The sequence below is a fragment of the Geobacter sp. AOG1 genome, from assembly GCF_019972315.1.
Lineage (GTDB): Bacteria > Desulfobacterota > Desulfuromonadia > Geobacterales > Geobacteraceae > Geomobilimonas.
In genome coordinates this window covers 694,513-809,855 of sequence record NZ_BLIZ01000001.1, presented here as the reverse complement: position 1 = coordinate 809,855, position 115,343 = coordinate 694,513, and the positions used below count along the sequence as shown (strand labels likewise).

The window sequence follows — 115,343 nt, the reverse complement described above, 5'->3', positions numbered from 1 at the left end:
TCAACACGAAAAGTTGCGAGGCGCCCCATTTCCAGTACCACGTGGCGGGTAGGCTGCATGTGGTCATGGATGACGGGAGCGAGTTCGACTGCGGGCCGGGTGACGTGTCGCTTCTGCCGACGGGGCATGACGCCTGGGTTGTGGGCGATGAGCCGGCCGTCGTGGTGGACTTCCAGGGGATGGTAGATTACGCCAGGTCAGGTCGGTAGCGGCTTGGCGTCCATGGAACGGTGGAAGAAAGGGGACGGAGAGCGCTCCCCTTTTTTGTCGGGAAGGGGTGTCCGGGTGGCTACTCCACTTCCTGGTCTTCCTCGTACCGGTCGATGAATGTCTTCTTGTTCAGCCGGTCGAGCCCCTGGGCGATCAGACGGAATCCGAGCATGATGAGGACCAGCCCGCCGATGACTGTCGGGCCGGTGCGGAAAATGAGGCTGACGATTCCGATCGACATGAACACGATTCCCAACGACTGGCACCGCGCCTGCTTTTCCTTGCCGGTGTGGGAAACGGAATATGCGTAGAGCTGGTAACAGACCACCAGCGCTATCAGCAACGCCAGGTATTTTAGAAATTCCTGCATAAAAGTTCCTCCCTCTTTTGTGCCGCCGGATTCCATTCCCCCGCCGGCTGCCGTGCTAAATCATACCCCGAAAAAGATGCGGGAACAACTGTCAGGGCTGGTGACGCAAAGGATCGAACAGGAATTCAAGCCCGTTGACCTTGATTTCGTAGACCGCTCGGAGCATGTCTCCGAGCTTTCCGTCGGGAAACCCCTGCCGGGAGAACCAGACGACATAGGGCTCGGGGAGGTCGATCAGGAGCCGACCTTCGTATTTGCCGAAGGGCATCCGCTGGCGGGCCAGTTCGAGGAGTGCCCGATGATCCGGTTGTGGCACGCTGTCCATCGGTTTATCCCAAACCATCGAGGATGGCCGTAAAGACCCGGATGGTGCGGGCCTTCCTGAGTTGTTTGACCTCCCGCGCGAAGGCGGGATCGTCCATGGTGGCGAAGACCCCCTTGACCTTGTTCAGGACCTGGACCTCGCCGCAGAACATTACCCGGTAACGGGCGAGAACATCTCTCAGGTAGCGTTGCAGTGCCATTGCCCGTTCCTGCCGGTCCGGCTCCGCGGCTGCCAGCCCCCGCAGCCTTTGGAACAGCAAAGGATCGGCGATGGCGCCCCGGCCGAGCATCAGACCGGCGGCGCCCGTCTCCCGCAGCACGCGCATGCCGTCGGCGGCGCTCCGGATGTCGCCGTTGGCGATGACCGGCAGCCGGGTATGGCGTACCACGTCGGCGGTCACGGCATGGTCCGCCCACCCCGTGTATTCCTGGATTACCGTCCGGGGGTGGAGGACGAGAAAATCGACCCCGGCCGCTTCGAAGAGGGGGAGGAGGGAAAAGACCTGGCGGTGATCGTCGTAACCGGCACGGAGCTTGATGGAGAAGGTGCCGGAAACGGCATCGCGCAGTGCGGGGATAATCTCTTCCAGGTCCTCCGGGCGGCGGAGCATTCCACCCCCGGTGAGGCCGCTGGTCATCCTTCCGTAGGGGCATCCCAGATTGAGGTTCAGGTGCACCGCACCGGCTGTCTCGGCAGCCCGGGCGGCGGACACCAGGGCCTCCTTGCCGTGACCGATCAGCTGGACGACCAGGGGGACTCCCTCTTCGTCCGGGACGATTTCCAGCAGGTCCCCCGCGGAGAGGCGCTTTCTGGCCGCCACGGGATTGACCCGCATGAATTCGGTAAAAACCGTGTCGGGACGCACCCAGTCAATGAAAAGGGCACGCATGGCCCGATTGGTGAGACCCTGCATCGGGGCAAGCATGAGGGGGACCTGACCCGGTCGCCAGGGGAGGTGTATTGGTTCCGTGGCGGCCGGGTCAGGTTGCTGCGGTGCTTCATTCTCCATGGGGCTAGAGAATCTCCACCAGTTCCAACTGGAAGGTGAGGTCTTCCCCTGCCAGGGGGTGGTTGGCGTCGAAGGTAATGCTGTCATCACTGACACCGGTCACGGTCACGCCGATCTCTTCGTCTTCCTCGTTGGCAAGTACGAGCTGGTCGCCGATTTCCGGGTTGAGGTCCGCAGGGACATCGCTCCGCGGAACCGTGAATACCTTCGTTTCGTCGTAGTCGCCGAAGGCGTCTTCGGCGACGATAGTCACCGATTTCTTCTCGCCGGGGGCCATTCCCACCAGTGCATCCTCGATCTGGGGAAAAAACTCCCCGCTGCCTATGGTCAGCTCCATCGGCCCGCTTTCGCAACCACAGCCGCAGTCGCCATCGTCGCATTCGTCGGTGTCGCATGCGTCGTGCTCGCATTCGTCGCCTTCAAGGGTGGAATCGAAGACGGTGCCGTCTTCCAGTGTGCCGGTGTAGTCGATTTTTACTTTATCGCCCTTCTGTGCCTGTGCCATGGTGATACCTTTCTCTGATATGCTCGAATAATTGGAATTCCTATCTTACCCAGAGTACGGGGAAATGCTGCCGGCAGTCCAGTAAAATTTATTCAGGGGGCTCAGGCCGGTTTTTAGCGGGCAATGTTCACACTAAACCGGATGCATCTCAGGGCAAGACTGGTATACTGTAAATTCATTGAGTCTCATGATGCCAATTGCGTAAAGGGAATTCACGACCATGAATCGACGACACATCGCCCTACTGTTTGCACTCTCCCTTCCAACCATCATTGTTGCAGCCACGCATGACGCCCAGGCGGCACTCGGTAAATCGGCCGCTTCGGTGGCGTCGGACAGCAAGGCCCTTTCGGCCGTTCGCCGGACTACCACGGCCCGCAATGGCTTTACCGTTCACGTGATCGTGTCCGACGCGAACACGGTGCGGGAGTACGTTTCCCCTGACGGCACCATCTTTGCCGTAGCCTGGAACGGGCTGTCCCATCCCGACCTCACTCCGCTCCTCGGTTCCTATGCCGATGAATACCGGCAAGCCCTGAAGCAGACTCCCCGCAAGCCGGGCCGCAGATACCTTCAGGTGAAAGCGAACAGGGTAGTCGTGGAGAAATGGGGACACATGCGCAATCTTCAGGGCCGTGCCTACGTGCCGGCTCTCATTCCAACAGGAGTAAGTGTCGATGAGATCAAGTAACGTTCTGTTTCTCGCTCTCTGGATTGTTCTGGTGGCCGGCTGCGGCGGTGGTGGCAGTGGTGGCGGCATCGTTGGCGGCGGTGGCGGGACGAAATCTCTTGTTTCAATCGCCATAACGCCTTCCAACCCTTCCATTGCGGTTGCAACCACCCAGCAGTTCACGGCGACCGGGGCCTATTCCGATAACACCAAGCAGGATCTGACTGCCTCGGTTACCTGGTCATCCTCAAACACCAGTGTGGCGACGATTGTCGGTACCACCGGCCTCGCCACGTCCGTTGCCATAGGATCCACCACGATAACGGCTGCTCTGGGGGGCATATCGGGGACAACGACCCTCACGGTTTCGCCTGGCAGCAGTGCGAACAACGTGCTTGCCATCTCCGTCAAGGACTCACCCTCGTCAACTTTTCTCTACCCCAACAAGCCGACCGTCAGCGTAACCATCTGCACCCCCGGCACCTCTACCTGCCAGACGATCAATGACATCCTGCTGGATACGGGGAGTTACGGGTTGCGGATTTTCAGTCAGATCCTGACCGTTCCCCTGACACAGGTGACCGTCGGAGCCGGCGCGCTTGCCGAGTGCGTCCAGTTTGTTGACGGCACGGCGGATTGGGGGCCGGTGCAGTTGGCAGATGTCATTCTGGGAGGGGAGCCTGCCGTCAGGGTTCCCGTCCATGTTTTCAACGCCGCGTTCGGTGCCGTCCCTCCTTCATGCGGAATTCCGGAGGCGAGTCCTGCCGCCGCCGGCTATAACGGGATCCTGGGGGTAGGGCTCTTTACCCAGGATTGTGGATCGGGGTGTGTAACCAGTCCTCTCAACGGGATATATTACTCCTGCAGCGGGACGAACTGCACCGGCACGACGGCTCCCCTTACCAGCCAGGTCCAGAATCCGGTGGCGCTTCTTCCCCAGGATAACAACGGCGTTCTCGTGCAGCTCCCGGGAATTCCCGCGGGGGGCGCCCCGTCGGTCGCCGGCTCGCTTGTCCTCGGAATCGGCACCCAGGCAAACAATACCCCTTCCGGCGTGACGGCCTACCCTGTAAACCCTCTGACCGGCGATTTTGCCACAGTGTTCGGTGGTACCACCTTCACCAGTTTCATCGACAGCGGCTCCAATGGCCTGTTTTTCAGCGTTCCCGCAGCACTTGCCGGCCAGCTGCCGGTCTGTGCCTCTCCCAATACGAGCTGGTTCTGCCCACCTTCTACCGTCTCGTTTACCGCCACCAACAGTGGCTATTTGGGTTCTCCCAGCGGTCCGGTTTCCTTCCAGATAGGTAATTCCACTACACTCTTCTCGTCGAGCAACATCCTCTCGTCGGGCAACAATGCATTTGCCGAACTAGGCGGACCCGCCCCGAGCGAGTTCGATTGGGGACTGCCATTTTTCTACGGACGGAGTGTGTTCACGGGGATTGAAGGAAAGACATCCTCCTTGGGGAGTGGCCCTTACTGGGCTTATTAATCCCGGGTCGTAACAAAGAAAAAAGGACGGGGCGCTTATCGGCCCCGTCCTTTTTTCGTTTACAGCTTCAACAACCGAGGTTGTGATTACTCGTTCTCGAAGGTGAGCTTTCGCTCCAGGTCCATGGACCGGGTGATCCGCTTCGCCTGCTCGAAGGTTATGATGTCCTGCTGGCAGAGCTGGACCAGGTGCTGGTCCAGTGACTGCATCTGGTACTGGGACCGGCCGTTTTCGATGTGCCGGTCCAGCTCGTCGAGCCGCCCCTCCCGGATGCACGCCTGGATGGTGGTCGTGGAGCGCATCACTTCTACCACCGGGACGATCCTCTCCCCCGTCTTGTCTTTTATGAGACGGAGGGAGACGGTGGCGACCAGGATGTCCGCCAGTCGCTGGCGGATGACTTCCTGGGCGTCGGGGGGGAAGTTGCCGAGGAGCCGGTTGATGGTGGAGCCGGCGCTCTGGGTATGGAGGGTGGAGAAGACCAAGTGGCCGGTCTCCGCCGCCTTGATGCAGGAGTCGATGGTCTCCAGGTCCCGCATCTCCCCCACCATGATAACGTCCGGGTCCATGCGGAGGGCGGCCCGCAGGGCGGCGGAGAAATTTTCGGTGTCGATCCCCACCTCCCGCTGGATGATGCAGCTCTTGTCCGACGTGAAGAGAAACTCGATGGGGTCTTCGATGGTGATGATGTTGAAGCTGAAATTCTCGTTCAGGTAGCGGAGCATGGCGGCAAGGGTGGTGGACTTGCCGTTGCCGGTCGGGCCGGTGACGAGGATGAGTCCGTTGGGAGCCTTGACGATTTCCGATAGCACCGGCGGAAGGTTCAGTTCCTGGAAGGTGCTCACGCGGGGGGGGATGACCCGCATGACGATTCCCACATTCCCCCGCTGGCGAAAGATGCTGACCCGGAACCTCCCCCCGTTGGGAAGGGAGTAGGAAGAATCGAGTTCCTTGATGTCGCCCGGCACCTTGCGGTTGTTGTGCTCGATGATGGTCTGGGCTATGAAAACGGTGTCCTGGGATGTCAGGTTGGGGAGCTTGGAGCGGACCAGCTGACCGCGGGCACGGAAAAAGGGGGGATTGTCGACTTCGAAGTGCACGTCGGACACCCTCTTGTCAAAGGCGATTTCCAGTATCTGCTGCAATGTTTTCAGATCCATGGCATTTCCTCGTTATTGATATGTCGTAATGGCATTCTGCACCGTCTACTGTCCGGCGGTTTCCCGTTTTTTCCGGTATACGGCGTATTCCAGAGCCCGCCCCGCGTAGTTTGCCAGGACTTCCAGCATGTCGACGGGCACGTCCGGGACCTCGTTTCGCCCGAAGTCTCCGTAGACGACGGCGATGGTCTTGCCGAAGCTTCTCAGGGGGAGCAGGAGTATGGTCGAACGTGCCGGAGCCCCGATTACCGGGAATAGCAATTCCCTGACCACCGCATCGGTGGTATCCCCGTAATAGACGGAACCCTCTTCGACGACGGTCCGAAGTAGCGAAGGGGAGTCAAGGGGTATCCGGAAACCGAGGGGTGACGCCGCTCCGTGCTCTTTTCCCCCCTTGATTCCGAAGGATTTTTCGGCGATCAGTTCCTTCTCCCTGACGATCAGGGTGAGGGACCGCTCAAAGGAGTCGGCGATGAATTGCAGAAGGGCGAAGGCGATATCCGGCGCCTCCTTCATCCCCCGCAGAGCCGACACGCTTGTCCGGAGCCGGCCGACGAGGTGGTCCGCCGGCGAGGGGACATATCCGCACAGGAACTCCAGCAAGGCTTCCAGGAAACTCTTCATATCCGGAACAAAGGAATTTCTCCGCTCCTTCAGGGAAGGGGCGGGAATAACGGCCCTGACACCATCCTTGTATGCCTGCATCGAAAGGGGGTAGTCGAGGGGAGAGGTGAGCTGGATGATGGCGACGCCGGGGAATTGCTTCCGAAGCTGCTGCCGAAGGGGGAGGACCTTTTCCTCGGACAGGCCGTCCGGTTTTCCCGGTCGGTCGAGCACGAGGAGCGGAGTTCTCCGTTTCGACAGGAACTGGTCGATGATGTGCTCCAGGTCCTGTTCATCGTTGCTGGCGAAGACATGAATCCCTTCCTGTTTGCAGACTGTCGTTATGCAGTAGGAAAGGATCTCGTCGGCGGTGAAGAGAATGACGGATGGTACCGGGCCCCCCGTGGGAGCCGACTCAACCCAGAAACGAACCGGCTTTTCGAGAAACGCCAGGAGCTCCTCTCCTTCGTGCTGGGCAAGGCCCGAGGCGGTTTCGGCCGTCATATCCTCTGTTCCACCGCTTTCCGAGGTCCGGTCGTCCAGGCTCGTGAAGACCGCGGGGATCTTTCGTTCCAGCTTGTCCAGGTCGCCCAGTCCCAGGTCGTCGGCGGAAAGGAGGGCAGACGGGGCGCCCCCCGGCAGATCCCGTGCTGCAGGGAGCTCGTCCTCAGGAGACTCGTCTTCCAGTTCGCCGTCGCGCATCTTCTCGTCATAGATGCGAAGGGCGTCCATCAGGATGCTCTGGGTGTCGACGTTGACTTCCATCCCCATTTTCCCCGGGTAGTACCGGTAGTCGTCGGGGGTTGTCTGATTCATCACATCCAGGCTGAAGGAGCCGCGCTTCCAGGTCAGCATCTCGACGATGGTCAGTTCGATGAGGAGTTCCAGCCCTTTGTAGGCGTCCTCCTCCCTCACGAGCCCCATTTCCAGCAGCATGACAATCAGGGGTTTGCGGTCGTCGCCGGCCTGCTGTTGCTGTTGAAGTGTCTGGTCGAGGATTTCGGGGGTGATGACGTTGAGGCTGATGAGAATTTCGCCGAGGCGGATGCTGTTGTTGAGATGATTGGCGCTGACGATGTAGCCGTCCTTGAAGACTAGCTGACTCTCACCCTTGCGGCTTTGGACGTTCAGCACGCCGGATTTCCTCGTCGCGTGGAGCAGTTGTATCACGTCGACTATCGGCAGGTGTTCCAGGTCTCCGGTGAAAGACATCGGTGGCTCCTCTCTCGGCTGATACGGCAAGAAAAAATATCCCCGGGCCGGATCGACCCGGAAGAAAAACGGAACACGAACCACGGTTTCCGGTCGGTGCGTTCTGCGCCGAGCCGCACCATTAAACCGCAAAATGACGAAACTTGCAAGCGGCAGACTGCATTCTTCCGGCACGGTCGGTCATGGTCTCCCGGCAGACATCGGGCGGCATTGCATCGGACTGTTTTTTTCTGTCATGGTAGAGTGTTGTTGAGTAAGCAAAATGGTTGCCATTTTTTCGGGGATTTCCGTTGTCATCCATTGTATTAAAGCCATGCATCGCCGGACAAAAATTGGTATACTGGTCCCCTTCTGGTATCACTCAGCCTCGAAAAGGAGTGTCGCATGGAAACAATGCTCAACGACGTGGAGGTACGGGTGCTCGGTTCCCTTGTGGAAAAGGAACTGACCACACCGGAATACTATCCCCTCTCTCTTAATGCCCTTACTAATGCCTGTAACCAGAAATCCAACCGGGATCCGGTACTCACCCTGGAGGAGGCCGATGTGGTGCGCGCCCTCGATTCCCTCCGCTTCAAGCAGCTGGCGCTGCAGTCGGCCGAGGGGGGGAGGGTACCGAAGTATCGCCATGCCCTGGTGGAGAAACTGCGCTTTTCCCCCGCTGAGTTGGCGATTCTGGCCGAACTTCTGCTGCGCGGTCCCCAGACGGTAGGGGAGTTGCGCACCCGGGCGGAGAGGATGCACGCCTTTCTCAACCTGTCCGCTGTGGAGGGGGTTCTGGAAGAACTGCTGGCGCGCACGCCCCCCCTCGTGACCAAGCTCCCCCGCCAGCCGGGGCTGAAGGAGTCGCGGTACGCACACCTGTTCTCCGGCGAGCCGGAACTGACAGTGGAGGAGCTTTCTCCACCTCCTGAACCTGCCCGGCTCCGGGTGATGGCCGAGGACGACCGGGTTGCCAAAGTGGAAGAGGAAGTTGCCGAACTCCGCCTGGAAGTTGCCGAATTGCGCCGGATGGTCAGGGAGTTTCAGTCCCAGTTCGAATAGTAAGGACGTCCATGCCGAACCCCGATTGTCGAGCCGAATCCGATCATGAATCTTGCCCATCGCTTCACCCGTCCCCGGTGCAGGTGACCCTTGCCGACATCGAGCGCGACCTGGCGGGACACATGCCTGAACACCCTGCCACGCCGGGGCTGAACCATGCGGCTGTCGCCCTCGTTATCCGTGAAGGCACCGACGGTCCGGAGGTCCTTTTCATCGAACGGGCCTCCCGGCCCGGAGACCCCTGGTCGGGGGACCTCGGGTTTCCCGGCGGCAAGGTGGAGGCCGGGGACGACGGCCCACGGGAGGCCGCGGAGCGGGAAGCCCGCGAAGAGCTAGACCTCGACCTCGGCCAGGCCCGCTATATCGGCCGCCTCACCGACATCGTCGGCGCCCATCTGCCGGTAAGGGTCTCCTGCTTCGTCTACGGGGCCGGCCCGATCGGCCCGTTCAGTTTCAGCGATGAGGTACGGGATGCGTTCTGGGTGCCGCTTGCCGAACTTGTGGCCCCGACGCGCCACATCATTGCTCCGGTCCGCTTCGGCGCGGACACCTTCGAGCGCCCCTCTATCCGTCTGCCGGCGGCAGGCAAGCCGGTGCTCTGGGGGATCACCTACCGGCTCGTCATGCAGTTCCTGGAAATCGTGGGGAGTCACTTCCCTCCCCCGCCGGTCTCGTGATGGTTTCCCGGGAACACGGGTTGACCGCCATAACGGTTTGATACTTGAAAAAACGGGGGGCTTTTTTCCGGGCTCCCCAGGGAGGTCATTGTGAGCGACGAAAAGAAGTTACCCGGCTGTGCCGCATGCAGCGCGGTCTGGCAAAAAAACGGCACCACGAACTGCTGGAGCGGCGATCCGTCGACGGCGCCCCCCCGGCCGGCAAACTGTCCGTCGAGCACCGGCGAAGATCTTGTCAGGGAGTCCTTTGCCCGCTACATCGACGACAGCGAGGATGCCCGTCTCGCGTTCGTGGCGGCAAAGGTTGAGGGGCTCTGCTATCAGCCGGTTCCGGGAAGCGATGCGGTCAATGCCCGTTGGACGAGAGTGGAGGATACCATTGCCCTGGCAAAGCTCATGGGGTGGAAGAGGATCGGTATTGCCACCTGCATCGGGCTTCTGTACGAAACGGAGAAGCTCACTGCCATTCTCAGTGCCCAGGGGCTTGAGCCCCTGTCAGTCTGCTGTAAGGCGGGGAGCATCGACAAGCTGGAACTGGGGCTGGCGGAGGCTGACAAGGTCCGTCCCGGCACCTTCGAGCCCGCCTGCAATCCCATCGCCCAGGCCGAGCTCTGCAACAGGCACGGGACGGAGATGAACATCATCGTCGGCCTCTGCGTCGGCCACGACATGTTGTTTGCCAAGTATTCCAAGGCGCCGGTAACGACCCTCGTCTGCAAGGACCGGGTGACGGGACATAACCCGGTGGCGGTGCTCTATGGCCAGAATTTTTACTACAAGCGGCTGCAGAAACAGCCGGTGCTGACCGGGAAGGAGTAGGGATGGGAGCGACCCGGGAGGAACTGGCCTTGCAGGTGGACGTGGCGGAGTGGGGATGGTTGCGCCCCCATGGCGAGCGGGGTGGCCTTATCGTGGTATCGGCCCTGCTGGATCTGGCCGAGGTGGGGGCACGGGTGGCTGCGGACGACGTGGCCGCCATTGAATCCTGGATCGCTACCGGAGATCTGGGGAAACCGACGGCCGCGCAGCGGGAGGCGTGGGATGCGGCCCCCGACCGGCGGTTCCGGACGTTGGTGGTGAGCCCTTACGTGCTTGTTCAGGAGCTGGTCAACTGATAGCTCCCTTCGCGCCGGTGCAGAGCCCCGGTGGGGGTGAGGGTGCTGGAGTAGAGGTGAAACTCCGTGACAGGAAAGGTCGAGGTGGCGAACGCGCGGTGCTCCCCTTCGTAGGCGGCAAGCAGGAGTGACGGCGTCCCCTTCAGGCGGGCAAGGGTGATGTGGGGGGAGAAGGGGCGTTCCTCCGGCGGGATTCCCGCCCGGACGAGAGCTGCTTCTATTTCCTGTTGCAGAGCCAGGAGGCCGGAGGGGCGATCCATGCCGACCCAGAGAACCCGTCCCGGCCTGCCGAAATGGCCCACCTGACGGAGAGTCAGGCTGAAGGGATCTTCATGGACGTGCCGTAGTGCCGCATCGATGTCCCCTTGCTGCTGTGCCTCGACCTCCCCGATGAACCTGATGGTGAGGTGCAGCTGGTTCCCTGCCACCCACCGTCCTCCCGGCAGTTCCTCCCGAAGGCTTGCCAGTTCCTCCCTGACGTTTCCCGGCAGATCAATGGCGACAAAAAGTCGTGGCATGGCCATTCCCCTCTTCTGAATGCGTGAGGGGTCAGTGACCTGTTCTGCTCAGAGCCCCCTCGCACCGCCGCTTTACGGCTTACTTCGCGCCGGCCTGCCTGCCGGCTCAGCTCAATTTCGCCTAAACCGGCAGGTCCTCGGGGACATTCGCTTCATAGGACACTGATCCCTCACGGGAAGATTTACGTTTACCGTGTGGCAACCCGTTGGTTGTCCCCTCCCATGTCGAGCAGGTGGCGCCCGTCGCTGGTGACGATGGTCGTTCCCAAATGTGCGGAAATGCGGTTGAGGTTGGCGATCACCGCGTCTCCCCGTCCTGCTTCCATTATTCGAGGCTGGAATCGGACCGTGCTGTTCAGGACGTTGAGGGGGATGAATTCCACTTCTCGTACCCCCTCTCCAAGTGTGATCCGGGCGATGACGCTCTGCCGCGACGACGGGCTCAGGCTGCCGAAAGCGTAGTTTCCCAGGCTGTACAGGATTACACTGCCCTTGTAGCGCTCGATTCCCTGGAGGACGTGGGGGTGGTGGCCGAGCACCACGTCGGCGCCGGCGTCGATCGCCTGGTGGGCGGCAGCAATCTGTCGGGAGTGGGGACGCTCCGCCCGCTCCGTACCCCAGTGGAAGGAGACAATGACGTAATCCGCCATCTGCCGTGCTTTGGCAATGTCGTCTGCGAAGAAGGGAGTATACCCAGGCGCCGTACCGGCGCGACTTGTCGTGGCGTAGAACTCTTCGGGGAAGGTGAGGGAATAGGCGAGAAAGGCGAGCCGTTTCCCCTTGACGGTGATGGTGACTGCTCGACGGGCCGCTTCAAGCGTCTCGCCGGCGCCGGCATGGAGGATGCCGTGCCGATCCAGGAGGTCAGTGGTGTCCTGAAGACCTGCGGGACCGTAATCGAGCATGTGGTTGTTGGCCAGGGTCAGTACGGTGAATCCTGCCTGACGGAGGGCGATTGCCGCCGCAGGGTCGGCCCGGAAGCGGAACTGCTTGTCACGGAATTCATCGCCGCGGCTGGTGAGGGGTGTTTCCAGGTTACCGATGGCCAGGTCCCCATTTTGCAGGTGGCGGCGGGTAGCAGCAAAGGGGTAATCGTACCCGAGTCGGGCATAGGTTGGGGTGCCGCTCCCTGCCAGCATGATGTCACCGACGGCATTCAGCACAATCTCATCTCCCCTGGCGGGGAGGGAAAGGGCGCAGAGGCAAAGGCAGGTCAGCAGCGCGAGTTGTCGCAGCATGGGCGATTCCGATCGGGCGGCCGGATAATAATTGTTGACGGGTCGCCGTGCAAATGCTACAAAATATAGCTTTATTTATCAGAAAGTAAAGGCCTTTCACCATGCTGGACGTGAAATACATCCGGGACAATTTGGAGCTGGTAGAGGCGCGACTGGCGACCCGAGGCGGCGGTGTTTCACTTGCCGGCTTCCGGCAGCTGGACGAACGGCGCCGCGAACTGCTGCTGCAGAGCGAGACCCTTAAGGCGTTACGCAACAAGGTGTCCGAAGAGATAAGCCGGATAAAGGACAAGAGCCAGGCCCAGGGCCGGATTGCTGAAATGAGGGAAGTCTCCCAGCAGGTGAAGGTGCTGGACGACCAGTTGCGCGGGGTGGAGGAGGAATTACAGCAGATTCTGCTGACCGTCCCCAATATTCCCCATCCGGACGTTCCCCGCGGTGCTTCCGAAGCGGACAACGTTGAGGTACGGAAATGGGGGGTCCCGCCCCAGCTCACATTCACCCCCAAACCCCACTGGGAGCTGGGGGAGTCGCTGGGAATCCTCGATTTCGAACGGGGGGCCAAGATCACTGGCGCTCGCTTCACCCTCTCACGGGGAGCAGGTGCCCGGCTGGAACGGGCTCTCATTAATTTCATGCTCGATCTCCACACGGAGAGGCACAATTATGTTGAAATGCTTCCTCCCTTTATGGTAAACAGGGAGAGCATGACCGCCACCGGCCAGTTGCCGAAGTTTGAGGATGACCTGTTCCACCTGGATGGCCCGGATTATTTCCTGATCCCGACGGCTGAAGTACCGGTGACCAATATCCATCGGGGGGAAATCCTCCGGGGAACCGATCTTCCCGTGAGCTACACGGCCTACACCCCCTGTTTCAGGAAAGAGGCCGGTTCCTACGGAAAAGATACCCGTGGCCTTATCCGCCAGCATCAGTTCAACAAGGTTGAACTGGTCAAATTTGTCAAGCCGGATACCTCCGATGGCGAACTGGAAAAGCTGTTAACGGATGCAGAAACGGTCCTGCAGGTTCTGGACCTCCCCTACCGGGTGATGGCGCTCTGTACGGCCGATCTCGGCTTTTCTGCTGCGAGGACCTACGATATCGAGGTCTGGCTGCCGGGTCAGGACACCTACCGGGAGATATCTTCCTGCAGCAATTTCGGTGATTTCCAGGCACGGCGGGCAGGTATCAAATACCGCGAGGACGATAAGGCAAAACCGGAGTTCGTCCACACCCTGAATGGTTCCGGTCTGGCCGTAGGCCGGACGCTTGTGGCCATTTTGGAAAACTACCAGCAGGAGGATGGCTCAGTCGTCATCCCTGAGGTGCTACGCCCCTACATGGGCGGGGTGGAAAGAATCGACTAGGCTTCCGGAGGGATGGCCGAGTGGTTTAAGGCGGCGGTCTTGAAAACCGTTGAACGAAAGTTCCGTGGGTTCGAATCCTACTCCCTCCGCCATTTAATGACGAGACAGATTCCTGGAGAGATGGCCGAGTAGGTCGAAGGCGCTCGCCTGCTAAGCGAGTATACTGGGAAACCGGTATCGAGGGTTCGAATCCCTCTCTCTCCGCCATAAATTAAGGCATCGCGGCTTGCCGCTTGCCAAGGAGGATCTGGTGAAGTACATGCTGAGATTCACGCTGTTTGCCCTGCTTGTTCTGGCGGCAGCAGGTTGCAGCAAAAAGGAAGAGAAGAAAGCGGGCGATATGGCTGCACCCCACGGCCAGACCCCGCGCAAAGAGTCGGTGGTCGTTGTACCCGACAACGTGAAAGGGAAATGGAAGGCGGTCAAAATAGCAGTAACCGACAAGACTGCCAACAAAGAGATGGTCTATACCATGCCGATCGGCGCCGACTTTCCCCTCCCCGGCAGCGACATCGTTGTCAGGGTGGAGAACTTCCTCCCCCAGTTCAGCATGGAGGGGACGACCCTTACGTCCCAGTCTAACGAGCCCAAAAACCCCGCGGCACAGGTGCGGATCACGGAAGGTGGGAAAGAGCTTTTCAAGGGATGGCTGTTTTCCCTTTATCCGACAACCCATGCGTTTCAGCACCCCAAGTATGGTTTTACCCTGGTCGATTTCGTACCGGCCAGTTAGGACAGTACGCGCTTGTAGCTCAGCTGGATAGAGCAACGGACTACGAATCCGTAGGTCGGGAGTTCGAATCTCTCCAAGCGCGCCATTTTTCAAGGGCTTAGACAAATCGTCTAAGCCTTTTTTTTATTTTCTGACGCAGATCTGACGCAGGCGCGATAGTGTTGCTCGATCTCAGCACTGGTAGTTGTACTCAATACTCTCGTAAACCACCAGACGCTTCTTCGCTTATCATGTACCATGTGTAAGCTCATCAGAGTGATCTACAAGCGCGTACTGTCCCTAACAAGGCAGCAATCACTCTTCCTTCAAGTAGTACAGGCGACTATATGGCCTCTATTAGATAGATGTCTATGGTCTCCAGTACAAGTAGTTGGTAATACTGATTAAATTATCGCTTTTCTATATCATGTGGGTTTAGCTGACAATATGCACTATATGTAGTTGTACCAATACACCTATTCGTGGGCAGCACGTCCGCCAAGTCTCGCATGCTTTAATCTTATTCTTGGATGGTGGTGGTAAGATGGTGGGTGTTGCCGAGATGTGCAGATAAGCAGAAGATGTGAAAGTATGATTCCTGTGACGATTTCATTTTTATAAGTTAGGCCCAGGTAGAGTATTGAATATTCATATCGTAAATGAAAAGATCGGTAACCCCTAGGTCACTTTTTTCCAAGCATGATCATGATCCCCTACCCGTCCTCGTAGTTACCCTACCTGATTATTTCAACATGAATTGTTTCGCTTTTTTATGTGCAGATGAAAAGCGATCCGCACATAAAAAACCGAGTCCACGAAAACCTTCAAACCCTTGTTGTATCAGTCTCTATTATGTGGTAAGTATCCTTCATATTGCGTCAGATTTGCGTCTATATTTGCGTCAATTTCTGGTATGGTGCTGTAACTAGTCGATACTACAGCATAATATAATACGAGCAACGGATAGCTAATCTCTTGTCCCAAATTTGGAGACCAAATGGACTTATCTAATATTAATACCAATAGTAGACAATTGTACATGACATATGCCGATATAATTAAATTGGCTATCAGATATGAGTTTTCTGGTAATGATAAATATAATAGTACAAATGAACAATTAAATTATGTGGAACAATTGGTTATTGATATTAATGACGCAATAGAAGATAGGATTATATATCCGATAAATGTAGACAAACCAGAAAGTAAAATTAGTGATAGCAAGCACTATATCGAGCCAATAAAAATTTATGGTGCTATTGCTGGCCTACTAATCTGTGCTGCAATGTTAAAATGGCTGTGGAACGATACTTCTATCAGAAATGCTATTTTGCGTGATAATCCTGATGCTGATATATGGGAAATAATTACGAGACTCATGCTGATAATTGCATGTAGTGTTGCAGTACCATTATTGCATTCACTATTTACATTCATCAATATATTGGCATTAAAAGCAAAAAGTGACACACCTATCGGAATGATTAAATATCAAGTAGCAGAAGCAAAAAATAGAAAATATGCTTCCGCAGTTTACTTCACTGATTCGGTAATTGATTTTCTAGATGAAAAGTATAATTACGAGATTAACAAGAGCTGGCATGGATATTCTTATGGTGAAACTACATCCGTATGGGAGGAAGGGGCAGAAACGTCAAATGGTTGTCTCAATAACAAGTTGATTGCAGACACCGGATTGCGCAGGTTGTTCTACGATAAGAAGAAATCGGAAAAGATGGCCAGGCTTGCAAATATCAAACATCGACCATTAACAACAGCCAAGGAGAACATAATAGAATTTATTATAAATGAAGTACCCTCACCATGTACTTGTTACCATAATCAAATTGCAAGGTATATTTTGAAGAATCAGAATAAGGCGGGAATCCCTTCAATTACATATACAGACTATAATGGGGTAATGGAAAAAATATCAGAAAACATCCTTCGGAAATGTGCCAAGGAAGCAATGGAGAAAGTTGACCCAAGTAGAGTGTATAGTAAAACAATTGCATTGAAAAAGTGCGAAAAACATCGAATCATGTGAAATCACCACACACAATCGGCATATCGCTAAAACCCCGTAAAGAACTCTTCTTGTAAATTCGATGAGAACCTTTATGCATAGTTCAGTTCTATGCTGAACAGTTCAATTTCTCTCGCATACCCCCCCCTTAATATTACGCACACCCATCCTTACCTCTTCGCATAACCCCCCTTATGCGAAGTTGGCACGCATGTTTTCTGCAATAACTCTCCTCGCGACCTGGCGTTATCCAGGTATTTTTAGCAGTACGAGGAGAATCGAATGAACACAGTAGTATCCCCATTCCACATCGAGGATCGGCCTCCCGAGGAAAAGGTCAACTCGGCCACGGCAGAAAGAGTCAACCAAGAAACCCCAACCAATGGTGATGAACATCAGAGAGTTGGGGAACTGACAAACAAGAGCGATCAAGCTCAATCATTCTCAGAGATCGATGAGTTTGCAACTGTTTCCAAACAATTGCAGGCGCATGAATTTTCAGAACATGAGAATACAGGCGACGACCCAATCTCCGCCTTGCAGAAAGAGCTTCAAATCTGGGTAGCTGAAGGAAATGACAAAGCAGCGGTTCTTTCCAAAGCACTTGACTGGAACCGAGCCAATGGCGATGCACTCACTACAGAAGATATTGTAGCCATTGTCGAAGAGCTCACGGAAAAACCCGTCGGTGAAGTGCCACCTCTGACGCCCAGGGACCTACTTTTTAAACTTGCCGAGGACATGATTCTGTTCAATGATGACCAGAGCAAGCCGTACTTCTTTTACGAGGGAGAAGCATTCAGCGCCCCAAGTGTGCATGTTAAAAATCGCCTCACCCATCACTTTTTGATCGAGATGGAGGACCTCCCTCCCAAGAAGGATCTGAATGCTGTTCTGAACATCTTGGAATCTAGGGCCAGGTTCGATGGGCCTAGAATTAGTTTAATGAACAGAGTAGCAAGCAGCGATGCCGGGATTTTTTACGATCTCCGAGATAAGCGATACGTGAAGGTCACTTCTGATGGATGGGAGATTGTCCCGTCCTTCCCGCTATTTCGCCGCTATCAGCATCTGCAACCACAGAAAGAGCCCATTTCTGGTGGTGATCCATGGGCCGTTTTCAAATTCCTCACGGTTCCCGAAGAAAGCCAGCTGTTGGTAATGGTCTACATCATCAGCCTTTTCGTTCCCAAAATCGCCCATCCAGTTTTCGCGGTCTGTGGCGATCAAGGTTCCTCGAAATCCTTCTTTTGCACAGTCATAAATCGGCTCGTAGATCCAACTCTTACCGAACGGGTAATCCAACCGAAGAATGAGCGCGACCTTGTTCAGACACTCAGACAAAAATATGTGACGGTTCTCGACAACCTGTCAAAAATCGACAACCGCGTGTCAGACATATTCTGCCAGGTTTGCACCGGCGGGAGCGTGAGCTATCGACAGCTTTACACCGACGAAGGCGAGAACATTGCCCAGTTCCGACATGTTGTAATCCTCAACAGTATCAACCTGGCAATCATCAACGCTGATTTAATGGATCGGTCCATAATTCTGAAGCTGCGCCGGATCGACCCGCTGGACCGGAAACCGGAACATGAATTGTGGGAGGCTTTCGAGGCGTCCAGAGCCAGTATCCTCGGCGGGATATTCGATACGGTGGCAAAGGCTATGGCGATTTATCCAGAAGTCGAAGTGGAGCATCTGCCCCGCTTGGCTGACTTTGCGAAGTGGGGATATGCCATTGCTGAGGCTTTGGGAAAAAGCGGAGACCAGTTTCTCAACGACTTCAGCCAAAACGTGAAACATCAGAACGAGAGTGTGGTCGAAAAAAATGTTCTTTGTCAGACGGTCCTAACTTTGATGGCGGAAGGGAAGCCCTACCTGGCGAAGGTGAGTGATGCACACGAAACCTTGAAGAGCATCGCCAAGCGGGATGCCAAGGACGAGACATTTCCAAAACTTCCGCATCATCTAAGACCGTCTTTGGATAGGTTGCGGGCGTCACTCTTGGAACACGGGGTATCCTACCAATTTATGGAGCGTGGCAGCAGTGGGGTAAGAATACTTTTCACCAAAGTAGATTCATCAGATACACCTCCCCCTGCGGAATCCTCCACTGGTTCGGTTTTGGCCATTGAGGATGAAGCTGGTGAACCTGGTGAAGCTGCTGGTGAGCTTCCGGAAATACAGTTCGACGAAATGCCGGAGGCGATCAGTGCATAAATATATCGTCAGATCGGCATTTACGGCCAAGTCACCGACGGGAGATCGGACAATGAAAAAAGGAGAGGCTTTATGCCTCTCCTGCTCCAAAGCAGCTTCGCTAATCTCAAGAGGTTTAATCGTAGATGCACATATTGGCCTCGACCTCTTGGACAAATATGAGACAAGAGCCAAGGTGCTCATGGAGAAACTGGGATATTCACAAGGAGGAGCCCAGACTGAAGCCGTTCAACTGGTGAATTCATGCCTGAAGCGCCATGAGTCAATGAAAAGCACACGGTCTCCAGGAGCTGAATTTCTTGCTAAGGTTGAAGAGTTTAATCGGAATGCAACAGGAAAGAACCCGATAACAAAGGTAGATGCTGAAACAGGAGTAGGCGAGTGGGCGGGTTATCGCTGCAATATAGGACATGGATGTTCCCATGGATGCCTGTACTGTTATGCAGAGAAGATGGCAACACGGTTCAAGCGCGTTGATGGTGCAGAAGAGTGGAGAGAGGAAGTCCTTCAAGATCTTTCGACTGAGGGATGCAAAAAATACGACTCAGCCATCATGTTTCCTACGAGCCACGATATTACCCCAAATTACCTGGATGCTTACCAGTGTCATCTCTATAATATCCTTAGTTCCGGGAACAGGGTAGTACTCGTCAGCAAACCACATCGGGAATCAATAGAAGCTATTTGTGCCGAGTTTTCCTCGTTCCGGGATGTTTTGACCTTCCGCTTTACAATCGGGGGGATTGACACTACAGCCATGAGACATTGGGAGCCAGGAGCACCAGCATTGGCTGAACGTCTGGATTGTCTGAAGCACGCATTTGAAGCAGGTTACAGGACAAGTGTGAGTGCGGAACCCATGCTTGGTGGTAGCGAAGAGGCGGAGAAGTTGTATTACATGCTGGAACCATATGCCACTGAAGATCTTTGGTTTGGAAAAATGAACATGGTTGGAGGGCTCAGGAAAAACCAAGACCCCGAAATCGTACGATATGCGACAGAACTTTACAACCTTCAGACCGACGAAGAGATCATGGAATTGGTTGAGAAACTTGACGGATTGTCGAAGGTTCAATGGAAAGATTCGGTGAAAGAAATAATCGAGAAAGCAGCTCAGAGCTCAGGAACTGAAAAATAAGATAACAATACAGGGAGGAAAAAATGGAAAGCGCACTTTGCACTTTGGATAACATAACATATACAGCAACAAATTTTAACCAGGTGGATGGCTTCGAAGATAAGAGAAAAAATCTGGTTTGTACAGAATGTAACGGCCCCGCATTTTTCAGAGGGCCTACCCGTAACGGGAGAGAGGCATGTTTCGGTGCTAGACCGCATGCAGAGGGATGTGCCTTGGCAACATTGGAGCATGATGGCCCTCCAGCTGGGCATGGTGATGAAGGAGATGAGATCTTTACCACAGGGCAAAGAATAGTGGTGGACTTCAACTATGGCGCACTGGAAACCGTTGAAGCTACTCAGCCAGTAGGAGGACAGGCTAACGCTTGTAATATAGGAGTAGGTTATGGGCAGGCGGTTGCTATTCGCCAGAATATGACCCGGCGTATGAGTTCATTATTGCGTTCTCTTATTGAAACGGCAGAATTCAGGAGATCAACCCAGATAATCGAGATAGCAGGGGAGGGAGAATTCACCGTCGGAGATTTTTTTGTGAATTTTTCCGAAGTGACGGGAAACCATATCAACTGTTTTCGCGGTTATTGGGGGATGATCCCTGATACCCAATTAGACCACAACGGTACCCTATGGTTTAACTCTGGAGGAAGAGAGGACATAAGCGTTTTGTTGGATCGTAACCATATCGGAGCAGTTTACCGGCGTTTTCATATTGATCACGAGGAGGAGATTGCCGGAGCGTACCTACTCGTAATGGGAGTTCTGAAGTTGTCAGCAAGTGGGAAAAAATATGTGGAGATTGTAGACCCTGCACACTTTACCTTGAGGTTGGCTTAACAACATAGATTCAAAATACAACAGAAAATAGGGCCACTGGGAAATGACCGGTGGCCCTTTTGCTTTATTCAACCTCGATATGCTTTTGCTACCGCATGTCTAAAATCCTTATTTCAAGGCATTTCAAACAGCATTCGGAGAATATTTTAATAGAAAAACCCACCCGTCTCTGCTATTGATATGTTGTTTCAGTGTAATGACTACAGTGAATGTAGATGGATATTGACAATGCGATGGATTTAACTGCTTATCATGCAAAATATTACGCGCACGAGCTGACTAAACGCTGCTCTTCCGACAGCCTGGAGAAGCTGGCCGCATCACTGGCGGATGCCCAGGTTGACCTGAATCCTCATCAGGTAGATGCTGCCCTGTTTGCGTTCCGGTCCCCCCTCTCCCGTGGTGCAATCCTTGCTGATGAAGTCGGTCTGGGGAAAACCATTGAGGCAGGCATTGTTCTTTCCCAGATTTGGGCCGAGCGTAAGCGGAAGATCCTCATTATCGTTCCCTCCAGCCTACGCAAGCAATGGAACCAGGAGCTACTGGAAAAGTTTTTTCTCCCTTCAACCATCCTCGAATCCAAATCATTCAATCAGGAAGTCAAGCTGGGTAAGCGCAATCCTTTCGAGCAAACCGAGATTGTCATTACCTCATACCAGTTCGCCCGGAACAAGGCCGAGCAGGTCAAAAATATAAAGTGGGATCTTGTCGTTATTGACGAGGCGCACCGACTCCGGAACGTCTACAAGACATCCAACAAGATTGCCCGAACGATCAAAGATATTCTCACGCACGCGCCCAAGCTACTACTCACCGCCACTCCTTTGCAAAATTCATTGATGGAGCTGTACGGGTTGGTCAGTTTTGTTGATGAATACGTCTTTGGTGACATCAAGAGTTACAAGAACCAGTTTGCCCGTCTCTCGAACGAGATAAACTTTGACGATCTGAAAACCCGTATTGCGCCCATCTGCAAAAGAACGTTACGGCGACAGGTGCTGGAGTATATCAAATACACCAACCGGATACCGATCACCCAGGAGTTCGTTCCGACCCAAGACGAAACGGTTCTTTATGATATGGTTTCCGAGTATCTGCGGCGGGAGAACATTCAGGCGTTACCAGCCAGCCAGCGTTCATTGATGACGCTTGTATTGCGGAAGCTGTTAGCATCGTCCACGTTTGCCATTGCCGGTGCATTGGATTCTATCGTGACGCGCCTGAAAGCAAAGTTGAAGAATACCGAAATCAAGGTGCCGGTTGAGGATGAACTAGCTGATGATTTCGAGATTCTGGACGAGATAAAGGATGAATGGGAAGAGGACGAGCTTGAAGAACGTCTGACCAAAGAAGATATTGAGACCATTCAGCAGGAAATTACAGACCTGGAAGCGTTCAGAGACCTTGCAGTATCCATATCGGAGAACGCCAAAGGTACGTCATTGATCCAGGCGCTCAAAGCCGGATTCACCAAGGCCGAAGCGTTAGGTGCGAGCAAAAAAGCCATCATCTTTACCGAGTCCCGCAGGACGCAAAATTATCTGGTCAGGGTACTTTCAGAAACCGAGCATCAGGGAAAGATTGTCCTGTTCAACGGTTCCAATACGGACGATCAATCCAAACAGATATACCAGCAATGGCATGAACGGCATAAAGGGAGTGATCGAATTACCGGTTCACGTACTGCCGACATGCGTTCCGCATTGGTGGACTACTTCAAAGAAGAAGCCCAGATCATGATTGCTACCGAGGCAGCTGCAGAGGGGATCAACCTGCAATTCTGCTCACTGGTGGTCAATTATGATCTCCCCTGGAATCCGCAACGGATTGAACAGCGCATTGGTCGCTGTCACCGCTACGGTCAAAAGCATGATGTGGTGGTAGTCAACTTCCTCAATCGCAACAATGCTGCCGATCAACGAGTCTATGAGCTGTTGGCAGAAAAGTTTGCCCTTTTCAGCGGGGTTTTCGGTGCCAGTGATGAAGTTTTGGGAAGCATCGAGTCCGGTGTAGATTTTGAGAAGCGGATTGTCAAGATTTACCAGGAGTGCCGTTCACCGGAAGAGATTCAGGCATCATTCGATGAGTTGCAACGGGAGCTTGAAACCGAGATTGACGAGAACATGAAGCTGACCCGCAAGAAGCTGCTGGAGAACTTCGATGAAGAGGTTCACGAGAAGCTAAGGGTCAACCTGAAGGAAAGCACCGAGTACCTGAACAAGTACGAAAACTGGCTTTGGGAACTGGCCAAGTATGCCCTTCACCGCCATGCTGATTTTGGTTCGGAAGAGTCTGCTTTCAACCTGAAGAGCACCCCCTGTTCAAATAAAGAGATTCCGCTCGGCCTTTATCGCATGGGGCGGCATGTGGAAGATGGTCATGTATTCAGGATCGGTCATCCCCTGGCTCAGCACATTCTCGATGATGCGGCTCATAAAGCATTGCCAAAAGCAGAAATAGTCTTCAACTATTCCGGGCATCCGTTGAAGATTTCCATTCTTGAACCGTTGATTGGTAAATCAGGTTATTTGTCGCTTGTGCGATTATCCGTGGAGTCCTTCGAGGAAGAGGATCACCTTATATTCTCTGCTGTCGCTGATGATGGAACCATACTGGATGATGAGCAGGCGCAGAGGCTCTTTTCACTGCCAGGGGAAAGCAGCGAACTGACATCTGCAATTAATTGCAGTAGCCAGCTCCAAGAGATGTTTGAGTCAGGTAAATCCCGGATCATTGAGGCAATCAGTACCAGAAACTCGGTGTTTTTCGATGACGAAATGGAGAAGTTGGAGAAATGGGCTGATGATCTGAAAAGTGGTCTGGAATACGAGTTGAAAGAGCTGGACAGGGAAATCAAGTTCCAGAAGACCGAATCAAAGAAGATTCTCAAGTTGGACGAGAAGTTAAAGGCACAGAAGGAGATTAAGGAGCTGGAGAAAAAGCGTAATACCAAACGCCGTACACTGTTCGAGGCCCAGGATGAAATTGATAGCCGGAAAGAAGGGCTGATTGAAGATGTTGAAGCAAGGCTTCGTCAGCAGATTACTGAAAAGGAGCTGTTTTCGATTCGGTGGAACCTGCAATAGAATTGATTGAATACAAGGAGCCATATTGTATGAATGCTCATAGTATGCCATTTTCCAAAATAATCAGCAGTGACCAGGGGGCGCGCGAACATTACCACATACCCAAGTATCAACGTGAATATACATGGGGTGTCAACCAATGGGACAAGCTTCTTCAGGACGTTGACGAGAACGATCAAGGCTATTTCATGGGGTCAATAATATGCGTGAATGATGGGGAACCTGCATCTCCAGGCGATGAGTTGATTTACCAAGTTGTGGATGGTCAGCAACGCCTGACTACCTTGGCTTTGCTGATTATGGCAATTCTACAGAAACTAACTGGCTTGAAGGATGATGTTGAATTTGAGGACGAAGAGGAACGGCAAGATTTTGAAAATTCCCTTTCTGGACTACGCAACAAACTACTGAAAAAGAAGAAAAAAGGCGAATATCGGGAAGGAGAGTATGGCGGATTTATTGAGCAGTCAAAAATGTGCTTTATTCGCGTTCAGCCAAGTTTTCAGAACCATAATTATGATGACTATCTTTATATCCTCAGTGAGTTGGGGCTCATAAAAACGCGCCCAAGACCATCTTATCTTGGTGTGAGATCGATGTATAAGGCATTCCGGTATTTTCAGGATAATACCCCTGATGAAGCAGATAAATTACTTGCATTGACGACTAAAATTAACCAGCTTACCTTTGTTCACATTAGTGTTGGTAGCCAGGCAGACGCCTTCACTCTCTTTGAAACACTGAACAACCGTGGAGTTCCATTATCAGCAATCGATATCATTAAGAATAAGATGCTTTCAGAAATGGAACGGAAGCACAAAGTTGACATTGATGAATCTTTTGAACAATGGCAAGAAATCATTAACGCAATCCCCGATGCCGGAGATCAGGAACGTTTTCTCCGCCAATTTTATAACGCTTTCAAAGTTAATAAGGACATTCGCATTGACGGAATTAACAGAGCAGTAAAATCGAAGAGCATACAAATCTATGAAACTCTCATCAAAAAAGATGCTAAGGCAATCTTCAAGCAACTGTGCGATAAGGCCTTGATTTATGGCCGGTTACTAGAGCCTGAGTTTGACAACGGAGCTGTTGACAACGCCCTTGCTGACCTACTTTACATTGGGGCAGCTCCAGCATACCAAGTGTTGTTGTATCTGTTTTCACTTCCCAAAAAATCTTTTAGCGAAGCCGATTTTCTGGAAAAGTCAGTGGAGCTTTTTAGTAAGTATTACGTCCGTAGAAACATTACCGATATCCCGAGCACTCGTGATCTAGACCAGGCCCATATTATCCTTATAGAAAAATGTCATGCAAAAATTACATCAGGAGAGAAGCTTTCAATTACCTTCCTCGAACGGTGGTTACTTGGACGGAAAGGCGGAGATCAAAGAGCCTCTTTGGAGACATTTCGTGAAGAATTGGAAGGGAATCTTTATTCAACAAACTCAGGAATGTGCCGGTACCTTCTTATCAAACTTGATTCCATATACCATACACGCGAATATAGACCTGACCTTTGGTTACGCGATGACAAGGACAGGTTCATTTGGACGGTTGAGCATGTTTTCCCCAAGGGGGAAAACATCCCCAAAGCATGGGTTGATATGATTGCAAATGGCAACATAAGTAAAGCAGAAGAGATCCTTGAGGAAATGGCTCATTGCTTAGGAAATTTAACATTGAGTGGTTTCAACTCCAAGCTGGCCGCCTCCCCCTTTGCCAACAAACAGGCCCTTGTCAAAGGCCATTTATCCCTTGGACATAAGATCAACATTGGATATAGGAACGGCTTAGCACTTAACAATATTGAGTTCAAGGTTAAGAACCAGAAGATGACTCTTGCCAACGCGAAGGCATGGAAGCCTGAAATGATCCGAGCTAGGACCAAAGTAATGGTTGATATGCTGATCAAAATCTATAGATTTTCAGACGAGTAGATCAATAGAGCAGAAGTCATCAAATATGACTCACGGAGGAGCTAATGCCCAATGAACTGACATGGCGTAAAGCTATAGAAAAAGTCCTGCGCGAAGCATCAGGGGCAATGCACTATAAAGACCTCACAGACAAGATCATTGAAGATGGTCTTCGGGTAAGCCTTGGCGCAACACCCACCAGAACGGTAAATGCTCATCTTACGACAGCAATAAAGAACGAAGGAGAAAACTGCCCGTTCCAAAAGGCTGGGAAAGGCCTATTCATCTGGAAAGTTTCTGAGTCTAGTCCGACACACGTAATCTCTGCTGAAGAGATCGACGAAGAGGATGAGGTTCAGCACCCTGTCGTCACATCGTTTGGAATGTTTTGGCGGCGTGATGCTGTCGAATGGACATCAAACCCAAAGCTGTTGGGGATGGAGCAAATTGGGGCAGATGCAGTAGATTTCAGCAATCAAATTGGCATTTATCTCCTCTATGATGGCAGAGAGGTTATTTATGTCGGCCGCACAACTGACCGCCCGTTAGGGAAGCGCTTGTACGAGCATACCATGAAAAGGCTTTCGACAAGATGGGACCGTTTTTCCTGGTTTGGAATGTTGCCAGTATCTGAATCCGGTGTGCTTGGTGAGTTCCCCAGTACATTTCCTGCTGAAAAGATAATTCCAGCTATGGAAGCAATTCTTATTGAAGCCCTTGAGCCTTGTCAGAACCGGAAACGGGGTGATGGATTACCAGTTGCTGAATACTTCCAAAAAGAAGATTCAGAAATTCAGAAGAAAAAGGCCCGGCAGATGTTTGAGGCCGCATTGAATAATAAGTTGTGATCTGCTTTCATGGGATTCTATCGGAGGCTATATGACCGAACCAACCATCATCTGTCCAAGCTGTAAAGCTGAAATTAAGCTTAATGAATCGCTTGCGGCTCCGCTTATAGAAGCCACCCGCAAAGAGTTTGAAAAACGCCTGGCTCAGAAGGATGCCGACATCGCCAAACGTGAGGCGTCATTGCATGACCAGGAAGAGGCGTTGGCAAAAGCAAAAGAAACCGTTGATGAGGAAGTAGCTGAGAAGTTGCGTCTGGAACGGGCTAAGATTGTTGCCGATGAAGCACGGAAGGCAAAACTTGCCATAGCTACCGACCTTGAACAGAAAGATAAGTCATTGGAAGAGTTGCAGGGAGTTCTTGCTCAACGAGAGGAAAAACTCGCTGAGGCACAGAAAGCTCAAGCTGATCTCATCCGCAAACAGCGGGAACTGGACGATGCCAAGCGGGAAATGGAATTGACGATTGAAAAACGGATTCAGGAAGGACTTACCTCGACCCGTGACCAGGCCCGCAAAGAGGCTGAAGAGGAATTGAAGCTAAAGGTCTTGGAGAAGGAACATACCATTACAGCGATGCAGAAACAGATTGAGGAATTGAAACGCAGAGCCGAGCAAGGTTCACAGCAACTCCAGGGCGAGGTTCAGGAACTTGATCTCGAAGCAATATTAAGTACGAAGTTCCCCTACGATTCCATTGAACCAGTACCAAAGGGTGAGCATGGTGGCGATATTTTGCAGCGCGTCAATGGCCACCTCGGTCAAAGGTGCGGAACCATTTTATGGGAGTCTAAGCGAACCAAAAGCTGGAGCGACGGCTGGCTTACCAAGCTTCGAGAAGACCAGCGAACTGCCAAGGCGGAAATTTCTATAATCGTTAGCCAGGCTCTCCCAAAGGACGTTGAGACATTTGAACTTATTGATGGAGTTTGGGTGACACATCCAAAGGCAGCAATTCCAGTAGCCGTGGCGCTACGCCAATCTTTGGTTGAAGTTGCGATGGCACGGAGCGCTTCTGAAGGGCAGCAGACAAAGATGGAAATGGTCTATCAATACCTCACAGGCCCACGGTTCCGTCATCGGGTCCAAGCAATTGTCGAAGCATTCTCTTCTATGCAGGAGGACCTGGATAAAGAGAGGAAGGCCATTATGAAGCAATGGGCAAAGCGTGAGGAGCAGATTGAGCGGGTCATGCAGGCGACAGTTGGAATGTATGGAGATCTCCATGGTATAGCTGGGAAAACGTTGCAAGAGATTGAAGGATTAGAATTAAATGCGTTAGAATAATGCTCCCGGTTAAAAAATTTATATTTAAATGATATTATCCTTTCCAGGAGATAAGAAATGGAAAATAGAGATAAGTCTTTTTTTATTGAAGGCACTGACCTTACTAAAATTGATGGGCATACATGTATCCCTACAGCATTACATTATGCTAAAGGTGGTCTACAAATAGGTTATAAAGCAATTAAGTCAATGAAGGACAATGAAATTATCAATCATAATTTCAAGGTCGAGCTTGGTGAATATGTCGCGGGAGCAACTAAAGACAGGATTGAGTATTTTGATAGTGCAGATGGGAATCCCAAAAGTGCTTTTCAGCTTTCTAAAGATTTTTTCGATGCAGTACTCTCAAAAGTTGAAGGTCAGGGGTTAATACCTAAACATGATAAAAAAGGGCTTAAAATAATTGTAGCTGAGCCGTTAGCGTTCCAGATTGAAGACAGGGGCAGTAACTGGATAAAAAATTACAGGGACAACATAAGGCGTATACTGGTTCATTACGATTCAGTTGAATTTTTACCTGAACCGTTTGCCGTATATCAATACTACAGATATGGACTTAGAATCCCTCAACTAAAAGATAATACTAAAAACATAGCCCTTATAATAGATTTTGGTGGCGGCACTTTTGACGTGTCAGTCATCGAATCAACGGTTTTGGGCGATATAAGCTTATCAGGAAAGCATTCTAAGCCGCTCGCCGCTTCTTCGGAGCCAATTGGCGGGTTTTTCGTAAATGAACAAATAGCTATATACCTGACTTTAAGAAATCTTGACGGTCAAGCCAAAAACATGGCTACTACCTTTTTGGATACTTTTAGAAAAGTAAAGAAGGGGCAAACCGATTATTTATCCCTTTCGTCTGAGAAACAGGCATTCATCAGCAATCTTAGAAGGCTCATCAATTCAGTTGAGAATCCGAAGCTTGAACTTTGCAATAAAATAAGAAATTGGGATTTAACTATTGATTGCTATGAAAGTGTTCAAGTGAGTATGCCCAAGAACCCGTTTAAGATAGACACTGCTTGGGAGGAAAATTCTCTACGTGGACATGAGTTGAGAAAGCTGTTCAAAGAAAACATATGGGAACAGCATCTAAAGAAAACAATTAGAAATGCTATCAAAAGGGCAAAAGAGCAATTGAAGGACAGAGGGATAACCGTCACACTTATATCGGGAGGATCTTCCAATATTCGATGGCTTGACAAATTATTGTCTACTGATTTTGAAGCGGATTTGGGGCATGCTCGGCCAATCCCACTTTCTGAGTCTTTTCAAGATATTGTGGCTAAAGGGTTGGCCATAGAATGTGCTCGTCGTTACTATAACCCGGAAAGTGAGTTTGTTTCTGTAACGTATAATCCAGTAAGGTTATTTTTGAATCCTGATGATAAAGGCATCGAAGAAAGAACTTATCAATCCGTCGGCAATAAAATAGATATGGACGGCACAAAACTTGGCGACCTAATACCCTCAGCACAAGCTTTATCTAATTTCATCAACGAACCTTTGCAGTGGAAGTTTAGATTAAATCACCCACCTAAACATCATCTGAAATATTTTTTTACCCGCCCTTGCGACACTGTAAATAGAAATGAAGGTTTTGACACAGATAGCCTGTACAATGTTGACAACACCGTACATTCTCCAACCAATATAAGTTTCGATAGTAAACTTAGGGTTGAATTAACGGTAAAGGAAGACGGTACCGCAATACCACGATTTATATACAAGGTTGAAAATATTGACGCTGGAGTTCAAGGAATTTCTGTCGATGGTAAGCCTTTTGTGCTGGACATGACAACTGATGGCGTTAAGTCGTCAGAATCAGTTAGTAAATATATTGGATTTGATTTTGGCACCAGTAACTCCTCGATATGCTATTTGAGTAATGAACAAATACATGCTCTCGAGGTTAGGAATAATGACAGTCAGTGGCTAGAACTTAAGGAACTGGTTTCAAAACTACCATACCCTATTTCATACCCGCTCAGAAAATATTTGAGATTTGAGAATCAAGACCAGTCAATTAAGGATGCCAGAGCAGCACTTGAGGGGATGCTTGCATTTGCTGCATATACAATCGCAAGTGAATTGTTATCCAAAGGTGAACTAGGCGGCCTTTTTAAAGATTTTTTGCGTTCAATGGGACCATTGAAGGACATTATCTGCAAAGGCATGAGGGTGGTAAAAGGGAGTTCTGGATTCGCAGGTGAATACAATAAAATTTCCGGTGATTACCTTGATGCCCTAAATAAAGCTATTTTTGATTTGAATCAACACAAGCATGATAAATTATCTGCTGAAAAAATCGATGTCCACGAAACACTGAAGGCATTTGCAAATATCTGCAATCTGGCTATGCAGGGGAAAGTATTCGGATACCTCGAACATATTAAAAATATTAAGTTCAGCAAGAACAAATATACCGGATTATTCAGAAAAGCCTCAGATAGCCAGCCTTTTGTTGAATCGTTAGATTATGCAGGGGAACACTCTTTCCCTATCAATGAACCTTTACTTGTAGATATAAAAACTGGAAAGTGTATTTCCATGTTGCCGTTTTACTTTTTTGAAGAGTGTTCAGATAGAGTAGGCAGCATAAAGTGCTATGTTTTCGATAAATATGAAAAGGGAAAAGTCAGTTACAAAGCTGTTGATGATGATGTATCAATTGAAGTTGATTATGAAGAAATATCAAGTCAAATTGAAGAGATAACAAACGGAAAGTCAAAAGCAATGCCAGCCTATGCAATTGATCTTAAATTCAGAAATGATTATAGCGTAAATTGAGGTGTTATGAGCCTGAACCAAAAACTTGAACTAACCTGGATCGGAAAGGATATTCAGCCAAAACTGGAGCCTAGGATTCTGATTGAAGACCCTGATAAATCCTACGGCGACCGGAATACGGAGAATATGCTGATTTTCGGGGATAACCTGCTGGCGCTGAAAGCACTGGAACAGGAATTTACCGGGAGGATAAAGTGTATTTTCATTGACCCGCCGTACAATACTGGCAGTGCTTTTACCCATTATGATGATGGTCTTGAGCATTCACTTTGGTTGACCATGATGCGGGATCGTCTGGAAATTCTCAGGCGACTGTTGGCGGATGATGGTTCGATATGGATTACGATTGATGACAATGAATCTCACTACTTAAAAGTTCTTTGCGATGAGATATTCGGGCGGAGTAATTTTGTATCGAACGTAATTTGGCAAAAACGCTTTTCACCAAATAGCACAGCTATTCACCTATCAGACTCGCACGATCATATTCTCGTCTATGCGAAGTTGAAAAACTTGTGGAAAAGAAATCTCCTTCCTAGGACAGAGAAAGCAGATTCAACTTACAAAAATCCCGACAATGATTCACGAGGTCTCTGGACTTCAAGTGACCTGTCCGCTAGGAACTTTTATTCCCTTGGGCAATATCCAGTAACAACCCCATCTGGGAAAGAGATTCCTGGCCCCCCTCCAGGTAGATACTGGACAATTTCAAAAGAGAAATTTTTAGAGTTGGACTCAGAAAACCGCATATGGTGGGGTGCAAAAGGGAATAACCAGCCACGGTTTAAAAGATTTCTCAGTGAGGTTAGAGACGGTGTAGTTCCTCAAACTGTTTGGGGACACGACGAAGTTGGACATACGCAAGAGGCAAAAAAAGAAACTTTGGCATTCAACTCAGAGGACGTATTTACGACGCCTAAGCCAGAAAGATTAATAAAGAGGATAGTAGAAATTACGACGAACCCCGGAGACCTCATTCTCGACTCCTTCTCCGGTTCCGGCACCACGGGTGCAGTTGCTCATAAGATGGGGCGCAAATGGATAATGGTAGAGTTGGGCGAACATTGCCATACTCACATTCAACCACGACTGCAAAAGGTCTGTGACGGTACCGACCAAGGGGGCATCTCCAAGGTGGTAAATTGGCAGGGTGGCGGAGGATTCAAGTATTACTACATGGCCCCAAGTCTACTGAAGAAAGACTGTTATGACCAGTGGATAATCAACGAGGAGTACAACCAGACCATGTTGGCCGCTGCCATGGCGAAACATGAGAATTTCTGCTACTCCCCGGATGAGGTCTACTACTGGAAGCAGGGGCAGTCATCGGAAAAAGATTACATCTTCACTACTACCGTTCACTTGACCCCGGAACACCTGGACAGAATCCACGAAGAGATGCAGCCGGACGAGAGTCTGCTGATCTGCTGCAAGTCCCACTTTGAAGGGGCTGACGGTAAATATAACAACATCACCGTTAAGAAAATCCCTTCTATGCTGTTAGGTAAGTGCGAGTTTGACAGAGACGATTATAGCCTGAACATCGTTGATATGCCCCGCAACCCAGATGATCCTGAGTTTGTTCCATCCGGCCCACCGGTTGAGGAAAAGAAAGAAGAAATGGCTTCAAAGGCGGAAAAGGCAGGACAGATGAATATCTTTGCCGGGATGGGGGAATAAATGGACAAACACGCCGCCTACATCAAAAACCGCCTGAGCTTGCGCCATCCCCAGACCGAGAGTCTTGAGATACTGGCAGGAATAGCTGACATCCTGCCACTCAAGAAAGATGCTGACCTTGCCACCGAGCAGGAAAAGGTTTTGCAGTTCACCGGTGGACTTGCCGCTGAGAACGATTCAGCACGGGTATTCACCGACTTTGAGAGAAACTTTCCTTGTGTTTGCTTTGCTCTGGCAACAGGCGTAGGGAAAACTCGCCTGATGGGAGCCTTCATTGCTTGGCTGAATCAGGCAAAAGGGATCAAGAACTTCTTTGTTCTGGCACCGAACCTGACCATCTATAACAAGCTGATCGAGGATTTTTCCAATCCACGCAGCCCCAAGTATGTCTTTCCCGGCATTGGCGACTTTGTACACCGCCCACCGGGGATTATTACCGGCGACAACTACACCAGCAAGGGAACGCTGCCGCTCTTTGACGAGTCTATCAATATCAACGTCTTCAATATCTCCAAGATCAACGCCGAGACCAAAGGGGGGAAACTACCCCGCATCAAGCGGCTTTCTGAATATATCGGCCAATCCTATTTCGATCATCTTGCCGGTCTCGATGACCTGGTTATTCTGATGGATGAATCCCATCATTACCGCGCCGAACGGGGAATGCAGGTTATCAATGAGCTTAATCCGGTTCTGGGGATCGAACTGACCGCAACGCCCAAGACAGAAACCGGCGGAACGAAACTATTCAAGAACGTGGTCTATCAGTATGGTCTGGGAGTGGCGATGGAAGATGGTTTTGTTAAAGAACCTGCCGTTGCCACTCGGAAGGATTTTGACCCGTCACGCTACACCCAGGAAGAGCTGGACAGGATCAAGCTGGAGGATGGTATCCGTATCCACGAGGATACCAAGGTGGCCCTTGAAATATACGCCCGTGATGAGAAATGCCGACTGGTAAAACCGTTTGTCCTGGTAGTGACGAGGGATACTGACCACGCATCAAAGGTTAAATCGTTGATCCAGTCAACCGCCTTCTTTGAGGGACGCTACAGCGGCAAGGTAATGGAGATACATTCAAATCAGCGGGGAGAAGAGAAGGAAGAGAACATTCAGCAACTTCTGACCTTGGAAGACTCGGATAATAAGATTGAAATCGTTATTCACGTCAATATGCTTAAAGAGGGGTGGGACGTTACCAACCTTTACACCATTATTCCGTTGAGGACATCGGCATCCGAAACCTTAACCGAACAGACCATAGGCCGAGGGCTACGACTCCCCTACGGCAAGCGTACCGGTCATGACAAGGTTGATAAACTGACCATCATCGCCCACGATAATTTTCAGAGGATCATCGAAGAAGCCAACAAGCCCGGTTCCATCATCAAACAGAAAAACATCATCGAGATTGACCCTGCTACCTTTGAGGGAATCAAAGAGGTTGTCGTTGCCAAGTCAGCCTTTGAAGAGAAGGTAGAGGCCGAGAAACAGAAGATTGAAGCCATGCCTGAATCGAAGGAAAAGGCGAAGGCTACAGTTACCCTGGAAATCAGGAAGACAATTTATGCAACCATTCCCCAGGTCAACAATAAGGTAAAGAACGTATCGGAGCTGAGTAATAAGGAGATCAAGGATATTGTGGTTGCAAAGGTGAAGGAGCAGCTTCTTTCTTCTCCGCAGCCGAGCCTTTACGACGGGGATATTCTCACCGAGATTGAGGAAGTCTACCAGTCAACGGTGGATGAGTTTATCCAGAATACGATTGAAATCCCCCGTATCGTCATTCAACCGACTGATGAAGTGGAGTCCGGTTTTCATGATTTTGACCTGGATACGAAGAACCTGAATTATCCGCCTGTTGCTGAAGAAATTTTGATTCAGTATCTGAACCGAAAGGAAAATGCCCAGGCAACCCTGATCGGCAAGTATGGTATCAATGCTGATAAACCGGAAAATTTGATATTGAACGAGCTAATCAATTTTTCAGAGATCGACTATGATAGCCAGTCGGAACTGCTCCAGAAACTTGTGGGGCAGGCCATAGCCAAACTGAAGAGCTATCTGGATGATGAAGCGTTCATCAATGTTGTTAAGTACCACAAGCGGGAAATTGCTACCTTCATTTACTCCCAGATGAGGCCGCACTTTTACTGTTTAACCAAGTCCTATGAAGAACCGATTGTCAAGCCATTCACCCAGATCGAGGGGCACAATCTCACCAAAATCCAGAAGGACAACATCCATCACTTTACCGATACCATCACCCCTACCAGCGCAATTCCGCAGAAGATCTTTTCCGGGTTCAAAAAGGCATGTCATACCCTGTACAAGTTCGATGCAAAAGGGGAGAAGGATTTTGCTGTTATCCTAGAAAATGACAAGGGTGTTATCAAGTGGCTCCGACCGGCACCCAAGCAGTTCAAAATTTACTGGGATCACAATGCACGCACGTATGAGCCTGATTTTGTAGTTGAGACCGCCGAACATGTCTATCTAACCGAGATCAAAGCAGATAATCAGATGAAAGATGCTGATGTCCAGGAAAAGGCTAAGGCGGCGGTCCAGTACTGCAAACACGCATCAAATCACAACCTAGAGAATGGGGGAAAGTCTTGGAAGTACCTGTTGATTCCCCATAGCGAGGTACTTCCGAATATGAGTTTTGGCTATTTAGCGGGTAAACGGGAGTATGTGGATTGATTATATCGCATATGGGAGGATTCTAAGGTGATGTAGCTGATGAACCTGATGAATCTGTTTTGTCTAAATTAATTCAATTCGATTTTGTATGGTCAAATAGTTCTATTTCTCAATTACATGTCACATTTAATACTCAGTACTATCAGGCATACTCAAGGTATGCCCCGTTAATTCGTTGTATTCAATTTATAAGTAATAATTCAATCCAATAGTTCAATACAAAACTCATTTATAATAAATATTTATTTTAATTAAATAGCTTCATTAGCTTCATTGGATACACTAACTAATATATGATATTAGCTGATCATATAATTGTACCAACAATTATTACTATATATAATCTATATCTGATATTAGCACTCAGTACGACATATAATTATAAAGGCCCTGTCATGTTCAGGGCCTCTGTGTTTTCATATTGTATTAAATCACTCTCCATCTTGATACAGTAATATAGCTAGAATACTGTGGATTATGATGTTTGATTTCAGATAATAACATACTAGAATCACATGAATATATGCTGTAATTCATGTCTAATAACAGTCCTACGAGCAGAATAGCAGAAAATATGATTCCAGTGGCAATTTCAATTTTACAAGTTACTGTCAGGTAGAGTTTAGAGATTTGAAAGTTAAGTTGTAGCTAACCGGAACCCCACCCCTTCAATTTACTCGTACCAACAGATGAAGATTGGTGGATGACTTTGACCTATCGTTATCACGTAGCACAGTACAAATGCCTTCAGTTGGGACTACATATGAAACCAATGGCAAAGATTAATTATTTTTGGTATACATAGCCATCCTGCCACATGAACAGAGATGACATGATCTTTCACCACTGTGTAATTTCATCTCACGTAAGACATCCCTGTCTAGTTCTCTGGATTACGTTATCGCTCTATATTTGCCCTCCAATGCTCCTAGCTGATCAATTCCCTCCTACAGGAACCATGCCAGCCTACTTCTACTCTAATGGAGGAAATGCAGGGTCATTTATAAAAAAGCTTGATGTAGCTATACCTGAGAACCTGAAGCAAATCTTTTCTCCTACGTCAATATTAGTCGAGATTGACCGTATGGGGGGAAGGTCGATTTTGCTGCCTATTGCCGTTATGCTTACATCCTCCGCTGCCATGTCGGTAATAGCAATAGCATGGTCTCTGTATCGTAATCGAGCCCGTCGCGGGTTTGGACCCGAGATGGAGGCTCTCAAAATGACCTCTGAGCGGATAGACAATTTCCTCGCCACTAATTCCTATGCACGTGATTCACATCGGCAGATACTTGTCGATATGGCAGGTAAGGCTCTCTCAGCCACTCGTACGGCCCGTTGGCGGTTTTTATCCAGTCTTGCAGAGAAACAACTTACTTCAAAAGTGGAACGCTTTTTCGTCGACTCGAAGTCGCTTGTTGCAAATGCGAACAAGTTGTTCGTCGAGTCCGAACTTTTGACCTTCAGCGAGTTCTTCGACACTGTCGAAAGCAAACCACTGACTCCAGCCCAGCGGCGTTCGTGCGTAGTCAGCGAGGACAACAATCTCGTTCTCGCAGGAGCAGGCACGGGGAAGACTAGCACAATGATCGGTCGGGCAGGCTACCTGCTCGCATCCAAACGAGCTCGTCCTGACCAGTTGCTTATGCTTGCCTATGCGAAGAAGGCTGCTGAAGAAATGCAGGAGCGTCAGAATAGCAGACTGCAGCCCTGGCTAAGTTCCGGTGTTCCTACTATCAAGACTTTCCATGCCTTGGGTCTTGAAATCATAGGTGCTGTTGAGGGCCGTCGCCCCGACCTCACTCCAATGGCAGAAGACAAGAAACGGTTTGGAAAATTCATCGATTCTGAGATCACAAAGCACTGCGATGAGCCAGAATACCGAGCCATGCTCGTTCGTTACTATGGCAGCGAGAGATTCCCGTATCGTAACCCCTTTGATTTCGACTCGATGCAGGACTATTACAATTACGTGCGCGCCAACGAGCTCAGAACTCTCAAGGGAGAGGTGGTCAAGAGCTTTGAAGAGTGCGTGATTGCCAACTTCCTTAGCGCGAATAGCATCAACTACGAGTATGAGCACCCATACGAAATTGATACGTCAGGACCCGATTTCCGGCAGTACAAACCGGACTTCTTCCTTCCTGATAACGGTGTATATATAGAACACTTCGCTCTCGATCGAGAAGGACAGCCGCCATTTCATTTCGATCAACGTAAATACCTTGAAGGTATCAAGTGGAAGCGCGCACTACATCTCAAGCATGGCACCAAGCTAGTGGAAACCTACTCGTATCTCAAAAGAGAGGGGCTTCTGGAATCAGTCCTTGCTGAATCCTTATTGACCGCTGGTATTGAGCTGCATCCCAAGTCGGATGAAGAACTGCTTCTGGAGCTGCGACAGTCTTCTGAAATCACAGATTTCGCGGAGTTAATGTCCGGTTTCGTCGATATTTTCAAGCAGTCTGGCCACGATCTTGATTCGGTCAGGAAGGCTGCTTTAAAGCACATCGATGCCACAAGGCTTCTCCTGTTACTAGATCTGTTTTCACCGATTCTGAAGGCATATGAAGACGAACTCGCGAAGTGCAGGCAGATCGACTTCGCGGACATGATTCGTCGGGCGATCGCCCATGTTGAGTCGAATAGCTTTGAATCGCCTTACAGCCATATCCTAGTGGATGAGTTCCAAGACATTAGCAGCTCTAGAGCTAGGTTGATTTCCTCGCTGGTTAAACAACAGTCTGAATCGGTACTATTTGTGGTTGGTGATGACTGGCAGTCGATCTATCGCTTCACAGGGAGTGACATTTCCTATACGAGAGACTTTCAGAAGAAATTCGGAGCGACCGCGATAACTCCGTTGGACACAACATTCAGGTTCAATGATCAGATTGGAGACGTTGCATCAAAATTCGTACTAAAAAACCCTGCGCAAATTGTGAAGTCCATTCAATCTATTGCGAAGACACCTCACCCGGCCATTTCTCTCATTCGTTCGGTGAGTACAGAAGTTGGGCTCAACATGGCTCTGGACGCAATCGACAAGCGCATGAGCCATGGCCTCGAACACAATCCCACAGTTTTGGTGCTTGGTCGCTACAACTTTGTTGTTGATGAGTGGAGTACGCCGGCGGAGAAGCGACGTATCAGGACTTTGTATCCGTCGCTGGACATTAAGTTTATGACCGTGCATGCGGCCAAAGGAAAAGAAGCCGATTTTGTGGTGGTTTTAGGACTGGGCAGAGGAAAGCACGGATTCCCAAGTGAAAAGCCAACCGACTCGGTTCTCGATTTCCTGCTTCCCGAACAAGAATCGTTCTCACTGGCTGAAGAACGCAGGCTCTTCTATGTTGCCCTAACGCGTGCTCGTCATCGCGTCTACCTTGCATACAACCCAATGGAGACATCCACGTTCGTCCTTGAGCTACTCAATGAAGAGAATGGCTATCCGATATGTACGGACGAGTTCGATTCTGAGCTCACATGTGAGGGGATAGCTAACGTGCCATGTCCAAATTGTGGCACAGGATCACTCATTCCTAAAGAGGGCGCCTATGGTGCTTTTGTTGCCTGCAACAACTTCCCCTATTGTAAGTACAAAGAGCATCCATGCCCGCAATGCGGCGGTCTAATGAGGCGGAGAGGGGGGTCTCGCGTATGCACAAAGCGAGCGTGTAGTACCGAGATACCAATATGCCCCAAGTGTGGAGGTGAGATGGTTGAGCGAAGCGGACCCTCTGGAAGGTTCTTCGGTTGTATCAACTACCGCCGCGATGCAGACTTTTTCTGTACGCATACTATCAACATATCGTCCCACGCTGGTCGTCGTCGGCTTACCTCATAATAAAAATTGCATAATCCAGATCATCGACAAGCAAGCTACTAAAGAGATTGAATCTTTAGAATAAATGAACTTAGAGAACCCAAGCCTAGGCGGCGTTATTTATTGCCTTAAATTGACATTATTAAAATATTCTGGTATGTAGGGACATCCTGCTACAAGAAGCGAGATGATTTGAACTTCCACCTACTGTGTAATTTCATCTCCTGCAAGACCTCCTGCATAATCCTCTGGATTACGTTATCCCTCTATATTTGCCCTCCAATAGTCCAAGCAGATCAATTCACCTCTACAGGAACCACAGCGGTCTACTTCTCCCCCAACGGTAGAGCTACTGAGGCCATCATTAAAGAAATCAATTCCGCTAAGTCCGAGATCCTTGTACAAGCTTATTCCTTCACATCCACGCCAATAGCCAAGGCCCTTATTAATGCACTTAAGAGAGGAGTCAAGATCGAAGTAGTCTTGGACAAGAGCCAGAGGAAACAGAAATACACCTCAGCAGACTTCGTAGCCCATGCAGGAATCCCTACCTATATAGATGACAAACACGCAATAGCCCACAACAAGATAATGATTTTGGATAGAAGTACCCTGATAACTGGATCATTCAATTTCACAAGAGCCGCTGAAGAGAAGAATGCTGAGAACCTATTGGTGATTATGGGTAATAAGGACTTGGTGGATATTTATATAAAGAACTTTGAAGAGCATAATGGGCATTCAGAGGTGTATCAGGGGAAGTGACTTCTTAATTTGGGGGGATAAATGGAAGTTGAATTGAACTCAAGAGAAGATGTGGTTGGGAATCATGGTAAAACATATAGCATATCAGCTATCCTACCAAGCTATTGTGGTAGAAAAAGACAAATATACAGAATATATAACGGTGAAATAAGCCGCGCTGATTATTTATGAATCCTAGATGCTCATTTCTATAAATCTCTCAAGCTCACGGCAACTGGGTTCTCGAGAGAAGAAACGATATGAATATGTCTAGTATCACCCTTAGCCCCTTGAACCCATACCCATTCCAAAACTCTATAACATCCTAATACCCAGATGAAGTGATACAAGAGCAAACATAAATATTAGGAACCCGCATACCCCAAAAAGAGGCATGGTCATTCCATCTGCCTGTATTTAATCGGCGTAATTAATCAAAATAGCGTTAGGAGGACAAATGCGAAGTTATAAGAAACTAGCCATTTTTCTGTTGCTTATCCCACTACTGGCAGGATCAGCATTGTATTCTTATTGCGAAGATGAAATTGGTGCCTCAGCAAGAAATAATGGAAATGGCCTTGAAAAGATTAAAGACAAAAAATTATATGAATCGACTGCTGAAAAAATTAAGTTTCTGGATACCTATATATCGAAATACAAATCTGCAAGAGGAAAACAACTGGATAAAATAAGCGATGATTTTTCTAATGAACCCATAAACCCAACAAGACGTTTCCTTAGCAGGAAACGTAGTACGAGACAAGTTAGACCATATGAAATATCAGAAAAAGAGAAAATATTTAAAATATATGTCAATAACGGGACATTTGGTAAATACAATAATAATAGACCAATTAAAGTACTTCATCCACTTGGCTTTTGGAGTCCGTCATTTAAATATACTGCTTTTGTAACAACAAAAGATTATATATTGCCGCCCGACAAATCAGAAATCTATATTAGTGTGATGTTTACCATGGGGTCATATATTGATGTTGTGCCAGCAAACACTGTGTATGAAGAACGATCCGATAAAATCAAATACGCGCGTCCTACTAATAATCCGATTAAAATAAAAAATGTTAAATCATTTATATTTCATAAAGAGGACTTTGAAGATGATGCATCATTTAAAGCAAGACTTATAGAAGAGGTCAATGAACTGAAGGATATCATAGTCAATCAAAGTAATATATTAAATGCACACTTACTCAGCAATAATAAATCTTTTGAACAATTGCTAGAAGTTACTGGTGTTTCATATGATGTATACATAAAAATAATCAAGGATGGATATAATTGGCTAATGAGTGACAGTACATACGATCTATCAGACCGTCATGCTATCCTAAGAGCATTGAGGAATTATGGATTGTTCTGATTATTGATTTGCTATTGATAATCAATAAAGGGCTAAGACTGTCTCTTTAATGATATCTGCTTCTTTATGTTTAATTGTTTTATGGTTTACGTTTTTGGCGCGTAAGATAACTAGCAAAATTGATGAAGTGCAACACAGTAATTTGTTAATAAATGTCTCGTTGACGAGGGTGGTGCTCATTATTAGAATTAGTGAGGTAATACTATAAAACGCTTTTAGTGTAACTTAATACTAGTACCATATGAGGAATAGATATGGCCGCATTAATAGGAAACCTTGTTGTAGCATTATTTGGTTTCACTGGGATAGGAATAGTAGTGTTTATAGTTGTTTTTGCAATAGCATATGTTGTTAAAATGGCTAGTAACAAGTAGTTGTTTAATTGTAGTTTTGATAATAAATATTGAGGCATGCGTGATTATAATATCTGAAAATAATAATTATTATAGTTGGTTATAATAAATATGTTCCAGTATATGCGCCACATTACAAGGTTTATGGAAATATAGCTCAAGCATGTGAAGAATTAGGCTATTTAAGATAAAGATACGTTATAAATACTTCTGGAAGTTTTGCATTGATAAAGGAGAAAAAAGCGATGAAAGCTAACTAATTCTATCTTTTATTATGAAAAGGAGATTTGATATGCGTAATATTTTATGTTTACTTTGTTTTTTTGTTTACATTATTGGGATATGCAGTTGTTCTGAATCTAACAGTAAAATAAGCAGAGCAACAAACACAATAGAGGATAAAATATCAAATTGTACAGGTAGTACACAGTCAAAGATAGCTACGTATATGAAAAATTACTATCCGAAGATAGAAGTCAAAAATGTAAAAATTGACGAAACTCGCGGCAAATGTACATTGTTTACAGCGACTGCAGTAGAAAATGGTCATGAGCTTACCGGTGTTACAACAATTACTGGCCATTCAAAGTCCAACGATAATATTGATCTTCAAATATTGTCATTCCGTTCACAGGAGGCAGCTGAAAATCTTCTGAATAATATGTGCAGCCAAAATAATGTAACTGAAAATGCAAATTCTACTTACAACAATAGAATCAACAGCAATGTCTCAATCGGAAATGGGCAAGTTTATGACATGTATACTCATAGGCCATTGTTAGGTGAGGATGGCAGACCTTTAAGTTATCAAGATTACAGGAATGGCGCTAAACACAAAGACCCAAATCATCCAGAGTGGCCAGCACAGTAACCGAGATCATATTGATTTTTGCAGTGAACTAATTTGCATCACCGGTCCTAAAAGAGGCATGGTCATAACTGATCATGCCTCTTTCTATTTCGTAAGATGTGAACCAGTAGAGCTGCAATTCCCACCAGTAATCCCCACCTGTAACACCAATCAAACTAAACGCAATCGTACCATCACTAAGCGGTATCCCCGTCAAGGGATACCTATATCCAAGAAAGGAGGTCCATATGCAAGTACTTCTGTTCTTAGTCATCGGTCTAGTCAACTTCGCATGGTTGGCAATGTGCGGAATGTTCCACGTAGGAATGTTTGTCCTGTTCTTATTGGTAGTAATCGGCGCGGCGTTAAACCGCAAATAAAAGAAAGGAGAAAGATCATGAACGTGTACGAAATCATCAACAATCGGATTATGGAGCTATTGGAGCAAGGTACTATCCCCTGGAGGAAACCATGGAACGCAGAGAGCAATAATCCCAAGAACCTGATCAGCAAAAAGAGTTACCGGGGAATTAATCACTTCCTACTCTCCTGCACTCCCTACCACTCTCCCTACTGGCTTACTTTCAAACAGGTTCAGGACAAGGGTGGACATGTAAAGAAGGGAGAGAGGTCAACAATGGTGATCTTCTGGAAGTGGTTGGACAAGAGCACAGAGGGTATCATTTTAAATGAGACCCTTTCTACAAGTAAGATACCCATTCTCAGGTACTACAACGTGTTCAACATTGACCAGACCGAAGGCATTTCACCACCAACAACAGAAGAGACCCAAAACGACCATGAACCATTACCTGGACCAGAGCAGATAATCAAGAACATGCCTCTTAGACCAGAACTCCGATTCGGAGGTAACAAAGCATACTATTCTCCCTCCCTTGATTACATCCAACTTCCCAACCTGAGCACCTTTGATTCCCCAGAAGAATACTACTCAACATTGTTCCATGAACTGGTACACAGCACAGGGCACATATCCAGACTTGGCAGGAAGAGCATACTGGAACCCTCTTACTTTGGATCACATGAATATTCCAAGGAAGAACTCGTAGCTGAGATGGGAGCAGCATTCTTATGCGGATATACGGGGATTGAACAGAGGACAATAGAGAATAGCGCAGCATATATCCAGGGATGGTTAAGAGAACTTAAGAATGACAAGACTCTACTGATCCATGCAGCAGCCCAAGCTCAGAAGGGAGCGGACTATATCTTAAATAAAAAGGAAGGTGAAGAGATCGAACTAGTAGAAGCCATCGCAGCATAATCCCACCACATAACCCTACCAACAGCAAATCCCACCTACTCATTATTCCCAAAATACTTGATAGCAGGCCGAACCGTAAGAAGTATTGCCGCCAGAACAAATATCCAAACATGCTGCTTGATGAACTCTGACAGGTAAGCTCCGACTATCATCCCGAAGGCAAAAACACACCATTTCAGCAGCATAATATCCTTCCACGACCAGACCATTGTCCTGAGAAATACCATATCAGCATCCTCCCTTTAGTCACAATTATATCAAGAAAGGAGAAACATCATGGCCTATTTTAAGTGCGATACCTGTAACCAGATATACGAGGACTACTACCCTCCAGATGACACCTGCATCAAATGTAAACGCGGAATCATTAAGATAGTTGCCGAGTACAAGCAATTCCACAGCAAATGTGGATAACTCTTCTGTAGCTGTGGATATGTTTCAAAAATGCAATGTTTCTACAGGCACTTTAGCTCTTTGCTCATTAGAGAGGCATGTTGTTTAACTAACCGTTTTTACATGTCAATAGTTAATTTGTGGTGCTGCTATTTTTGCTGGACATATACCGTTAAGAAATGGAGGTGCAAAATGATATTTAAAAGTGGATAACTCAAGAATATATGTATCGAAAAATGCATAGTTACCTTCAAATTATTAGAAAAGGGCGACCACTACAGGTTGCCCTTTTTCATTTCGAAAGGAGAAATCACCATGACAGTTCAAACCTTATTCGGCCAGGAAGAAGTATCCACCAAGACCAGAAGCATCAAGTTCAAACAGATCAAAGCGGTATATGAAACCCTCACCGTTAAGGATGAGATAACCAATTACCTCCAACCGTTGAACAGGTTCACCTCCCCAGATCAGGTATATGCAACCTTCAGCTTCCTGAAGCATGAGACCAAGGAATACTTCTTTGCCCTGCATTTGGACGGCAAGAACAGGATTGTCTGCATAGATCAGGTATCTGTCGGATCGTTAAATCAGAGCATTGTACATCCAAGAGAAACCTTCAAAACAGCACTCCTCTCCTCAGCAGCAGCAATCATACTGATCCACAATCATCCCACCGGAGATCCTACCCCTAGCAGGGAAGATATTGAGATAACCAAACGACTCAAGGAAGCAGGGGATCTCTTAGGGATCAAGATACTCGACCACATCATTATTGGTGACAAGTATCTCTCTTTTACCAACGAGGGGCTTTTATGAAATGTGAACTTTGCAACAAGACAATTCGACCAGGAGAGGTAGTACATGGTATCAGGTATGGGATAGCAGATGGATCAACAGATGTATTCCTTCCAGCAAGAGATTCAGCTTATACGGTTACATGTAGTTTTTGCGGAGATATGCTCTTGAAGCTGATCTATGCCAAGTTAAAAAGCAAGCCCTCCATTAATCCCGCCTTGTACAAAACCTTCACGCAGACCAGATAACCACCAAGTAGCAACAACCAAATCCAACAACATAACCATTTCAGGACAACAGGGGCCATTAGGCTCTTTTTTTGTGCCTGGAATCAGGAAAGGAGTATGTCATGGCTGTATATAAACGAGGTGCTAAAGGTGTCTTCTACATGAATTTCACCGTCAACGGGCAGAGAGTATTCAAGAGTACCGGCAAGTTTACCAAGAAGGAAGCAAAGCAAGTTGAGGCAATGGAACGTCAAAAGCTTATTGATGAGCCGCTAATGACGCCACAGGAACGTAACGCAAAAATGTTTTTGGAAGATGCTATAAAGCAGGTATTTGAGGGGAAGTGGAAAAATAATAAGGATACTCATGGACCCAAGGCCAGAAGCAAGTATCTAGTAGGATTGTTGGGTAATGTCCCTCTTGCCAAGATAGATGATGATGCTGTTGCCACTTTGATTCAAAAATTGGAAGCGAACGGGAATAAACCCGCTACTGTTAACCGGTATCTTTCCACGTTAAAGACGATACTTAGATTCAAACGGCAACCATGGGACCACATCAAGCTGAGGAAAGAGAAGAAAGGACGGCTCAGGGTATTAACCAAGGAGGAAGAAAACATGATGGTGGACTTGCTTCGGAATACAAAGCATAGCGAGAGAAGGTGGTTCTATCCAGATGTTGCTGATCTGGTGGAAGTACTGGTGGATACTGGCATGCGATTGAGCGAGGCATTGTCCATTAGATATGAAAACGTGAATTACCCCAGCAACCTTATACATATATGGGTCAACAAAGGGGACAAGCCAAGAAGCGTACCCATGACCAAGCGGGTAGCTGCAATAATGAAGAGGAGGAAAAATGATGATGATACGTTGCAACCATTTGAATTGACCGTGTACCAAGCAGATAAAGCGTGGGCATGGGCTCGTGAAGAGATGGGGCTTAAGGAGGATAAAGAGTTTATCATCCATGCATTGAGGCATACATGTGCAAGTAGGCTGGTGAACAAGGGTATTGATTTATATGTGGTGAAGGAATGGTTGGGGCATAGCACTATTCAGGTAACGGAAAGATATGCTCACCTGTCACCACATAAGCTTGCTCATGCAGTAATGAAGTTAGAGGAAATAGAGTGATTATTTTGCTACACTTTTGACGCAGATTGTGGTAAAAGTATTCTCCCCTGACGAAAAACTGACGCCTTAACTAGTTGTAATTATTACATATAAGCGTACCGGGAGCCTCTACGAATCCGTAGGTCGGGAGTTCGAATCTCTCCAAGCGCGCCATTTAATCAGATGAAAGACGATGTGTACTGGATGGGGATCGCGCTCCGCGAGGCCAACAAGGCCGCTGACCTGGGTGAGGTCCCCATCGGCGCTGTGGTGGTAAGGGATGACGGTGTGCTCGGCAGAGGCTATAATTTGCGTGAGTCCCGCCATGACCCCACGGCCCATGCCGAAATGATTGCCATCCGTCAGGCGGCTCGCAGGCTGGGCAACTGGCGGTTGTCCGGAGCGACCCTCTACGTTACCGTGGAACCCTGTATCATGTGCATGGGGGGGATACTCCTGGCCCGGATCGACCGGGTTGTATTCGGCTGCCATGACCCGAAGGCGGGTGCGGCGGGTTCCCTCTACGATCTCTCCGCCGACCCCCGGCTCAATCACCGGGTTAGTTTGACCGCCGGCGTGCGGGGCGCTGAGTGCGCCGCGACCATCAGCAATTTTTTCGCGAGTTTGCGCGAGCGGAAGCGACGGAATAACGATGCGGCTGACTGAACGGAGAGATGGCCGAGTGGTCGAAGGCGCCTGACTCGAAATCAGGTGTGGGGGTGACTCCACCTAGGGTTCGAATCCCTATCTCTCCGCCATAAACCCTTTACAAACCAGCACGGTTTATACTATAGTTCCCCTTCACGGAGAGATGTCCGAGCGGTTGAAGGAGCACGCCTGGAAAGCGTGTGTACGTTAATAGCGTACCGAGGGTTCGAATCCCTCTCTCTCCGCCATTATTTCAGCACTGTCGTCGGCTCGCTTCAAGCGCCCCGCCGTGGCAGCACTTGCGGTCAGAGCTGATAGCTGGGTCCCGCGCAACGGAAGGTTATGAATCCCGTCAGGTCCGGAAGGAAGCAGCGGCAGTAACCGGCTCCGTGTGCCGCGGGGGTGCCCAGCTATCAGTTCTGACTGTAAACCCGCGACCCCAACCCCCCTCCCGCAATCCCGTAACTGCATATGAGGTTATCATCCCTTGTCATATCTTGTGTTAGCGAGAAAATGGCGGCCACAGACCTTCCGTGATCTGATCGGGCAGGAGCATGTCAGCCAGACCCTCCAGAATGCCATCGATTCCGGCCGGATCGCCCATGCTTTTCTCTTTACCGGCGCCCGGGGGGTGGGGAAGACCAGTTCGGCCCGGATTCTTGCCAAGGCCCTCAACTGCGAACAGGGGACGTCGACCGAGCCGTGTAACAACTGTTCCGCCTGTACGGAGATAACGGCGGGGACGTCGGTGGATGTCTTCGAAATCGACGGGGCGTCCAACACCAGCGTGGACGACATCCGGGAGTTGCGGGAAAATGTTAAGTATCTCCCTTCCCGAAGCCGCTACAAGATATTCATCATCGACGAAGTGCACATGCTGTCCACCAATGCCTTCAACGCGCTTCTGAAGACCCTGGAAGAGCCTCCTCCCCACGTCAAGTTCATCTTTGCCACCACCGAACCCCACAAACTCCCCATCACCATCCTCTCACGCTGCCAGCGCTTCGATTTCAAGCGGATACCGTTGCCGAAGATCGTTGCCCGTCTCCGCTTCATCGTCGATCAGGAGCAGGTCGGCATCAGTGACGGGGCGCTGGCCATGATCGCCCGCAAAGGGGACGGGAGCATGCGAGATTCTCTTTCGACCCTGGACCAGGTCCTGGCGTTCTGTGGTGAGCGGGTTGGGGACGAGGATGTGGTCGCCCTTCTTGGTGTCGTCGACCGCCGCCTGTTGCAGGAGACTGCGCGGTCGATCTTTGCCCGGGATTGCCGGGGAGTGCTGGACATTGTGCGGCAGGTGGATGGTTACGGCTACAACATGCGTCATTTCGGCCAGGAATTGATCGACCAGTTCCGTACGTTGGTCATCCTCAAGGCAGTGGGGGATGCCGCTGAGTTTGCCGAGCTATCCGCCGGCGAACTGGCGGAATTGCAGGAGCTGTCAGGCGGTGTCGCTCTGGGTGAGCTCCAACGCCACCTGACCCTTCTGTTGCGGGCGGATACGGAGATAGCTCAGAGCAGTTTTCCGCGGTTGGTTCTGGAAATGGTACTGCTGAAAATGGCGAATCTGGCGCCGGTCGTGCCGGTTGACGAGCTTCTGGCCCGTCTTCAGGTATTGGAAAAACCGGCGAGTGGTATAGTGGCTTCCGGTGTGCCGAGTTGGGAGGCACCCCGTTCCCGCCAGGCGGAGGCGCCTGCCGCTCGGACCCGTCCTGAATTACCCCGTTCCACCAAACCCCCGCAGCTTGCGGAGGAGGCCGATTCTCCCGGTTTGTGTGCGGAACCCGCTCCGGCGCCTGCTGCGGCTCAGGCGAAGACCTCTGAAGCGGGGGGCGGTGACTGGGAGGGATTCGTAGCGTTCGTGCGGGGGAAAAAGCCGTTGTTGGCTGCCCTTCTTGAGCATGGCCGGCCGCTTAAGGTTTCTGCCCAAGCGATGGAACTGGGCTATAGCGCTGGTTCATTCCAGTACAACAAGCTGAAAGACGCCGACGTGATTGCCGATTTGACCGGTCTTGCCCAAGCCTATTTCCGCACAGCTACCGCGGTGCAGCTAAAGCCATTGAGCGGGAGTACGGAAGGTCTTCCCCCGACGCTCCTGGAAAAAAAAAGTCTTGATCAGTCTGCCCGCGAGCAGGAACTGAGGGCGGTTGCTGTTGGTCATCCGCTGGTGGCGGCCGCTCTGGAAATTTTTGACGGTGTGATCGAATCGGTAAAAGAGGGCGATGGTTCCGAAAAAGTATAACTGCGTTTTAGTATAACAAAATTTGTTCAGCGTGAGTAAAAAAATATACTACTAACCCAAGGAGGTTACGGATGTCGAAAGGTTTGGCGCAGATCATGAAACAGGCCCAGATGATGCAGCAGAAGATGGCGAAATTACAGGAAGATGCAGCCCAAAAAACCGCCGAGGCCACGGTGGGTGGGGGCATGGTGACAGCGGTGGTCAACGGCAAGAACCAGCTTCTTTCACTTACGATCAAAAAAGAGGCGGTAGATCCGGAAGATGTCGAAATGCTTCAGGATCTTGTCGTCGCGGCGGTAAATGAAGCCTTGACCAAGGTGCAGGGTGAACTGTCCGAACAGATGGGAAAGATAACGGGCGGCCTCAGTATTCCTGGGCTGTTTTGAGCCCGGTGTCACGGCAATGCCAGTTTATTTTTCACTCCCCACCGCTGGGGAGTGCTTCTGAACAGGAGCGGGCAGAGTGAAATATCTGCCCGCTTGTAACATTACGTAACGATTATTTATTATGCATTATTTTTATGCATAATAAATTTTTTTATTTATAGTATAATAAAAAAATGTTTTATCTTATCGGGAAAATATGCTACATTTTTCTGCGTCATTGACAAAGCTTCTTGGTGAATTGAAGAAACTGCCGGGAGTTGGGGAAAAAACCGCATTACGGCTCGCCTTTCACCTGTTGAAATCCCCTGCGAATGTTCATGCTCTGGCGGAAAGCCTGGTGGAAGTGGGCAGCAGGGTGCGCTTCTGTTCCACCTGCTTCGGGATCACCGAGGCGGACCCCTGCCATATCTGCACGGGTGACCGCGATTCGGCGCTTATCTGCGTGGTGGAAGAGCCCCAAGACATGCTGGCCATCGAGCGGAGCCACTCCTTCAAAGGGCGCTATCATGTGCTCCACGGGGCATTGTCTCCCTTGAGCGGCATCACGCCGGGACAGCTGAAGATTCGGGAACTTATGGAACGGCTTGAGCGGGGTGGATGCAACGAGGTGATACTGGCCACAAATTTCACCGTGGAAGGAGAGGCGACGGCACTCTATCTGGCCCGCCTTATCAAGCCGCTGGGAATACGGATCACCCGTCTTGCCCATGGTATCCCTCTCGGTTCCGACCTTGAGTATGTGGATCTGGCAACAGTACAGCGGGCCATGGAGGGACGGTCCGAGGTTTAGTGGTCGATAGCGATAGATACTTGAAGCAGACGGGATTGCGTTTCGAATAATCCACGAAAATCAGACAGGAGGAGTTTTATGAGTCGCAAAATGGTAACCATTGACGGCAACACCGCGGCGGCCCATGTGGCCCACGCCACCAACGAGGTGATTGCCATCTATCCCATTACGCCGTCATCGGTCATGGGGGAGATATCCGATGCCAAGAGCGCGGTCGGCGAGAAAAACATCTGGGGCAACGTCCCGTCTGTGGTCGAGATGCAGTCAGAAGGCGGCGCAGCCGGTGCCGTACACGGTGCCCTGCAGGCCGGTGCACTGACCACCACCTTCACCGCCAGCCAGGGTCTGCTGCTGATGATCCCCAACATGTTCAAGATTGCCGGCGAGTTGACCTCCACCGTATTCCATGTGTCTGCCCGTGCTATCGCGGCCCAGGCCCTGTCGATCTTCGGCGACCACTCGGACGTGATGTCCTGCCGCTCCACCGGCTGGGCCTTCTTCTGTTCCAACAACGTACAGGAGGTTATGGACTTTGCGCTGATCGCCCAGTCCTCAACCCTGCGCAGCCGGGTGCCGTTCCTGCACTACTTCGACGGTTTCCGCACCTCCCACGAGATCCAGAAGGTAGAGGAACTTTCATTCGACGAGATGCGAGCCATGCTGGACGACAAGCTGATCGCCGCACACAAGGGGCGTGGCCTGAATCCTGACCGCCCGGTAATGCGTGGTACCGCCCAGAACCCGGATGTCTACTTCCAGGGACGCGAGACCGTCAATCCCTACTATCCGGCCTGCGAAAAGATCGTGCAGGAAGAGATGGACAAGTTCGGCAAGCTGACCGGCCGCAAGTACAAGCTGGTTGATTATGTCGGCGCTAAGGATGCCGAGCGTGTAGTGGTGGTGATGGGTTCCGGTGCCGATGTGGTGCAGGACACCGTGGAAAACCTGGTCAAGAAGGGGGAGAAAGTTGGCGTGGTTAAGATTCGCCTCTATCGCCCCTTCCCGCTGGATGCCTTCATCAAGGCTCTCCCCAAGACCGTCAAGAAAATCGCCGTGCTGGACCGCACCAAGGAGCCCGGCGCCCTGGGCGAGCCGATCTATCTGGATGTGCGCACCGCCATTGGGGAAGCCATGGCTTCCGGCAAGTTCAAATGCGACGGTTATCCGGTCATCGTGGGCGGACGCTACGGCCTGGGGTCCAAGGAGTTCAACCCGGCCATGGCCAAGGCGGTGCTGGACAACCTCAAAGCTGCCAAGCCAAAGAACAAGTTTGTCGTCGGTATCGAAGAGGATGTCACCAACTGCAGCCTGAAGGTGGACTACTCCTACAAGAACCCGATGGAAGGGGCCTACCAGGCCATGTTCTTCGGCCTCGGTTCCGACGGTACGGTGGGGGCTAACAAAAACTCCATCAAGATCATCGGCGAGGAGACCAGCAACAACGCCCAGGCCTACTTCGTGTACGACTCCAAGAAGGCCGGCTCCATGACCACCTCGCACCTCCGGTTCGGCAAGAAGTACATCCGCGCACCGTATCTGGTGCAGGAGGCCGACTTCGTGGCCTGCCACAACTTTTCCTTCCTGGAGAAGTATGACATGCTGAGCAAGGCTAAGCCTGGTGCCACGTTCCTGCTGAACGCACCGTTCGGCCCCAAGGACGTCTGGGACACCATGCCCAAAGAGGTGCAGCAGCAGATCATCGACAAGAAGATGAAGTTCTTCGTGATTGACGGCGTCAAGCTGGGGAACGAGATCGGCCTGGGACCCCGCATCAACGTGATCATGCAGACTGCATTCTTCAAGATATCCAGCATCATCCCGCTGAAGGACGCCGTGGCCTCCATCAAGGATGCCATCAAGAAGTCCTACGGAAAGGCTGGCGAAAAAGTACTGGAGATGAACTACAAGGCTGTTGAGGCTGGTCTGAACAACTTCTACGAAGTGAAGGTTCCTGCCAAGGCTTCCAGCAAGCTGAAGATGGCTGCTGCAGTCTCCGCCAAAGCCCCCAAGTTCGTCAAGGACGTTACCGGCGTGATCGTGGCCGGCCTGGGCGATCAGCTGCCGGTTTCCATGATGCCGGCTGACGGCACCTTCCCGACCGCCACCTCCCAGTACGAGAAACGCAACATCGCCACCGAAATCCCGGTCTGGGACGAGAAGATCTGTATCCAGTGCGGCATCTGCTCCTTTGTCTGCCCCCATGCCTCAGTGCGGATGAAGGCCTACGACGCCAAGGAACTGAAATCGGCACCAAAGGCATTCAAATCGGTCGACTGTACCATCCCCGAAATGAAGGGCAAAAAGCTGACCGTCCAGGTGGCACCGGAAGACTGTACCGGTTGTGGCGCCTGTGCTTACAACTGCCCTGCCAAGGACAAGCAGAATCCGAATCACAAGGCGCTGGACATGGCATTCCAGCCTCCTTTGCGGGCACAAGAGGCAGAGAACTTCGACTTCTTCCTCAAGCTGCCTGATGTGGATGCGACCCAGGTCAAGCTGGAGACCCTGCGGAGCAACCAGCTGGTCCGACCGCTGTTCGAGTTCTCCGGTGCCTGTGCCGGCTGCGGCGAGACCCCGTACCTGAAACTGCTGACCCAGCTGTTCGGCGACCGGATGATGGTTGCCAACGCTACCGGCTGCTCCTCGATCTACGGCGGCAACCTCCCCACCACACCGTACGCGCAGCGTGCTGACGGTCGTGGGCCAGCCTGGTCCAACTCGCTGTTCGAGGACAATGCCGAGTTCGGTTACGGCATGCGCCTGACCGTTGATCAATTCACCAAATCAGCCGGTGACTATCTGACCGAACTGGCTAACAACAAGACATTTGCTGCTAATGCCAAACTGTGCAAGGAAATCCTCTCTGCAGATCAGTCCAGCCAGGCAGGCATCGAGGCCCAACGCGGCCGCGTGGAGAAACTCAAGGCTGCCCTGAAGGGGAGCAAGGACAAAACGGCCAAGCAACTGCTGCCGATTATGGACTACCTGGTCAAGAAGTCGGTCTGGTGCATTGGTGGCGACGGCTGGGCCTATGACATCGGTTTCGGCGGCCTGGACCATGTCATCGCCTCCGGCAAGAACATCAACCTGTTCGTACTGGATACCGAAGTCTACTCCAACACCGGCGGACAGGCCTCCAAATCGACACCGATGGGCGCTGTCGGGCTCTTTGCTGCCGGTGGCAAACCGGTGAGCAAGAAGGACCTGGGAATGATCGCCATGTCCTACGGTTCGGTTTACGTGGCACAGGTCTCCCTGGCCAATCCGGCCCAGTGCATCAAAGCGATGCTGGAAGCCGAGGCCTATGACGGCCCCTCGATCATCATCGCCTACTCGCACTGTATCGCACACGGCATCAACATGACCGCTGGTGTGGATGCTCAGAAAAAGGCAGTACAGTCCGGCTACTGGCCGCTGTACCGCTACAACCCGACCCTGGCTGCCGAGAACAAGAACCCGCTGCAGCTGGACAGCAAGCCGGCAACCATCAGCTTTGACGAGTACACCAATAACGAAAACCGCTATCGGATGCTCAAAAAGGCGAACCCCAAGCAGGCAGAGGCGCTGATGAAGAAAGCCGGTGAATGGGCTAAGACCCACTTCGCATACTACCAGAAGCTGGCGGCCCTCGACTTCGAGGATTCCAGCAAGAAGTAAATAACGTAATAATTAGTCATTGTTCTTCTGTGTCGTTCAAAAGCCCCGGCGGGAAACTGCCGGGGCTTTTCCGTATTTAGCCGGTAAATGGTCGAAAAACCTTGAAAGGGCAGCCCGTTTCTGCTATATCTAGCCGCTGCCGGCAAATTCTCTCACCGCACAAGGGGTGCTCCATGGCGAATCCTCAGATGGTGATGTATGATGAGGAATTCAAACAGATAAACGTCGTTATCGAAAAGCTGCTGCGTGAAGCCAATGCCAAGGTGATTTTTCTTGTGGACAAGAACGGCCAGCTGATCTCAGGGGTTGGCGAGGTGGAGCGCTTCGACACCACGTCGCTGGCGTCCCTGACGGCCGGCAATATCGCCGCCACTGGCGGCCTTGCCAAGCTGATCGGCGAGAAAGAGTTCTCCATCCTCTTTCACGAAGGGGAAAAGGACAACCTCCACATTTCCATCGTCGGCGGAAGGGTCATCCTCGTCGTGCTGTTCGACAGTCGTTCATCACTCGGGCTGGTCAGGCTCCGGGTGAAAAAGGCGTCAGACGAATTGACCACCATCTTCAACCGGCTTCTCGAGAAGGCCGAGGAGAAGGAAAAGAGCGGCGAAACCGATTTCCCCTTCGCGGAAATCACCGATGACGACATAGACAATCTCTTCAGCTGAGACTTGAGGTAACGGCAGATGTCCTTTATCAACTACGCCTCCCGGGAGATAAACTGCAAGATCGTTTATTACGGGCCGGGCCTGTGTGGCAAGACCACGAACCTGCAGTTTGTCTACCAGAAAACCGCACCCGACGCCAAGGGGAAGATGATAAGCCTGGCGACGGAAACGGAGCGGACCCTTTTCTTCGACTTTCTGCCGCTGGCTTTGGGGGAGATTCGGGGGTTCAAGACTCGGTTTCATCTCTATACCGTGCCGGGACAGGTCTTCTACGATGCCTCCCGCAAGCTGATTCTCAAAGGTGTGGACGGAGTTGTCTTCGTGGCTGACTCGCAGGAAGAGCGGATGGATGCCAACATCGAATCGCTGGAGAATCTCCGGATCAACTTGGTGGAGCAGGGGTACGATCTGGACAAGATTCCCTACGTGGTCCAGTACAACAAGCGCGATCTCCCGAACATCGTGACCGTCGAGGAGCTGCGCCGGGAACTTAATCCGACCGATGTCCCCGATTTCGAGGCGTGCGCCTCCACCGGCGAAGGGGTGTTCGAGACCCTCAAGGCGGTGGCGAAACTGATCCTCATCGATCTGAAAAAGGGTAAATAACCGGTTTCTGCCGTTTCTGCTGATAATAAAAGCCCGTGAGAGAGTCTCGCGGGCTTTTTGCGTTTCGTTGACGATGTCGACCTTCCACGGTGCTATTCTTTACCGCGCGCCTTTTCGTAGTCGTCCGGCGTGTTGAGGTTGAGAAAGGCGGTTCCGAAGGGGTCGAGAGAGGCCAGTTCCGCCGTCTCCACGTACCGGATTCTTATGAGCGAATAGAGGTCGTGAATACGGACATTGCCTGCTTCCAGCATTCGGCGCATAGGCTCCAGACAGGCCTTTGTATAGATGGCGAAGAGGGGCTCCACTCCGTGGGTGGTGAGGGGGACGACGGCGTCGTAGTCATCCCGGCACGAGATGAGGTGGCGCATGATCGCCGCGTTCGGAAAGGGGATGTCGCAGGGAGTGGCGAAGATTGTGGGGGTAGATGCATGGCTCAAGCCGGTGTAGAGGCCTCCCAGAGAACTGCCGGGATAGATGTCGGGCACTACCGGCAGACCATAGGCACTGAACCGTTCCGGCCGGTTGCCGACTAGGAGCACTGAGCCGCAGACCTCCTCGCAAACCCTCAGAACCCGCTCGATGAGCGGTCTGCCCCGGAGGTCCAGAAACGCCTTGTCCGTTCCCATCCTGCGGCTCTGGCCACCGACGAGGATCACGCCGGTTATATCGGGGTTGGGCGAGGACATGCTCGGCATAGTACCGCGTTCATCCGCTGGCCGTCAAAAGAATTTACGGGGCTGCTGTTTCTTTCGTTAGGGTGATGGCTTGGGCGTCAGGAGGGTTCAGGGTCGGTGAGCTCGTCGATGGCCGGGGGCTCGGTCTGCACTTGATGCGGTTCGGACCTTCCGGGCATGATTTCCGAAATCAGCATGCCGGCAATGATCAGCACCGAGCCGAGGTAGCCTATCGAGCCGAGCCGCTCGCCGGCTGCAAGGTAGGCGTAAATCGCCGCGAAAACCGGCTCGGTACAGAAGATCAGCGCGGTATTGGTGGGGCTTATCCAGCGCTGCATGGAGGTCTGGACAAGGAAGGCGAAGACCGTTGCAAACAGCGAGCAGATGATGAGGGCGGGAAGAATCCCGGGGTGATAGACGGCCACCGGGTGGTGGGTGGTCGTGGCCGTCACGGTGCTGAGGAACGCCACGGTGCCGATCTGCAGCGTGGTGAGCCAGTAGATGTCGCTGCCGGCCTTTCGTGCGAAACTGCTCGTTAGGAGGAGATGGAGCGCGACGCAGACAGCGCAGACGGCGGCCAGTATGTCGCCGTGGTTGAACGACCAGCTGCCGTTGGTGCAGAGGAGGTACAAGCCCGTCACGGCGAAGGTGACCGCCAGCTTGACGTTGAACGGGATCGGCTGGCGCAAGACGAGGGAGGCGATGATCGGCACGAAGACAACATTGAGCCCCGTCAGGAAGCCGGTGTTGGAGGCTGACGTGGAGAGAAGCGCGACGGTCTGGAAGGCGAAGGCGGCGAACAGGAACAACCCGAGCACGACACCGTCCCTTATGGTTCTGCCGTTCGGCAGGGGACGCCGGATCAGAACGAAAACGAGGAGGATGACAAAGGCGATGGTGAACCGCTGGGCAAGAAAGACGTACACATCGACACGGGCAATTGCCTCCTTGACGACGGTGAAGGTGATCCCCCAGAAGAAGGTTGTGATGAGCAAGAGCGTTGCGGCCAGGAATTTGTTCATGACAGGTGGTTCCCTTTGGTCGGGGCAGATTGCCGGTTTGTTCCCGGAACTACGGCGTGACAGGATAGTATTCTGGGCTGGACGGGGCTGAAAAGTCAATTGGAAAAGTTTGATGGTCTTACCAAAGCGGTTGACTTCATCAAAAAAACGTTTTATCTTTCCGAAAATAATTTCACCTTTTTATGGAGGTAGTATGAAAAAACTGAGAATGCTGACTCTGCTTGCCGCCGCGAGTGCTTTTGTCGTTGCCATTTCTTCGACGGCTTTTGCCGGCAAGGATCTGAAGACCGTGACCTTTGCCACTGACGCAACCTGGCCTCCCATGGAGATGGTCGATGCCAACAAGAACATCGTCGGGTTCGAAATAGACCTCATGAACGAGATCGCCAAAGCAGCCGGATTCACGCCGGTTTACAAGAATACTGCCTGGGACGGGATTTTCGCCGGTCTTGCCGCCGGCCGTTACGATGCAGTCCTCTCTTCCGTCACCATTACGGATGAGCGGAAGAAGCAGTTCGACTTTTCAGATCCCTACATCAGCGTTGGCCAGATTCTCGTGGTCAGCAAGTCGGCAGGGAACGTCAAGGTACTTGCCGACCTGAAGGGGAAGAAGGTCGGTGCCCAGATTGGCACGACCGGTGCCTTCGAAACCAAGAAGGTTGCAGGGGTTGAACTGAAAACCTACGACGAAGTCGGCCTTGCCTTCGAAGACATGGCGGCCGGTCGTATCTCCGGCGTTGTCTGCGATGAGCCGACCGCCGCCCATTACGCCCTGCAGCGCCAGGAGTACAAGGCCAAGTTCAAGATTGTCGGCAAGTCCTTTACCTCAGAGTCCTACGGCATTGCCGTGCAGAAAGGGAACAAGGAACTGGTTGCCCTTCTCAACAAGGGTATCAAGGCGGTCAAGGCGAAGAAGATCGATGAGAAACTGAAGAAGAAATGGCTCAGATAAGATGAAACTGGAACATGGCAAAGCCGGAAAGTGTATACATCTCTCCGGCTTTGCCATGTATACGAGGCGCGACCTTATTCCGCGACGGAGATGACAAGCAGAACAGATGATGATAACTGATAACGACAACAAGACTATTGAAGTGGGTGATGGCGCCGCCATCCCGACCAAGGCGGATGCCGGCCTCTTTACCGCCTGGCGTATCTCCTTCCTGGGGGCGGTTGGCGCCCTTGCCTATCTTGTTATAGCAAAGCCCGACCCCTATCTGAACATCCTCAAGTTCGTTCCCGACGGTATTGTCGTGACCTTCAAAGTTACCATCGGGGCGATTCTCCTTTCCCTGCTTCTCGGGCTGTTGACGGGACTGGGACGGATATCGGGCAACCGGTTCTTCAACGGTATTGCCTCCGTCTATGTCGAGGTAATCCGCGGTATCCCGCTGCTGGTCCAGATTTTCTACATCTATTATGCCTTGGGGCGGGTAGTTCACGTTCCCGATATGCTGAGTGCGATCATCGCCATGGCTGTCTGCTATGGCGCCTACATGGGTGAGGTCATTCGGGCGGGGATTCAGTCCATTCCCAAAGGACAGATGGAGGCGGCCCTCTCCCTTGGAATGACCCGAACACAGGCCATGGGACACGTTATTCTTCCCCAAGCGATCAAGGTCGTCCTCCCCCCCATCGGCAACGAGTTCATTGCCCTTCTGAAGGATTCGTCCCTCGTCTCCATCCTGGCGGTGTCCGACCTGCTCAGGCGGGGACGGGAATATGCGTCGGAGTCCTTTGCCTATTTCGAGACGTACACGATCATCGCCCTGGTCTACCTGATCATCACCCTGATCCTGTCGAAACTTATCGGCCTGATGGAGGAGCGTATCAATGCCAACAGGTGATCAACGCAGGATGATAGAGGCACGGGATGTGGTCAAGTACTTCGGGCGGTTCAAGGCGCTCGACCGGGTTTCCTTCAATGTCCATGACGGAGAAAAGGTGGTCATTCTCGGGCCGAGCGGTTCCGGCAAGAGCACGCTGCTCCGTTCTCTCAACCAGCTGGAAACGATAGATGCGGGGCGGATTGTGGTCAACGGCATCGACATCAATGATCCCGCCACGGACATCACCCGGGTGCGGGAAGAGGTCGGCATGGTCTTCCAGTCCTTCAACCTCTTTCCCCACAAAACTGTTCTGGAAAACCTTACCCTGGCCCAGGTGGTGGTACGCAAGCGTTCCCGCCAGGAAGCCCGGGAGAAGGCCCTGGAACTTCTCAGGAAGGTCGGTATTGAGGAAAAGGCGGATGTGTACCCGGGTCGGCTGTCGGGGGGGCAACAGCAGCGGGTCGCCATCGCCCGCTCGCTGGCCATGGACCCCAAGCTGATGCTCTTTGACGAGCCGACGTCCGCACTCGACCCGGAGATGATCGGTGAGGTCCTCGATGTCATGAAGGGGCTTGCCCGGGAGGGGATGACCATGGTGGTTGTCACCCACGAAATGGGGTTTGCCCGGGAGGTGGCCGATCGGGTCATCTTCATGGACCACGGTGCAATCGTGGAAGAAGGGACACCGGAACACTTCTTCACCAGCCCGACCCACGAGCGGACTAAACTGTTCCTCAGCCAGATTTTGTAGGAGCGCAGCATTATTTTTATTGTCATGGTGTGTAGTAACTAACCACAAAGGAGGTAGTAATGCGTATCAACAAAAAGTGTCTCGCAGTACTCGCCGCCGCCGCATGTGTGGCGGCCACCGCGGTCCCGGCCCTGGCGCTGGAGAACGAATTTCACGGTATGTTCCGCCTGTTCTCCGCAGTGAACAACTTCAACGCCACGCCGATTACGGACGGGTTCTATCTGCCGGAAGGGCAGGATAAGAAGCCCGGCACTGCCACCTACATTGCCCAGCGGGCCCGGCTCATGTACATCGCCAAGGCCAATGACGATCTGAAGTTGGTCACCCACTTCGAGATCGACTCCCGTTGGGGGGATAACTCTTACGGCTCTAACGGCACCACCCGGAATAACGGCGGTGCCATCGGCGCCGATCAGGTCAACCTGGAGACCAAGAGTGTCTATCTCGATTTCAACATCCCCAAGACTCCCCTCAACGTGAAGCTCGGCATGCAGCCCTTTGACGATTCCTTCAAGGGTGTTTTCGTCGGGGCCGACATGGCCGGTGCCCTTGCTTCCGCCAGCTACGGCAAGTTCAATTCGTCTATCGGCTTCTTCCGTTTCAACGACAATGGTCCGAATCTCACGCCGAAGGTGCTTCCCGGCAAGCAGACCCGGGACATGCTCGTCGTTGACGAAAAATACGCTGTTTCCAAAGAGGTGAAAGTAGGCGGCGCCTACTACATGGTTAATGACGACCGCTCGGCGACAAACAGCATCTTCCACACCCTCGGTGTGAATGGCGAAGCGGCGTTTGGGCCGGTGACCGTCGATGGTTTCCTCATCTACCAGTTCGGCAATCTCGAGTCAAATCCGGCAAACCGGCAGCACCTGAGTGCCTTTGCCGGCAACGTGGGTGCCCGTGCCAAGGTCGGTACCGGTACCGCCCGGACCGAGTTCCTCTATGTCTCCGGCGAAGGGAATCCGGGGAGCCGAGGGACCAGCAATGCCTTCCAGAGCATCGACGACGAGCACGGCTTCTACAACGGCAACATGCAGCTCCTCTTCCGCGACGCCTATTCCATGACCATCGACAACGCTGTCGTCTACACCAGCAACAACCTGGACCGCGGTGTCATCGCCGGCTTCGTGGGCTACGACATGCCGTTCACCTCCAAACTGAGCGGTAGCGCCAACGCCGGTTTTGCCGCGGTGGCCAAGGACACCGGCTTCGCTGGTCACCGCAAGAGCAACTACCTCGGCACCGAACTCAACGCCCAGGCCGACTACAAACTGTACGACAACCTGACGGCCACGCTTCGCGGCGCTTATGTCATCCTCGGCGACTACTACGAAGGTGTTGCTGCCAACGGCCAGGATCCGCAGAACCCCTACATGGCGAGTTTCATGATGAACTACTCGTTCTAAGGCGAAAAGGGGGGCCGGCGGCTTGCCTCCGGCCCTCTTCCTGATATCATTCTTGTCATCCAATCCCATACGAGGAGAATTACCATGAAAAAGATCGCCGTACTCGTGATGACCGCCGTAGCCCTTTCCGCCACCGTGCCGGCCATGGCCGAAATGACCAAGGAAGAGAAGGACCAGTGCCTCCTCGCCTCCAAAAATTGTGCGACCGAGGTAGACAGCATCCAGAAACGGATCAAGAAGCTGAACGCCGAGATCAAGAAGGGTAAGAAGGTCTACTCCGCCGAGGAAATCAAGAAGCTGCAGCAGAAGCTTAAAGAGGCGAACGATATCCTCGACAGCCTTGAGAAGCAGGGTGGCGGCGGCAAGTAATCGGCAGCCGGTGCATCATTGTCATGCGATTGATGGAACGGGCCGGAGCCCGGAGTTTATTACAAGGAGGCAGGTATGAATATGCGTAAGGCAGTATCGTTTCTGACCGTGGCGGCCCTCGCGGCAACGCTGGGAACCACCGTCGGCTGCAAGAAAAAAGAAGGGGGCGAGGCGGCGAAGCCGGCGGGGGATACCGTGAAGATTGGCTTCCTCGGCGCACTGACCGGTGACGTGGCCATGTTCGGCAAGCCGACCCTGGAAGGAATGAAGATGGCCGCGGACGAGATCAACGCCGCCGGCGGGGTAAATGGCAAGAAGATCGAGATCGTCGAGGCGGATAACCGCGGTGACAAGCAGGAAGGGGCTTCCGTAACCCAGAAGCTCATCACCCGCGACAACGTGGTGGCCATCGTCGGCGACCCGACCACCGGCATCACCAAGGTGGCTGCTCCCATTGCCCAGAAGGCCCAGGTCGTGCTCCTCTCCGCCGGTGCCACCGGTCCGGGGGTCGTGGAGAACGGCGACTTCATCTTCCGCGACACCCTGCTCGACAGCGTCGCCATCCCTGCCTGTATCGACTTCTTCGCCAAGGACCTGGGATACAAGAAGGTGGCGGTCATCACCTCCGACAACAACGATTACAGCGTCGGTCTCTCCCAGACCTTCCGCGACGCGGCGAAGGGGAAGGGGATCGAGATCGTTGCCGACGAGAAGGTGAAAGACGGCGACAAGGACTTCAGCGCCCAGATCACCAACATCAAGGCGAAGAAGCCTGATGTCATCTTCTTCTCCGGCTACTACACCGAAGGTGCCCTCATCATGAAGGAAGCCCGCAAGCAGGGGCTCAAGGCCAACATGTTCGGCGGCGACGGCCTTTTCTCGCCGAAGTTCGTAGAGTTGGGTGGCCCGGCGGCCGAAGGCTCCATGTCCGCCCTCGGCTTCTCCCCCGAGCAGGCTTCGCCGGTCACGGCCAAGTTTGTCGAGGCATTCAAGAAGAAGTTCAACGGTGCGGAACCGGGTCTCTTCGATGCCCAGGGGTATGACGCCATCACGCTCCTGGTCGACGCCATGAAGCGGGCCAACAGTGTCGATCCGAAGGTGTTCAAGGATGCTCTTGCCAAGACCAAGGCGTTTGAAGGGGTTTCCGGCACTATCACCATCCGCGCTAACCGCGAGCCGATCAAGTCCCCTCTGGCGCTTCTGGAGGTCAAAGGCGGCAAGTTCGTCCTGAAGGCCAAGGTCCCGGTCAAGATGGACTAGAGAAGAAACTCCATCCCTTTCCGGATGGGACGCACAGAAAAGCCCGGCAGATTAGTCTGCCGGGCTTTTTTCGTTCAGGGAGCGAATCCCTCACCGTACCCCCTGCTGCTCCATGTGGGCACTGAAGCGGCGGACGTGGTCTTGGGCTATGGTCCGCGCCTCGTCCGGTCGCCTGGACTCGATGGCGGTGACGAGGTTCACGATGTCCTGGTGGTTTTCCCGCAGGAGCGGCTCTTCCATGGGGAGATAGCTCTCGTAGTAGGTGTGGATGTTGTGGGAGATGGTGGCGAGCACCGATATGAAGAGCGGGTTGTGGGTCGTTTCGGCGATGGCCAAGTGGATCTCCTCGTCCGTCCGGATGAAGGAGTCCCAGTGCTCGCGCCCCTTGTCGAGATAGGCGGCGGCCTTGGCGATCAGCCCCCTGAGCCGCGCGATATCGTCTGCTGTGGCACGTTCCGCTGCGTGGGCGGCCACATCCCCCTCAAGGCCGATGCGGAACTCGGCCAGGTTCTGCAGGGAGACCTTCTTGTAGCGGATGAGGAGGTCGAGACTCTCGCTCACCTGCTGAGTGCTCACCCCCTTGACGATGGAACCACCGGCAACGCCGGTCCTGATCTCGATGAGTCCCTTCTGCTCCAGGACCCGCAGGGCTTCCCGCAGCGTCCCCCGGCTGATGGTAAAGAGTTCCTTGAGCTCCCGCTCGGGAGGAAGCTGGTCCCCCGCCTTCAGCTTGCCGGAGACGATGGCCTCCTGGATCTGTTCCACCACGTCCTGGAATATCCGGTTCTGCTTTGCTTTGCGAAACATTTGTCCAATCCTTGGTAAACTTTGAAAAGTCAGTTCACACGTGGTCTGTCTAACGGTTAAACCTTTATAACATGTTCATGCGGCAATGGCAACAAACGGTCATATATCAATCGGTTGACAGGTGTGAACAAATGGTATATGTAATGGTTTAACCATTACAATAGAAGGCGGGGAGTCATTCTATGGAACAGGAACTGAACAGCAGGGTCATGGCGCGGGGGAAGGAGTTCTTCTCCGCTATCTCGGGTGAGAAGCCTTCCCTTTTCAATAAGGGGGCGTGGATGGGGAAGGTGATGGACTGGAGCATGCAGAATGAACAGTTCAAGATCCAGATGTTCCGGTTCGTGGACGTCTTTCCGTCTCTCACCACCAGCAAGCTCCTGACGGAGCACATCCGCGAGTATTTCGGCAACGAGCAGGAGATGCCCGCGTTCATGTCCACCGGCGCCAAGGTGGCGGGGATGCTCGGCTCCCTCGGGGGAGCGATGCTCAACAAGGTGCTGACGTCCAACATCGAAGAGATGGCGCGGCAGTTTATCGTCGGCGAGACGACGAAGGAAGCGGTGAAGAACCTGGAGAAACTCAGAAAAGAGGGGTTTGCCGCCGTGATGGACGTGCTGGGGGAGGCGACCCTTTCCGAGGAAGAGGCGGAAACCTACACCAATACGTACCTGGAACTTCTCGAAGCCCTGAAGAAAGAGCAGGGAAGCTGGAAGGGGCTGCCGGGGAAGGGGGGGGACCCGAACCTGGACTGGGGGCATGCACCCAAGGTCAACGTGGCGGTGAAACCGACGGCCCTCTTCTGTCTTGCCAATCCCCAGGATTTCGAGGGGTCGGTGGTGGCGATCCTGAACCGGATGCGCCGGATCATGGAGAAGGTCGTCGAATTGAACGGCTTCCTCTGCATCGACATGGAGTCCTACCGGCACAAGGAGATCATTCTTGAGGTGTTCCGCCGCCTGAAGCTCGAGTTCAGGGAGTACCCCCATCTGGGGATCGTGCTCCAGGCCTACCTGAAGGATACGGACCGGGATCTGGAGGACCTGCTCGCCTGGACGCGGCAGAACGGGGTGCGGATTTCCATTCGTCTCGTCAAAGGGGCCTACTGGGATTACGAGACGGTCAAGGCCAAGCAGAACGACTGGGACGTGCCGGTCTGGACCATCAAGGCGGAGAGTGACGCCGCCTACGAGCGCCAGGCGCGCAAGATCATGGAGAACCATGGAATATGCCACTTCGCCTGCGCCTCCCACAACATCCGGACGGTCTCTGCGGTCATGGAGATGGCGCGGGAACTGAACGTGCCCGAGGATCGCTACGAATTCCAGGTGCTCTACGGCATGGCCGAACCGGTCCGCAAGGGAATCCTGAAGGTCGCCGGTCGCATCCGCCTCTACTGCCCCTACGGCGACATGGTGCCGGGAATGGGATATCTGGTGCGGCGGCTCCTGGAGAATACGGCCAATGAGTCGTTCCTCCGCCAGAGCTTTGCCGAGGATGCACAGATCGAGAAGCTCCTGGAAGACCCGTCGGTGACTGCCGAGCGGGAGCGGGCGGCCCGCCTGCTCATGCCAAAGAAGGAACGGTCCGGCCCCGGTGGACTCAAAGCCTTTTTCAACGAAGCGATGGTGGATTTTACCCGCGCCGACCACCGGTCAGCCTTTCCTGGCGCAATCGCAGCAGTCCGTGCACAGCTCGGCAGAACCTATCCCCTCTTCATCAAGGGAAACGAACTAACCACCACCGATCTGATTCCGACCGTCAACCCCAACAAGCCATCCGAGGTCCTCGGCCAGATCTGCCAGGCGGGCACCAAGGAGGTGGGAGACGCCGTGGCCGCTGCCAAGGCGGCCTTCCCTGCCTGGCGCGACACCGATCCCCGGACCCGGGCCGAATATCTTCTCAAGGCAGCCCAGGCGGCCCGCAAACGCATTTTTGAGCTCTCCGCGTGGCAGGTACTGGAAATCGGCAAGCAGTGGGACCAGGCGTATGCCGATGTCGGGGAGGCGATCGACTTCCTCGAATACTATGCGCGGGAGACAATCCGTCTGGGTGAGCCCCAACGGATCGGGCATGCGCCGGGAGAGCTGAACCACTACTTCTATGAACCGAAGGGAGTGGCCGCGGTCATCGCTCCGTGGAACTTTCCCCTGGCCATCAGCATGGGGATGGCCTCTGCCGCCATCGTCACCGGAAACTGCGTGGTATTCAAGCCGTCCGGCATCACCTCCATCATCGGCTGGCACCTGGTGGAACTTTTCCGGGAGGCGGGGCTTCCTGCAGGGGTCTTCAACTATACCCCGGGGCGCGGGTCGGTCATGGGGGACTACCTGGTGGATCACCCGGATGTGAGCCTCATCGCCTTCACCGGCTCCATGGAGACGGGCTTAAGGATCATCGAGCGGGCGGCAAAAGTTCATCCGGGGCAGGCCAACGTGAAGAAGATCATCTGCGAGATGGGGGGGAAGAACGCCATCATCATCGACGACGATGCCGACCTGGACGAGGCGGTCCCCCATGTCCTCTATTCCGCCTTCGGCTTCCAGGGGCAGAAGTGCTCCGCCTGTTCCCGGGTCATCGTCCTTGACGCGGTGTACGACAAGTTCGTGGCGCGGTTGGTCAGCATGGCCCAGGCCACAAAGGTCGGCCCTTCGGAAGACCCGACCTTCTACATGGGGGCGGTGGCCGACGACAAGGCGCAAAAGAGCATCAGAGATTATGCCGAGATCGGCAAGAAGGAGGGACATCTCCTCTACGAGAGCCCGGTGCCGACCGGGGAGGGGTACTACGTCCCCATGACCATCATCGGCGGCATTACGCCGGAGCACCGCATCGCCCAGGAAGAGATCTTCGGACCGGTGCTGGCGGTCATGCGGGCGAAGGATTTCGACCAGGCCATCGCGTGGGCCAATTCCACCAAATTTGCCCTCACCGGCGGCATCTTCAGCCGCAGCCCCGAGCATCTCGCCACGGCGCGGAGGGAGTTCCGGGTGGGGAACCTGTACATCAACCGAAACAACACCGGTGCACTGGTGGAACGCCAGCCGTTCGGCGGCTCCCGGATGTCCGGGGTCGGAACCAAGGCGGGTGGTCCCGACTATCTTCTCCACTTCATGGACCCCCGGGTCGTCACCGAAAATACCATGCGGCGCGGGTTTGCGCCGGTGGAGGCGGATGACGACTGGGTGGCATGAGGGAAGCCTTGACGCTCGACAGCTTTTCTGCAATAATCCGCGTTCGGTAAGGCAGAATTCCTGTTTGATGAGGTTAAATTTTTCTGAAAGAGGTGCCGAACGTGAAAAAAATAGTCCTGGTATGCATGTCTGTTCTGCTTGTCGCCCTGACCGCCGTTGCATTTGCCGCAGGTGACGGCTCCTGGAGCCGGGCCAAGGGGGCCGGAAAGCTGGTCATCGGCCTGGATGACTCCTTCCCTCCCATGGGTTACCGGGATGCATCGGGAAAACTGATCGGCTTCGATGTCGATGCCGCCGAAGAGGTGGGGAAACGTCTCGGCATCAAGATCGAGTGGCAGCCGACCGCCTGGGACGGGGTTATCCACTCGTTGAATGCCAAGAAATTCGACTGCATCTGGAATGGGATGACCATTACCGACGAGCGGGCCAAGGAAGTGGCCTTTACCAAGCCGTACATCATGGATGGCCAGATTGCCATCGTCAACTTCAAGGAAAAGCGCTTCAAGGGGCTCAAGGATCTGAAGAACTTTAAGGCCGGTACCCAGAAGGGCTCCTCCGGCGTGGAGGCGGTCAAGAAGCTTGCCACCGCACCGACCGAGCTGAAGGAGTACGAGGACTATCCCAAGGCGCTTCTCGACCTGGAGGCGGGCCGCATCGATGTCGTGGTGGTGGACAACGTCACCGGCCGCGATATGATCGCCAAGCGCCCCGGCAAATTCAAGATCCTCCCTGGCATGATCAGCAAGGAACCGTTCGGCGTCGCCTTCCGCAAGGAGGACGCAGAGCTGCGCGGCAAGGTGCAGCAGACCCTGGACAAGATGGTCAAGGACGGTACCATGGCGAAGATCTCCCGGAAGTGGTTCGCGGAAGACATTACCAACCCAAAGAAGTGGTAGCCGAAACGCGGCTTTTCCGCAATCTCGGCGTTGATCTTCGGGACTCCTTGTGCGGCGTAGCGCTGTTTATGCCCGATGTTTGGGTACTACGCCTCCGCGTCATCCCTTGATCGCCTTGACCTTGCGAAAAATCCACGTTTCTCAGGGTCAAATTATGATCAAAATTCTAAATATATCCGGCAGGGTCGCCACGGCCCTGCTTTTTTTGTGGATAACCGCCGTCGTGGCCTTTGGCGCCGCTGTTGACCCGGATCGGCTGACCCGGCAGGCCAACGATCTCATGGGACAGGGGGACCTCGCCGGAGCGGTGGAGGTGCTGAAACAGATTCCCGCCCCGGCCAGTGGCGGTGAGGGGGAGGCGTTCGTCCGGAGCCGGCTTCAGATCGCCCGGCTCCATTTTTCCCTCGGTGAGATGGACAAGGCTCTGGCCGCTGCCCGGGAGGTGCTGGTGCTCTACCCGGACAACAGCGAGGCGAAGAATTTCGTTGCGTCGGTGGAGCAGGCGCGGCAACCCCGCTACGTGACCTTCCTCAAGGACTGTCTCCGTTTCCTCCCCGCCCTCGCCAAAGGGGCTGTCATGACCTTGCTGCTGGTCCTCTGCACCATCGTGATCTCCCCCATCGGCGGGCTCCTCATTGCTCTCGGCCGGATCAGCACCATCCGCGTCATCTCGGTGGCCTGCTGGTTCGTCATCTGGTTTTTCCGAGGGACGCCGCTTCTCCTGCAGCTTTTCTTCATCTATTACGGACTCCCCTCTCTCGGCATCACCCTGGCTCCCCTGACGGCGGCGGTCATCGGCCTCGGGGTCAACTACTCCGCCTATCTGGGGGAGATTATCCGGGGGGGAATCCAGAGCATCGAGCACGGGCAGATGGAGGCGGCCAAGGCCCTGGGCATGACGTACGGACAGGCCATGCGCCGGGTCATCATTCCCCAGACCTACAAGCGGCTTATGCCCCCCATCGGCAATGAGTTCATCGCCCTCATCAAGGATACGGCGCTGGTTTCCACCATCGCCATGGTGGAACTGATGCGGGCGGCCGACCAGCTCTTCAACACCTACTTCAACGTGACGGCCCTCATCCTGGCCGCCATCGTCTACCTGGTCTTTACGACCGTTTTTACCTTTATCTTCGAAAAAATCGAGTACCGGGCAGGGATTTATGAACACCGATAGACAGCCCCTCATCCAGCTTGAAGGGATCATCAAGCGTTACAAGAGCCTGACGGCCGTTAACGGGGTGAATCTGGCCGTCTATCCGGGGGAGAAGCTGGTCATCATCGGGCCGTCCGGGTCGGGGAAATCGACCCTGCTTCGTTCCATGAACTTCCTGGAGGAGATCGACGCCGGGGTGATCCGTTTCGAAGGGCGGGAAGCGGGGTACGTCCACCGCCACGGCAAACTCCACCTGGACCGGCAGCAGGTTGTCTGCCCCCTTCGGGCGGAGATCGGGATGGTCTTCCAGCATTTCCACCTCTTCCCCCACATGACCGTGCTCGGCAACGTCATGGAGGGGCCCCTCACCGTGCAGAAGAAGCCCGCTGCCGAGGCCCGGGCCATCGCCCTCGACATGCTGGCCAAGGTGGGGCTTTCCGACAAGCGGGACGTCTATCCCGCCACCCTCTCCGGCGGGCAGAAGCAGCGGGTGGCCATCGCCCGGGCACTGGCCATGAAGCCAAAACTCATGCTGTTCGACGAACCGACGTCAGCCCTGGACCCGGAACTTGTGGGGGAGGTGTTCGACACCATCCATGCCCTGGCGGACGAAGGGATGACCATGGTCATCGTCACCCACCACATGGGGTTCGCCCGGGAACTGGCGGATCGGGTGATTTTCATGGATGGCGGGGTGTTCGTGGCGGAGGGAGCTCCCGGGGAGTTCTTCGACGAACAGATGGGGAATGAGCGGATCCGGACGTTCCTGAGTCGCATAATCTAACCGTGAGTCCGAGAGGGGGGAGCGCCCCGTTCCGCTCAGAGTCCCCTCGTGTCGCTGCTGTACGGCTCATTTCGCGCCGGCCGTTCGGCCGGCTTTGCTCCATGTCGCCTACACCTGCTGACACTCGGGCACATTCGCTCCGCGGGGCACTCCCCCCTCCCTCTCTCCTTTGATGGGAACGCAACAGATGGACTTTTTGCGGATTCATGCTCTGGAAGGGAGTGACACCAGCAGGACGGCGGCGAGGATGACGGAGCCGCCGATGAAGAACGACGCCCCCAGATGCTCGCCGAGAATGAGCCAGCCGAGGAATGCCCCCACCACCGGTTGAAGGAAGAAAAAGACCGACCCTACGCTTGCCTCCACCAACTGCAATCCCTTGTTCCAGAGAAAAAATGCACCCGCCGTAGCGACCACCCCCAGGTAGAGGACGGCCAGCCAGAGGAGCGGACGGTCCAGGCCGGTCACCGGCATGAATTGCCATTCCAGCACCATGGCAGGGGTGGTGAAGAGGCATGCCCAGAAGATGGCGTAGGTGGTTATCACCAGCGGCGAGTAGGTGATGGAGGCCCGTCGGGCAAGGACCGACAGGAGCGCCCAGGTCACGGCGGCACCGAGGAGTGCGATGTTGCCGAGGAGCACACGGTTGCCGGAGCCACTCCCTTCCCACCCAACGACGATCAGGACGCCGGCGGTGGCGAGGCAGACCGACCCGACCTTGCGCAGATTGAGCCGTTCCCCCAGCATGGCTCGGGCGAAGATGATGATGAATGCAGGGCTCGCCGACGTGAGGATGGCGCCCATGTGGGCACTGGAGAGTCGGGTGCCGATGAACTGCAACCCGACGGAGACGAAGTAGCCGATGAAACCGATGGCCATGAAGGTGCGGCGGTCGCGGGCGAAGGGCTGGACAAGGCCGACCCGCACGACCAGTGCCCAGAGGACGGCGAATCCCACCAGATAACGGAGCCAGAGCAGGGTGAAGGGTGGGATGAAATCAAGTGCATACTTGCTCACCACGTACATCCCCCCCCAGATCGATGCCGCTCCCCCCAGGGCGAGATATCCCGCCAGGTGATGTCTGTTGTCGCGCATTTCGTGCCCCTCGGTAGTTGTTATATTGTTGGTGCAGGATAAACTTGTTTGACTGCCCGGGCAACTCCAAATGGTGTCTGACCGGACCTTCAGATAGTGCACATGATGCCGTATACTGAGAAAATGGATGTTGCGACTGGCTCGTAACGTGCCGATAAGCAACGATAAATGAGTCATTGTTTATTTTGGTCAAACCATTTTTTATTTTCTTGCTCCCGAACTCAAATCATGGTAAAAACCGTGAGCTTTCTCTGTTTTGTCTCCGGTTCCGCATCAAATCGTGGTATCTGTTCCGGTAACGTCATCCGGCGGGACCGGCGGGATGATGCACCAGCCGCAATTCCATTCGTTTGCCCGATAAGAGGACACCCCTATGTTCTTACAGCAACTCATCAACGGCATAGCCCTCGGGAGCACCTACGCGCTGATCGCCCTCGGGTATACCATGGTGTACGGCATCATTACGCTCATCAACTTCGCCCATGGTGAGATATTCATGGTCGGCGCCTTTATTGGCCTGCTGATGGTATCCGTCTTCAAGCTCAACATCTTCATCGCCATGGCACTGGCCATGTGCGTTTGCATGGTCCTCGGCGTCGTCATCGAGTTGATTGCCTATCGCCGTCTGCGGCGTTCGTCGCGGCTCTCCGCTCTCATATCGGCCATCGGTGTTTCCATCTTCCTCTCCTCCCTGGCCCTGATGGTGTTCGGCGCGGACGCCAAAGGGTTCCCCGAGGGGGCTTTCCCCCTGCATCAGATCCATATCGGCAATGCCGATATCTCCACCCTCCAGCTCACTATCATCGGTATTGCTGCCTTCCTCATGCTGGGGCTGGAATTCATCGTCCAGAAGACGAAGATCGGCAAGGCGATGCGGGCGACATCGGAAGACTACGCCGCCGCCGCCCTCATGGGGATCAACGTCAACCGCGTCATCTCCTTCACCTTTGCCCTCGGCTCCGCCCTCGCCGCTGCCGGGGGGGTGCTCGTCGGGCTGCTGTACAACGCGGTTTCCTTCAATATGGGGCTCATGGCTGGCCTCAAGGCCTTTGCCGCTGCTGTTCTCGGAGGAATAGGCTCCATCCCCGGAGCAATGCTCGGGGGGGTGCTCCTCGGCGTTACCGAGATTTTCGGCGTGGCGATCGGCTATTCTTCCTACCGGGATGCCATCGCCTTTGCCATTCTCGTCCTGGTGCTCCTGTTCAAGCCGACGGGGCTCCTCGGCCAAAAAATCCAGAAGAAGGTCTAAGCATATGGCGGAATTTCTCCAGAACATCGTCGGGGCTGTCGACCCCTATACCATGCAGGTCATCGTCAACATCGGGATTGCCATCCCCCTTGCCCTCGGATTGAATATCATCACCGGCCTGACCGGCCAGCTCTCCCTCGGGCATGCCGCCTTCATGAGCATTGGCGCTTTCATCAGTGCCATCTGCACCATCCGCCTCGGCTTCCCTTTCGCCCTGACACTCGTGACCAGCGGCCTCGTGACAGCCGCCATCGGCGCCATGATCGGGTTTCCGATCCTCCGGTTGTCCGGTGATTACCTGGCCATCTGTACCCTAGGTTTTGCGGAGATCGTCAAGGTCATCTTCCTCAACCTCGATATTACCAACAAGGCCCTCGGCCTCACGGTCCCCGCGCCGAAGTCGTTTCTGCCCATGCCGATTTACGTCTGGGGGATTGCGATTCTCAGCATAGTTTTTGTCGCGTTTCTCCAGTCCTCCCGTTTCGGCCGTGCTCTCAAGGCGATCCGCGAAGACGAGATCGCCGCCGAAGCGATGGGGATCAACCTGGCCCGTTACAAAGTCCAGTCCTTCGCCATCGGTTCCTTCCTGGCAGGGGTGGGAGGAGGGCTCTACGCCCATTTTCTCGGGTACATAAACCCCTCCGACTTCGGTTTTCTCAAGTCGGTGGACATTCTCAGCATGGTGGTTCTCGGCGGACTGGGGAGCATCCCCGGAACGGTCATCGGTGCGGCGGTTCTGACGGCGGCGCCGGAATTTCTCCGTTTCATGTCCGAGTACCGGATGCTGGTCTATGGCGCTCTTCTCGTCTGCCTGATGGTTTTCCGCCCCAACGGTCTGCTGGGGGGGGTGAATTTCACGGGGCTGCTGCTCAAGGCCATCGGGCGGAACATCAACGAGTCGATCCCCCGCGAAAAGGGGCGGCGCAAACTCTAACCGGCCAGCGTGCCGTCACTAAGCATGTGCAGGGATTTACATGGCGATTCTTACACTCGATAACGTTACCATCCGTTTTGGCGGGCTCGTTGCTGTCGACAAGGTAAATCTGGCGGTCGAAGAGGGTAACATCCAGGCGTTGATCGGTCCCAACGGCGCCGGCAAGAGCACCCTCTTCAATCTCATCACCGGAATCTACACCCCCACCGAGGGGGAGATCCGCTTCGACGGTGCGGTGATCAGCGGCCGGCAGACCCACCAGATTGCGGCCCTCGGCATCGGCCGGACCTTTCAGAACATCCGGCTTTTCAACGAGCTGCCGGTCATCGAAAACGTGCTCATCGGCGCCCATACCCGCGGAAAGTGGGATCTGCTCGGTTCCATCCTGCGTCCTACCCCGTGGGTGAAACGGGAAGAAGAGCAACTGCTCGACTGGGCCATGGAATGCCTCGACCGCGTGGACCTTGCCGGCAAGGCGTGGGAGGTCGCCAGCAACCTCTCCTACGGCGAGCAGCGGCGGCTTGAAATCGCCCGGGCCCTGGCGTTGAAGCCTCGGATACTGCTCCTGGACGAACCGGCGGCCGGCATGAACCCCTTTGAAAAGCAGGTCCTCATGGAGATCGTCCAGAAGATCCGCCAGACGGGGATGACCGTCTTCCTCGTGGAGCACGACATGAAGTTCGTCATGGGGATATCGGACCAGATCGCGGTACTCGATTACGGGGTGAAGATCGCCGAGGGGAAACCGGAGGAAGTCCGTGTGAATCCGCAGGTTATAGAAGCGTACCTGGGCAAGGGAGCTAAACAGTAATGAGAAATGCGGCTTTTGCCCAATCTCCGCGTAAGTCTTCGGGATTACTTGTGCGACGTAGCGCTGCTACGTCTCCGCGCAATCCCTCGACAGCCTTGATCTTGAACAAAATCCGCGTTTCTCTGATAAAGGACTAGTGATGCTCGTCGTTGAAGATCTTTTCGTTAACTACAAGGCGATCAAGGCCTTGAACGGCGTCTCCTGCCAGGTGCAGCAGGGGGAGATCGTCGCCCTGATCGGCGCCAACGGCGCCGGCAAGACCACCATCCTCAATACCATCTCCGGTATCGTCCCCGCTGCCAGCGGGAAGATCTCCTTCGAGGGGAAGGATATTACGGATATCCCCCCCCACGAGATCGTCAGGATGGGGATCAGCCAGGTCCCGGAGGGGCGGCGGGTCTTTTCCAAGATGAGCGTCCTGGAGAACCTGGAGATGGGGGCCTTTGTAAGGAACGACAAGAAGGGGATACAGGAGGCGATGGAGCATGTGTTCCAGCTCTTCCCCCGCCTGGCGGAGCGGAGGAAGCAGCTGGCCAAGACCCTTTCCGGTGGTGAGCAGCAGATGCTCGCCATGGGTCGGGCGCTCATGTCCAATCCCCGCCTGCTCCTTCTGGACGAGCCGTCTATGGGGCTTGCTCCCATGCTGGTGGAGAAGATCTTCGAGATCATCCAGGAAATCAACGCAAGCGGCACCACCATCATGCTCGTGGAGCAGAACGCCCACATGGCCCTTTCCATCGCCAGCCGGGCCTATGTCCTTGAGACGGGGACCGTCGTTCTCCAGGGGAATGCGGCGGAGCTGGCGGCGGATCCGGAAGTGCGCAAAGCGTACCTGGGGGAATAGAAAGGATACCGTTTCCAGGGTTAGGTATGTCCATCACTAATGAAAATACCCGTCCGATCGTAAACCCCTACCTGGCAGTCCTGGTGGGGGTTTTTGCCGTCTCCTTCTCGGCGCTCTTTGTCCGTCTCTCCACCGCTCCTCCCCTCATCATCGCCACCTACCGGCTCCTTTTCACCTTTATCATCTTGCTTCCGGTTGCCATGGCGAGCGGTTTCCGGGGGGTGCAGGGGATGACTCGCCGCCAGATAGGTCTCGCGGCAGCGAGCGGGCTGTTCCTCGCCCTTCACTTCGTCACCTGGTTCACCTCGCTCCTCTACACGAGCGTTGCCAGTTCGGTGGTGATCGTGACCACCCAGCCGGTCTTCGTCGTCATCGGTTCCTGGCTCTTCTTCCGGGAGCGGATATCCCGGCTTGCCATGTTTGGCGGCCTGCTGGCGCTGTCGGGGAGTTTTGTCATAGGGGCGGGAGACTTCCAGATTGGGATGCGGGCATTTACGGGGGACCTGCTGGCCCTTGCGGCGGCGATCATGGTTTCCGGCTATCTTCTCATCGGTCGGCGGCTCCGGGGGAGCGTGGAACTGTCCGGCTACACCTTCGTTACCTATGGCATGAGTTCCGTGGCACTCGTGGCGACGAGCCTTATTGCCAAGGTGCCGTTTTACCCCTATCCGACCCGGGATTGGCTTCTCTTCCTTGCCCTGGGGGCAGTCTGTACCGTTCTTGGCCACACGGTCTTCAACTGGGTGCTCCGCTACATCCCTGCATCGGTGGTGTCGGTCAGCATCCTGGGGGAGCCGATCGGAGCGATCATCTGGGCCGCCGTTTTTCTTGGCGAAAATCCGACGCCCCGCCAGCTGGCCGGCGGAGCGCTGATCTTTGCCGGCCTTGCCATATTTACCCGAGTGTCGGCCCGCCATTCATCCTGACGCACAACGCCATATTTGAGCACTCACTTCGTTGGCTCGTCGGTCTCCTCAGCGTAACTACCTGTACGCTTCCAAGACCTCCTCCTCGCCGCCTGGTGATCATCTCAAATCTGACGTTGTGGATTGACGGCATGCTCCATCGCTCCAGCCAGCTGTCCCAGTGTCTCGATGGCTCGCTCGACTCGTTCCGACCAATAGCCCGCGTTGAGTCGGATGCAGTTCCGGTATTTCTGCGCAGCGGAGAAGATCGGTCCCGGCGCAATGGTGATGCCTGCCGCGAGGGCCTGCTCGTAAAGGGCGAGGGAGTCGACCCAGGGGGGGAACTCGACCCAGAGGACGAACCCCCCGGTGGGGCAGGTGACACGGGTTCCCGGTGGGGAATGACGACCCACGGCCTGGGCCATGAGAGCCGTCTGCCGGGCGTGGATGCGGCGCAGGCTCCGGAGGTGATGGTCATAGCCGCCGTTAGCGAGAAACTCGGCGATGGCCAGCTGGGGAGGAGTCGCATCGGCGATGGTGAGAATCCCCTTGAGGCGCTCGATCTCCGTCTGGTAGCGCCCCGGTGCGATCCAGCCGACACGGTAGCCAGGGGCGAGGGTCTTGGAAAATGAGGAGCAGAGGAGCACAAGCCCCTCTCTGTCGTAGGACTTGGCGACACGGGGCCGCTCGTGGGAAAAGCTCAGGTCGCCGTTGAGGTCGTCCTCGATGAGGGGGATGTTGTGGCTGGCCAGGAGTTCCACCAGCTCCTGCTTCCTGCTGTCCGGCATGAGGCTCCCCAGGGGGTTGCTGAAGTTGGTGCAGACAAGGCAGGCGCTGATCCGGTTGTGTTCCAAGGCGTAGCGAAGGGCATCCAGACTTATGCCGTCCCGGGGATGGGTCGGGATCTCCAGTGCCTTCAGGCCGAGCAGCTCCAGCGCCTGCAGGAAGTTGTAGTAGGTAGGGGACTCGATGGCAACGGTGTCGCCGGGTCTGCAGAGGGCCAGAAGGGCCAGGTTGACCGCCTCCATGCAACCGCAGGTGGTGATGATCTGGTCCGGAGTCAGGGTGCATCCTGCCGAGACCATCCGCCGGGCCACCTGTACCCGCAGCTTTTCGCAGCCAGGGGGTATTTCGTAGGAGACGCTCTGTACCCGGTGCCGGCGGGCTTCCGTGGAGAGCATCCTGTTCAGTCGGTCAATGGGGAGGTGTTCCGGGTCGGGGATCGCCGCTCCCAAGGGAACAAGACCGGTATCCCGCGTATCCCGAAGGATCATCCGGCTCAGTTCCTTTGTGGTGACCCGCGTCGGGCTCAGTGCGGGGCGGGACATCCCCGGCTCGGCGGGAAGGTCTTCCAGGCGGGCGCGGACGTAGTACCCCGACTGGGGACGGGCCTCGATGACCCCCCTGTCTTCCAGGAGTCCGTAGGCTTCCATGACCGTATTGATACTGACCGAGAGCTGGCGGCTCAAGGCCCGGACCGAGGGAATCCGTGCGCCGGGGCCGAAGGTCCCTTCCTCGATGAGGCGGGAAATCTGACCGGCAACGCTTTCGTAGAGCGGTGTTTTTGACTGGCTGAGTGTGGTATCCATATGCGTGTCACCCATCTTATTCCGGAAAACGGCCGGACAACAGTAACAGTTTTCTCCTTATTCTAAGGGTACAGTTGTGGTATTGTCAAACTGTTATGGTTACAAATAGTATTTAATGCATCTGTTCTTGTCGCCCTCTCTCCCCTATAGTACGACCATCATCTCGGCAGATGGCAGTTTCATCCACGATGGGCGGAAAGGGGGAAGTTATGGAGATCGGGCTCGATAACGGCGCGGTACTCGGGATTGACGGAAAGGAACAGGGATTCGCCCTGCGCTGTCTGGAGGGTTGTCTCTGGCTGACCCGTGGGGACGGTCGGGATTACTTCCTGAAGGCGGGGAAGACGATGGAGTTCGATCGGGACGACATCGTTGTCGTGGAGGCGTGGGGGGAGGCGCGGCTGCTCTTCGTGACCCCGGCGAGCAAGGAGCGGGAGAGGATGGTAGCGCCTGCCTGGCACCTGGTCAGCACGCCGTGACAAACTGAAGGTAGTACGAAAGGATTGAACGATGCATAAGCCGTTGAGCAAAAGCGCCCAGAAAGTCCAGGATGCCCTGGCCGCCCTCGGGCTCCCTTGCCGGGTGATCGAGCTGACCGAAAGCACCCGGAGTGCCGGGGATGCGGCACGGGCGGTTGGGTGCGACGTGGGGCAGATCGTCAAGTCCCTGGTTTTCCGGGGGGAGACCAGCGGCAAACCGCTGTTTGTCCTTGCCAGCGGCCGCAACCGGGTCGCCGAGGCTCGTCTTGCCGAGCTTGCCGGGGAACCGATCGGCAAGGCCGATGCTTCCTTCGTTCGGGAGAAGACCGGCTTTGCCATCGGCGGAGTCGCTCCCCTCGGCCATCCCGCCCCGCTGGAAACCTATATCGACGAGGATCTCCTGCAGTATCCCGAACTGTGGGCCGCAGCCGGAATGCCGACCGCCCTCTTCAGTCTCACCCCCGCGGAGCTTAGGCTCATGACGGCCGGACGGGTCGCCATGGTCAAGGAGATGGCGTGAGCCACAGTTCGCCCCCGACACCTGCGGCATCCGAGGCCGCGGCAACCCGGCAGGGGGTACTGTGCGGCCTGGCTGCCTATCTGATCTGGGGGTTTTTCCCCCTTTATTTCAAGGCGGTGAAGCATGTTCCGCCGCTGGAGGTGGTCTCCCACCGGATCGTCTGGTCCATGCTGCTTCTTGCACTGCTCGTGACCGTGACCCGTCGCTGGCGCGAAATCGGGGCCGCAGTTCGGCGTCCCCGGATCATCCTGACCCTGTGCGGGACGACGTTCCTCATCGCCGCCAACTGGCTGATCTTTATCTTCGCCATTGAACGGGGCGAGGTCCTGCAGTCGAGTCTCGGCTACTTTATGACTCCCTTGGTGAACGTCTTCCTCGGCTTTGCCCTTCTCGGCGAGCGGCTCCGTCGTTGGCAGATCGTGAGCCTGGTATTGGCAGCCTCGGGGGTCTTGGTTCTTTCGTTTCGCGTCGGTCAGATTCCCTGGATCGCCTTGGTCCTGGCGGCCTCCTTCGGCCTTTACGGCCTTCTTCGCAAGACCGTCGCCGTCGATTCCCTCGTTGGGCTTGCCATCGAGACACTCGTGGCGGCGCCAGTGGCGTTCGTCTTCCTTTGCTGGCTCGGATGGGGGGGAAAGGGGGCCTTTCTCGCAGGCTCCCTCCATGACAACCTGATTCTCCCCTTGGCCGGCGTGGTGACGGCAGTACCGCTTCTCTGGTTCACCGCTGCCGCTCGTCGCCTGCGGCTTGCCACCATGGGGTTTCTCCAGTATATTACCCCGAGCATCCAGTTCATCCTGGCGGTCTGGGCTTTCGGCGAGCGGTTCACACCGACCCACCTCATTGCATTCGGCTGTATCTGGGGGGGATTGGCGCTCTACTCCTGGAGTGCCATTGTCACCTCCCGCCGCGCTACGGCGGAAGGCAACTCTCCCCGTAACGAATAGGGCACTTCTTCTTCATGAACGAATCAACCAAGGGTACAATCTATGCCATCCTGGCGGTGCTGCTTTTCGCCACCCTTGGGGCCGGCTTCAAGCTGAGTGTCGCCCGCCTCGACGGCTATGTGGTTGTCGTCTACATGGGGCTCTTTGCGGTTACAGCTCTCCTGGCGAACCTCGTGCTGACCGGCAGGAGTGGTGATATCATTCCCGAGTTCCGCCGCAAGCCCCTGTTCTTCATCCTGACCGGCGTCATAGGGCTGGGGGTGCAGCAACTCCTCTGCGTCAAGTCCTACGAATACCTGCCGGCCGCTCAGGTGGTGATCCTCACCTATACCTATCCCCTCATGATGATCGTGCTGGCGTGGGCCGTCTACCGGGAGCGCTCTACCCCCCGGTCTGTCGTCTTCGTCCTTGTCGGCTTCTTCGGCGTCTATGTCCTCATCTCCCGGGGGACCTTTCTGCAGATCGACCTGAACATCGGCACCCTCCTCTCCCTGACCTGTGCCTTCAGTTTCGCCCTCTTCTGCGTGCTCATCAAGCATGCCCGCTTTCACATCGGTGTTGGCATGTTCCTCTTCAACCTCTTCGGGCTGCTGTTTCTCCTCTGCCTGCTTCCGTTCTACGGCGTTACCTGGCAACTGTCGTTGCCCCAGCTGTTGGGGCTCGTCTACCTGGGGGTGTTTCCTACCGCCGTCGCTTTCATCCTCTGGAACAAGTCGCTCCAGCTCTGCCGGACGAGCCATAGCTCCAACTTCGCCCTCCTGACCCCCGTCCTTTCCCTGGTCTGCATCGCCGTCGTGCTCGGGGAGCGGATCTTCCCTTCCCAGATCGCCGGCATGGCCATCATTGTCGGCGCTGTCTTCCTCAATGTCAATTTCGGCGGCGTGGAGGGCGGAGAGGAGGGGAAGCGTGGCTAGGGGAGGTATGGCGACATTGCGGGAAGGTTTCGGCGCAGCCTGGCCGATCTGCATGGGGTTCATTCCCATTGGTCTTTCTTTCGGCGTTCTCGCCCAGAAAGCGGGGCTCGGACCGCTCCATGTCCTCCTGATGTCGTCCCTGGTCTTTGCCGGCGGCTCCCAGTTCATCGCCGTGGCCATGCTCGGGAGTGGTGCCTCCCTCCCGGCCATCGTCATGACCACCTTTGTCGTCAATCTCCGCCATTTCCTCATGGGTTCGGCCCTGGCCGTCCAGCTACCCCGGGTGAACCGGTGGTTCCTGGCACTCTTCGCCTATGGCCTTACCGACGAAAGCTTCGCCGTCAACATGGCCCGTTTCCGGGGTGAGGGGTGGGACCGGTGGCGGGCCCTGACGGTCAACCAGATAACCAATGCTACCTGGATAGCGAGCACCGTCGCCGGCGTCTACGTGGGGAATCTCATTCCGGCCGGTGCCTTCGGCATCGACTACGCACTGACCGCCATGTTCATCTGCCTCTTCACCTTCCAGCTCCGGGAGCGGATCCACGTCCTGACCGCCCTAGTGGCAGCGGGTCTTTCCGTTCTGCTCTTCCTTCTCCTTCCGGGGAATTTCTACGTCATCGGCGCATCCTGCGGTGCGGCGACCATTGGCCTCGTGGTCAAACGACTGGCGAAAAAAGGGAGGCACCATGTCCCTGCCTGACTACCTCCTGCTCATGGTCGGGATGGGGGCCGTTACCTATCTTCCCCGTTTCATTCCTCTGGCGCTCCTCTCCCGGCGACAACTCCCCCGCTGGCTCGCCGACTGGCTCGACCTGGTGCCGGCCGCCATCCTCAGCGCCATCATCGCTCCCATTCTCTTCACGGCGGAGAAGACCAGAACCCTTGACCTGGGGAGGAAAGAGCTGCTGGTGGCCGTTCCAACCCTCCTTTTCGCCCTGAAGACCCGCTCCCTGGCGGGGACGGTGATCGTCGGCATGGGTCTCTACTGGCTGGCAGGGATGGTCATGGGGTAGGAAAGTTGCAGGAAGGGGTAGGTGGTGCCTTGGTTTGGTTTATTCACTGACGTGGCTACAATCTGGAACACGCTCGCCTGATTTGTATTCCCTTGGAAGCGTAGTAACCTTAAGGTGAATCCGTGAGAGCTGAGCGCCTCGTTATGCTCAGAGTCCCCTCGTCCCACGGAACACTCACCCCTCGCGGATTCAGGATTACTTCAAGGCGTATCTGTCCAGAGTCAGATTGTTTGCCAATCAGAGGAGGGGCGTATGAAAAAGGCACCATGGGTTGACAAGGAAGAATGTATAAGCTGTGGGCTCTGCGTTGCCAACCTTCCCGACGTGTTTCGTTTCGACGACGACAACAAGGCGGAGTGCTATGACCCCGCCGGCGCACCCGAAGAGGAGATCCAGAGCGGTGCCATAGATGCCTGCCCGGTTTCGTGCATCAGTTGGGACTCCGATCTGGAATATCTGAGGAATTTCGGCTAGCGAGGAACGTTTGTCGGAGGGTGAGATGATCGGCAGGCGGAGTTGTCCGGAACGTATGTGGACAACTCCGCCTGCCGTTTCAGGTTTATATGCCGGTCCCGCCGTCTGCGGACACACCGCTCGTGGGCCGGGTACCGCGTTTGAAGATCAGGATGCTGACCCCCTCCGCCGTGCGATCGAATTCAAATGACAGCGTCTGTTCGTAAGCCAACAGCACCACCGCTTCCAGTTGTTCCAAACCCCGCAAACGGAAAAGTACCCGGTTGCCCTTTCCAAGGTAGTCGAGGAAGCTGGATGAGGCAGCGAATTCGACTGGCCCCCATTCTCCGGTCAGATCAACCAAACTCACCCCGGTGCCGCTGATGGAGGCTTCGCTCAGGCTGATACGCCGGGGCTGGCCGTCACTCGTGCCTGACAGGTCAGCAACGTGTGCCGTCTGCGGTTCCAGGGGCGCTGTCGCGATTACCATGCCGGCGGCCACGGTGGCGTTGGTGATACGGTCGATCAGGATGAAGCTACCGGTATCCCGATTCTGCCGGTAAGGGTCGAATGAGATCGGGCGGTCAAGTTCAAGACGGGCAACGCCGATTTCGTTCAACCCCAGTGCCGGCACCTGCTTCTGCTCCAGGGTATTCACATCCACCGCATACTGCACGGTGGTAACCCGGCCGGGGGTCACGGAAGCAGCCGTCTTGACCAGGTAGATCTGTCCCGGCTGCAACGGCTCGTCGTGCATCCAGACCAGGTGCGCCTCAGGGTGTCGGGCGTGAATTGGCGGGGCATCGGGTGCGGTCAGCATGTCCCCCCGGCTGATATCGATCTCGTCCTCCAACGTCAGGGTCACCGCCTGGCCGGCTGTAGCCTCGGGCAGGTCGCCATCCATGGTGACAATGCGCGTGACCCGGCTGGTGCGCCCGGACGCGGCAACCCGCAACTCGTCCCCCGGACGGATGGTTCCCGCTGCAATCGTGCCGCAGAAACCACGGAAATCCAGATGGGGGCGGTTCACCCACTGCACCGGCATCCGGAACGGCTGGTGCCTGTTGTCACCTTCCAGCTGGACGGTTTCCAGATAGTTCATCAGGGTAGGGCCGGTGTACCAGGGGGTATTGACACTCGGTTCGATGATGTTGTCGCCGCCCAGTGCCGAGATGGGAATTGCCGTAATCGAGGCAAAGCCAAGCGGAGCGGCGAATTGTTCGTAATCACGCAGAATGGATTCGTAACGCTGTTGGTCAAAATCGACCAGATCCATCTTGTTGATCGCCAGCACCACATTCCGGATGCCGACCAGCGAGACCAGAAAACTGTGGCGCCTGGTCTGGGTCAGGAGCCCCTTGCGGGCATCCACCAGGATCACCGCCACCTGGGCGGTGGAGGCGCCGGTGACCATGTTGCGGGTATACTGCTCGTGGCCGGGGGTGTCGGCGACGATGAACTTGCGCTTGTCGGTGGAAAAGAAGCGGTAGGCCACGTCGATGGTGATCCCCTGCTCCCGCTCCGCCTGCAGACCGTCCAAAAGCAGGGCGTAGTCGATTGCACCTCCCTGGGTGCCGACCTTTTTGCTGTCCGCCTCTAACGCCGCCAGCTGATCCTCGAAGACCATCTTGGAATCCCACAGCAGGCGTCCGATCAAGGTGCTCTTGCCATCATCGACGCTGCCGCAGGTGATGAAGCGCAGCAGTGATTTTTCTTCCTGGCTCTTCAGGTAAGCGAGGATATCCTTTTCTATTAATTCAGACTGATGTGCCATGTGAATTCCTTTGTGCTTTAAATAGGACCTATGGGACCCATACGACCTATCAGAAGTATCCTTCCTGTTTCTTCTTTTCCATACTCCCCGCCTGATCATGATCGATCAACCGTCCCTGGCGCTCCGAGGTGCGGGTCAGGAGCATCTCCTGGATAATTTCGGGGAGGGTGTCCGCCTCCGATTCAACGGCGCCGGTCAGGGGGTAGCACCCCAGGGTGCGGAAGCGAACCGATTTGTGTTGAATCTTCTCGCCCGGCTTCAGCTCCAGACGGTCGTCATCAACCATGATCAGCATGCCGTCCCGCTCTACCACCGGCCTTACCGCTGCATAGTAGAGCGGCACGATGGGGATGTTTTCCAGGTGGATGTACTGCCACACATCCAGCTCGGTCCAGTTGGAGAGGGGGAAGACCCGGATGCTTTCCCCCGGCTTGATGCGGGTGTTGTACAGGTTCCAGAGCTCCGGACGCTGGTTCTTCGGGTCCCAGCGGTGGTTGACGCTGCGGAAGGAGAATATCCGTTCCTTGGCCCGTGATTTTTCTTCGTCCCGGCGGGCACCGCCAAAGGCGGCATCGAACTTGTACTTGTCCAGCGCCTGCTTCAGCCCTTCGGTCTTCATGATATCGGTATAGAGGGCCGAGCCGTGGGTAAAGGGGGAAATCCCTTGCCTGACCCCCTCCTCGTTCACGTGGACGATCAGGTCCATTCCGCACTCGGTGGCCATCCGGTCCCGGAACTGGATCATCTCGCGAAACTTCCAGGTGGTGTCCACGTGCAGCAGGGGAAACGGCGGCGGTGCCGGGTAAAAGGCCTTGCGGGCCAGGTGCAGCATGACCGCCGAATCCTTGCCAATGGAGTAGAGCATCACCGGGTTGCCGAATTCGGCCACCACTTCGCGGAGGATGTGGATGCTTTCGGCCTCTAGTTGCTGTAGATGAGTAAGATTTCTGCTCATATGATTTGCTCCTCAGTACGGATGTGGCTTTTCCGCCAGAGCTGCGTAAGTCTTCGGGTTGGATCGTGCGACGTAGCGCTGCTACGTCTCCTCACCGCCCCTTGACAGCCTTGCTCTGACGCAAAATCCGCATCCGGTTGGTTTAAAAATTTGAAGCGTGTTTCATCTCCGGTGCAGCCCGCATTCCTTGTTTTCCGGATTCTCCCACCACCATCTCCCGGCGCGGACATCCTCCCCCTGCTTGACCGCCCGGGTGCAGGGGGCGCAGCCGATGGAGCGGTACCCCTGGCTGTAGAGCCGGTTTTTGGGGAGGCGGTGCGCTTCGGTGTAGGCGATCAGGTCGTCCTCGCTCCAGTTTATGAGCGGGTTTATCTTGAGGATGCCGCCGTTCAGTTCGTCCCGCTCGATGGGGGCCAGTTTGCCGCGGGTGACACTCTGCTCTCGCCGCATGCCGGTGACCCAACCTGCCAGACCCTTGAGCGCCCGGGAGAGCGGTTCCACCTTCCGGATGCGGCAGCATTCGTGGCGCTTGTCCAGGGATTCGCGGAATGAGAAAAGACCTTCCGCCCGCTCCAGCGCCTCCACATCCCCATGGCGGGGGAAGTACCAGTCGATCTTCAGGCGGAAGCGCTCCGTCAGTGCGTCGGCCACCTCATAGGTCTCCTCGTTCAGACGCCCGGTGTCGATAGCGAATACCCCCAGCTTCAGGCCGGCCTGATGGGCGATGTGGATGATAGCCACGTCCTCGAGGGAGAAGGAGCAGGCCAGCGATACCGGCCCATCAGCCGCTTCGATACCGGCGCGGAGGATGTCGGCGGGGGTGGAATCAGGAGATATTTCAGGAATCATGTTGTTCATCGTCGTTTCCTTTCAAACCACTCAACATCTTGTGAAATGCGATTTTTTCGTCATGGTTACGTAGCCAGGGCGGAAAAGGCGCATTTCATATCTGGTAATCTTCTACGAAGACGCGAACTTGTCGCGGCCTCACAAACACCTGTTCCCCCTGCTGCAGGCCGAGGGTCTGGAAGATGTCCCTGGTCAGTTCCGCTTCGATGAACCCACCATTCCCTTCCAGATTTAGGGTGACGCGGACCGATGGACCGAGCTTCTGGATATGTCGGATTTCGGCCTTCAGGGCGGTGGCGTCGACCTGGCTCCGGTCGATCTCGATGTCGTGGGAACGGACATAGGCCACGGCAGGGGCATTATCGGCACCGGCATACCCCGGCGCATCGACTCTGATCCCTCCCATCTGGGCCTCCCCCTGGAACATCCGGCCGTGGAAGAGGTTGACATTCCCCAGGAAGTTGAGCACGAAGGGGTTGGCCGGGTGCTCGTACACCTGGTCCGGCGTGCCGGCCTGCTCGATCCCTCCCCTGTTCATCACCACGATCCGGTCGGCCACTTCCAGGGCTTCCTCCTGGTCGTGGGTGACGAAGACGCTGGTGACATGGATTTCGTCATGCAGCTTGCGCAGCCAGCGGCGCAGTTCGGCCCGCACCTGGGCGTCCAGGGCACCGAACGGCTCGTCCAGCAGGAGCACCTGGGGCTCCACCGCCAGAGCCCGGGCCAGGGCGATGCGCTGGCGTTGACCGCCGGAGAGTTGGGATGGGTAACGTTTGGCCATTCCTTCCAGCTGCACCAGTCGCAAAAGCTCCATGACTTTCTCTGTTATGGCGGACTTGGAGGGGCGGGTTCCGGACGGCCTGACGTTCAGGCCGAAGGCCACGTTGTCGAAGACGGTCATGTGCTTGAACAGGGCGTAGTGCTGGAAAACGAAGCCGACTTTGCGCTCCCGCACGTGGCGGTCGGTGGTGTCCTCGCCGTTGAAGATGATCCTCCCCCTGTCGGGGGTCTCCAGGCCGGCGATGATCCGGAGCAGGGTCGTCTTGCCGGAACCGGAGGGGCCGAGCAGCGCCACCAGTTCCCCCGACGGGATGGAGAGGGTGACATCCTGCAGCGCGGTGAAGTCGCCGAACTGTTTATGTATGTTTTCAATTTCGATGCTCATAAATTCCTCGTAATAATGGAACGCGGAAAAGGCGGATCAAATGGATCAAACGAGACATTTTGAAAAATCCGACGTTATCGGTATTTTCAGATGTGATCTGTGTTCCATTGCTTTTTCAGCCTATTCCAGCTGTTCCCGCACCTTCCACTCGGCGATGGTCTTGATCATCAGCGTCACCAGGGCAAGGAAGGCGAGAAGCGAGGCGACGGCGAAGGCGGCGGTGTAGTTGTACTCGTTGTAGAGAATCTCCACATGGAGCGGCACGGTGTTGGTGCTGCCGCGGATGTGGCCGGAGACGACCGACACAGCGCCGAATTCCCCCATGGCCCGGGCGTTGCACAGGATCACACCGTAGATGATACCCCACTTGATGTTGGGGAAGGTTACCCGGAAGAAGGTCTGCAGGCCGCTGGCACCCAGGACCAGGGCCGCCTCTTCCTCGTCCTTCCCCTGGGACTCCATCAGCGGGATCAGTTCGCGGGCGATGAAGGGGAAAGTGACGAAGATGGTGGCCAGGATGATGCCGGGGACCGCAAAGACGATCCTGATGTCATGCGCCTCCAGAAATGGGCCCAGCCACCCCTGCCGGCCGAAGATGAGCACGTAGATCAGGCCGGAGATGACAGGCGAGACTGAAAAGGGGAGGTCGATCAGGGTGATCAGCAGGTTTTTGCCGGGAAAGCTGAACTTGGCGATGGCCCAGGAGGCCATGACACCGAATACCAGGTTGAGCGGTACCGCCACGGCGGCGGTGATCAGGGTCAGTTTGACGGAGGAGAGGGTGTCAGGCTCCCGGATGGCCGCCAGGTAGACCGCAAACCCCTTCTCGAAGGCTTGGCTGAAGACCGCTGCGAGGGGGAGTGCCAGGAAGAGGGCAAGGAACGCCAGGGCGATGGCGGTCAACCCCCAGCGGACAAGAGCCGGTTCGGTGATGCGGCGTCCGCCAGGAGTTTTTCTGGTGTATGTTGTGGTCGGTGCGGGCATGAAGGTCTCCGGTCAGCCGGCGTAACGCCGGCTCCATCTCTGCAGCAGGTTGATGACAAGCAGCATGAGGAATGATGCAACCAGCATGACCGTGGCGACGGCGGTGGCCCCCTGGTAGTCGTACTGCTCCAGCTTGGTGATGATGATCAGCGGTGTTATCTCCGAGACCATCGGCATGTTGCCTGCTATGAAGATGATCGACCCGTATTCTCCCACGCCCCGGGCAAAGGCCAGTGCGAAGCCGGTCAGCACCGACGGGGTCAGGAGCGGGAACAGCACCCTGCGGAAGGTCTGCCAGCGGTTGGCACCCAGGCAGGCGGCGGCCTCCTCGATCTCCGCGTCCAACTCTTCGATGACCGGCTGGACGGTGCGCACCACGAAGGGGAGACCGATGAAGGTCATGGCGATGATGATCCCCAGCGGCGTGAATGCCACCTTGATGCCGTGGGGTTCCAAATGCTTCCCTATCCAGCCATTGGCCGAGTAGACCGTGGCCAGGGTGATGCCGGCCACGGCTGTGGGGAGGGCGAAGGGGAGGTCCACCAGGGCGTCCACCAGTCGCCTGCCGGGGAAGGGGTAACGCACCAGCACCCAGGCCACCAGCACGCCGAATACGGCGTTGATACCGGCGGCCGCCAGGGCAGCGCCGAAGGTGATTCTGTAGGAGGCAAGCACCCGCGGCTCCGTAACGGTGGAAATGAAGTCATGCCAGGAGAGGCCCGCAGTCTTGAAAACCAGTGCCGACAGGGGAATCAGGACGATCAGGCTCAGGTAGAGGAGGGTGTAGCCCATGGTCGGTCCGAAACCGGGAAGGACGTTGTTGTGCTTGATGAATTTCATGAGTGCGGCCTCTGGTGGACACCGAGCCGATGGGGAAGGAAACGTGACTACCCGTATAAGGGGTGGGAGATGCAGGTTTCACGCGCTTCCTCTCGCTCGGGATCATGCTGAAACGTATCGTTTTGGGGGAAACAGGGCGGCCACAGGGGGCCGCCCCCACATGGTCATACCTATTTTGTGGCTCCGGTGATCTGGTCGAATACCCCTCCATCGGCAAAGTGGGTCTTCTGGGCCGACCGCCAGCCGCCAAAGACCTGGTCGATGGTGTAGAGTTTAACCTTGGCCAGTTTGGTTGCAACCTTTTTGCTGGTGGGGCGGTAGTAGTGCTTGGCGGCAATTTTCTGCCCCTCGTCGCTGTAAAGGAATTTCAGGTATTCTTCGGCTACTTTGCGGGTTCCCTTCTTGTCCACTACCTTGTCCACTATCGTAATCGGCGGCTCGGCCAGGATGCTTTCGGAAGGGGTCACGATTTCGAACTTATCCGGACCCAGTTCGTTGATGGCCAGGAACGCCTCGTTTTCCCAGGCCAGTAATACATCCCCCAGCCCCCGTTGCACGAAGGTATTGGTGGAACCCCGAGCCCCGGAATCGAGCACTGGCACGTTTTTATACAGTCTTTGCACAAACTCCCTGGCTTTGGTGTCGTTTCCCCCAGGTTGATGTTTGGCAAATGCCCAGGCGGCCAGGTAATTCCAACGGGCTCCGCCGGAGGTCTTGGGATTGGGGGTAATGACCGAGACGCCCGGTTTCACCAGGTCGTCCCAGTTCTTGATCTTTTTGGGGTTCCCTTTGCGGACCAGGAAGACGATGGTGGAGGTGTAGGGAGAGCTGTTGTGGGGGAGCTCCTTCTGCCACCCCGGTTTGATCAGCCCCTTGTCGGCGATGGCGTCAATGTCGTAGGCCAGGGCCAGGGTGACCACGTCGGCGTCCAGGCCGTCGATGACGGCACGGGCCTGCTTGCCGGAACCGCCGTGGGACTGTTTGACGGTTACTTTCTGCCCTGTCTTTTTCTGCCAATGCTGGGCGAAGGCCGTGTTGACGTCCTGGTACAGTTCGCGGGTCGGGTCGTAGGAGACGTTCAGCAGGGTGACGTCGCCGGCGGCGAATGCGGGGAGCGCCGTTGTGACGGCAAGAGAAAGTGCGGCGAGAAAGGTGATGATTTTTCTGATTGGCATAATGAGGTCTCCTTTGAATCTATAGTTTTAGTAGATATTGCGATTAAAAAATATGCCCTGTTTTCATTCTTCGATGGTTCTCGTCGAAACAGGACGTGGTCTTCGTATTACCCGAAAGAGCCCGGGAATCGGCCTCCTTCATCTGTATCGTCCGGGTCGACCCCGGCCGATGTGGCCATTGGGTTTTACCCTAGCCAAGTATGTTTCGACCATACCGTAAGCCTATAAGCCTTGTCAAGAAATATTTTTAAATATCTATAGATTTTATATACAAATATAGTTCAGATTGCGGCACCATCGGTCACCAAGCCGTGTTCCAAGGCATGGAGTTGGTCTCCCCACCCTCTTGCCCATGTGCCAAGCTGGTCAGGGGTAAGAGGGTGGGGTTGTCCATTGACCGTTGACGTCCGGGATTCATCCACGATCTGGTTTGCCAGCCTCCGATAGAAATAGGACTGGTTGGAAAGAGGCGCCGCTTCGATGACGGTCTTGCCGTACAGTTCGCACTGTCTGACCATGAGCGAGCACGGTATGTGTGTCAACGTGTGGGTGCCGGTGTGGTGGGCGAAGTCCTGGATAAATGACTCCTCGAAGGAACTCCCTATCCCGTTGGGAATAAGTCCACCGACGGGCAGTGCCGGGATTCCGACACTGCCCGTCAGCAGGCTAAATATCCCGTTGGCGGCGCGTAGCGACATGAAATCGGCCGAGGTCACCACGAATACCCGCCTGACGTCGAGCAGGCGGATTGCGGTATGGAAGCCGGCGCATGAACTTTCGCCGGAGATGTCATAGAACACGAAGTCGGGAGATATCGCCTCGAAAATGCCGGCACTTTCTATCACCCGGAATGCCCGGGCGATCTCTTCCGATGCACAGAGACCGACCCCGGAAGGATCCCCCAGTTCCATGCAGCTGACCCCCTTGAATCCCCGGTGGACAACCGTTTCCGTGGAGATGTCCTGCTGTTTTCGCAACCGGTCGAATACCGTCGGGATGGGACGACCGTCGCTGAGTGTGTTGCAGGAGTCGGCCCGGGGATCGCATCCGACCTGCATGATGCCGAAGCCTGCCTCTGCCAGGGCGGCGCAGATGTTGGAGATCAGCGTGGATTTGCCGACCCCCCCTTTTCCGTACAGTACGATATGATCTGTCATGCTTTGCCTCCTCTCAAGCCGTAGCGCCGGGACGCTTACGCACCGGAGGTTTTCGCGCCAAGCCTCAGAACAGAAGCTGGGCTTGGAAGCGGACCTGCCGGTCGTCGGTTGCGTTCGGGCCGCTGTTGTAGGAAATCGCCTTCTGTTTGTGGACGTTGGTGTAATCGGCCTGGAGTTTCAGGTTGTTGCCGCTGAGGTACCAGGAGACGCCGCCGGTCGCTTCTGCCTGGAGGTCGTTTGCGATATCACGGTTCGGATCAAGGTAGGCATAGCGGGCGGCCAACTCCAGTTTTTTCGGAATTACGAAGTAACCCGCCTGGGCATAGAAACCCTGGGCACGGAGGGCGTTCTTGCTCGTTTTGCCATCGGCCTGACCGATGAAATACTCACCCTGCACGGAAAGTCCCTGCCACTTGAACACCCCGTCGAAACCGGCCGTGTTGTAATCGACTGATTCAGAGGTACTGATTTGCCGAGTGGTTGCAAAAAGAGGGTTGCCAATCGCATACCACCCCTTCTTGCTGGCGTTAAAACCAAGCTGGTTGGGGGTGGCGGTAGAGGTGTTCTGTTCCGGGCCGTTGAGGGTATTGCGGTAGAAACTGGCACCGGCTGAAAGGAGCGGCTTTTCACTCTGCTCCACATCGGATTCGGTGTACTTCACCTCGCCGAGGGGGTTGAACGCAAGCCGGGCGTTGAAGGCATTGTCGCTGGTGGCACGGAAGGTATTCTGTCCTGCTCCACCGAACACCGCGGTGTTATAGGTGAGGAACCCTCCCGCGATCTTGCCGTGGAGCTGCAGGCCGGTGTCGTATCCCGGAGCGAAGGCATTCGTCACGACCGATTGGTCCACAAACTGCTGGGCTGTGGATGACGTGATAAACTGTCTGCCGAACTGGACCTTGTCCTGGCCGAAGCGGAACTGGAGTTCATCGAGCAGTCGGTAGTTGAGCCATGTTTCCTCCAGAAGCCCGCCGTTCTTCGTAGCTCCACCGTTGATATTGGCCAGATTGAGTTGCAGTTTGTAGGTCAGGTCCTTCGAATAGGCATAACCGTTAAGATAGAGCTTGATCCGCCGCAGTTCGAATTTGCTCTCATCCTGTGCCTGCTTGCTGGCGGTGTTGTTACCGTCGTCCAGATCCAGCAGGGTGTAGCGCAGTTGCAGGCTGCTCCCCAGTGAAGTTCTGAATTTACCGTCGGCGGAGGTGAAGGTGAACCCCTCTCCTAATCGGTAATCGACCGGTTTGATCTTGTTCACTTCTTTGTAGTCTTCCTCCGTAATTACCCCCTTTTCCTTCAGGACATCCTCGAGGGTCTTGGCCAACGCACCCTGGCTTGACAAAACCCCACTGAACAACGCTGCGAGTACCACAAATTTTTTCATCTCATCCTCCTTGTTTGGTATGGCCAGCCGTTATGACCAAGTGAACGGGGGGCTGGCAGGCCCCGCTTCGGACAAAAAAAGGCCGGGGTATGTCACCATGGACATGTTCCCCGGCCTCCGGTTTTTCCGGTCAGCTCGGATTAGTATTAAATGTTGCTGCGGGATGGCTAAATACCACTCCCATCGATGTGCAGCGCCTTATTGAGGCGTATCTTCTCGCTCTTGTCCACCTGGATCACCCGACCGTCCTGGACCACCAAGGTGACGGTGCCGAAGCGGATCGATGCCAGCGTTTCGCGCACCAGTCGCTCCAGCTCGCGGTTCCATTGGTACTGGGTCGGGGAAGCCATCCTAGATTCCCTCGAACAGTGCGGTGGAGAGATAGCGTTCGGCGCCATCCGGCAGGATGACCACGATGGTCTTGCCGGCAAACTCGTCTAGTTTGGCAAGCCTGACGGCTGCTGCTGCTGCTGCACCGCAGGAAATGCCCACCAGGAGCCCTTCTTCTTTTGCCAAGCGCTTGGCGAATTCGATCGCCTCGTCACCGGAGACCTGTTCTACCCGGTCAACGACGGAGAGGTCGAGGGTGTCGGGAATGAAGCCGGCGCCGATCCCCTGGATCTTGTGGGGGCCGGGCTTCAGTTCCTGCCCGGCCAGCTTCTGGCTGATGACGGGGCTTTCCTTCGGTTCAACGGCAACGGAAAGAATCTGTTTCCCCTTGGTCTTCTTGATGTAGCGGCTGATACCGGTGATGGTGCCGCCGGTACCCACCCCGGATACCAGGACGTCGATGGCGCCGTCCGTATCGTTCCAGATCTCGGGTCCGGTGGTCTTTTCGTGGATCTCGGGGTTGGCCGGGTTCTTGAATTGCTGGGGAATGAAGTACTTCTGCGGATCGGAGGCGGCGATCTCCTCGGCCCGGTTGATGGCTCCCTTCATCCCCTCGGCGCCGGGAGTCAGAATCAGGTTGGCTCCCAGTGCCGCCAGTACCCGCCTGCGTTCGATGCTCATGGTCTCCGGCATGGTCAGGGTCAGCTTGTAGCCGCGGGCCGCTGCCACGTAGGCCAGGGCTATTCCGGTGTTGCCGCTGGTCGGTTCGATGATCTCCACGCCAGGCTTCAGTACACCCCGTTTCTCGGCGTCCCAGATCATGTTGGCGCCGATGCGGCACTTGACCGAATAGGCCGGGTTTCGCGCCTCGATCTTCGCCAGGATGGTTGCCTTGGTGCCGTCGCCGATGCTGTTGAGTTTCACCAGGGGGGTATTGCCGATGGATTGGGAGTTGTCTGCATAGATCTTGCTCATTGATGATCTCCTCTCGTTGGCTGCTGTGTTAAAATCTATAGACATACTAGTTTATTATAGCAAAAAAAATCAGATACTGAAGTCCATCACGTTTTTCCGCTTGCTGATCTCGTTCTTGCTCCGTTCGATCATGTCCGCCAAGGTCAGGCTGTCGAGGACAGAAGAGAGGGTTTTGTTCACATCTGCCATCACCAGCCTGATGCCGCAGGTAGCCTCGTCCCGGCATTCCTCGCAACGGGCATAGTTCGTCTTGCTCAGACAGGGGACCGGGGCCAAGTCGCCTTCGAGAATACGGATAACGGCACCGATGGATATCTTGTTCGGCGGCAGGGCTAGGTAGTATCCACCCCCCTTTCCGATCCTGCTCTGGAGTATCCCCCCCTTGCGTAGGGAGAGCAGGATGAATTCCAGGAACTTCTTCGGAATATTCTCATCCTGAGCGAGATCGGCAATCAATATTGGCTGGCCGTTCGGCTGGCTGGCCAGATTGATGAGCGCCAGAAAGGCGTATTTTGTTTTCTTGGATATCATATCTATTAAAGCTATAGATAAACAATTTGTTGGGAGAAGTCAAGCGGTTTCTTCAATTATTTTTTTGGAGTATCTCGGTTGTCAGGACGTAAGCAGTTGCCGGTTATGTACCATGATTGGCCCGCTTGAGTATTTTTCGTCTTGACATAAATTCCGATGCATGTTAAACAGATTTCTCTTTTATTCCCCAGTAGCTCAGTCGGTAGAGCAGGTGGCTGTTAACCACCTTGTCCGTGGTTCGAGTCCGCGCTGGGGAGCCATACAGGGACAAAACTGGGCACTCCTAGAAGTTGCCCCGATTTTGTTGACATACGAAGTGCGCCTGCCAAGGAGCAATAGCTCCCCGTCAGGCGCACTTCTTTTTTGTCAACTCTGATCTCATCAACCAGCAGTTTCAGATATTCTTTCCCGAAGTTGGAACCCTTATCCCGCAATTTATCCTTGAGCGCAGAGCAGAAGGCATTAACATGCTTCCTGCCAAGTTGTGCAAGAGGAAGTTCCTTTTGTCGTCTCAGCCCTGCCATTTCCGTCAAAACTTCCTGCCGTCGGGCCTGATGCTTATGGACTCTTTCCTGAAGGGTGCCATCCAGCGGCAGCAGTCCCTTTTCCACCGCCTCATAAAGTCGCTCAGTTTGTCGCTTGATTGCATCCAGTTCTTTCGTCAGTTTTCTTAACTGTTCGTCGTGATCAGTACGGGAGTTTTTCAGGTTGTTCTGTAACTCCTTCATCATGATCTCCACCCGCTCAGGGGTAAAGACCCGGTTAGCGATAGCATCGAGAATTAGACCATCAAGCTTATCCATGGGAATATTGTTGCTCTGGCAGTTGCTCCCGGTGGCAAGGTCGTTGATTCTGCTTGAGCATTTGTAATAGCGATAGCGGCCGCCCTTGCCGGTGGCTATGGTCATGTTTGCCCCGCAGGAACCGCACTTGATGAAACCGGTTAGGAGGGTGGGGGAGGTGGTGATCCGGGGCGGCACTTTGTCCGGTGAGCGGTCGGAGAGTCTTTGTTGAACCTGGTTGAAAGTGTCGGGAGTGACAACCGGTTCGATTTGAAAGGTGATCCATTCCGATTCCGGTTTAAGCCGCCGAGTTTTTGCTTCGAGCTTGTTGAAGGTGTATTCGCCGAGGTAGAGGCGATTCGCCAGCATTTCATGGATAAGGGTTTTTCGCCAGCGGTTGCCCCTCATGGTAAAGCCGTGATCGTTGAGGTGGGCAGCGATCCCCTTGACGCCTAAAGCCATCCCTTTATGGCCCGTGAGGTAGAGTTGATAAATCCGGTTCACGATTGCCGCCTCTGCCGGGTCGATTTCAAGGCGCTTTTTCTTCCCCTTGTTCCCCTGAATTTCCACATCCACCTTGCGGAAACCATAGGGAGGGATCGAACCATTAAAGAACCCTTGTCGGGCGTTCTCCTTCATGGCCCGTAGAGTATGTTTCGAGTTTTCCTTGCTCTGGTATTCATCAAACAGGCTGAAGATGCTGCGGGCCATTTCGCCGGCAGAATCGTCGCTAGTCTGTTGGGTGATGGAGATAACCTGCACCCCTGCTTTTTTCAGTTGCCGTTCGTAGAATGAAAACTGGAAGGCATCCCGAAAGAAGCGGGACAGGCTGTGAATGATGATGGCATCGAAGGGGGGAGGAGTAACGCAGGCCTCAGCGATCATCTGTTGAAAGACCGGCCGCCGGTCATCGGTGGCGGATGCGCCCGGCTCGATATATTCAACGGCCACGCTGTACTTTTTGGCCTTGCACCATTCGTGCATCTGCCGGAGCTGGTCAGGGATTGAAAGGTCTTTTTCCGCCTGCTTCGTCGTAGATACCCGCGCATAGAGAGCCACTATCATGTTTATTCCCCCTCAGTCTGCATCAATACCGTTATCAGCAAATCACCTAGGTGAGCCTGAACAAGCCTGATCTCTTCAGACGAAACAGACTTCTCCCGTATATCGGATTTGAACCTTATCTGTATGGCATCATTCACTCATGATGCACCCTTTCTTTTGCCCAATATATTCCTGCCCGTGCCTTACCTTTCCTGGCTACGAAAAACCCTTTCCAGTTCCTTCCCGAACCCGCTCTTTCCGAACTCGTCCAACGTCAATTTCCTGAAGGTCTGGTATTTCTCTTCAGGCAATGCCAACTCTGCAAAATGAAGAATCTTCTTCATTCGAGCATTAACCAGACACTCTATTTGCTCTTGAGTTACCATTCGCCTAACTGAATTTCCTTTATCCGTTTGTCAACGTCCATCTGCCAAGCTAACGGTTCATAAATCTTGCTCGTACGCCTACCAATAATAGACAATGCCTCATCAGGAGAAATCAATCCCTTGCCGGTTTGCACGCAATGGACAGCGGCAACGCGCTTGAGATAGCCAAACATAGCAATAGCCATACGCATCATTCGCTCTTCGAGAACGGCATTCTGGCCGTAGACGCGATCTATTCCAAGGTGATTCAGGTTTTCAATCTGGCTTTGCAGGTCTTGCCAGAGAGGATGCAGCGGCCAACGGGAAGCATTGCTGTCGTCGTTTGGCTGTCTCAGGGTGTCGTGCTCTGCGGCAAGGTAGTGTAACAGGTCGCCCTGCTGGCTTTTCAGATCATCAAAGGTGATGATGCCAAAGCGCTTCAACACCGGTTTCCTGATTTGCCATTCAATGCGCCAGACGTTTTCATCCTGTTCCCACAGAAGGTAAAACCATACCTTGTCACTTTGCTGTCTGATCTCCGCCACCTTGTCATACACGCGCAGGACAACATCCCCCTTGCCGAAGCTGAAGGTCTGCACCTTACCGTCTTCCCGATACTGGCTGTCTTTGCTGGAACGGCTGACAAAGCTGTCTTCATCGAAGTCTATGGCTGGCAAGTCATAGTCGAAGCTGAAATCGACGCGGGACAGGCTCTCATCCTTATAGGGATGGAAGCCGACAGAAACAGCCCATTTCAGGAATTTTGCATGAAGGAGGAAAGCGGACTCACGCCAAAGTGCTTGACTACGGAACGTAACGAAGAAATTGGGCTTGTTGAATTCGCCCAGTTCGATCTTGAAATCTTCGTTGCTGATAATGAGGGGATAGCCGGAAGCGGAGCCGTAAGGATGAAGCAGGAAGTCAGAACTGCCCAGGGTGATAGGCACGGGGTTTTTGCTCTTGGATTGTCGGATTGATTCTTTCAGTTCAGCCAGTTGGCCGAAGTCAATCCCTTGCCGATCTGGGGCATGGAGGAAATACGCACACTGTAAGGTGTCTATGCCGTGAAGAAGCATTTTCATTTGATATATGCCATGTATGCTTTAAATCCTTTTCTCATTATGTTGCTGAACAAATTATGTAATTCTTTTTCAATTGCCCCAAATTGATAAGACCTGTAGTCGGTTAAGTTTCCAAACTCTTCAATGCCGACAATAACCATGGTTTTCAATAACAAATGCCGTGATATATGGTTAAAGTTCGCAAACCGGTTAATGTTGAAAATGTCCGCCTCATTGAATTTTATGGGTAATGGTTTCTCTGGAATACGTGATTCGGTGAATTCATGTTCATATGCCGGAGTAAACTGCATCTGGTTTTCACGGACTCTAAGAAGGTTTGCAATATAGAAAAGACCGGGCATTTTTGATGCTTCGAGTACGCTTAGCCAAATATTGACGAAGCTAAGCATGAGATGATTTCTGTTCATGCCTCCATTTTTTGCCAACACATCAAGAGAGCCAATTAAAGACTCGTTGAGTTTTATTGCAATCTGCTTTTCATCAATGGATGGTATCATGGTGTCCCTTTCAAGCGTTATACTTCTGTATATAATATACCATTGTATAATGTCAATAGTAAATTTCCATTGGACGTGCGGTCAAATTAACTTTAACTGGAACTAATGGTGTGATATGAAAGGGATGTATTTTGAAGGCCCCGTGTTACCGAAGCGGGGCCTTAAAGGGTTCACAAGTTCATGTGGGGACGATTATAAGTGAATGAATAACTGTTGCGACGAGCTGAAAATGTTGCTGACCCCTATCAATTCTATTTCCGGAGGCTACGAATGCTAAAGCACATGAAGGTGCACAAGCACCTGAAGCCCGGTGAAAATGGAACGCTGCGGCTGTTCGAGAGGTTCGGAGACACCCTTCTGTGTGTTCGCTATCGGTACGATGCTATCAGGGACGTGCGAATCAAGACTGCTGAGATTATCGTAGACGAGAAACCAGGGAAAGGAGTGCCGCGGATCAGGGAGACAGACTCGGTCCTGGTACAGGTCCCATTTTCAATGAAAGCACTGCGAGATCGACTGAAAGATGTTGGTGCGAAGTGGGACCCAGTGCAGAAGCTCTGGCGTGTGCGGTGGGGATTGATACGGGGGGACAAGGAGTTGATGGAGAGGGTTGTGAGGGAATGAAGTAGAAATATAGAATGTTCCTGGTATAAGGAACATCGCAACTTACCTATATTGGGCATAACTTCCTCATATAAGTAATATATGGCTCATATAGGGAAACCTACTAATAACGAGTTGGCTGAGAAAAGAACATGATCAATAAAGACGAAATGATGAACCCCATACTTGAAGTCTGCCCGTCCTTTCGAGCAGAGTGGGATGCTTTTGTTGATGAATGGAAGGACGAGAAGGACGGTCTTCCAATTTACTTAGCTCTATCTGATTTGGCGAGACACCTCATTTCGATGCTACAAGCCGGAGAAACTGAAGCGTTCCCTCAAATATTTGAGATTGTCGAACGATGGCATACCGAAGGCGATGGATATGTCAGAGAAGCTGCTACGGTAGGCCTTCTTGAAGATCTGCAGAATACGAACCTACATGAAAAAACCAACCCCGAGCAGCTCAGATGTTATCTCGGAACGGAATCATTGAAGTGGTGGGACAAGCTGTATGGATTTTGGGAGCGAGGGGAAATGCTTCGTCCATGACAAAAGGTAGTTACAACAGCCAACCAGGCGCTCAGACCATGACCGGGCGATAAAACCACCCGGCAGGTCAAGCGCTGGCCCGTTATACACCAGAAAATAATAATCGAACCGAAAGGACCCATCTATGTGCGGAGAGAAACCATCTACGAAGATGTTCACGGCGTCGGATGTACAGCGGCATCTTGACCGTATTATGGAATTGGAGACGGAGAACGCGCACCTTAAAGCGGAGAATGCGGCTCTGATAGCGGAGGTAGCGACTCTACAAAAAGAGATAAACAAGGCGAAGTCTGAGCCTGAATATACTGAGGCGTTCAAAGAAGCGACTGATAAAGACTGATTTTACAAAAGCCATGATTTTTTCCTTTCTATACTTGGAGGATCTATGAAAGAACTTTTAGGCATCTTATTACTTCCATTCGCCGCGTTCCTCTTTTGGCTATTTTTTGCAAAGTTTGGTCCTGGTGGAGTCACAGGGCTTGGCATAATTGTGTTTGTTGCTGTTGGTTTATTGTTTGGCGCACGTAATAAGGTACCCCCAAAGGACAACTGATGAAAAACAAAAAGTCTGTAGCTGTTGTACTGACCAAAGAAAGTTACGAGTTCCTGTCTCCATATATCGACCCCTACGTCAAAGACGAACGATCTGGCAAACACATATATGGGGAGTCATTTGAGCAGGTCGGGGCGTTCTTTGTGGTCATCGTCGCGCCTGAAACTACAGGCGATAAAATTAGAAGCCCTATGAAATTGTTCATTCCAGTACAATATGTGAAGTTTGCTGTAGAAGGTGCTAGTGTTTGCTCAATCGGCTTTGGAACCACTGACAAACCACATTGAGTGTGTGTAAACTGATTTCCAACTCTGACAAAATCATCATTTCCGATTACTTGGTTGCATACTGAACACTGAATTTGCATCACGCCTCCTCCAACGGAGAAGAATGTATAACTCTCGCCAGGACCAGTCTCCGCTTCGCTCCGCTGGTCAGGCTTTAGATGTTGGCAAAGAAAGATTCAGAATGAAACGAGAAGACATAAAAAAGCTGAAAATCGCTCTGATCCTCGTTCTCTTATTCGTCCTACTGAAATCTTCAAATGAGATTGGTGCTGTTGGCTCAACTAAGGCATTGGTGACATCTTTAGCACTCGGACTGCCAATTATCTTACTCATTTACAGGAGTTATGATCGATTCGAGAAAGTGACTGGAACTGTAAAAAGATCGATAGCATACCTTTCAGTCCCAATAAGTTTGGGGGTGTGGCGGTGGCTGCACATGGTGTCAAAGTACTACGAAACGGTACTAGCACTGATTCTGTGCTACCTCCTGATCCTGTCGATTTACATGGAGAGCGTGCCACCAGCTCAGCCATCGAACGAGATGAAGAGTGACCAGAAATGGTGATGCCAACCATGCAGTTGGACACCGACCGCCCGAAAAAGCCGGGCGGACGGGTCAAGGCCGGCCCCGTTATAGAGAAACATCTTCTTTCCAGTGCCCACATTCGTCCGCCAGGGGGAGCCAAATCGTACAAAGGTCACTTTTCGTCTGAAAAGTGGCCTTTTTTTGTTGGTAGGTATGGTTGGTAACTGCCAGTAAATCAAAGGGTTTTTGGTATTCTGTCGACAGAGCGCCGTCCTTCCAAAACGAGTTCGAGTGCACGATTTTCAGTATCGAACGCTTTTCGGTCATGTTTTGTTTTTCGTAAGTGATTACAGCATATTGAGTGAGTTCTAGTAAGCGAACCCCTTCGTCGAGATAACAGGTGTCTGCGGTATGGTGTCGTGCCATTTTTCGCTGCAACGCGTCCTGTTCACGCCGCCATTCCCGCTTCTTTTTCTCGTAAAAAACCGGGTCAACCTTGCCGTCGAGATGGTCGATATACATCGCATCGAGCCGGTGCTGTAATCGCTTGATTTCGTCCTGCAGTGAGGCGAGTATCTGGTTGTGGTAGCGCATCTTGTCCTCATGACTCTCCTTGAGCGCCGTTAGTAGGCACTCCCGCGAGTCATGGTCCAGTTGGATTGCCCGCAGTGACGCTTGGAACTGTCGTTCGAGCTCTTCCTCGCGCACATAGGTTTTCCGGCACATTCCCTTATTCTGGGTGCAGTGGTAGTAGATGTACTTTCCCTTCTTAATCTCGGCAACCATGGCGCATCCGCAGTGACCGCACGTGACGAGTCCCTGGAAGAGGAAATGCTGCTTCTGCTGGGTTTTTCGGTTCTGCCCGTTATCGACAAGTACTTCCTGCACCTCGTCGAACAGGTCTCTGTCGACAATAGGTTCGTGGGTTCCAGGGTACAGCACGCCGTCCCATACGAACTCTCCGTAGTAGATTGGATTGGACAGCAGCTTGTGAATCGTGCTTCTTGACAGCTTCTTGCCGTCAAGGGCTACGTCATGCTGGCGATTCAGCTTTTCGTTAATGTCCTGGATCGAGTAGTCGCCGGTTGCGTACCACTCGAAAATCAGCCTTACCAGCGGCCCGTGGTTGGGATGGGGGACGATAATCCTCCGGCCGGTGGGCGTGGAGATGTTGAGGTAGCCGAACGGCGCAAACGACGGCCAGATGCCTTGCTGCGCCTTTTCCAGCATTCCTTTTGAGGTTTCCTCCGACAGGTTGTCTATGTAGTTCTTTGCCATGAGGACCTTGATCCCGTGCATGAATTTTTCTGACGAACGGGAGTCGGAGGAAAGAATGACGCCTTCCTTTACCAGGTGGATCTCGATGTCGAGGTCGTCGATAACGACCCAGTCCTTGAGGTTACGGTATAGGCGGTCCGTTTTTTCAACGAGCAGGACCCTGCACTCCCCAGCCGATGACGCTTTCTGGCTGTCCATCTTGAAATGCGAAACCATTTCAGCGAAACCGGGCCGGCCCGTCCGCTTGGCCGTCTCGACATCAACGTATTCCCGGACGATCGAGAGACCATTCTGGGCGGCATACTCCCGAATGAGCTTCTGCTGTGCAGGTATCGAGTAACCCTCTTTCTCCTGCTCCTTGGATGAAACACGGGTGTAGATGACCGCTTTTCTGCCACTACTACTGATTTGCGCCAGTTCTGCCGTCTTTTTCATGTGCGCCCTCCTTATGTGGGATCACAATTATATCTCACTCGGGGGGAGGTACCAGAAGAAGAGAAAATTTAAACGAAACAAGGGGGCCGCGTGTGAGACGGGCCCCCTCGTCGCGTCGTCAGCAGAGGTGGTAATTTATGCCGCGCAGCTTGGCTGGCGCTTTTTGCGGGCGGGCGGCATCTTTGTCGTCGAGTTGATGGCCGCGAGGAGCTTGTCGAACTGCTCGCGGTTCTCACGTGCGAGCTTGCCGCACATCGCCCGAGCGACGACCAGTTCGGTGTTCAAGGTAGCAAGCGCTGCCTCCAACTCGCTGATCCGCGCCGCTTTCTCCTCGTTTTCCGCCTCCAGCTGCTCGATCTCCTGGAGTGCTTCGGCTTCCCCGTCGGCCGCCATCTCCGCCTTTTCCCGTTCTGCAGCGATGGAGGCTTCAAGCCTGGTGGCGTGGTCGCGAGCCACGTTGTGCCTTATCCCGCTGACGGTGCGACCAAGTGAGTCGGTCAGTTCCCGAAGAAAGCCGTTGAAGCTGCTTCCTGCATTTTTGAGAACTTGTTCGAGATCTTCGGGCAGCGGCTCAGTCGGTGCCTGCTCAGCCGGCGTCTGCTGGCGGGCCCGCTCTGCCCACCACTCCTGGAGGAGGGCATTGATCTTGTTCGGCGACCCCTTGACCCCGAGCATCTTCTTGAGCTCATCCCGGACCTTCGTCACAGACGGCCTTTGCCCCTTGCTCAGCAGGTTATCAGCCGCTGTGTAGACGTGCTCCTTGGTGATGACAGTGGCTTTCTCATCAAGCATTTTTACCTCCTCTTGTTGTCAGATTGGTAATGGTAGTGGTTACGTTACCATTATCGTTATCATTACGATGTGGTGGCCCTTATGTCAGGCAGCTTTTTTCGGTACGAGGGCATCAAAAGGACGCCTTAATTCGAGTTCCATTGTGCCGTTCACTAAAGTGCCACCCGCAAGAAGGTACTGTAACAGCCTCCGCTTCTCGTTGACTGGTTGGGTCTTATAGCTGGAAACGGCTTGTTTCAGCAGTTGCCGCAGTTGCTCAGGATTTTCGAGGAACAAATGCGAAAGCCGTGAATGCAGGTAAATTTTCTCCTCCAGGTGGTGTTGACTCGATTCCAGGTCCTTCTGGATGGCATCAAACCTGGTTTGGTCGATTTTTCCGTCGAGAAGGCGCATGTAGTGCGCGTTCTGGCGGTCCTTGTTCGTCGTCAACTCTTCGTGCAAGCGCTCAAGTTGCATCTGATGCTTCACCTTGGCCTCGTGCTGATACCGGATAACGACAGAGATGAAATTTTTTAACGATTCCTCGTCTATCCGAAGGGCATCCAGTTGAGCGAGAACCGCGCTTTCGATCACTTCTTCCCGAACAGATTTTTTCCCCGGGCAATCATTGCCCTTATTGCCCGTGCAATGGTAGTAGGTATAGATACCCTTCTTTCGTTCAGCGACCACGGCGCAGCCGCAATGACCACATTTGATGATTCCCTGATACAGCCATGGGGTTTTGTCAATCCGTGGTCTGTGACGGTTATTGTCGGCGGCGATCCCATTCGCCTTTTCATAAAGCTCTCTGGTGACAATGGAGGCGTGAATCCCTTTGTAGCGCTGACCTGACCAGTCAAACTCCCCGCAATAGATGGGATTTTTCAGCATGTCGGCGACACTACTTTTCGACAGCTTTCTGGAAACACCAGCTTCGCGCAGCTCAACGTTTATCTTCTCAACGAGAGTGGACATTGAATGGATGCCGCCGGCGTATTCGATGAATGCTCTTGCAACGATGGGCGCCGTAACCGGATCGGGCGTAATGACCTTAACGTCGTCGGCACGGGTTACGTTTCTGTAACCGAATGGCGCGTTTGACGGGTAAATCCCCTTGGCGGCCTTGGCTCGCATCCCCTTAGACGATTCTTCTCCGAGGTTCCAGGTCTGGTGCGAAGCTATCGTAACCTGATCGTCGAGGTCGCGGCGCTGCTCGGAGCTGAGAGTCTTGTTGAAGACCTTATTGTGCTTTGCCAGATGCAATTCGATCCCGAGCCCCACGATTTTTTCCTTGTCGTAGTGGTTACGGGTGAGTCGGTCTACCTTCTCGACAAGGATAATGTCAATGCGTTTATCGGCGGGTTTCTTCTTCTCATTGCGCAACAGTGTGACCATGTCGTTAAAATGGTCGCGTCCAGTCGTTCGCGCCGAGGCAATTTCGACAAACTCCCGTACAACCTTGATGCCCTTGCTGGCCGCATAACTGTCCAGAGTATACCTCTGAGCGTCAAGGGAGTATTTGTCTTCCTGGCTCTGTGTAGAAACACGAATATAGCTGACGGCCAGTTTCTCCTTCCTGACAGCCCCTATTGCTGGTTGTGTTCTGCGCTGATGAGCCATTTACTGTTCCTCAGTGGGTCGTGGAAGAGTTGAGCCAGTCGTTGAGGACGAGGAAGAAGCCGGCGACGTTCTGCGCCACCTCGTAGTCATCAGACAAGAGTGAATGTTCGGCATGGTCTGCCGTGTATGCCGGAGTGGCCCCCGTCGCATGATGGTTGTCGGTACGGTTGTGTAGGTGATCCAGTGCAGGCATCTCAGATTGGCTCCTTGGTAGCCTTTGTATCTTGCGGGGTTAATCACCTCGCGTCATTCATCGTAACTTAAGAGTACATGATAGGGTTCCGAAGTATCAAGGCCCTGGGTGAAGATTTATTGTGTTGACATGTCACAAATAATCAATAAAAACAACGCGTTAGAAGTGTAACCTCCTGAAAAGTGTTGAGTTGGCAGCACCGGTGGACATGTTGAAAAGGGCGGATCGTTAAACATAAATAATGTCTGTTGAACCAGCTATGCTATCGATTCTCGGGTTTTTATGGTATTGGCCAAGGATTTTTGATAAAAGGGGAGGGGGTTATCGTAGCGGTTGCCGGCTCTGTTGCCATGTGTATCCCGGAACCGATGAAAACAAAGGCCGCTCCCGCCAGGGGGAATCCTGAAGACATGGACGAGCCGACATGAGCTACAACGAATCTGATACAAGGTCCAAGCTGATTGACCCCGCCATACATGGCCGGGGTTGGTCGGAGGACCATATCAAGCGCGAGGAGAGCGCCGGGACCATCGAGATCGTGGCGGGCAAGGCTAAGCGCAATGCCAAGGGGAAGGTGGACTATACCCTGCGGCTCAAGGTGGCCAGCGCAACACAGCCGGTGGCTGTGGCGATCATCGAGGCCAAGGCGGAGAACAAGCACCCTGGCCATGGTCTGGAGCAAGCGAAGGCCTACGCCGCCTGCAAGAGGCTGAACGTACCTTTTGCCTTTTCCTCCAACGGCCACCAGTTCGTCGAGTACGATCACTTTTCGGGCAAGACTTCTGCTCCCCGCCCCATGACCGACTTTCCTTCCCCTGAAGACCTGCGTCACCGCTACGAGAAAGGGATGGGCTTCTCGTTGGATTCTCCGGCGGCGAAGCCGCTGCTGGCACCGTACCATGGCGGTGAGGCTGGGCGGCGCTACTACCAGGATGCTGCCATCCGTGCCGTTCTGGAGAAGATTGCCCGTTGTGACGCCCAGGGAGAGCCGAAGAGAGCACTCCTGTCACTGGCCACCGGAGCTGGCAAGACCTTTATCGCCGTCAACCTCCTCAAGAAGATTGCCGACGCCGGCCAGCTGCGCCGGGCTCTGTTCGTCTGCGACCGGGACGAGCTCCGTACCCAGGGGCTGGCCGCCCTGCAGAAGGTATTCGGCTCAGATGCCATGGCTGCCACCGGCAGCAACCCGGAAAAGAACGCCCGCGTGGTCGTTGCGACCTACCAGACCTTGGACGTGGACTCGGATGAGGCCGACGCCAACTTCCTGACCAAGAACTACCCGGAGAACTACTTTTCCCACATCGTCATCGACGAATGTCACCGCTCGGCCTGGGGCAAATGGTCACAGGTGCTGACACGCAATCCCGAGGCAATCCAGGTTGGCCTGACAGCCACCCCGCGCAAGATAAAGTTCCCCAAGGGAAGTAAGGAGGCCGACGCCGACGCCCAGATTTGCGCGGACAACTACAGGCACTTCGGCGAGCCGGTCTACGAGTACGACATGGCCCAGGCCATCGAAGATGGCTACCTGGCCGCCTGTGAGATTATCAAAGGGCGGGTCAGTCTGGACGAAGATGCCTTGACCAGGGAAGAGATCCTCAAGCGGAAGGTCAAGGATGCCAAGACTGGCAAGGAAGTCGGCGCGGAGTCGGTCAAGGAGGAGTACGAAAAATTCAACTACGAGGGGTTGATTCTCCTGCCGGACCGGGTCAGCGCCATGTGCAAGGACCTGTTCGATTACCTGTGCGATACCGGCGGGCCGGAACAGAAGACCATCATCTTCTGCGCCCGCGACCGCCACGCCGACGATGTGGCGCGAGAGATGAACAACCTGTATGTGGCATGGTGCGCCAAAGAGGGTAAGACCCGCAAGGAGCCCTATGCCTTCAAGTGCACGGCGGCCAACGACGGCAATGACTACCTGCCTGACCTGAAGGGTGCGTCGCGGCACCACTTTGTCGCCACCACCGTGGACCTGCTGACCACAGGAATCGACGTCCCCTGTGTGCGGAACATAGTCTTTTTCAAGTACGTCAAGTCCCCCATCTCCTTCTACCAGATGATTGGCAGGGGCACTCGCATCGACATCACCTGTGACAAGCTGATGTTCCGGGTCTACGACTACACCAATGCCACCCGTCTGTTTGGCGAGGATTTCGTGACTCCTCCACCACGCCCCCCCGGTCCAGGGGGAGGCGGAGGCGATGGGCCTACCATCATACAGGTGGAAGGTTTCGAGGTTGCGGTGACGCCGGCTGGGCGCTACATCGTGACCCAGGTTGACGGCAAGGCGATGCCGGTGACAGTGGAAGATTACAAGGCCCGGCTGGCCGAGAAAGTCGTGGAAGAAGCTCCCACCATCGAGACGTTCCGCACCCGCTGGATCGAGCCGGCCAACCGCCAGCCTCTGATCGACCGGCTGATAACTTCGGGGTATAACCCCCGCGTGCTGCGCATGGTCGAGGAGATGGAGGCATACGACCTGTTCGATGTGCTGGCGGACGCCGCCTATGGGGCAGCGCCACGCACCCGCATCGACCGTACCGAGGCCTTTACGTACAAGAATGAGTTGTGGCTGACCAGCCTACCGGTGTCGGCGACTGCCGTTATCAAGGCCGTGGCCCGACAGTTCGAGATGGGGGGCACCGAGGGGCTGGAGAATAAGGAGATCTTCCGGACACCGGAAGTGGCCAAGGCGGGCGGGCTGGCAGGGCTGAAGGCTGCCGGGAACCCGGCGGAGCTGCTGATAGAGACTAAGGCGAGGATGTTCGCGGCATGAGTATAGATGAGGCACAGAAGCTGCCTGCCGAATGGCGGTGGGCAACAGTGGGAGCGGTCTGCACGTCTCTCGACTACGGGTATACTGCAAGTGCAGACTTTGCGGTTTCTGAACCGAAGTTCTTGCGTATCACCGACATCCAGGACGGATCGGTTCGATGGGATTCAGTCCCAGGATGTAAGATTACTGAACCTGATGAAGAGGCCAACCGACTCCATGATGGTGATATTGTCTTCGCCAGGACAGGTGGCACTACCGGAAAAAGTTATCTCATAAGAAAGCCACCCCGCGCGGTCTTTGCTTCATACCTTATACGCCTACGGCCAAATGTTTTGGTCACATCCGACTTCCTGTACATGTTTTTTCAAAGCGATCTATACTGGGCTCAAGTATGGGCAAACGCTCGTGGGGGCGCTCAGCCGAATGTCAATGCCACTATTCTAGGTTCTCTCAGTTTACCTCTCCCTCCTCTCCCCGAACAGAAGCGCATCGCCGCGATCCTGACCGAGAAGATGGTGTCTGTCGAGAAGGCACAGGCGGCGGCAGAGGCACGGCTGAAGGCGGCCAAGGAGCTGCCAGCTGCGTATTTGCGGGAGGTGTTCGAGAGCGAAGAGGCGAAGGGGTGGCCTGTTAAGAAGATAGGAGCCTTCGCAAAGGTACAGTCTGGATACGCATTCAAGAGTGAATGGTTTGCGAAGTCAGGAATACGTTTGCTTCGCAACGCAAACGTATTCCAAGGATACCTTGATTGGAAGGATGTCGTGCATCTTCCAGAAGATCGTCTGCATGAATTCCCTTCGTACGAGATGTTTGAAGGAGACATAGTCCTGTCCCTTGACCGTCCGTGGGTTTCCAATGGACTCAAGGTGGCAAGGCTTACAGATAAGGACTTGCCGTGTCTGCTCCTCCAACGAGTAGGTCGTTTCAGCATCAACGATGGCCTTGATCCCGATTATCTTTTCATTTTCGTGAACTCACCAGGATTCATAGATGAGATAACTGGCCATGACCAAAGCCTTGGAGTCCCTCACGTTTCTCCGAAGCAAATCGAAGCTATAGACATTCCTGTGCCGCCAACGGCTCGACAGCAAGAGATTGCACAAGAACTGAGGCTCAAGAAGGTAACCACCGTGAGTATCACCAAAATGCTAGAAGATGAATTGACGGCAATAAGTCGCATGCCCGCCATTTTGCTACGGCAGGCATTCCAAGGAGAGCTATAGCATGACAAGTATTGGGATGCTGGAAGTAAGTTTGGGAAAAGCGCTGAGGCCCAAGGTCTCCAAAATCCAAGTGTAATCAACAAGCATGGGGAAATGGGGAATATGTCATATATGCGGGGAAGAAACTCAGCTAACCTACGAGCATGTGCCCCCCAGAGCTGCGTTCAATGACAAGCCGATTGTCCTAGCTAACATAGAGAAAATTTTTTCGGCGGATGATATCGAAGTACTGGATACCCCGAGAGGGAGGGTGAATCAAAAGGGTGCTGGGGCATACACACTATGTTCAACATGCAACAATAATACAGGCGCGTGGTACGGTAATGCTTTTGTTGACTGGACATACCAAGGGCTGACTCTAAGCGATCATGTACTGCAAGCACCATCGCTATACCACATATTTCGAATCTTCCCTCTGCGAGTAATAAAACAGGTCCTTTGCATGTTTTTCAGTGCAAACGGTGATCGGTTTCATGAAGTCCATCAAGATTTGGTGCGGTTAGTATTGAACCGCTTGGACAATGGGCTCCATCCACGCATCAGAATCTATACTTTTCTGAATACATCCTCAAGGTTTCGTCAAACAGGAATATCTGGGCTGATGACGTTCGACGGAGGCCATAAATTATTTAGCGAAATAGCGTCGTTCCCATTAGGGTATGTAATGACTATCAATTCCCCGCCGCCTGACCCGAGGCTTGTTGACATTTCTTTTTTTGCTAATTGCAGATTCAATGATTGGAAAGATATTCCTCTACGATTACCAATACTGCCTGTTTACACCGCGTTCCCTGGTGATTATAGACCGCGAGATGAAATTGCTCCACTACTACAAAGAAATGAGAATTAATAAGAGGAGAAAATGGCGCGAGGCAGAAAGAAGAGTGAGAACGGCAACGGTAACGGCAAGTCCTTAGCCACCCAGCAGTCAGTCAACTCGGCGGTCAAGAGCATCTGCGACATTATGCGCCGCTCCAACTGCGCCGGCGCCATGCAGTACGTCCCGGAGCTGACCTGGATACTGTTCCTGCGCATCCTGGATGACCATGAGACCAGAGAAGCAGAAGAGATGGAAGCATTGGGGCTGGAGTTCAATCCTTCGCTGGCGGCGCCGTACCGCTGGCACGACTGGGCGGCTCCCTTCGACGCTGTCGTAACGGTCCATCGTGAAGCTGGCCACAAGCAAGGCTGGAAGCGGAAGGAGACGCACGCTGACGGCAGTTCCGGTGACTTCTTCCGCTTCATCAACAGTGAGCTCCTGCCGCACCTGAGGGGACTGAAGGACAAGTCAGGGGCCACACCCCGCCAAAAGGTCATAAGCGAGATCATGTCCGATGTGGAGCGAGTCCGGATCGACACCGAGCGGAACTTCTGTGAGGTGCTCGATAAGGTCCACGACATCAGCGTGGACAGCGTGGATGACACCCACGTATTCACCATTTCCCAGGTGTACGAAGGGCTGCTCCTCAAGATGGGGGAGAAAGGTGGCGACGGCGGCCAGTTTTTCACGCCCCGTGAGGTAATCCGTGCCATGGTGCGGGCCGTCGACCCGAAGGTGGGGGAGACGGTCTACGATCCAGGGTGTGGGACGGGGGGATTCCTGGCTCAGAGCCACGAATACATGCGGGCTGAGCTGGGGGCGGATGCCCAGGCCGAGCAGATCGACACACTCAAGCACAAGACCTTCTTCGGCAGGGAGAAGGAAAACCTGATCTACCCCATTGCCTTGGCCAACCTGGTATTGCACGGCATCGACCAGCCCAACCTGTGGCATGGCAACACCCTGACGAACGAGAAAACGTATGACGGCCTGTTTGTCACCGCGCCGGCACAGTTTGACGTGATTCTGACGAACCCACCTTTTGGTGGGAAGGAGGGGAAGGCGGCCCAGACAAACTTCGCTTACAAGACCGGCGCTACCCAGGTGCTGTTCCTCCAGCATGTCATCGACAACCTGAAGGATGGAGGACGCTGCGGCATCGTGCTAGACGAGGGGGTGCTGTTCCGCACCAACGAAACCGCTTTCGTGCAGACCAAGCGCAAGCTGCTGGAGGAGAACAACCTGTACTGCATCGTCAGCCTTCCCGGTGGGGTGTTCACGGCGGCAGGCGCGGGCGTCAAGACCAACCTCCTGTTTTTCAAGAAGGGCGAGCATACGGAGAATATCTGGTACTACGACCTGTCAGGCATCAAGGTCGGCAAGAAGAGCCCGCTGACCCTGGACAAATTTGAAGAATTCTTCCGGCTGCTGCCGACTCGGGGCGACAGCGAGCAGAGCTGGACCGTGGACATGACGGCCCGCAAGCAGAAGGCCCGCGAAGAGGCCGAGCCGTACAAGCAGCAGGCCAGTAAGAAGGAGCGGGAGGCTGCCCAGTGGTCGGACCGGGCCAAGGAGCTGAAGAAGGCCAAGCCGGTTGACGACAAGGCCGTGGCCGGGGCGCTGCAGAAGGCGGCGGAACTGAGCAAGGAAGCCAGGGAGCAGGCGGCCAAGGCGGAAGAGATCGGGAACGCTGTCTACGACCTGAAGGCGGTCAACCCCAACGCCAAGGCCGAAGAGGACAAGCGGACACCGCTGGAACTGCTGGACTTCATCGAAGCCAAGGGGCGAGAGATCGCCGAGGCGCTGGCGGCACTGCGGGGATAGAAATCTGGAAGATGATCGGCAAAAAGGCCGGCAGACTAACAATCAATTTTCCGCTTTTCTTGTTTTAAGTTAAAAGCTTAAATGTGACATTTGACCGGCATTAATATCGGCAATAAACCTGGCAACGCGTCATCTCCCCGGTGAGCAGTAGCAATACCCGCTTCCTCCAGTCGGCGGAAGCGCTGTTCGCCGACTGGCCCTTTGCGGCGTGACCGAATCTGAAATCAGCCTAAATGCCAACAGTATAAATAACGTAGTTATTTATGTGGCGACGATGGGGTAGTCGTCGCCATTGACTATGCCTCATTGCGATGGAGATGATATGACCAAAGCAGACCTTGTAGACAAGATTCACGCGGTGGTGGGATACTCGATCAAGGAATCCGTCGACATATTGGAAACGGTCCTCAGCCTCATGAAGGATACACTGGAAAAGGGCGAGAAGATAAAGATTGCCGGCTTCGGCAATTTTGAGATCAGACAAAAGGCCGACCGCCGCGGGCGCAATCCCCAGACGGGCGAGGCAATCACTATCACATCTCGGCGGGTATTGACGTTCAAGCCCAGCACCGTCCTCAAGCAGGCCATAAACAAAGAAAGGCCGTCAGGCGGCACATTACTGTGATCCCCGACGGCCCATCCCCACGAACGCTCCTCCCATCCTTTCTGGATTGTTGGCACTGACAGCAATAATGGCCAGGGCTCTGGCCATTATTGCAACGCTATCGGGCTGCCCCCAGTGCCTCAGCTCAGGTCGTCATCTTTTTCCTCGTCATGTTCATAGCTGTAACACCTTAAGAAACACGATTCGCGACTGGAGCGATGCATCATGACCTCCTCGCATGTGCAAATGAAGTCACCGGTTTCATAATCTTTTTCGTTAAACATGCAATCCGTACAGTCACAAATGAGAATGGGTGCCATGCTGTGCTCTCCTTTGCAGGTTAATGTTATTCTATTCAGCACCCTTCGTGCCAGCAGCTATGCACAGGTAACAAGCTGTTTTTATTTGCGCGACACAAAATCCAGGATCGCACCCTTGTCAATCCATTGACAGCAACGACGGATTGCTGACAGCTGCTGGGCAGGAGAGGGCGTCCGGATCGGTTAAAGACCGAGCACCCTCTCCAAGACTTATTGAATCTGCCTAAACACCAACAGTATAAATAACGTAGTTATTTATGAGGCGAAGACTCCTCTGCCAATGCCCTCAGCCTTTTTTCGAGTTCGGCCTTGTGGTGCTCGATATTGCCGGCGAACCCTGCGCCGTAAACAAAGTCCCGCAGTTCCGTTTCTTCGGCTGCCGCCACAGGTGTCTCGGTCGCCGGAGTGCTTGCCTCATGCGCCGGCAGGCTCGTCTCAATTGCGGCGGGCCGGGTAATGGGAATCAGAACGTCGTCCGGCAGGTTTGAATCCCCCCTGCAGCTGGTTCTAGGCTCCGGCACGTAGGCGTTGGGGTCCACGTAGTGGCCATTTTCAATCACCAACCCGACAGACTTCGCCAGCAAATCCAGGTTGTTGCGCGCACGGGCTTTGGCAATCAGGTAGTCCGCTGCCTTCTTCATCCGGTCGAACACATCCTTGGTCAGCTGCTTCTGACCGTTAGGGTAGCGCACATAGAGAATGTTGCGGTATATAGGCAACGTCAGATAGCGCTTTTTCTTCAGCAGCTTGTGTTTGATCACATCCTTGAGCACCACCCGCTCAATCCACGACCGTCCCGAGCCATTGACCACCCATTCGCGGCGAGCTGCCGACATCTGCGCAAGCTGCATCCGCAGAGCCTCCTCATTGCACCACAGATAATTGCGAATTATCAGCAATACCCAGTACTCCAGGCGGGTGACGGGATAGGACAGCCACCCTGTCTGCACACCATTCGTGGTCCTGATCTGCCAGCGGCGGAGAAGCTTGATCGGTAGGTCGAGTTGGTGGGCAAGCAGAACCAGAGAAGCTGCCAGCAGGTGGCTAAAGTTCCCCATGATAAGTTTGCGGCGCTGCAAGGGTTTGGTGCCGCCGCCCTTCGGTTTTTCTTCGAATTCGTCCATAAATATCTCCTTTGAGAGAGTGATACTGCTTATGGACGGAATCAGACGACAGGCAAGATTTTTACAATGATGGACGAAAAAACGCCGCAAACCCTTTTGGGGTTCGCGGCGTTTTTTGGCATTGACGGGTGAGTCTCAAGCGTGGTGATAATAGTGGGCCAAATCTGCCATCAATAGCCGGTAATACGGGGTGATAGATTTGCGCGATGCCTCAAAGCTACGAATGTAGTCGGACTCGCACAGTCCTCGCGCTATTGCATCCCCGTAGGTTGCAAAAAGGTACTGAGCCATTTGGGTTGGGTGACCGGCAGCGTAGGCAATGCAGCTAGTTATCGGTTGTGCCATGTGTTGATGTAGCTTCAGGTAATGATAGTTCTTGCCATAAAATATCCGGGGTGTTGCCGTGTGGAACCGAAAAATCATCTCGTCGGCTAGTTTCTGCAGGTACGCAATCCCTGTAGAGTTGATTGCTCCAGATAGATCGGAGTCACGGCTTATACCAGCGTGTGGCAGCTTTGCAGAATCTGCTATAACGAGCTTGATGCTGTCATAGAGCAGCTTTAGCTCGCCGTCGTGCATCAGCAGGTTCGGTGTGCCCGTGATACCATCCTCGCAGTACCTGCTCCAAATGTCCCTGACCGCCTCTGCCGTTGTGACGCGAATCGCCAGTTCGTCGTCTGGAGCGAGAGGGACACCATTAAGATCTATGATGTACTCCGTAGCCTCAGCCTTAGCGGCAGAAAAAAGCTCATAGCCGGTTTCCTGGATGCCAAAAGGCATGTTGTCCAGCACATAATTACCGCAATCGTAACAGCCGATGGCGTACCAGATGCAGCGATCACTCGTAGCGGTACCGGGCTGTTCGAAGTCAATGTCGATGACCCTCATGTCTCGCCAATCGTAGGTTACGTCAGCGTCGGGCGCACATGTGCAGGTGTGGAAACGTGCTCTGAGGGCATCGTGTTTTGCGGTCGGAATTCTCCAAGCCATTCATTGCCTCCATGTTGATATGGGTGGTCAGACTCGGTAGTTGTCATGGGCGCAGCCGTCGGCCGGCGCCCATGCTCAATCGTCAATTGCCTTTTTTTAGTTGAACCAGGCTGAGGCGGAGATAGACTGCCGTTGCGAGCGAGTACGCTGCATACAACGATGCTCCTATGGGAGTTATGTTTATGAGATGCAGAGACGACAGGAGATGAATGCTTATGGCAAGGTACTCCATGGAGCAAGATGCCATTTGGTGGTAGTGGTGCAGTTTTTCGCCATTTTGGGCTTGAGCGCCCATATATCCTCCTCGATAGATGCTTCCGGTTGCTGGTTAAACCTCCTTTCGTTTGGGTTTGCCGGGTCTGTCGCATTCGCTGGTGGGACTGGTATTGTCCACGACCAGCTGTATCAGGTGCCGGCGGTTCAGGCGAAACGAATGGTAGATTTCTGCTGCTGCCCGGGCAGGGAAAAGGTCCTCCAGGTTGTCAATTGTCACAGCTCCGGTCGGGAAGACAATCAGGAGGTCAGTGTCGCATGGCGGCCATTGTTCCGTGCTTGGCCTGGCGTAGAATGCGATGCCGTTTGCTCGTATTTCAACGGCAACCATTTTCCCCTTTGTGGGGGGACGAACTTCGTCCGTGTGCACAAAGTCTTTGACCAGGACGAGCATCTTGCCAGTCTTCTCCGCCAGCCGCCAGCGGGGATTTGCATTATCTGTCACACAACGCTCCTCTGTTTTTCACGACAAGCCTACATCAACTTGCGAGACTTGATAAAATCGAGCAGCGCAGGTCGTGAAACGTTCAGAATCCTTGCGATTGCCGCTTTTGCCACGCGATGCCGCAATAGCTCCCTTATCTGCTCCTCCCTTCCATCCAACTTGGACTTGCTGGTGCTTCCGCGTGGGCGGCCCAGAGGTTTACCTTCTGCTCGGCGCCGACCGAGGGCCTCTTTGGTCCTCGAAGATATCAGCTCCCGCTCAACCTCCGCAGCCAGTGAAAAGGCAAACGCCAAGACGCGAGATGTCATGCTGCCGTCAAGCTTGTAGTCTCCCTTGATGGAAAAAGTTGTAACTCCCTTTCTTGTGAGGATTGATAGGATCTCCATGACCTCGAGCATGGAGCGTCCCAGCCTCGACAACTCCGCGACAATCAGGATGTCGCCCTTCTTCAGTCGATCGATTAGGCTGGCCAGTTCCCGCTTTTGCCATGAAACTGTTCCTGACACTGTTTCTTCTACAAAGTCCACGTTGCCGAGCTTCTGGCGGTTAGTATATTCGAGGATGGCGTACTTCTGATTTTCCCCATCCTGTCGACTGGTTGAGACACGGATGTATCCGTATACTGCCATTTTTGATCCTCATAGACGCTCTGTAGGTGAAATATTGCTTTATTATATCATTATTTACAATTATCGTAAATAAAAACACAAGTATTATGCCTACGTTTATGGATAATAAAAAACGGACGTTTTTAACGTCCGTTCTCGATTATTCAAGAAAGTCGATTGTTGGCTTGCAGAGTAGCACAAAAGGGTTTGACATTATTAACTAAGACATGCTAAGAGCTTATCACCTAGAAATATTAACACATCAGTAGGACAGCAGTGGGCAAACAAGGGGACGGAGTAACGGAACGTTTTCCTCATTTTTTGTGTAGTGACAGAGTTGGTTACATACTTTTTCACCTGGGGAGGAATTGGGTGACAATACGAACTTCAAAACGAATTATGCACTTTGGAGCCGTTCTCTGCGCGTTCATGACGCTGTCACTCATGATGGTAAGTAAGGTGGCATGGGGGAGTTCAGGACAGTATGTGTGCGAACCATCGATGCCCGGTGGGACATGGGTGGAAACGAGCTATACAATGTACAATGCTCAGGGATGCCAAGCTAATAATGCCCTTGGTAATCTCATTCACTTGACCAGCGATACTATAAATGGCAGTACGCGCACGTATTTGTCTGCCATTGGCTACTGTGACACATATGCCGGACCTAATATTGTTGGGAAATCACCATGGGGTTGTGAAACAGTTGCCAGTGGCACACCAGCTGAAGCACCTCTCCCGAGCAGAACTTCAGGTGGGAATTATTGTATCTGGGTTACCGATCGTTATTTGATTGATGATGTTCGTCATTATACCTATACAGAACCTATATTGTTTATGGATGAAAAGAAAACATGGGAATACCGCTGCCAGTGCAACCTCACCGTCAACAGTTTTACCGGCGACAAGACCTCATTCAACCCCGGAGCCGGCCAGACCTTGAACTTTTCCATGGCCTTTACCGAGACCTACAACAACCCGGTGACATGGACCATT

103 protein-coding genes, 6 tRNA genes, 1 other RNA gene and 1 pseudogene (1 of these 111 running past the window's edge) are annotated in these 115,343 nt (G+C 53.7%); 73 read left to right on the top strand and 38 right to left on the bottom strand.

What is annotated here, in order from left to right:
• Positions 1–209, top strand: the 3' portion of a protein-coding gene (locus LDN04_RS03620; protein ID WP_223906405.1) for a cupin domain-containing protein. It extends 166 nt beyond the left edge of the window; only the last 209 of its 375 coding nucleotides appear in the window; its start codon lies off the left edge, out of view; the stop codon is at positions 207–209.
• An 80-nt stretch (positions 210–289) separates the two neighbouring features.
• On the opposite strand, the gene LDN04_RS03615 is transcribed toward LDN04_RS03620, so the two are convergent.
• From LDN04_RS03615 to LDN04_RS03600, 4 genes are all read right to left on the bottom strand, one after another.
• A complete protein-coding gene (locus LDN04_RS03615) occupies positions 290–580 on the bottom strand; it encodes a hypothetical protein (protein ID WP_223906402.1) in 291 nt (96 codons plus the stop codon).
• A gap of 91 nt (positions 581–671) precedes the next feature.
• Positions 672–905: a DUF3820 family protein gene (locus tag LDN04_RS03610; RefSeq protein WP_223906399.1), complete on the bottom strand. Its 234-nt coding sequence runs from the start codon at positions 903–905 to the stop codon at positions 672–674.
• 4 nt (positions 906–909) lie between these two features.
• The gene (locus tag LDN04_RS03605) at positions 910–1,914 is read right to left on the bottom strand and encodes a tRNA-dihydrouridine synthase (protein WP_223906395.1); all 1,005 of its coding nucleotides are present in this window, start codon (positions 1,912–1,914) and stop codon (positions 910–912) included.
• A gap of 4 nt (positions 1,915–1,918) precedes the next feature.
• On the bottom strand, positions 1,919–2,419 hold the full coding sequence (locus tag LDN04_RS03600) for a peptidylprolyl isomerase (RefSeq protein WP_223906393.1): 501 nt from the start codon (positions 2,417–2,419) through the stop codon (positions 1,919–1,921).
• A gap of 220 nt (positions 2,420–2,639) precedes the next feature.
• Between LDN04_RS03600 and LDN04_RS03595 the strand changes: the two genes are divergently transcribed.
• Together LDN04_RS03595 and LDN04_RS03590 are read left to right on the top strand one after the other, a co-directional pair.
• A complete protein-coding gene (locus LDN04_RS03595; RefSeq protein ID WP_223906392.1) occupies positions 2,640–3,110 on the top strand; it encodes a DUF2844 domain-containing protein in 471 nt (156 codons plus the stop codon).
• Positions 3,097–4,581, top strand: coding sequence for a DUF3443 family protein (locus LDN04_RS03590; RefSeq protein ID WP_223906390.1), 1,485 nt, complete (start codon positions 3,097–3,099; stop codon positions 4,579–4,581). Before LDN04_RS03595 ends, LDN04_RS03590 begins: the two co-directional genes overlap by 14 nt.
• Before the next feature lie 86 nt (positions 4,582–4,667).
• Here LDN04_RS03590 and LDN04_RS03585 read toward each other — a convergent pair whose 3' ends face one another.
• Entirely contained in the window at positions 4,668–5,741 is a 1,074-nt protein-coding gene (locus LDN04_RS03585; RefSeq protein WP_223906388.1) for a type IV pilus twitching motility protein PilT, read from the bottom strand.
• Positions 5,742–5,786: 45 nt separating this feature from the next.
• Complete coding sequence (locus LDN04_RS03580) at positions 5,787–7,556, bottom strand: DUF4388 domain-containing protein (protein ID WP_223906387.1); 1,770 nt, start codon at positions 7,554–7,556, stop codon at positions 5,787–5,789.
• A 384-nt stretch (positions 7,557–7,940) separates the two neighbouring features.
• Between LDN04_RS03580 and LDN04_RS03575 the strand changes: the two genes are divergently transcribed.
• From LDN04_RS03575 to LDN04_RS03560, 4 genes are all read left to right on the top strand, one after another.
• The gene (locus LDN04_RS03575; RefSeq protein WP_223906385.1) at positions 7,941–8,600 is read left to right on the top strand and encodes a YceH family protein; all 660 of its coding nucleotides are present in this window, start codon (positions 7,941–7,943) and stop codon (positions 8,598–8,600) included.
• Positions 8,601–8,677: 77 nt separating this feature from the next.
• Positions 8,678–9,277, top strand: a complete 600-nt coding sequence (locus LDN04_RS03570) for a CoA pyrophosphatase (protein ID WP_223906383.1) — start codon at positions 8,678–8,680, stop codon at positions 9,275–9,277.
• A 90-nt stretch (positions 9,278–9,367) separates the two neighbouring features.
• Positions 9,368–10,096: a DUF1847 domain-containing protein gene (locus LDN04_RS03565; protein WP_223906381.1), complete on the top strand. Its 729-nt coding sequence runs from the start codon at positions 9,368–9,370 to the stop codon at positions 10,094–10,096.
• 2 nt (positions 10,097–10,098) lie between these two features.
• Entirely contained in the window at positions 10,099–10,392 is a 294-nt protein-coding gene (locus LDN04_RS03560) for a DUF2288 family protein (protein ID WP_223906378.1), read from the top strand.
• Here LDN04_RS03560 and thpR read toward each other — a convergent pair.
• Together thpR and LDN04_RS03550 are read right to left on the bottom strand one after the other, a co-directional pair.
• Positions 10,374–10,910, bottom strand: coding sequence for an RNA 2',3'-cyclic phosphodiesterase (gene thpR / locus LDN04_RS03555; RefSeq protein WP_223906376.1), 537 nt, complete (start codon positions 10,908–10,910; stop codon positions 10,374–10,376). The two genes, LDN04_RS03560 and thpR, sit on opposite strands and share 19 nt — an antisense overlap.
• Before the next feature lie 188 nt (positions 10,911–11,098).
• On the bottom strand, positions 11,099–12,148 hold the full coding sequence (locus LDN04_RS03550) for a CapA family protein (protein ID WP_223906375.1): 1,050 nt from the start codon (positions 12,146–12,148) through the stop codon (positions 11,099–11,101).
• Between the two features lie 101 nt (positions 12,149–12,249).
• On the opposite strand from LDN04_RS03550, the gene serS reads away from it, so the two are divergent.
• From serS to LDN04_RS03385, 33 genes are all read left to right on the top strand, one after another.
• Entirely contained in the window at positions 12,250–13,518 is a 1,269-nt protein-coding gene (gene serS, locus LDN04_RS03545; RefSeq protein WP_223906373.1) for a serine--tRNA ligase, read from the top strand.
• A gap of 6 nt (positions 13,519–13,524) precedes the next feature.
• Positions 13,525–13,610 (top strand) — tRNA-Ser (locus LDN04_RS03540).
• A 22-nt stretch (positions 13,611–13,632) separates the two neighbouring features.
• Positions 13,633–13,725 (top strand) — tRNA-Ser (locus LDN04_RS03535).
• 52 nt (positions 13,726–13,777) lie between these two features.
• Positions 13,778–14,251, top strand: a complete 474-nt coding sequence (locus LDN04_RS03530; RefSeq protein ID WP_223913326.1) for a DUF2155 domain-containing protein — start codon at positions 13,778–13,780, stop codon at positions 14,249–14,251.
• Positions 14,252–14,259: 8 nt separating this feature from the next.
• Positions 14,260–14,336: transfer RNA gene (locus LDN04_RS03525), tRNA-Arg, on the top strand.
• Positions 14,337–15,269: 933 nt separating this feature from the next.
• Positions 15,270–16,280 carry a hypothetical protein gene (locus LDN04_RS03520; RefSeq protein ID WP_223906371.1) on the top strand — a complete coding sequence of 337 codons (1,011 nt, stop codon included), beginning with the start codon at positions 15,270–15,272 and terminating at the stop codon, positions 16,278–16,280.
• Between the two features lie 261 nt (positions 16,281–16,541).
• Positions 16,542–18,482 carry a hypothetical protein gene (locus LDN04_RS03515; protein ID WP_223906369.1) on the top strand — a complete coding sequence of 647 codons (1,941 nt, stop codon included), beginning with the start codon at positions 16,542–16,544 and terminating at the stop codon, positions 18,480–18,482.
• Positions 18,483–18,534: 52 nt separating this feature from the next.
• Entirely contained in the window at positions 18,535–19,620 is a 1,086-nt protein-coding gene (locus LDN04_RS03510) for a hypothetical protein (RefSeq protein ID WP_223906367.1), read from the top strand.
• A 23-nt stretch (positions 19,621–19,643) separates the two neighbouring features.
• Complete coding sequence (locus tag LDN04_RS03505) at positions 19,644–20,456, top strand: hypothetical protein (protein ID WP_223906365.1); 813 nt, start codon at positions 19,644–19,646, stop codon at positions 20,454–20,456.
• Between the two features lie 215 nt (positions 20,457–20,671).
• A complete protein-coding gene (locus tag LDN04_RS03500; protein ID WP_223906363.1) occupies positions 20,672–23,542 on the top strand; it encodes an SNF2-related protein in 2,871 nt (956 codons plus the stop codon).
• Positions 23,543–23,571: 29 nt separating this feature from the next.
• Positions 23,572–25,485, top strand: a complete 1,914-nt coding sequence (locus tag LDN04_RS03495; protein WP_223906361.1) for a DUF262 domain-containing protein — start codon at positions 23,572–23,574, stop codon at positions 25,483–25,485.
• A gap of 44 nt (positions 25,486–25,529) precedes the next feature.
• Positions 25,530–26,312, top strand: a complete 783-nt coding sequence (locus tag LDN04_RS03490; RefSeq protein WP_223906359.1) for an HTH domain-containing protein — start codon at positions 25,530–25,532, stop codon at positions 26,310–26,312.
• A gap of 31 nt (positions 26,313–26,343) precedes the next feature.
• Entirely contained in the window at positions 26,344–27,597 is a 1,254-nt protein-coding gene (locus LDN04_RS03485; protein ID WP_223906357.1) for a DUF2130 domain-containing protein, read from the top strand.
• A 57-nt stretch (positions 27,598–27,654) separates the two neighbouring features.
• Positions 27,655–30,387, top strand: coding sequence for a hypothetical protein (locus tag LDN04_RS03480; protein WP_223906355.1), 2,733 nt, complete (start codon positions 27,655–27,657; stop codon positions 30,385–30,387).
• Between the two features lie 6 nt (positions 30,388–30,393).
• Complete coding sequence (locus tag LDN04_RS03475) at positions 30,394–32,067, top strand: site-specific DNA-methyltransferase (RefSeq protein WP_223906353.1); 1,674 nt, start codon at positions 30,394–30,396, stop codon at positions 32,065–32,067.
• Complete coding sequence (locus tag LDN04_RS03470) at positions 32,068–34,770, top strand: DEAD/DEAH box helicase family protein (RefSeq protein ID WP_223906351.1); 2,703 nt, start codon at positions 32,068–32,070, stop codon at positions 34,768–34,770.
• Between the two features lie 1,222 nt (positions 34,771–35,992).
• Positions 35,993–38,617, top strand: a complete 2,625-nt coding sequence (locus LDN04_RS03465; protein ID WP_223906349.1) for a UvrD-helicase domain-containing protein — start codon at positions 35,993–35,995, stop codon at positions 38,615–38,617.
• A gap of 171 nt (positions 38,618–38,788) precedes the next feature.
• Positions 38,789–39,361 (top strand): phospholipase D family protein, encoded by a 573-nt coding sequence (locus tag LDN04_RS03460; RefSeq protein WP_223906347.1) that lies wholly within the window; start codon positions 38,789–38,791, stop codon positions 39,359–39,361.
• Positions 39,362–39,797: 436 nt separating this feature from the next.
• A complete protein-coding gene (locus tag LDN04_RS03455; RefSeq protein ID WP_223906345.1) occupies positions 39,798–40,721 on the top strand; it encodes a hypothetical protein in 924 nt (307 codons plus the stop codon).
• A 645-nt stretch (positions 40,722–41,366) separates the two neighbouring features.
• Positions 41,367–41,945 carry a hypothetical protein gene (locus LDN04_RS03450; RefSeq protein WP_223906343.1) on the top strand — a complete coding sequence of 193 codons (579 nt, stop codon included), beginning with the start codon at positions 41,367–41,369 and terminating at the stop codon, positions 41,943–41,945.
• Positions 41,946–42,321: 376 nt separating this feature from the next.
• Positions 42,322–43,209: an ArdC family protein gene (locus LDN04_RS03445; protein ID WP_223906341.1), complete on the top strand. Its 888-nt coding sequence runs from the start codon at positions 42,322–42,324 to the stop codon at positions 43,207–43,209.
• Positions 43,210–43,917: 708 nt separating this feature from the next.
• Positions 43,918–44,418, top strand: a complete 501-nt coding sequence (gene radC, locus LDN04_RS03440) for a DNA repair protein RadC (protein ID WP_223906340.1) — start codon at positions 43,918–43,920, stop codon at positions 44,416–44,418.
• Between the two features lie 328 nt (positions 44,419–44,746).
• Complete coding sequence (locus LDN04_RS03435; protein ID WP_223906338.1) at positions 44,747–45,760, top strand: site-specific integrase; 1,014 nt, start codon at positions 44,747–44,749, stop codon at positions 45,758–45,760.
• Between the two features lie 162 nt (positions 45,761–45,922).
• Positions 45,923–46,405: a tRNA adenosine(34) deaminase TadA gene (gene tadA, locus LDN04_RS03430; RefSeq protein WP_223906336.1), complete on the top strand. Its 483-nt coding sequence runs from the start codon at positions 45,923–45,925 to the stop codon at positions 46,403–46,405.
• A gap of 2 nt (positions 46,406–46,407) precedes the next feature.
• Positions 46,408–46,497, top strand: a tRNA-Ser gene (locus LDN04_RS03425).
• Between the two features lie 47 nt (positions 46,498–46,544).
• Positions 46,545–46,635, top strand: a tRNA-Ser gene (locus LDN04_RS03420).
• Between the two features lie 68 nt (positions 46,636–46,703).
• An RNA gene (gene ffs / locus LDN04_RS03415) (signal recognition particle sRNA small type) lies at positions 46,704–46,802 on the top strand.
• A 72-nt stretch (positions 46,803–46,874) separates the two neighbouring features.
• On the top strand, positions 46,875–48,629 hold the full coding sequence (dnaX, locus tag LDN04_RS03410) for a DNA polymerase III subunit gamma/tau (protein WP_223906334.1): 1,755 nt from the start codon (positions 46,875–46,877) through the stop codon (positions 48,627–48,629).
• Positions 48,630–48,700: 71 nt separating this feature from the next.
• Entirely contained in the window at positions 48,701–49,015 is a 315-nt protein-coding gene (locus LDN04_RS03405; protein ID WP_223906332.1) for a YbaB/EbfC family nucleoid-associated protein, read from the top strand.
• 196 nt (positions 49,016–49,211) lie between these two features.
• Entirely contained in the window at positions 49,212–49,805 is a 594-nt protein-coding gene (gene recR / locus LDN04_RS03400) for a recombination mediator RecR (RefSeq protein WP_223906330.1), read from the top strand.
• Between the two features lie 78 nt (positions 49,806–49,883).
• On the top strand, positions 49,884–53,462 hold the full coding sequence (gene nifJ / locus LDN04_RS03395; RefSeq protein ID WP_223906328.1) for a pyruvate:ferredoxin (flavodoxin) oxidoreductase: 3,579 nt from the start codon (positions 49,884–49,886) through the stop codon (positions 53,460–53,462).
• A 173-nt stretch (positions 53,463–53,635) separates the two neighbouring features.
• On the top strand, positions 53,636–54,127 hold the full coding sequence (locus LDN04_RS03390) for a roadblock/LC7 domain-containing protein (protein WP_214173951.1): 492 nt from the start codon (positions 53,636–53,638) through the stop codon (positions 54,125–54,127).
• An 18-nt stretch (positions 54,128–54,145) separates the two neighbouring features.
• Positions 54,146–54,733: an ATP/GTP-binding protein gene (locus tag LDN04_RS03385; RefSeq protein ID WP_223906326.1), complete on the top strand. Its 588-nt coding sequence runs from the start codon at positions 54,146–54,148 to the stop codon at positions 54,731–54,733.
• 92 nt (positions 54,734–54,825) lie between these two features.
• On the opposite strand, the gene LDN04_RS03380 is transcribed toward LDN04_RS03385, so the two are convergent.
• Entirely contained in the window at positions 54,826–55,419 is a 594-nt protein-coding gene (locus LDN04_RS03380) for a molybdenum cofactor guanylyltransferase (protein ID WP_223906324.1), read from the bottom strand.
• An 86-nt stretch (positions 55,420–55,505) separates the two neighbouring features.
• Positions 55,506–56,429 (bottom strand): DMT family transporter, encoded by a 924-nt coding sequence (locus LDN04_RS03375; protein WP_223906322.1) that lies wholly within the window; start codon positions 56,427–56,429, stop codon positions 55,506–55,508.
• A gap of 193 nt (positions 56,430–56,622) precedes the next feature.
• Between LDN04_RS03375 and LDN04_RS03370 the strand changes: the two genes are divergently transcribed.
• The 6 genes from LDN04_RS03370 (at position 56,623) to LDN04_RS03345 (ending at position 62,044) form a co-directional block, all read left to right on the top strand.
• Positions 56,623–57,381, top strand: coding sequence for a basic amino acid ABC transporter substrate-binding protein (locus tag LDN04_RS03370; RefSeq protein WP_223906320.1), 759 nt, complete (start codon positions 56,623–56,625; stop codon positions 57,379–57,381).
• Between the two features lie 109 nt (positions 57,382–57,490).
• Positions 57,491–58,276, top strand: a complete 786-nt coding sequence (locus LDN04_RS03365; protein WP_374045162.1) for an amino acid ABC transporter permease — start codon at positions 57,491–57,493, stop codon at positions 58,274–58,276.
• A complete protein-coding gene (locus tag LDN04_RS03360; RefSeq protein ID WP_308464653.1) occupies positions 58,263–59,009 on the top strand; it encodes an amino acid ABC transporter ATP-binding protein in 747 nt (248 codons plus the stop codon). Before LDN04_RS03365 ends, LDN04_RS03360 begins: the two co-directional genes overlap by 14 nt.
• A gap of 59 nt (positions 59,010–59,068) precedes the next feature.
• A complete protein-coding gene (locus LDN04_RS03355; RefSeq protein ID WP_223906317.1) occupies positions 59,069–60,415 on the top strand; it encodes a hypothetical protein in 1,347 nt (448 codons plus the stop codon).
• A gap of 84 nt (positions 60,416–60,499) precedes the next feature.
• Positions 60,500–60,784: a hypothetical protein gene (locus tag LDN04_RS03350; RefSeq protein WP_223906315.1), complete on the top strand. Its 285-nt coding sequence runs from the start codon at positions 60,500–60,502 to the stop codon at positions 60,782–60,784.
• A gap of 75 nt (positions 60,785–60,859) precedes the next feature.
• The gene (locus LDN04_RS03345) at positions 60,860–62,044 is read left to right on the top strand and encodes an ABC transporter substrate-binding protein (protein WP_223906313.1); all 1,185 of its coding nucleotides are present in this window, start codon (positions 60,860–60,862) and stop codon (positions 62,042–62,044) included.
• 90 nt (positions 62,045–62,134) lie between these two features.
• On the opposite strand, the gene LDN04_RS03340 is transcribed toward LDN04_RS03345, so the two are convergent.
• Complete coding sequence (locus tag LDN04_RS03340) at positions 62,135–62,851, bottom strand: FadR/GntR family transcriptional regulator (RefSeq protein WP_223906311.1); 717 nt, start codon at positions 62,849–62,851, stop codon at positions 62,135–62,137.
• Positions 62,852–63,033: 182 nt separating this feature from the next.
• On the opposite strand from LDN04_RS03340, the gene pruA reads away from it, so the two are divergent.
• The 4 genes from pruA (at position 63,034) to LDN04_RS03320 (ending at position 68,881) form a co-directional block, all read left to right on the top strand.
• On the top strand, positions 63,034–66,045 hold the full coding sequence (pruA, locus tag LDN04_RS03335) for an L-glutamate gamma-semialdehyde dehydrogenase (protein WP_223906309.1): 3,012 nt from the start codon (positions 63,034–63,036) through the stop codon (positions 66,043–66,045).
• 125 nt (positions 66,046–66,170) lie between these two features.
• Positions 66,171–66,941 (top strand): amino acid ABC transporter substrate-binding protein, encoded by a 771-nt coding sequence (locus LDN04_RS03330; protein ID WP_223906307.1) that lies wholly within the window; start codon positions 66,171–66,173, stop codon positions 66,939–66,941.
• 154 nt (positions 66,942–67,095) lie between these two features.
• On the top strand, positions 67,096–68,118 hold the full coding sequence (locus LDN04_RS03325) for an amino acid ABC transporter permease (protein WP_223906306.1): 1,023 nt from the start codon (positions 67,096–67,098) through the stop codon (positions 68,116–68,118).
• Positions 68,105–68,881 carry an amino acid ABC transporter ATP-binding protein gene (locus LDN04_RS03320; RefSeq protein ID WP_223906304.1) on the top strand — a complete coding sequence of 259 codons (777 nt, stop codon included), beginning with the start codon at positions 68,105–68,107 and terminating at the stop codon, positions 68,879–68,881. Before LDN04_RS03325 ends, LDN04_RS03320 begins: the two co-directional genes overlap by 14 nt.
• 204 nt (positions 68,882–69,085) lie before the next feature.
• Here LDN04_RS03320 and LDN04_RS03315 read toward each other — a convergent pair whose 3' ends face one another.
• A complete protein-coding gene (locus LDN04_RS03315; RefSeq protein ID WP_223906302.1) occupies positions 69,086–69,976 on the bottom strand; it encodes a DMT family transporter in 891 nt (296 codons plus the stop codon).
• A 373-nt stretch (positions 69,977–70,349) separates the two neighbouring features.
• Here LDN04_RS03315 and LDN04_RS03310 point away from each other — a divergent pair, with 373 nt between their 5' ends.
• From LDN04_RS03310 to LDN04_RS03290, 5 genes are all read left to right on the top strand, one after another.
• A complete protein-coding gene (locus LDN04_RS03310) occupies positions 70,350–71,225 on the top strand; it encodes a branched-chain amino acid ABC transporter permease (RefSeq protein ID WP_223906300.1) in 876 nt (291 codons plus the stop codon).
• Positions 71,226–71,229: 4 nt separating this feature from the next.
• On the top strand, positions 71,230–72,159 hold the full coding sequence (locus tag LDN04_RS03305; protein ID WP_223906298.1) for a branched-chain amino acid ABC transporter permease: 930 nt from the start codon (positions 71,230–71,232) through the stop codon (positions 72,157–72,159).
• A 40-nt stretch (positions 72,160–72,199) separates the two neighbouring features.
• Positions 72,200–72,970 carry an ABC transporter ATP-binding protein gene (locus LDN04_RS03300; protein WP_223906296.1) on the top strand — a complete coding sequence of 257 codons (771 nt, stop codon included), beginning with the start codon at positions 72,200–72,202 and terminating at the stop codon, positions 72,968–72,970.
• Between the two features lie 139 nt (positions 72,971–73,109).
• A complete protein-coding gene (locus LDN04_RS03295) occupies positions 73,110–73,814 on the top strand; it encodes an ABC transporter ATP-binding protein (protein ID WP_223906294.1) in 705 nt (234 codons plus the stop codon).
• A 26-nt stretch (positions 73,815–73,840) separates the two neighbouring features.
• A complete protein-coding gene (locus LDN04_RS03290; protein ID WP_223906292.1) occupies positions 73,841–74,740 on the top strand; it encodes a DMT family transporter in 900 nt (299 codons plus the stop codon).
• Positions 74,741–74,844: 104 nt separating this feature from the next.
• Here LDN04_RS03290 and LDN04_RS03285 read toward each other — a convergent pair whose 3' ends face one another.
• On the bottom strand, positions 74,845–76,308 hold the full coding sequence (locus LDN04_RS03285) for a PLP-dependent aminotransferase family protein (protein ID WP_223906290.1): 1,464 nt from the start codon (positions 76,306–76,308) through the stop codon (positions 74,845–74,847).
• Between the two features lie 209 nt (positions 76,309–76,517).
• On the opposite strand from LDN04_RS03285, the gene LDN04_RS03280 reads away from it, so the two are divergent.
• From LDN04_RS03280 to LDN04_RS03250, 7 genes are all read left to right on the top strand, one after another.
• Positions 76,518–76,787, top strand: a complete 270-nt coding sequence (locus LDN04_RS03280; RefSeq protein ID WP_223906289.1) for a DUF2917 domain-containing protein — start codon at positions 76,518–76,520, stop codon at positions 76,785–76,787.
• A 31-nt stretch (positions 76,788–76,818) separates the two neighbouring features.
• Positions 76,819–77,307 (top strand): YbaK/EbsC family protein, encoded by a 489-nt coding sequence (locus LDN04_RS03275; RefSeq protein WP_223906287.1) that lies wholly within the window; start codon positions 76,819–76,821, stop codon positions 77,305–77,307.
• Entirely contained in the window at positions 77,304–78,251 is a 948-nt protein-coding gene (gene rarD / locus LDN04_RS03270; protein WP_223906285.1) for an EamA family transporter RarD, read from the top strand. The genes LDN04_RS03275 and rarD overlap by 4 nt, the downstream gene beginning before the upstream one ends.
• Positions 78,252–78,265: 14 nt before the next feature.
• Complete coding sequence (locus tag LDN04_RS03265) at positions 78,266–79,165, top strand: DMT family transporter (RefSeq protein ID WP_223906283.1); 900 nt, start codon at positions 78,266–78,268, stop codon at positions 79,163–79,165.
• Positions 79,158–79,868: an AzlC family ABC transporter permease gene (locus tag LDN04_RS03260; RefSeq protein WP_223906281.1), complete on the top strand. Its 711-nt coding sequence runs from the start codon at positions 79,158–79,160 to the stop codon at positions 79,866–79,868. The genes LDN04_RS03265 and LDN04_RS03260 overlap by 8 nt, the downstream gene beginning before the upstream one ends.
• A complete protein-coding gene (locus LDN04_RS03255; protein WP_223906279.1) occupies positions 79,855–80,181 on the top strand; it encodes an AzlD domain-containing protein in 327 nt (108 codons plus the stop codon). Before LDN04_RS03260 ends, LDN04_RS03255 begins: the two co-directional genes overlap by 14 nt.
• A gap of 252 nt (positions 80,182–80,433) precedes the next feature.
• Positions 80,434–80,655 carry a ferredoxin gene (locus LDN04_RS03250; RefSeq protein ID WP_223906277.1) on the top strand — a complete coding sequence of 74 codons (222 nt, stop codon included), beginning with the start codon at positions 80,434–80,436 and terminating at the stop codon, positions 80,653–80,655.
• A gap of 85 nt (positions 80,656–80,740) precedes the next feature.
• Here LDN04_RS03250 and cysN read toward each other — a convergent pair whose 3' ends face one another.
• The 12 genes from cysN to LDN04_RS03190 all read right to left on the bottom strand — a co-directional run bounded on the left by cysN (position 80,741) and on the right by LDN04_RS03190 (position 92,750).
• Positions 80,741–82,408, bottom strand: coding sequence for a sulfate adenylyltransferase subunit CysN (gene cysN / locus LDN04_RS03245; protein ID WP_223906276.1), 1,668 nt, complete (start codon positions 82,406–82,408; stop codon positions 80,741–80,743).
• Between the two features lie 49 nt (positions 82,409–82,457).
• Positions 82,458–83,363 carry a sulfate adenylyltransferase subunit CysD gene (gene cysD / locus LDN04_RS03240; protein WP_223906274.1) on the bottom strand — a complete coding sequence of 302 codons (906 nt, stop codon included), beginning with the start codon at positions 83,361–83,363 and terminating at the stop codon, positions 82,458–82,460.
• 162 nt (positions 83,364–83,525) lie between these two features.
• Complete coding sequence (locus LDN04_RS03235; RefSeq protein ID WP_223906272.1) at positions 83,526–84,221, bottom strand: phosphoadenylyl-sulfate reductase; 696 nt, start codon at positions 84,219–84,221, stop codon at positions 83,526–83,528.
• Between the two features lie 85 nt (positions 84,222–84,306).
• Positions 84,307–85,377, bottom strand: coding sequence for a sulfate/molybdate ABC transporter ATP-binding protein (locus LDN04_RS03230; RefSeq protein ID WP_223906270.1), 1,071 nt, complete (start codon positions 85,375–85,377; stop codon positions 84,307–84,309).
• A gap of 120 nt (positions 85,378–85,497) precedes the next feature.
• Positions 85,498–86,361, bottom strand: a complete 864-nt coding sequence (gene cysW, locus LDN04_RS03225; protein ID WP_223906268.1) for a sulfate ABC transporter permease subunit CysW — start codon at positions 86,359–86,361, stop codon at positions 85,498–85,500.
• 12 nt (positions 86,362–86,373) lie between these two features.
• Positions 86,374–87,201, bottom strand: a complete 828-nt coding sequence (gene cysT, locus LDN04_RS03220) for a sulfate ABC transporter permease subunit CysT (protein ID WP_223906266.1) — start codon at positions 87,199–87,201, stop codon at positions 86,374–86,376.
• 170 nt (positions 87,202–87,371) lie between these two features.
• Positions 87,372–88,376: a sulfate ABC transporter substrate-binding protein gene (locus LDN04_RS03215; protein WP_374045130.1), complete on the bottom strand. Its 1,005-nt coding sequence runs from the start codon at positions 88,374–88,376 to the stop codon at positions 87,372–87,374.
• Between the two features lie 281 nt (positions 88,377–88,657).
• A complete protein-coding gene (locus LDN04_RS03210; RefSeq protein WP_223906265.1) occupies positions 88,658–89,533 on the bottom strand; it encodes a nitrogenase iron protein in 876 nt (291 codons plus the stop codon).
• Positions 89,534–89,597: 64 nt separating this feature from the next.
• On the bottom strand, positions 89,598–90,914 hold the full coding sequence (locus LDN04_RS03205; protein WP_223906263.1) for an OprO/OprP family phosphate-selective porin: 1,317 nt from the start codon (positions 90,912–90,914) through the stop codon (positions 89,598–89,600).
• 167 nt (positions 90,915–91,081) lie between these two features.
• On the bottom strand, positions 91,082–91,264 hold the full coding sequence (locus LDN04_RS03200) for a YezD family protein (protein WP_223906261.1): 183 nt from the start codon (positions 91,262–91,264) through the stop codon (positions 91,082–91,084).
• 1 nt (position 91,265) lies between these two features.
• On the bottom strand, positions 91,266–92,219 hold the full coding sequence (gene cysK, locus LDN04_RS03195; RefSeq protein WP_223906259.1) for a cysteine synthase A: 954 nt from the start codon (positions 92,217–92,219) through the stop codon (positions 91,266–91,268).
• A gap of 69 nt (positions 92,220–92,288) precedes the next feature.
• Positions 92,289–92,750 (bottom strand): Rrf2 family transcriptional regulator, encoded by a 462-nt coding sequence (locus LDN04_RS03190; protein WP_223906258.1) that lies wholly within the window; start codon positions 92,748–92,750, stop codon positions 92,289–92,291.
• Between the two features lie 184 nt (positions 92,751–92,934).
• Here LDN04_RS03190 and LDN04_RS03185 point away from each other — a divergent pair.
• Positions 92,935–93,010, top strand: a tRNA-Asn gene (locus LDN04_RS03185).
• Here the strand turns inward: LDN04_RS03185 and LDN04_RS16945 are convergent.
• A complete protein-coding gene (locus LDN04_RS16945) occupies positions 92,969–93,994 on the bottom strand; it encodes a recombinase family protein (protein ID WP_374045161.1) in 1,026 nt (341 codons plus the stop codon). The two genes, LDN04_RS03185 and LDN04_RS16945, sit on opposite strands and share 42 nt — an antisense overlap.
• A gap of 6 nt (positions 93,995–94,000) precedes the next feature.
• On the opposite strand from LDN04_RS16945, the gene LDN04_RS03175 reads away from it, so the two are divergent.
• Entirely contained in the window at positions 94,001–94,180 is a 180-nt protein-coding gene (locus LDN04_RS03175) for a hypothetical protein (protein WP_223906256.1), read from the top strand.
• 27 nt (positions 94,181–94,207) lie between these two features.
• Here LDN04_RS03175 and LDN04_RS16940 read toward each other — a convergent pair.
• The 4 genes and pseudogenes from LDN04_RS16940 to LDN04_RS03155 form a co-directional block, all read right to left on the bottom strand.
• Positions 94,208–94,597: pseudogene (locus LDN04_RS16940) on the bottom strand (recombinase family protein); the annotation flags it as partial.
• A 182-nt stretch (positions 94,598–94,779) separates the two neighbouring features.
• Positions 94,780–94,920 (bottom strand): hypothetical protein, encoded by a 141-nt coding sequence (locus LDN04_RS03165; protein ID WP_223906254.1) that lies wholly within the window; start codon positions 94,918–94,920, stop codon positions 94,780–94,782.
• A gap of 35 nt (positions 94,921–94,955) precedes the next feature.
• Complete coding sequence (locus tag LDN04_RS03160; RefSeq protein WP_223906253.1) at positions 94,956–96,023, bottom strand: hypothetical protein; 1,068 nt, start codon at positions 96,021–96,023, stop codon at positions 94,956–94,958.
• Entirely contained in the window at positions 96,020–96,520 is a 501-nt protein-coding gene (locus LDN04_RS03155) for a hypothetical protein (protein ID WP_223906251.1), read from the bottom strand. The genes LDN04_RS03160 and LDN04_RS03155 overlap by 4 nt, the downstream gene beginning before the upstream one ends.
• Positions 96,521–96,790: 270 nt before the next feature.
• On the opposite strand from LDN04_RS03155, the gene LDN04_RS03150 reads away from it, so the two are divergent.
• From LDN04_RS03150 to LDN04_RS03130, 5 genes are all read left to right on the top strand, one after another.
• On the top strand, positions 96,791–97,144 hold the full coding sequence (locus LDN04_RS03150) for a hypothetical protein (protein ID WP_223906249.1): 354 nt from the start codon (positions 96,791–96,793) through the stop codon (positions 97,142–97,144).
• Between the two features lie 131 nt (positions 97,145–97,275).
• Complete coding sequence (locus LDN04_RS03145; protein WP_223906247.1) at positions 97,276–97,674, top strand: hypothetical protein; 399 nt, start codon at positions 97,276–97,278, stop codon at positions 97,672–97,674.
• A gap of 385 nt (positions 97,675–98,059) precedes the next feature.
• A complete protein-coding gene (locus tag LDN04_RS03140; RefSeq protein WP_223906245.1) occupies positions 98,060–98,227 on the top strand; it encodes a hypothetical protein in 168 nt (55 codons plus the stop codon).
• Entirely contained in the window at positions 98,227–98,514 is a 288-nt protein-coding gene (locus tag LDN04_RS03135) for a hypothetical protein (RefSeq protein WP_223906240.1), read from the top strand. The genes LDN04_RS03140 and LDN04_RS03135 overlap by 1 nt, the downstream gene beginning before the upstream one ends.
• A gap of 181 nt (positions 98,515–98,695) precedes the next feature.
• Positions 98,696–99,079: a hypothetical protein gene (locus LDN04_RS03130; RefSeq protein WP_223906238.1), complete on the top strand. Its 384-nt coding sequence runs from the start codon at positions 98,696–98,698 to the stop codon at positions 99,077–99,079.
• 66 nt (positions 99,080–99,145) lie between these two features.
• Here the strand turns inward: LDN04_RS03130 and LDN04_RS03125 are convergent, their stop codons facing one another.
• The 4 genes from LDN04_RS03125 to LDN04_RS03110 form a co-directional block, all read right to left on the bottom strand.
• The gene (locus LDN04_RS03125) at positions 99,146–100,753 is read right to left on the bottom strand and encodes a recombinase family protein (RefSeq protein ID WP_223906236.1); all 1,608 of its coding nucleotides are present in this window, start codon (positions 100,751–100,753) and stop codon (positions 99,146–99,148) included.
• 135 nt (positions 100,754–100,888) lie between these two features.
• On the bottom strand, positions 100,889–101,545 hold the full coding sequence (locus LDN04_RS03120; RefSeq protein ID WP_223906234.1) for a DNA-binding protein: 657 nt from the start codon (positions 101,543–101,545) through the stop codon (positions 100,889–100,891).
• A gap of 84 nt (positions 101,546–101,629) precedes the next feature.
• A complete protein-coding gene (locus LDN04_RS03115) occupies positions 101,630–103,144 on the bottom strand; it encodes a recombinase family protein (RefSeq protein WP_223906232.1) in 1,515 nt (504 codons plus the stop codon).
• A 10-nt stretch (positions 103,145–103,154) separates the two neighbouring features.
• A complete protein-coding gene (locus LDN04_RS03110; protein ID WP_223906230.1) occupies positions 103,155–103,337 on the bottom strand; it encodes a hypothetical protein in 183 nt (60 codons plus the stop codon).
• 424 nt (positions 103,338–103,761) lie between these two features.
• Between LDN04_RS03110 and LDN04_RS03105 the strand changes: the two genes are divergently transcribed.
• From LDN04_RS03105 to LDN04_RS03090, 4 genes are all read left to right on the top strand, one after another.
• Entirely contained in the window at positions 103,762–106,116 is a 2,355-nt protein-coding gene (locus LDN04_RS03105) for a DEAD/DEAH box helicase family protein (RefSeq protein ID WP_223906229.1), read from the top strand.
• Positions 106,113–107,339: a restriction endonuclease subunit S gene (locus tag LDN04_RS03100; RefSeq protein WP_223906227.1), complete on the top strand. Its 1,227-nt coding sequence runs from the start codon at positions 106,113–106,115 to the stop codon at positions 107,337–107,339. The genes LDN04_RS03105 and LDN04_RS03100 overlap by 4 nt, the downstream gene beginning before the upstream one ends.
• 862 nt (positions 107,340–108,201) lie before the next feature.
• Positions 108,202–109,983 (top strand): N-6 DNA methylase, encoded by a 1,782-nt coding sequence (locus LDN04_RS03095; RefSeq protein WP_223906225.1) that lies wholly within the window; start codon positions 108,202–108,204, stop codon positions 109,981–109,983.
• A 322-nt stretch (positions 109,984–110,305) separates the two neighbouring features.
• Positions 110,306–110,608, top strand: a complete 303-nt coding sequence (locus tag LDN04_RS03090; RefSeq protein ID WP_223906223.1) for an integration host factor subunit alpha — start codon at positions 110,306–110,308, stop codon at positions 110,606–110,608.
• A 550-nt stretch (positions 110,609–111,158) separates the two neighbouring features.
• On the opposite strand, the gene LDN04_RS03085 is transcribed toward LDN04_RS03090, so the two are convergent.
• The 4 genes from LDN04_RS03085 to LDN04_RS03070 all read right to left on the bottom strand — a co-directional run bounded on the left by LDN04_RS03085 (position 111,159) and on the right by LDN04_RS03070 (position 114,368).
• Entirely contained in the window at positions 111,159–112,031 is an 873-nt protein-coding gene (locus tag LDN04_RS03085; protein ID WP_223906221.1) for a hypothetical protein, read from the bottom strand.
• Positions 112,032–112,166: 135 nt separating this feature from the next.
• Positions 112,167–113,021 (bottom strand): hypothetical protein, encoded by an 855-nt coding sequence (locus LDN04_RS03080; RefSeq protein ID WP_223906219.1) that lies wholly within the window; start codon positions 113,019–113,021, stop codon positions 112,167–112,169.
• A gap of 328 nt (positions 113,022–113,349) precedes the next feature.
• The gene (locus tag LDN04_RS03075; RefSeq protein WP_223906217.1) at positions 113,350–113,739 is read right to left on the bottom strand and encodes a hypothetical protein; all 390 of its coding nucleotides are present in this window, start codon (positions 113,737–113,739) and stop codon (positions 113,350–113,352) included.
• A gap of 29 nt (positions 113,740–113,768) precedes the next feature.
• A complete protein-coding gene (locus tag LDN04_RS03070; RefSeq protein ID WP_223906215.1) occupies positions 113,769–114,368 on the bottom strand; it encodes a recombinase family protein in 600 nt (199 codons plus the stop codon).
• Positions 114,369–115,343 lie beyond the last annotated feature (975 nt).

What these genes read in the sequence shown, in the direction of transcription:
- LDN04_RS03470 (WP_223906351.1), top strand. Translation starts at nt 32,068, where the DNA reads ATGGACAAACACGCCGCCTACATCAAAAACCGCCTGAGCTTGCGCCAT.
- LDN04_RS03095 (WP_223906225.1), top strand. Translation starts at nt 108,202, where the DNA reads ATGGCGCGAGGCAGAAAGAAGAGTGAGAACGGCAACGGTAACGGCAAG.
- cysT (WP_223906266.1), bottom strand. Translation starts at nt 87,201, where the DNA reads ATGAAATTCATCAAGCACAACAACGTCCTTCCCGGTTTCGGACCGACC.
- LDN04_RS03480 (WP_223906355.1), top strand. Translation starts at nt 27,655, where the DNA reads ATGGAAAATAGAGATAAGTCTTTTTTTATTGAAGGCACTGACCTTACT.
- LDN04_RS03275 (WP_223906287.1), top strand. Translation starts at nt 76,819, where the DNA reads ATGCATAAGCCGTTGAGCAAAAGCGCCCAGAAAGTCCAGGATGCCCTG.
- LDN04_RS03510 (WP_223906367.1), top strand. Translation starts at nt 18,535, where the DNA reads ATGAAAAAAGGAGAGGCTTTATGCCTCTCCTGCTCCAAAGCAGCTTCG.
- LDN04_RS03125 (WP_223906236.1), bottom strand. Translation starts at nt 100,753, where the DNA reads ATGAAAAAGACGGCAGAACTGGCGCAAATCAGTAGTAGTGGCAGAAAA.
- LDN04_RS03330 (WP_223906307.1), top strand. Translation starts at nt 66,171, where the DNA reads ATGTCTGTTCTGCTTGTCGCCCTGACCGCCGTTGCATTTGCCGCAGGT.
- cysN (WP_223906276.1), bottom strand. Translation starts at nt 82,408, where the DNA reads ATGGCACATCAGTCTGAATTAATAGAAAAGGATATCCTCGCTTACCTG.
- LDN04_RS03340 (WP_223906311.1), bottom strand. Translation starts at nt 62,851, where the DNA reads ATGTTTCGCAAAGCAAAGCAGAACCGGATATTCCAGGACGTGGTGGAA.
- LDN04_RS03165 (WP_223906254.1), bottom strand. Translation starts at nt 94,920, where the DNA reads ATGAAGAAGATTCTTCATTTTGCAGAGTTGGCATTGCCTGAAGAGAAA.
- LDN04_RS03490 (WP_223906359.1), top strand. Translation starts at nt 25,530, where the DNA reads ATGCCCAATGAACTGACATGGCGTAAAGCTATAGAAAAAGTCCTGCGC.
- LDN04_RS03155 (WP_223906251.1), bottom strand. Translation starts at nt 96,520, where the DNA reads ATGATACCATCCATTGATGAAAAGCAGATTGCAATAAAACTCAACGAG.
- LDN04_RS03175 (WP_223906256.1), top strand. Translation starts at nt 94,001, where the DNA reads ATGGCCCGTGAGGTAGAGTTGATAAATCCGGTTCACGATTGCCGCCTC.
- radC (WP_223906340.1), top strand. Translation starts at nt 43,918, where the DNA reads ATGACAGTTCAAACCTTATTCGGCCAGGAAGAAGTATCCACCAAGACC.
- pruA (WP_223906309.1), top strand. Translation starts at nt 63,034, where the DNA reads ATGGAACAGGAACTGAACAGCAGGGTCATGGCGCGGGGGAAGGAGTTC.
- LDN04_RS03145 (WP_223906247.1), top strand. Translation starts at nt 97,276, where the DNA reads ATGATCAATAAAGACGAAATGATGAACCCCATACTTGAAGTCTGCCCG.
- LDN04_RS03110 (WP_223906230.1), bottom strand. Translation starts at nt 103,337, where the DNA reads ATGCCTGCACTGGATCACCTACACAACCGTACCGACAACCATCATGCG.
- LDN04_RS03305 (WP_223906298.1), top strand. Translation starts at nt 71,230, where the DNA reads ATGGCGGAATTTCTCCAGAACATCGTCGGGGCTGTCGACCCCTATACC.
- LDN04_RS03290 (WP_223906292.1), top strand. Translation starts at nt 73,841, where the DNA reads ATGTCCATCACTAATGAAAATACCCGTCCGATCGTAAACCCCTACCTG.
- LDN04_RS03550 (WP_223906375.1), bottom strand. Translation starts at nt 12,148, where the DNA reads ATGCTGCGACAACTCGCGCTGCTGACCTGCCTTTGCCTCTGCGCCCTT.
- LDN04_RS03315 (WP_223906302.1), bottom strand. Translation starts at nt 69,976, where the DNA reads ATGCGCGACAACAGACATCACCTGGCGGGATATCTCGCCCTGGGGGGA.
- LDN04_RS03520 (WP_223906371.1), top strand. Translation starts at nt 15,270, where the DNA reads ATGACATATGCCGATATAATTAAATTGGCTATCAGATATGAGTTTTCT.
- LDN04_RS03160 (WP_223906253.1), bottom strand. Translation starts at nt 96,023, where the DNA reads ATGAAAATGCTTCTTCACGGCATAGACACCTTACAGTGTGCGTATTTC.
- LDN04_RS03250 (WP_223906277.1), top strand. Translation starts at nt 80,434, where the DNA reads ATGAAAAAGGCACCATGGGTTGACAAGGAAGAATGTATAAGCTGTGGG.
- LDN04_RS03320 (WP_223906304.1), top strand. Translation starts at nt 68,105, where the DNA reads ATGAACACCGATAGACAGCCCCTCATCCAGCTTGAAGGGATCATCAAG.
- LDN04_RS03435 (WP_223906338.1), top strand. Translation starts at nt 44,747, where the DNA reads ATGGCTGTATATAAACGAGGTGCTAAAGGTGTCTTCTACATGAATTTC.
- LDN04_RS03615 (WP_223906402.1), bottom strand. Translation starts at nt 580, where the DNA reads ATGCAGGAATTTCTAAAATACCTGGCGTTGCTGATAGCGCTGGTGGTC.
- LDN04_RS03575 (WP_223906385.1), top strand. Translation starts at nt 7,941, where the DNA reads ATGGAAACAATGCTCAACGACGTGGAGGTACGGGTGCTCGGTTCCCTT.
- LDN04_RS03505 (WP_223906365.1), top strand. Translation starts at nt 19,644, where the DNA reads ATGGAAAGCGCACTTTGCACTTTGGATAACATAACATATACAGCAACA.
- LDN04_RS03380 (WP_223906324.1), bottom strand. Translation starts at nt 55,419, where the DNA reads ATGTCCTCGCCCAACCCCGATATAACCGGCGTGATCCTCGTCGGTGGC.
- cysK (WP_223906259.1), bottom strand. Translation starts at nt 92,219, where the DNA reads ATGAGCAAGATCTATGCAGACAACTCCCAATCCATCGGCAATACCCCC.
- LDN04_RS03600 (WP_223906393.1), bottom strand. Translation starts at nt 2,419, where the DNA reads ATGGCACAGGCACAGAAGGGCGATAAAGTAAAAATCGACTACACCGGC.
- LDN04_RS03070 (WP_223906215.1), bottom strand. Translation starts at nt 114,368, where the DNA reads ATGGCAGTATACGGATACATCCGTGTCTCAACCAGTCGACAGGATGGG.
- LDN04_RS03210 (WP_223906265.1), bottom strand. Translation starts at nt 89,533, where the DNA reads ATGACAGATCATATCGTACTGTACGGAAAAGGGGGGGTCGGCAAATCC.
- LDN04_RS03265 (WP_223906283.1), top strand. Translation starts at nt 78,266, where the DNA reads ATGAACGAATCAACCAAGGGTACAATCTATGCCATCCTGGCGGTGCTG.
- LDN04_RS03115 (WP_223906232.1), bottom strand. Translation starts at nt 103,144, where the DNA reads ATGGCTCATCAGCGCAGAACACAACCAGCAATAGGGGCTGTCAGGAAG.
- cysD (WP_223906274.1), bottom strand. Translation starts at nt 83,363, where the DNA reads ATGAGCAGAAATCTTACTCATCTACAGCAACTAGAGGCCGAAAGCATC.
- LDN04_RS03445 (WP_223906341.1), top strand. Translation starts at nt 42,322, where the DNA reads ATGAACGTGTACGAAATCATCAACAATCGGATTATGGAGCTATTGGAG.
- LDN04_RS03215 (WP_374045130.1), bottom strand. Translation starts at nt 88,376, where the DNA reads ATGCCAATCAGAAAAATCATCACCTTTCTCGCCGCACTTTCTCTTGCC.
- LDN04_RS03325 (WP_223906306.1), top strand. Translation starts at nt 67,096, where the DNA reads ATGATCAAAATTCTAAATATATCCGGCAGGGTCGCCACGGCCCTGCTT.
- LDN04_RS03595 (WP_223906392.1), top strand. Translation starts at nt 2,640, where the DNA reads ATGAATCGACGACACATCGCCCTACTGTTTGCACTCTCCCTTCCAACC.
- LDN04_RS03605 (WP_223906395.1), bottom strand. Translation starts at nt 1,914, where the DNA reads ATGGAGAATGAAGCACCGCAGCAACCTGACCCGGCCGCCACGGAACCA.
- LDN04_RS03200 (WP_223906261.1), bottom strand. Translation starts at nt 91,264, where the DNA reads ATGGCTTCCCCGACCCAGTACCAATGGAACCGCGAGCTGGAGCGACTG.
- LDN04_RS03530 (WP_223913326.1), top strand. Translation starts at nt 13,778, where the DNA reads ATGCTGAGATTCACGCTGTTTGCCCTGCTTGTTCTGGCGGCAGCAGGT.
- LDN04_RS03120 (WP_223906234.1), bottom strand. Translation starts at nt 101,545, where the DNA reads ATGCTTGATGAGAAAGCCACTGTCATCACCAAGGAGCACGTCTACACA.
- LDN04_RS03235 (WP_223906272.1), bottom strand. Translation starts at nt 84,221, where the DNA reads ATGAACAACATGATTCCTGAAATATCTCCTGATTCCACCCCCGCCGAC.
- LDN04_RS03385 (WP_223906326.1), top strand. Translation starts at nt 54,146, where the DNA reads ATGTCCTTTATCAACTACGCCTCCCGGGAGATAAACTGCAAGATCGTT.
- LDN04_RS03085 (WP_223906221.1), bottom strand. Translation starts at nt 112,031, where the DNA reads ATGGACGAATTCGAAGAAAAACCGAAGGGCGGCGGCACCAAACCCTTG.
- LDN04_RS03500 (WP_223906363.1), top strand. Translation starts at nt 20,672, where the DNA reads ATGGATATTGACAATGCGATGGATTTAACTGCTTATCATGCAAAATAT.
- LDN04_RS03590 (WP_223906390.1), top strand. Translation starts at nt 3,097, where the DNA reads ATGAGATCAAGTAACGTTCTGTTTCTCGCTCTCTGGATTGTTCTGGTG.
- LDN04_RS03140 (WP_223906245.1), top strand. Translation starts at nt 98,060, where the DNA reads ATGAAAGAACTTTTAGGCATCTTATTACTTCCATTCGCCGCGTTCCTC.
- LDN04_RS03300 (WP_223906296.1), top strand. Translation starts at nt 72,200, where the DNA reads ATGGCGATTCTTACACTCGATAACGTTACCATCCGTTTTGGCGGGCTC.
- LDN04_RS03465 (WP_223906349.1), top strand. Translation starts at nt 35,993, where the DNA reads ATGACCTCTGAGCGGATAGACAATTTCCTCGCCACTAATTCCTATGCA.
- tadA (WP_223906336.1), top strand. Translation starts at nt 45,923, where the DNA reads ATGAAAGACGATGTGTACTGGATGGGGATCGCGCTCCGCGAGGCCAAC.
- LDN04_RS03455 (WP_223906345.1), top strand. Translation starts at nt 39,798, where the DNA reads ATGCGAAGTTATAAGAAACTAGCCATTTTTCTGTTGCTTATCCCACTA.
- LDN04_RS03580 (WP_223906387.1), bottom strand. Translation starts at nt 7,556, where the DNA reads ATGTCTTTCACCGGAGACCTGGAACACCTGCCGATAGTCGACGTGATA.
- LDN04_RS03485 (WP_223906357.1), top strand. Translation starts at nt 26,344, where the DNA reads ATGACCGAACCAACCATCATCTGTCCAAGCTGTAAAGCTGAAATTAAG.
- cysW (WP_223906268.1), bottom strand. Translation starts at nt 86,361, where the DNA reads ATGCCCGCACCGACCACAACATACACCAGAAAAACTCCTGGCGGACGC.
- LDN04_RS03345 (WP_223906313.1), top strand. Translation starts at nt 60,860, where the DNA reads ATGAATATGCGTAAGGCAGTATCGTTTCTGACCGTGGCGGCCCTCGCG.
- thpR (WP_223906376.1), bottom strand. Translation starts at nt 10,910, where the DNA reads ATGCCACGACTTTTTGTCGCCATTGATCTGCCGGGAAACGTCAGGGAG.
- LDN04_RS03350 (WP_223906315.1), top strand. Translation starts at nt 60,500, where the DNA reads ATGAAAAAGATCGCCGTACTCGTGATGACCGCCGTAGCCCTTTCCGCC.
- LDN04_RS03255 (WP_223906279.1), top strand. Translation starts at nt 79,855, where the DNA reads ATGTCCCTGCCTGACTACCTCCTGCTCATGGTCGGGATGGGGGCCGTT.
- LDN04_RS03610 (WP_223906399.1), bottom strand. Translation starts at nt 905, where the DNA reads ATGGACAGCGTGCCACAACCGGATCATCGGGCACTCCTCGAACTGGCC.
- LDN04_RS03355 (WP_223906317.1), top strand. Translation starts at nt 59,069, where the DNA reads ATGCGTATCAACAAAAAGTGTCTCGCAGTACTCGCCGCCGCCGCATGT.
- LDN04_RS03150 (WP_223906249.1), top strand. Translation starts at nt 96,791, where the DNA reads ATGCTAAAGCACATGAAGGTGCACAAGCACCTGAAGCCCGGTGAAAAT.
- LDN04_RS03130 (WP_223906238.1), top strand. Translation starts at nt 98,696, where the DNA reads ATGAAACGAGAAGACATAAAAAAGCTGAAAATCGCTCTGATCCTCGTT.
- LDN04_RS03405 (WP_223906332.1), top strand. Translation starts at nt 48,701, where the DNA reads ATGTCGAAAGGTTTGGCGCAGATCATGAAACAGGCCCAGATGATGCAG.
- LDN04_RS03285 (WP_223906290.1), bottom strand. Translation starts at nt 76,308, where the DNA reads ATGGATACCACACTCAGCCAGTCAAAAACACCGCTCTACGAAAGCGTT.
- serS (WP_223906373.1), top strand. Translation starts at nt 12,250, where the DNA reads ATGCTGGACGTGAAATACATCCGGGACAATTTGGAGCTGGTAGAGGCG.
- LDN04_RS03190 (WP_223906258.1), bottom strand. Translation starts at nt 92,750, where the DNA reads ATGATATCCAAGAAAACAAAATACGCCTTTCTGGCGCTCATCAATCTG.
- LDN04_RS03205 (WP_223906263.1), bottom strand. Translation starts at nt 90,914, where the DNA reads ATGAAAAAATTTGTGGTACTCGCAGCGTTGTTCAGTGGGGTTTTGTCA.
- LDN04_RS03360 (WP_308464653.1), top strand. Translation starts at nt 58,263, where the DNA reads ATGCCAACAGGTGATCAACGCAGGATGATAGAGGCACGGGATGTGGTC.
- LDN04_RS03230 (WP_223906270.1), bottom strand. Translation starts at nt 85,377, where the DNA reads ATGAGCATCGAAATTGAAAACATACATAAACAGTTCGGCGACTTCACC.
- LDN04_RS03370 (WP_223906320.1), top strand. Translation starts at nt 56,623, where the DNA reads ATGAAAAAACTGAGAATGCTGACTCTGCTTGCCGCCGCGAGTGCTTTT.
- LDN04_RS03295 (WP_223906294.1), top strand. Translation starts at nt 73,110, where the DNA reads ATGCTCGTCGTTGAAGATCTTTTCGTTAACTACAAGGCGATCAAGGCC.
- LDN04_RS03585 (WP_223906388.1), bottom strand. Translation starts at nt 5,741, where the DNA reads ATGGATCTGAAAACATTGCAGCAGATACTGGAAATCGCCTTTGACAAG.
- LDN04_RS03375 (WP_223906322.1), bottom strand. Translation starts at nt 56,429, where the DNA reads ATGAACAAATTCCTGGCCGCAACGCTCTTGCTCATCACAACCTTCTTC.
- LDN04_RS03310 (WP_223906300.1), top strand. Translation starts at nt 70,350, where the DNA reads ATGTTCTTACAGCAACTCATCAACGGCATAGCCCTCGGGAGCACCTAC.
- recR (WP_223906330.1), top strand. Translation starts at nt 49,212, where the DNA reads ATGCTACATTTTTCTGCGTCATTGACAAAGCTTCTTGGTGAATTGAAG.
- LDN04_RS03080 (WP_223906219.1), bottom strand. Translation starts at nt 113,021, where the DNA reads ATGGCTTGGAGAATTCCGACCGCAAAACACGATGCCCTCAGAGCACGT.
- LDN04_RS03090 (WP_223906223.1), top strand. Translation starts at nt 110,306, where the DNA reads ATGACCAAAGCAGACCTTGTAGACAAGATTCACGCGGTGGTGGGATAC.
- LDN04_RS03475 (WP_223906353.1), top strand. Translation starts at nt 30,394, where the DNA reads ATGAGCCTGAACCAAAAACTTGAACTAACCTGGATCGGAAAGGATATT.
- LDN04_RS03495 (WP_223906361.1), top strand. Translation starts at nt 23,572, where the DNA reads ATGAATGCTCATAGTATGCCATTTTCCAAAATAATCAGCAGTGACCAG.
- LDN04_RS03135 (WP_223906240.1), top strand. Translation starts at nt 98,227, where the DNA reads ATGAAAAACAAAAAGTCTGTAGCTGTTGTACTGACCAAAGAAAGTTAC.
- LDN04_RS03515 (WP_223906369.1), top strand. Translation starts at nt 16,542, where the DNA reads ATGAACACAGTAGTATCCCCATTCCACATCGAGGATCGGCCTCCCGAG.
- LDN04_RS03560 (WP_223906378.1), top strand. Translation starts at nt 10,099, where the DNA reads ATGGGAGCGACCCGGGAGGAACTGGCCTTGCAGGTGGACGTGGCGGAG.
- LDN04_RS03365 (WP_374045162.1), top strand. Translation starts at nt 57,491, where the DNA reads ATGATAACTGATAACGACAACAAGACTATTGAAGTGGGTGATGGCGCC.
- nifJ (WP_223906328.1), top strand. Translation starts at nt 49,884, where the DNA reads ATGAGTCGCAAAATGGTAACCATTGACGGCAACACCGCGGCGGCCCAT.
- LDN04_RS03450 (WP_223906343.1), top strand. Translation starts at nt 41,367, where the DNA reads ATGCGTAATATTTTATGTTTACTTTGTTTTTTTGTTTACATTATTGGG.
- LDN04_RS03105 (WP_223906229.1), top strand. Translation starts at nt 103,762, where the DNA reads ATGAGCTACAACGAATCTGATACAAGGTCCAAGCTGATTGACCCCGCC.
- LDN04_RS03280 (WP_223906289.1), top strand. Translation starts at nt 76,518, where the DNA reads ATGGAGATCGGGCTCGATAACGGCGCGGTACTCGGGATTGACGGAAAG.
- LDN04_RS16945 (WP_374045161.1), bottom strand. Translation starts at nt 93,994, where the DNA reads ATGGCTTTAGGCGTCAAGGGGATCGCTGCCCACCTCAACGATCACGGC.
- LDN04_RS03390 (WP_214173951.1), top strand. Translation starts at nt 53,636, where the DNA reads ATGGCGAATCCTCAGATGGTGATGTATGATGAGGAATTCAAACAGATA.
- LDN04_RS03100 (WP_223906227.1), top strand. Translation starts at nt 106,113, where the DNA reads ATGAGTATAGATGAGGCACAGAAGCTGCCTGCCGAATGGCGGTGGGCA.